Origin of the sequence: Pseudoalteromonas luteoviolacea (assembly GCF_018100925.1) — a bacterium.
GTDB classification, from domain to species: domain Bacteria; phylum Pseudomonadota; class Gammaproteobacteria; order Enterobacterales; family Alteromonadaceae; genus Pseudoalteromonas; species Pseudoalteromonas obscura.
This window is the reverse complement of the sequence record NZ_JAGJEH010000003.1, coordinates 403701-519043: the sequence shown is the minus strand read 5'-3', so window position 1 is coordinate 519043 and position 115343 is coordinate 403701. Positions and strand designations below refer to the sequence as shown.

Genomic DNA, 115343 nt, shown 5'->3' with positions numbered 1-115343 from the left:
CAGTAGCATATTTAACATTTCCAGTGCGAGGTGCGGCTTATTACCTGAGCGTTGCAACGCAAGGTTCCAATCCAGTAAGTGGCTTTCAAAAGGTGCAACGCTGCTTACCAGTTGTTCCTCTTTTTGTTCTCGTTCGACAGGAGATGCTGCACTGTGGTCACATATGATTTGTTTCAGCATATCCTCATCAATGGGTTTAGTCATGTAACCACTAAATCCATCCTTTACCAGTTGCTCTTTTTCGCCTGCAAGGGCATGCGCAGTGACGGCGATGATGGGCGTATCATCATTCATAGAAGATTCTTTAATGCTTATACACGCCGTGATCCCATCCATGATTGGCATCTGAATATCCATAAATATTAAATCGTATTTATGGGTTTTACACAGCCCGACTGCTTGCGCACCATTGTGAGCAGTTTCAATGGTTTCAACTTGCTCTTCAAGCAGCGTATAGAGCAGTTTTAAATTAGCATCGTTGTCATCCGCAATAAGCACTTTGAGTGGTAAATGTGTCGCGTTGTTGGTTTCAATCGATAAATCAGGGTGATCTAACCGGTACGGTGCAGCCAACATTTCGCAGAGTTTTCTGTGGTGAAGCGGTTTGCTGATACATGCATCAGCACCACTACCAATAAGCGACTCTCGCATGTTGTGAGAGATTGTATTGACCATAAGATACAAGTAGTCGGCTTTTTCTCTGGCATGATTTATGTAGCTTTTTACCGTTTGCATATCGTCGACGGTTGCCATATTGCCAACCAGACAAATGTCGTAACTGAACTCTTGTGAAAGTGCATTGAAAAAGGCTTCGTCACTGTCACACACAGTGACTTGCATATGCCAACTTTCAATTTGGGCGATCACAGCATTGCGCGTGTGTTCTTGTGGTTCAAAGTATAAAACTCGCTTATTCTCAAGAGGCTTGCAGGGGAGGTCGTCATTGAATAAGCGGCTCGGCAAGTTAAAGATAGCGTTAAAAGTAAAACAGGAACCACTGCCAAGTGCCGAGTTTAATGTGATCCTACCTTGCATAACCTCCACGATATGCTTGGTAATAATTAATCCAAGTCCGGTACCACCAAATTTTCGGGTTATGCTTGTGTCAGCTTGAGCAAATGGCGTAAATAGCGTGTCTTGTTTTTCTTGTGCAATACCGAGGCCGGTATCACTGACTGAAACCAATAGAGATGTCTGTGAGTCACCTTTTAGGCGATGGCTAATGTCTACTTTGACCGATCCCTTCTCCGTGAATTTAATTGCATTGCTGATCAAGTTGATAAGTACCTGTTTAAAGCGCGTCGGATCGCCGACCAAATTGTCAGGTACTTGTCGATTAACGGCAATTGACAGCTCTAATTGTTTTTCATATGCACTGGGTGCGAGCAGTGTCATTACTTCGTTGACTGCGTCTCTAAGTTGGAACTGAATATTTTCAAGTTCCATAGCGCCCGCTTCGAGTTTTGAGAAGTCTAATATATCGCTAATGATGGTAAGTAGGCTGTTTGCTGATAGCTCAATGGTGTCTAAATAATCTTTTTGGTGTTTATTTAAAGGTGTTTTATACAATTGACGAGTAAAGCCTATTACCCCGTTGAGCGGGGTGCGCAACTCGTGACTCATTTTGGCTAAGAAGTCTGACTTTACTCGGTTCGCGACCTGCGCTTCTTTTTTCGCAATATTCAATTGGATATTTTGTGTTTCATATTGCTCAAGGGTTTCTCTATAGTCACTGGTGGCCTGATCTATGTGCTTTTGCATTTCATCTCTTTGGCCGACCATCTTTTCACTGATGGTGATAAGGCCTTGACGCATCATGTCAAACTCCCCTTGCATTTGCTGATTGACGCCAATATCCGTTTTTCCTTCAATGAGTTTGTCTGTTGCTAACTGCAACTGGGAGAGTGGAGTAGAGAACATACGACTTAAGCGAGTGGACAAAAAGACACTCAATAAAAGTGCGGCAAGAATAATGGTGCCGCTTAAAAGCAATGCTTTTTGCTGGCCAATAATGGCTTGGTCTTGGCTTATTTCAACCATTAAAACGGCGATGGTTTGGGCATGGGCATCTTGCCATGTAGCGCCAGTGCCATAATCCTTTACAGGCGAAAAGATAACAAAATTATTGCGCAGTTTTTGTGCTTCGGTTGCATGCAGGGCAGCGACATTACCGCGATAGTGCAAATCGTTAAATTCACTATGGTAATTGCTGGTCATAATGAGCTGGTTGTGTAAATCAAAGACCGCAATACTGTTGACCAAAGATGCATGTTGATTGTGCGCTTTAGTAATGATGCTGTGCAATTTGGCTTTATCTTTTGTGTTGAGCGGGTGCTCTACTGTCATTGCCAGCGAGTTAGCGATGCTGGTGCCCTGCTGTTTCAAGATTTGTTCAAGCTCTACGTAGCGATTTATAGTAAAATATCCACCAAGTATTAAGCCGATTAACACCGTCGGGATCAGGGTAAGCAATAAAACGCTATCGCGTAAGCTTAATTTAGACATATTGAGCGATATAAAACTTTGATAATTATGAACTCTAGATTAGCGAGTTCATTGGTGTTTAGCAATGTATAAGGGGCGGTACATGGCACAAATTTTTCGTGCTAAAAAAGCATCAGTGAAAGGTCAGGTCGTTGAAGTGTCAATTGAATCACTTGATCATCAAGGGCGAGGCGTAGCAAAGCATAATGGCAAAGTGGGATTTATTGAAGGGGCTTTACCCAGTGAGCAAGTTAAAGTGCGTATTAACCAGCAAAAAGCCAAACTATTTGAGGGCAGTGTTGCAAAAGTTGTTAAACCAAGTGATCAGCGTGTAATTCCATTCTGTCCACACTATCAAGCATGTGGCGGCTGTTCACTGCAACATTTGGAGAAGTCTGCGCAGTTAGTACACAAGCAGCTTGCGGTTGGCAAACTGTTTGCCAAATTTTCAGGTACGAGTGAGTTACCATGGTGCTTACCTATATCCAGTGATGGCTCGCACTATCGACGTGCAGCGCGAATAGCGACGTACTTTGACAAAAAAGAGAAAGTGCTCAAGCTTGGATTTCGAGCATCAAAATCAAAAAAACTCGTCGATATCGCCGAGTGTGGTGTTCTGACGACGGTGTATCAATCTATTTTTATCGGCTTAAGAGACATACTTAATCGTCACCCTCAGCTTCGTAGCATTAGCCATATTCAATTATGCGAGGCTGATAACGCGCCTTTTGTGTTGTTCCGTCACACAAAAGCAATTGATTGTACTGTCAAGCACATCGTCACCGACGAGTTTGATAAAAAAGGTTGGCAAGTCTTATGGGATGACGGAAATGCTGAAGTGTCTTATGCATTATTACCTCAATATACAGTTGGTGGCACTCAATTTGAATTTAAGTTGGATAACTTTATCCAAGTAAATTCAGCAGTTAACGAAGCGATGTTACATCAGGCAGTGACTTGGCTTGCGTTATCGGGAAATGAGCAGGTGCTTGATCTGTTTTGTGGCATAGGTAATTTTTCCTTATTGTTTGCAAAACAAGCAAAGAAAGTTATTGGTGTCGAAGGGGTTGCTTCTTCTGTTGCAATGGCTACGCAAAATGCGCACACTAACGATATCGACAATGCGCAGTTTTTCCAGTTTGATTTGACCCAAGATATGGCAACAGCAGAGTGGTTTAGCAAGGAGTTAGATACTTTAGTGTTAGACCCGTCACGAACGGGGGCTTATGATGTCCTCAAACAAATGCCACTGAAGCAATTCAACAAGGTTTTATACGTGTCATGTGATCCGGTTACCTTAGCAAGAGACAGTGCGCTGATTTTGGCCGCTGGGTTTACTGTTAGCAAAGTCGCACTGATGGATATGTTCCCTCATACTGGGCATATTGAAACAATGGCGTTGTTCCAAAGGAGGTAGTCAATAATGGTAGCGACTCGCCAATCTCACCACGCAACACTTCCGGCTGATTTTGACGCGCGTTTGGCGCTGTTAAATTTGTCCGAAGAAAAAACTGATCGACTCAATGAAGCATATGCTTTATGCCCCGCGGAAGCCGATGGGGAACTGCTGGAAAAAGCCATTGAAATGGTTGAGATTTTGGCTGAGCTGAATTTTGACTCAGAATCCCTTGCTGGCGCGTTTCTAACTCCCTATTTTCTTGCGCAACAATTAGATATTGAAGCGATCGAAAAGTCATTGGGCGAGAATATCGCGCTGCTATTAAAAGGTGTGGAGCAAATGGCTTCAATAAGCACCTTAGCGCATCAAAGCAAAGGCAATGTCCAAATAGACAAAATTCGCCGCATGTTGCTTGCAATGGTAGAAGATGTGCGTGCTGTTGTGATCAAGTTGGCAGAGCAGATCTGCTATTTACGTAGCGTAAAAGATGCTTCAGAAGAAGAGCGCGTCGTGGCGGCTAAGACCACAGCGAATATTTTCGCGCCGCTTGCAAATCGTTTAGGCATTGGTCAACTTAAATGGGAGCTTGAGGATCTTTCTTTTCGTTATCTACACCCAGAAAGTTATAAAAAAATTGCCAAAAAATTGGCCGACAAACGCCTTGCTCGTGAAGCATATATGAGTGACATGGTTGCTGCGGTGCAACAAAAGTTAGCAGATGCGAATGTCACGGCAGAAGTTTATGGTCGTCCTAAGCACATCTACAGTATTTACAAAAAGATGTCGCAAAAAAATTACGAGTTTGAACAGCTATTCGATATACGTGCTATGCGTATAGTGGTAGAGCAATTGCAGGATTGTTATGCTGCATTAGGCATCGTACATACTAACTGGCGTCACCTCAATAAAGAGTTTGACGACTATGTTGCGACCCCGAAACCAAACGGTTATCAGTCAATTCACACCGTTGTTTTTGGCCCTGAGGGTAAAACAGTCGAAATTCAGATCCGTACCCACGATATGCACAAGGATGCTGAAATGGGGGTGGCTGCACACTGGATGTATAAAGAAGGTGCGTTGCCAGGTCGTGGCTCCGGCTATGAGCAAAAGATAAGTTGGCTAAGAAAATTACTGCAGTGGCAAGAGGAAGTTGTTGATGGCAGTGAATTTGCTGAAGAGTTAAAGAACCAAGTTGTTGAAGACCGGGTTTATGTTTTCACGCCGCGTGGCGATATTTTTGATCTACCGCTGGGGTCCACTCCGCTAGATTTCGCCTATTACATACACTCTAATGTAGGGCATCGCTGCATCGGGGCGAAAGTATTTGGTAAAATAGTGCCTTTTACTTACAAGCTTTCCACTGGGGATCAAATTGAGATATTAACCCAGAAAAACCCCTCACCGAGTCGTGATTGGCTTAACCCTTCTTTGGGGTATATATATTCTTCTCGTGCACGCAGTAAAATTCATCACTGGTTTAAACAGCAAGACAGAGATAAAAACCTACAAGCAGGTAAGGAAATTCTTGATAGTCACCTACAAAAGCTGGATATCAGTTACAAAGAATTAGAGCCTGCCATTGAACGTTTTAACTTTAAAGAGTTGGACGACTTGATGGTGGCGATTGGTGCGGGTGACGTACGTATCAATCAGTTTTTAAACTTTATTCAAGATAAGCCAGAATCTGAGCCTAAATTAAAGCTAAGTACCCGTAAAAAGCACAAAGGCGATAAAAACGGCATTGTAGTCGAAGGTGTGGGCAGCTTGCTCAGTCACGTTGCAAAGTGTTGTCAGCCTGTACCGGGTGACGCCATTGTTGGTTATATCACGCAGGGTCGAGGTATTGCGGTACATCGCGCCGATTGTGACTCTTTTGCGCACATAACGGAGCTGCATCCGGAGCGCGAAATTGCAGTCAGTTGGTCTGAAGATGTGCAATCATTCTATGAAATCACCATTCGAATAGAGGCCAATGATAGGCAGGGGCTTATCCGAGATATTAGTGCGGTTTTAGCGAACGAAAAAGTCAATGTGCTCAATATGAATGTGCAAACTCAACATGAAAAAGGGGTTGCAATTTTTACAATGAAAATTGAAGTCGGCGACTTATCCGCAACCAACCGTTTACTGACTAAACTACTTCAAACCGAAGGCGTGTTTGAAGCTAAGCGCCAGCACTAAGGACAATGAATGAGTGAGAATGTACAGCGTCTTGTAGAGATCATGGCAACTTTACGCGACCCCGAAAGAGGTTGCGATTGGGATAAACAACAAGATTTTAACTCGATTGTTCCTCACACCCTAGAAGAAGCGTATGAAGTGGCTGATGCCATAGAGCAGAGAGATTATACTGCACTCAAAGATGAACTTGGAGATCTGTTGTTTCAAGTCATTTTTTATGCACAGCTAGGCAAAGAGGCTGGCCTGTTTGACTTCGAGTCCATTGTTGCAGGACTTAATGAAAAGCTTGTGCGCCGTCACCCCCATGTGTTCGACAAAAAAACATCTTTGACAGAGCAAGAGTTGGATGCTCAGTGGGAGGCAATTAAACAATCCGAACGCAAAGAAAAAGCAGCATTCGGTGATGATGTGATCCAAGGGCTTCCAGCATTAACCAGAGCTAAAAAAATTCAAAAACGCGCAGCTTCTTTGAGGTTTGACTGGCCAGATTATCATGGTGCACTGGATAAAGTTGAAGAAGAAGTGGATGAAGTAAAGGAGGCCATGGCAAAGGATCCGTACTCAGAGCATAGCGCGGAAGAACTTGGCGATTTGCTCTTTGCAACAGTGAATGTCATTCGTCATGCGAAACGAGACCCGGAGCAGCTATTGCGTCAGGCCACAAGAAAATTTAGTAATCGATTCATCCAAATAGAAGGGGTTTTAGCTAAACAAAACCTCACCTTGGAAGAAGCTAGCTTAGAGCAAATGGACGATGCTTGGGAGCGCATAAAAAAGCGCGCAAAGTAATCTCGGTGTTTGAGTAGACAATTTTTGCTGGATTGCTAATCACGCTTTTGCTATACTATTGCCCCGTCTTGATTCTTATTTAAATTCCATTTTCCTTGATATTCTAGGGTTCGCATGAGTACAAAATTTATCTTCGTAACGGGCGGAGTTGTTTCCTCCTTGGGTAAAGGTATTGCAGCTGCTTCATTAGCTGCGATTTTAGAGGCACGTGGCCTTAACGTGACTATTCTTAAGCTGGATCCTTATATCAATGTTGACCCGGGCACAATGAGCCCTATTCAGCATGGTGAAGTTTTCGTAACCGAAGACGGGGCGGAAACTGACCTAGACCTTGGTCACTATGAGCGCTTTATTCGCACCAAAATGACTAGCCGTAACAACTTTACGCAAGGTCGTGTATTTGAAGACGTTTTACGTCGTGAGCGTAAAGGCGAGTACTTGGGCGCAACGATCCAAGTTATCCCACATATTACCAATGACATTAAGCGCCGAGTAATTGAAGGTGCAGAAGGGCATGATATCGCGATCGTAGAGATCGGTGGTACGGTTGGTGATATTGAGTCACAGCCATTCCTTGAAGCGATCCGTCAACTTGGTACTGAGCTTGGTCGTGAGCACGCATTATTTATGCACCTAACATTAGTGCCTTTCCTTGGTGCTGCTGGTGAAGTAAAAACTAAACCAACTCAGCACTCAGTTAAAGAGTTACGCTCAATTGGTATTCAGCCAGATATTCTTGTCTGTCGTTCTAACTGTAAGTTGCCTGCAAACGAAAGAGCGAAAATTGCACTCTTCACTAACGTAGAAGAAAAAGCAGTAATCTCGCTTCAAGATGTTGATAGCATCTACAAGATCCCTGCGTTGTTAAAGTCTCAGGAACTAGATAACCTAGTTTGTCGTCGTTTCTACCTTGAGTGCCCTGAAGCTGATTTATCTGAGTGGGAACAAGTGCTTTATCAAGAGTCTAATCCGACTGGTGAAGTAACAATCGGTATGGTTGGTAAGTATATTGAGCTTCCTGATGCATACAAATCAGTTAACGAAGCCCTTAAGCACGCAGGTTTGAAAAACCGTGTAACAGTGAATATCGAATATGTTGATTCTCAAGATATCGAAAGCAAAGGTACTGAGAGACTAGATCACCTTGATGCAATACTAGTTCCTGGCGGATTTGGTAATCGTGGCGTTGAAGGCAAGATCCTTGCTGCTAAATATGCCCGTGAAAATAAGGTCCCTTATTTAGGCATTTGTCTTGGTATGCAAGTAGCGTTGATTGAATATGCGCGTAATGTTGCTGGCCTTGAAAATGCAAACTCTACTGAGTTTGATGTGAACACGCCAAGCCCAGTCGTTGGTTTGATCACTGAATGGCTAGATGCAGATGGCAATGTTGAAACTCGCACTGAAGATTCAGATCTTGGCGGGACAATGCGTTTGGGTGCTCAGCTATGTCATTTAGCTGAAGGGTCCAAAGTACGTGAAGTATATGGTAGTGCAGAAATCACAGAGCGCCACCGCCATCGCTACGAAGTGAACAACAACTTTGTTGAGAAACTAGAGCAAGCAGGGTTGGCATTCACTGGTTTATCTGAAGATAAAAAGCTGGTGGAGATCATTGAAAATAAAGATCACCCTTGGTTTATTGCTGCTCAGTTCCACCCTGAGTTTACCTCGACTCCTCGCGATGGACACCCATTGTTTGAAGGGTTTGTTGGTGCAGCATTCAGCTACCAAAAAGAAAACTCTTAAGAGAAAAAGCCGTGCACGAGTGCACGGCTTTTTTGTTTAAATACCTTAGGTATTGCTATGCGACTGAAACACACAAATACGGTTGCATAGCAATGCGAATTAAGCAGAAATAAAAACACTCACCACTTTGGGAAAAGAGGAATCAAGATGTCAAAAATCGTAAAAGTGATTGGCCGTGAAGTTATGGACTCACGTGGTAACCCAACCGTTGAAGCCGATGTTCATTTAGACTCGGGTGCTTGGGGCCGCGCGTGTGCACCATCAGGTGCATCAACAGGAACTCGCGAAGCACTTGAATTACGTGATGGTGATAAGTCTCGTTACTTGGGTAAAGGTGTACTTACAGCAGTAAACTTTGTAAATAAAGAAATTGCACAAGCGCTAGAAGGCCAAAATGCGCTAGAGCAACGTGCTGTTGACCAAATCATGCTTGACCTAGATGGTACTGAAAACAAAGAAAAGCTAGGTGCAAACGCAATCTTAGCTGTATCTCTAGCAACAGCTAAAGCTGCTGCACAAGAGAAAGGTGTTGCATTGTATGAGCACATTGCAGACATTAATGGCACAGCAGGTCAGTTCTCAATGCCAGTACCTATGATGAACATCATCAACGGTGGTGAGCATGCTGACAACAATGTTGATATTCAAGAGTTTATGGTTCAGCCTGTTGGTGCTTCAAGCTTCCGTGAAGCATTACGTATGGGGGCTGAAATCTTCCATAGCCTGAAAAAAGTATTGAGTGCTCGTGGTTTGAATACAGCTGTTGGTGATGAAGGCGGCTTTGCTCCTGATCTTAAGTCAAACGAAGAAGCGTTAGAAGTAATCGTTGAAGCAGTCGCAGCAGCTGGTTATGAAATGAACAAAGACGTGACGCTGGCTCTTGATTGTGCATCTTCTGAGTTCTACAAAGATGGCAAGTATGACCTAAGTGGTGAAGGTAAGGCGTTCGACTCAGAAGGTTTTGCTGATTTCTTAGCTGATCTTGCAGCACGTTACCCAATTGTGTCTATTGAAGACGGCCTAGACGAGAGCGACTGGGATGGTTGGAAAATCCTAACAGACAAAATTGGTGAAAAAGTACAGCTTGTTGGTGACGACTTATTCGTAACTAACACGAAAATCTTAAAGCGTGGTATCGATGAGAAGATCGGTAACTCAATCTTGATTAAATTTAACCAAATTGGTTCTCTTTCTGAGACTCTTGATGCAATTAAGATGGCGCAAGATGCAGGTTTCACTGCGGTTATCTCTCACCGCTCAGGCGAGACCGAAGACGCTACAATTGCTGATTTAGCAGTTGGTACAGCGGCAGGCCAAATCAAAACTGGTTCTCTATGTCGTTCAGACCGTGTTGCTAAATACAACCAGCTTCTACGTATTGAAGAGGCTTTAGGCGACAAAGCTGTTTACAATGGTCGTTCAGAGATCAAAGGTCAGTAGACTTACTAATTACTTTTAAAAAGATAAGCCACGACTGAGCTGTGTTCGTGGCTTTTTTATATCCATCGAAAGCGCTATAACGATCAATATTTCCGTCATATCTAAACTTAAACGCTCTCCACGTAAGCTTCCAATTAAAAAACATCAGTCAATTAGATTTATATTTTATTTAAAGTTTCATAAATAATTGTATTTAAAGGGTTAAAATTAATTGCCCTTATAGGTACAATTCGCATGAAGACTATAAATTATAATTAATACAAGGAATTTAAACCCATGAATAAAAAAGCTCTCTCAGTTTTAGTCGGTGTGTTGGGCGTTGCAGCCAGCTTTGGTGCCTCAGCAAGCAAATCTTGGTGTAGCGGTAAAGTGACAGACTTGCAATTAGATAAGAATACTCGCTTATATGCGAGCTTTGCAGGAACAGGCAGCACTCCTTTGAAAGTGTCAAATGGCTCTCTGTGTTCTTTAAAAACTTCTCAGGGCGAGAATACTTTTTGTCAGGCATTGCATAGTCAAATGTTAGTTGCGTTGACCACTCAACAGACAGTTACTTTTTGGTTTAACAATAACAATGGCGAATGTCCAAGTGGTAGTTGGACCAACTTAGAAAGTAAAGGCTTGTACCACTTTAGAATAATCAAAGGATAAAAACCTTTACACAGCAGTGGCCGTGATCAGCTAACGCGAATTGATGATGGCCACGATTAGCACGAGAAGTGATTCTTCAGTATGTTTTGGGTAAATTGCGTCTTCAAATAAAATCCTCGGGGCAAGGTTTTTATCAACCCGCCTTCAGGCCCTATAGCATCGGTTAATACTTTGCTGTTAGCTGCCTTAGGTCTGATCTGCATGACTTCCCCAAGGTGCCCAGAAATTTCATTTACTCGACCTACGGCAATTAATTCAATCTGTTCTTCCCAGTCTCGTCTCAATTGTGCTTCTTGGAGCGAGTCCGGCTGCCATAAAAATCCAGTTCCAATAGTTCTATTAATCGGCGGAATATCACGTTCAGCTAAGATTGGAAGCCAAAGTACATGGTTGAGCTTTTTCTTAACGCTAGAGCTTTGCCATGTCAATCCCGTCAGGTTGGTCAGTGGTACAACAGACACATAGGTCGTTTCAAGGGGTTTGCCGGTATAACTTAGCGGTAAGGTTTTGAGCTCTATGCCGATATGCTCAAAGTCAGGTACAGGCTTGGAGCCTGCACTGGCGCCCAATACATATTCTAATAGCTGCCCAGGCCAGCCTTTTTCTCGTAGCAAATCATCCGGACTTTTAAAGTGATACTGAGCGGCTAGCTCACCCAGAGTTAACCCGGCGATCGTCTCAACACGCTGCAATAATTCAGAAATACTAGTTGGTGGAGCGGGTTTTAGCATTGCTTTACTTACCTTATATAGATGTGGGGAAATTTTATCAAAATATAAGGGGGTTGTGGATTAAGTTGGGTTGGTTGTTTTTTGAACTGAATTTGCTTGGTGTTATTTTGAACAGTTTTAAATGGGGTGTGAATAGTTTAAGTTTATGATATTTATGCTCTTTATTGGTTTTCTATAAGGTTTGGATGACTGCGAATCTATGATAATTTGGATAAATACAGATATATGAACAACATTATCCACAGTTTCTGTGGAGAAGTTAGCTTTTTGGCTATGGAACTGTGGATTTGTTTGTAAAATGCGCTTGTTAGTTCTGAGTTATGCACAAGCTGTGAGTAACTTGAGTAAAAGCGGGAATAATATTTGCTGATGCCAGCTATATATGGAACAATCAAATAAAATAGACATAAGAATGAGGCGCTAAGGTGATTGATGCCGAAGGATTTCGTGCCAATGTGGGAATTGTAATATGTAATAACCAAGGGCAAGTATTTTGGGCAAGGCGCTATGGTCAGCACTCTTGGCAGTTTCCCCAAGGGGGGGTTGATGAAGGTGAAACCCCTGAGCAAACTATGTATCGTGAGCTTCACGAGGAAGTGGGGTTAAGACCTGAAGATGTCGAAATTGTAGCCAGCTCTAAACACTGGCTCAGATACAAGCTACCAAAAAGGTTAATTCGTAAGGATTCAAGCCCCGTATGCATAGGGCAAAAGCAAAAATGGTTTTTACTCAAACTTAGGTGTAAAGACGAAGAAGTTGACCTACTGAGAACTCACCATCCCGAATTCGATGATTGGCGGTGGGTAAGTTACTGGTACCCGGTAAGGCAAGTCGTTTCATTCAAAAGGGATGTTTATCGTAGGGTTATGAAAGAATTTGCTCCATTTGCGATGCCGTTCAATCGCAAAGAACATAGCCATAAAGATCATTGGCGAAGACGATAGGTAGGATGTCAAAGTGCTAGCAACGTTAAGGTCAATTGCGCAGTCAGTTTCTCAACAAGATAACTTAGGTGACGCTCTAAACCTTTTCGTTGTGATGGTAAAGCAGGCCATGCAGACGGATTGCTGCTCAATTTACTTTGCTGATTATAGCCAGGACAATTTTGTTCTTATGGCCAGTGATGGCTTAAACCCTGAAGCTGTTGGTCAATTCAGGATTGGATTTACTGAAGGTTTAGTTGGCCTAGTCGCACAGCGCGAAGAAACAATTAACATCGCCCAGGCGCAGGTGCATCCTCGATTCAAACACTCTCCAGAAGTTCAAGAAGAAGGCTTTAACGCCTTCTTATCTGTGCCAGTGGTCCACCAGCGAAAAGTACTCGGCGTGATTGTCGTACAGCAAAGAAACACACGTGAATTCAGTAATGACGAGGAATCATTTTTAATCACATTGTCTGCCCAGTTGGCGTCTCAACTGGCCCATGTTGAACTGCAAACACTATTAAAACAAGATGCGACCAATCACAAAACATCAGTGCTAAAAGGTGTAGCCAGCACCCCAGGAATTGCACTTGGTAAAGCGTATGTAGTGTTACCTAAACTGGATTTTTCCAGTATCGAGTCAACAAAAAATACCAATCTGAGTGAACAAAAAAAGTTATTTAAACAAGCTGTGGATGCGACTAGACACGAATTTCACGTGCTTGCTAATCGCCTATCGTTATCTCTACCCAAAGAGGCACTAGCTGTCTTTGAGGTATATCAACAGCTTTTAGATGCACGTAGTCTAGGTCAGCAAGTTAGCAAAGAGCTTGAGTTAGGCTGGGATGCGAAATCTGCGCTTAAACATGTAATTGAAGATCTGGTAACTCAATTTGAGGCCATGCAAGATCCTTATATCAAAGAACGAGCTGTGGATGTAAAGGATTTGGGTTTAAGGGTATTACATCATTTGGTTAGTACTGAGTCGGTAACAAAATCATATCATGAGCAGACCATTTTAGTCGCGGAGACACTCACACCAGCCATGTTAGCGCATGTGCCTAAAGACAAGTTGGTAGGGGTGATCAGTGTTCATGGCTCAGCGAATTCTCATGCTTCAATATTGACTCGTGCAATGGGGATCCCCGCAATTTGGGGGATTGAAAATATCCCACTCCTCCAGTTTGAAGATAAACCCATCATTCTTGATGCTTATGCAGGGAGAATATATGTTTCTCCATCTAAAGTACTGACTCAAGAATATGAGGCACTTCGGCAAAAAGAAAGCCAACTGCATGATAAGTTTGATGCGGAACATGATTTGCCGCCCATTACCCTAGATGGAGAGCGCATCAGTTTATTATTAAATGCGGGGCTAGACCTTTCTTCAGAGCATATGAGCGCAAAATACAGTGACGGTGTCGGTTTATATCGTACCGAGTCTTGGTTTATGCAACGGGGACAATTCCCATCTCAAGCAGAGCAGGAGCAGTGTTACCGAGAAGTGTTGTCTCTGTATCACCCTGAGCCCGTTGTTATGCGTACTTTGGATATCGGCGGAGACAAAGTCTTAGATTATTTTGACATTGAAGAAGAAAACCCATTTTTGGGCTGGCGCGGCATAAGAGTCACACTGGATCACCCAGAACTTTTTCTCGACCAGCTAAAAGCGATGATCAAGGCGAATGCAGGGCTCGGTAACTTGCGAATTATGCTGCCCATGATAGGTCATACGGAAGAAGTGGATGAGGCACTGGCTCTGCTTGAACAAGCTTATTTTGAACTGCAAGAGGAGTGGGCAGATCAGTTTTATCAGATAGATAAACCTGAAATTGGGGTTATGATAGAAGTGCCTTCAAGTATCTTTTTGCTACCAGAGTGGGCGGAAAAAGTCGATTTTTGCTCTGTGGGTAGCAATGACCTAACGCAGTATTTGTTGGCTGTAGATAGAGCCAATTCACGTGTTGCCAAGCTGTTTGAGCCTTATCACCCTAGCGTATTAAGGGCGCTAAATCGCATTGCCACAGATTGCCAAGCTCTGGAGCTACCTTTTAGTTTATGCGGAGAGTTGGGCTCGGAGCCTGAAGGCGCGATTTTACTCGTGGCCATGGGCTATCGCAGGTTGAGTATGAATATTTCGGCGTTGAATAAAGTAAAATGGGTGCTTAGAAGACTCAAGGTGACGGACATGGAATCCTTACTTGAGCAATGCTTGAGCGCATCAAGTGCGATTCAAGTGCACCGTTATTTACGAGAGTTTATTATCGCTCAGGGCTTAAGCGAAATCATCTATACGCAATCAGGAACAAAAAACGCTTAGACTCTAAAATCGGCTTTTTCATGGAATGGGTCGTGAGCTGAGTGAATCGCGTTTAGTGTTTAGTTAAAGAGCGCTATTTTTGAATCAAGCGAATAGGTGTGCAGGCTCACCGCAGATGCGTTAACATAGGGCACAACAATAACAAAGAGCATCATAATGAACATCATTATGTCTATTAACGCACCGTTGGTTTTAAGCTGTGCGTTACTCGGTTGTGTGGTCGGTTTTTTAGCTGGGTTGCTTGGTATTGGTGGTGGTCTCATTATTGTCCCGGTCCTATCGGCAATATTGATCAGTTTTTCAATATTACCCACTGAGCAAGTCATCGTAGTGGCAATTGCGACCTCATTAGCGTCAATATTATTTACTTCAACGTCTTCCGCAATTGCACATCACCGAAATGGCAATGTGCCTTGGGCTATAGCACCTTGGGTAGTGAGTGGTGTCGCGATAGGTGCGCTTTTAAGTGGCTTTTTTACCACCTTAATCCCTGCTTTGATCATCAAATGGGTATTTTTACTGTGTGTGATTTTAATCGCTGCAAAAATGGTGATTTCAAGCCGTAATGTTGAACAAAACGTCACTCGAAATTTACCCAGCGGTGCGACGATTACCGGCATAACCAGTATAATGGGTGCGCTCTCAGCCATGATTGGCATTGGGGGTGGGGTGCTTGTAGTACCATTGCTTAACTATTTTTCTATAGATATGAGAAAAGCCATAGGGTGTGCTGCGGTGAGTGGTATTGTGATCGCTTTGTTTGGCAGTATTGGTTATATCGTTGCGGGTAGCGAAAAGTTAACTTTGCAACAAGGCTTTTTGGGATATATTTACTTACCGGCTTTATTTGGTATTGTACTGACTTCTTGGTTTACTGCACCATTGGGTGCTAAAGCCACACATTATTTACCAGTAGCAACAATTAAAAAGGTGTTTGCATTCATACTCATCGTGATTGCAGGCAAAATGTTATTTTATTGAGGGAAAGCGATGGCTTTGCAGTTTCCGGAAATTGATCCGATTATATTTTCAGTCGGTCCACTAAGTGTCCGTTGGTACGGCCTTATGTACTTAATTGGTTTTGCATTTGCGATGTGGTGGGCAAATAAAGAAGCTGATAAACCCAACTCGGGCTGGACGAGAGAACAGGTCAGTGACTTGCTATTTTATGGCATGTTAGGGGTCATTTTAGGTGGCCGTATTGGCTACGTGCTATTTTACAACTTCTCTTCCTTTTTATCAGATCCGCTGATGCTATTTAAAGTATGGGAAGGAGGAATGTCATTCCACGGCGGTGCACTTGGTGTCATCACCGCGATTTTTATTTTTGCATGGCGAACTAATAAGTCCCCTTTGGCTGTGGGAGATTTTGTGGTGCCTATGGTTCCTGTGGGGTTACTAGCTGGCAGGATCGGTAATTTTATTAACGGTGAATTGTGGGGACGGCAAACGGATGTACCTTGGGCGGTAATTTTCCCTTCGGGCGGTAATGTTCCAAGGCACCCCTCCCAATTGTACGAAGCGTTTTTTGAAGGGTTGGTCTTATTCTTGATTCTTGTTTGGTATCGCAAACAGCCGCGTCCAGCAGGTAGTATTGCAGGACTATTCTTATTGGGCTACGGCGTATTTAGGTTTGCAATTGAATACTTCCGTCAACCAGATGCCCATATTGGGTTACACGCTGGTATTATCTCACAAGGGCAAATATTGTCGTTGCCAATGATAATTGGCGGCCTAGGCCTGATGATTTGGGCGCATCGCCGAGAAGCAGTTAAAGCTGCTTAATTACATGCTTATGGTCTAGCTAAGTGAGTAAATTACTCACTTAGCTAGACAGTGTTTTATTCTTTGTCGATTTAGCGTTATAGTAGTACTACAAAAATCAAAGGTATCAGACTTGTGAGTGATCGCAAATTATCAAAAACAGTATATAACCCTGTGCAACTGGTATTAGTTGTGGCAGTGTTTTTGATGTTTGTGTTTCAGCCATTGGTGCAGGCAAAGATGATATGTGATCACGATATGCCGATGGCTTCTATAACAGTGGCCATGCATGATGTTCACCAGAGTATATCGCAGTCACATGACCACAGTAGCGGTATGCACCATGATACTTCTATGGCAACACACAGTGATATGGATTGTTGCAAGACCGATTGTACTTGCCCTACCAGTTTGTGCGCGCCGTTTTCTCTTTTTATCAGTGAAGCGAATATCTTTTCTACAATCAATTTAGCAACAGACAAACCTGTTTCTGGCTATGTCGGTTCACCTAACCAATTTATCAACTCCGTATATAAACCACCCATTTTGGTGTGATCCTAGGGTTATTGCGCCCTAAATATTCTGTATAAAAATTGGCCGTCTTCATGTCTGCTTATTAGCCTGTGCTGTGACAGCATTGGGTTTAAGTTTTGGCAATATGTGTCGGCGGCTATAGATCACAACTAAAAATGAGTTCCAGCATGTATAAATTTAAATTTGTAGCACTTGTGCTATGCCTTTCAGTTATTTTTGGCTTTCAAAGTCCAGTAAGCGCAACACAAAGCGTCGAGCATCCGATGTTAAAAGTATACAAAACCCCGACATGTGGCTGTTGTACGAAGTGGTTAGCACATTTAACTCAATTTAACATCTCTCACCAAATATATGATTTACCTAATTTAAGCGAGGTTAAGCGCAAGTTGGGGGTCCAAGCCCGTTATCAATCTTGCCATACAGGGGTGAGCGATAATGGCTATGTTTTCGAAGGGCATATCCCTGCAAAGTTTATTAAACAATTCTTATCTAATCCGATAGAAAATGCCATTGGGTTGTCTGTTCCGGCTATGCCGCTTGGTTCTCCGGGCGTGGAAGTAGGGAAGCGTTTTAACCCATATCAAGTGTTGATACTAATGAAAGATGGCAGCAGTAAGGTATTTGCCACCGTGACTGAATATGAGGAGCAGTTCTAATGGCCGTTATCTATGAGCAATACATACCAATTCTCAATCAGCAACCGAGTTTAAATAACAAAGGTTTAGGGGGAGTACGATGATGTCTTCTGCAATAAAAACCCTTTGTACGGCTTTAATTGGGATTGCAATAGGCGGCCTATCGGCCTTGTTATTTATGGAGGGACAACCGCTCAGTGATAAAGAAGCAACACCGGAAGGCGAGAAAAAGCCGCTTTATTGGGTGGCACCGATGGACGCAAATTATCGTCGTGACCAACCTGGAAAGTCACCCATGGGCATGGACCTTGTGCCGGTTTATGACGAACCTCAAGGACAAGATGAGTTTGGTCCTGGCGTAGTAAAAATAGCTTCCCATATGGTTAATAACTTAGGGGTGAGAACGGCGACTGTGAAACGAGGCTCACTGCAAACCTCAATAAGTACAGTGGGCTATGTTCAGTATGATGAACACAAGTTGGTGCACATCCATCCGCGCGTAGATGGTTGGGTAGATAACTTATACGTTAAAGCGATAGGTGATGAAGTCGAGCAAGGACAGGCGTTGTACGATTTATATTCTCCTGAATTAGTGAATGCACAAAAAGAGATGCTCGTCGCGTTGAAGCAATCAGATCAGCAGCTGATAGATGCAGCGCGTAAGCGACTTAGAGCACTTAAAATGTCCGTGGACTTCATCGAGCAGCTGATAAAGACCAAACAAGTTCGTCAAACAGTTACATTTTATACGCCGCAATCAGGCGTAGTTGAAAATCTTAAGATCCGTGAAGGTTACTATGTGCAGCCTGGCACGACCATGATGAGCATAGGTAAGTTGGATCAGGTGTGGGTTGAAGCGGAAGTATTTGAGCGCCAAGCTGCGGTTATTAAACCCGGGCTACCAGTTACAATGGAGTTAGATTACTTACCAGGCAAATCTTGGCTTGGCAAAGTAGATTATGTGTATCCCAGCTTAGACGCTCAAAACCGTACACTGAGGGTTAGGCTCAAATTTGATAATCCAGGTTTAATACTCAAGCCAAATATGTTTGCGCGTGTTGACATTGAAGCTGATCCAATACTCGAGGTTTTAACGGTTCCGGCAAGTGCAGTGATCCGAACAGGAGCCCAAAATCGAGTTGTATTGGCGCTAGGCGGCGGTCAGTTTAAATCCATTGAAGTAGAGATTGGCAGAATTAATGACACTGCCATTGAGGTAGTCTCAGGGCTGACAGAAGGCGAAGAGGTGGTTACCTCTGCACAATTTTTAATTGACTCAGAATCTAGTAAAACGTCTGATTTCAAAAGAATGCAATTTGTGGAACGCCCCAAATCTGTTTGGATGCAGGGCGAAGTAAATAGCGTGATGGTGCAGCATCGTGAAGTTAATATTACCCATGAACCAGTTGAAGCATGGGACTGGCCCACCATGACGATGAATTTTAATGTTGCAAAAGCTGTGGAGATAGAAACTTTGAAGTCTGGTCAGCGATTGCATTTCGAAGTTACAGAACAAGATGCTGGCGGATACGAGGTAACAGGTATTCATATAGTGGCACAAGCTAAGATTCCGACAGCAACAGTTAAAGGGGTGATTAATCATATAGATCAGAAAGGACGCATTTTGAATATCAGTCGAGAAGCCATTGATAAATGGAAAAGGCCTGCGGCGACAATGGATTTTGTGGTGGCTGGTGAATTGGAGTTCAAAGAGTTCAAAGTAGGTGATGAGATCTCATTCACCTTTGAAGTTCGAGATGACTTAATCATTGTTGCTATGCAGGCAGCTGACGATGAGCAAGCGCACGATAGCCATGCACATCATTGATAGGAGCCGAGCGTGATTGAATCAATTATTAAATGGTCTGTAAACAATCGCTTGTTGGTGGTGCTGATGACACTGGTGTTGACATTTGGTGGGATCTATTCGCTAAAACATACACCTGTTGATGCGATCCCTGATCTGTCTGATGTACAAGTGATTATCAAAACCAGTTATCCAGGTCAGGCACCGAAGGTGGTGCAAGATCAGGTAACTTTTCCGCTCAGTACTGCGATGCTGTCGGTTCCTGGCGCTAAAACTGTGCGTGGATTTTCCTTTTTTGGCGATTCTTATGTCTATATTATTTTTGACGATGACACCGACCTCTATTGGGCGCGAAGCCGAGTTCTTGAGTACTTAAACCAAGCAGCTGCAAGTTTACCTGAGCCAGCAAAACCACAGCTTGGTCCCGATGCCACTGGGGTTGGGTGGATATATATGTATGCACTCACCGATAGTTCTGGAAAGCACGATCTTAGTCAGCTACGTAGTATTCAAGATTGGTTTTTAAAATATGAATTGCAGACGGTTTCCGGGGTATCTGAAGTCGCCACAGTAGGTGGGATGGTGAGGCAGTATCAAGTAGAAATTGACCCAAACAAACTAAGAGCATATGACATCCCACTGAGTTTAATTGAAATAGCACTCAAACAGGGTAACCAAGAAACGGGAGCTTCAGTAATTGAAATGGCGGAAGCCGAGTATATGGTGACTGCTACTGGGTATATAGGTTCTCTCAGAGATATTGAACAAATCCCATTGGGTGTCAGTATTAAAGGGACTCCGCTGACAATTGGACAAGTCGCACAAGTGCGTTTGGGGCCGCAGATGCGTCGAGGTGTTGCCGAGCTCAACGGTGAAGGCGAAGTCGTTGGCGGGATTGTGGTGATGCGCTCAGGAGAAAATGCACAAGCGACCATAGAGGGGGTTAAGGAAAAACTACAGTCGTTGAAGCTGTCTTTACCAGAGGGGGTAAAAGTAGTGCCTGTTTACGATCGCTCTCAGCTAATTGAGGCGGCAGTGGATAACTTATGGCAAAAATTGACAGAAGAGTTAATCGTCGTGGCTGTGATCTGCGTGGTTTTTTTATTCCATCTAAGGTCGTCTATTGTGGCGGTGATCTCATTGCCGCTTGGCATACTGGTGTCTTTTATCATCATGCATTTTCAAGGGATAAACGCCAACATCATGTCATTGGGCGGCATTGCAATTGCGATCGGTGCTATGACAGATGGCGCGATTGTAATGATTGAAAATATGCATAAACATATGGAAAGAACGCCATTGACCGATGAAAACCGCTGGGAAATAGTTACCAAATCGGCGTCAGAAGTAGGCCCAGCACTGTTTTTTAGTTTGTTGATCATTACCGTTTCATTTTTGCCTGTATTTATATTAGAAGCTCAGGAAGGGCGAATGTTTGAACCACTTGCCTATACTAAAACGTATGCTATGGCAGCATCGGCAGGGTTGGCTATTACCTTGGTGCCTGTGCTCATGGGGTACTTCATTCGCGGTAAGGTACTTTCAGAAAAGAAGAACCCTTTAAATCGCATGTTAATTGCCCTGTATATGCCCGTACTAAAGCAGGTGATGCGATTTCCTAAAAGCACCATTCTATTGGCGGTTGTGGTGTCTGTTGTGGGCTTTTATCCTGTGAGTAAAATCGGCAGCGAGTTTATGCCACCACTTGATGAAGGCGACTTAATGTACATGCCCACGACCTACCCGGGAATATCGATTGGTAAAGCGCGCGAGTTATTGCAGCAAACTGACAAATTGATCCGCACAGTACCTGAGGTAGAGAATGTCTTTGGCAAAGTAGGGCGTGCAGAAACCGCAACAGATCCGGCACCGCTCACTATGATTGAAACCTTTATTCAATTGAAGCCTAAATCGCAATGGCGTGAAGGCGTGACTACTGAGAGCTTGCAAGCTGAACTGGATAGCCTCGTTAAATTTCCGGGGCTGACGAATGCATGGGTAATGCCGATAAAAACGCGGATAGATATGTTGGCAACAGGAATTAAAACCCCTGTTGGTATCAAAGTCGCGGGTCCAGATCTTGAGGTCATTCAAGATATTGGTCAGCAAATTGAACGCATTTTACCCGCGGTTGTCGGAACCGCGTCTGTGTACTCTGAGCGGGTTGCTGGTGGCCGATATATTAAAGTAGATATTTCCCGAGTGCAGGCTAGCCGTTTTGGGTTAAATATTGCTGATGTTCAGCAAGTGGTATCGACTGCGATTGGCGGCGCTGTTGTGACACAAACTATCGAGGGGCAGGAGCGTTATCCTATTAATATTCGCTATCCGCAACATTTCCGTGATTCACCGGAAAAGCTCGCCAAGTTACCGGTGATCACGCCATCAGGTAAACACATTACATTAGGTGACGTTGCTGAGGTTTATATTGATACCGGACCCGCGAGTATAAAAAGTGAAAATGCGCGTTTGAATGGGTGGACATATATTGATATTGAAGGAATTGATGTCGGTACGTATGTACGAAATGCAAAGGCCCATTTATCGACGGAGCTTGAGCTACCAGCTGGTTATTCGATTATTTGGGCTGGTCAATATGAGTATATGGAAAGAGCAAAAGCCAAGCTCTCATACGTATTGCCTCTCACCCTCGCTATCATTGTGATTTTACTTTATTTGAATTTTAAAGCGCTAAGTGAGGTGATATTGATTCTGATAACCCTGCCTATGGCCATGATTGGTGGAGTATGGTTAATGTATTGGGAAGGGTTCAATTTCTCGGTGGCTGTTGGGGTTGGATTCATTGCGCTGGCAGGCGTTGCAGTGGAAATAGGCGTGATCATGTTGGTCTATCTCAACCAAGCACTCAAAGAGCTCAAAGAAAAAGCACAAAATACAGCCATCGTTATTTCAGATACAGACTATATGAATGCGCTTATTTATGGTGCGGGATTGAGAGTTAGGCCTGTTATGATGACGGTTACAACCATTATCGTTGGGTTACTGCCAATATTGTATGGAACTGGAACGGGTTCTGAAGTGATGAGTCGTATTGCAGCGCCTTTAGTCGGCGGTATGACAAGCGCTGTTGTACTTACGCTTATTGTACTACCCGCCTTTTATAGCCTTTTGAAGCGCCGAGATATTGCAAAATTTAATCAAAGTATTGCTGTTAATAACGGCTAATTGGGGGCTGAACTTGAAGAAGCAATGTTCCAGTGAACCTTGCTTCTTTTATTGACGTCGTTACGACGCCACAGGGCAGTCTTGCTCTCTTGCCGTGAAGCAACCACTGTTGTGTATCGCATTGATACATGTTCCCTGACCTACTGTAGGGCACAAGTCTGGCTCGCCACCAGCAACAAAGTTTGTTGCGTTTGGTTGTAGAGCTTTATCACTAGACAGTTTTTTAAGTGGGGTTTTCTTGATTGTAAGCTTCATAATTTTCCTTATATATTTTGATTAAAGCAAACCTAAGCTAGCAAGAAAAAATACACAATTGCACTGCCATTATTCTCAGTGTATGTGTGAAGGTCTTCAGGTACTCGTTATATTTATCAAGCCAGCAATGATGGTTTAGCGTCAACTGGCAGTGTATGATATGGCACAGTTGATTTTAGTAGAGTGATAGGGTTACGTTAATGAAGCAATATTTAGATTTATGTCAGCGCATTGTCGATGAGGGCAAGTGGGTTGAAAATAAAAGAACAGGTAAAAGATGCCTGACGGTGATTAATGCTGATTTGACCTATCACGTCGATAAAAATGAGTTTCCACTAGATACGACGAGGAAAAGTTTTTGGAAGGCCGCAATTGCAGAGTTACTGGGTTACCTGCGAGGTTATGACAGTGCAGCACAATTTCGAGAAATTGGCTGCAACACATGGAATGCCAACGCAAACGAAAACCAAGACTGGCTCAATAATCCGAACCGCAAAGGGGAAGATGACATGGGGTTTGTTTATGGTGCTGTTGCCAGAAACTTCCCAAAGCCAGATGGAGGGAGTGTCGATTTAATCAAACAAGTGATAGACGATTTGTCTAAAGGAATAGATAACAGAGGAGAAATTATCACTTTTTATCATCCTGGCTCATTCCATTTAGGCTGTTTACGCCCTTGTATGTTTCAGCATCAATTTTCCATATTAGATGGTGTATTGTATTTAAATAGTTATCAGCGCAGTCAAGATGTACCGTTAGGTGGCAATTTTAATGCGATTCAAGTGTTTACCTTACTTAAACTGGTTGCTCAGATAACAGGTCTTGAAGCTGGTAAGGCATTTCATAAGATTGTGAATGCGCATATTTATGAAGATCAACTTGAGTTAATGCGTGATGTACAATTAAAACGAACGCCATTTGCTTCACCACAATTACATATTAACCCTGATATCAAGAGCTTTGAAGATTTAGAGACTTGGGTAACTTTGGATGACTTCGAAGTGACTAACTATCAGCATCATGATGCCATTCAATATCCATTTTCAGTTTAAGCTCAGAGCAAATTAGGGTTAGATAAATTTTATCTGGCCCTATCTGTCCCTTTTTTGTATATCCCTCTTTTGTGTTGTTCCTATTTCAAGTGAATTCAGGGTTTTTGTTCTTTTTTTGCTCAAAAACTAAGGTTTTTATCCGATTTATTGGACAAATCAGTCTTTTTTAGTCAGTCTAACGCCTTAGCTATGTAGTAAATCGCGTCTGTAAATTTGTTAAGGTGGAATGTGCTGTATGCCTACCAAGTTTTGGTTACCAACTTCATTAGCAGTGTGCATCTCACTGTGCTTAGCCAGCTGTGCAAATACAACTCAGACACTTGAAGAAAAAGTGGCGCAGCAAGAAGCGATACACGCCCATAAAGCCTTGGTTTCCTCATATGAAGAAAACAAGGCCAGTATTGAGCGTTTGGCAAAAATGGAAGGGGATTTGACCCAGTTGCTTAAATTGCTCTCTACACAGGCTGAAGTTCCTGATTTGCATGATTACTTGCAACCCACTCAACCGGTGATTAAACATGCCGTTAAACCTGACTCGAAAAGGGGCTCGTTTGTTGAAACGCATGATGTATCTTCGGTGAGCAATACAGATGAAGCAGAGAAAACATTTCAGACCCCAGATTTAGTGGTGGGTATTCATTTAAAGCGAGACGCAGCTTTGTCACAAGTACAGCAGATCCAAGCACAAATTAATACAATCAGGCAAAGCTATCCACTCGTATTTAATGGGGTCAACGCTCATATTGTTGAGCCTGACCGAGACAGGAAATTATTTTTTGTTACTGCATATGGCTTTAGCTCTCGACAAGAAGCAACCGTATTTTGCAAAGCGATATCTAGGGTCACTAGACATTGCTCTGAACTTAAAAATTACATATAAGTGTATAAATATAGGGACTGATTTTATGCCTATCGGGCGGTAAGTGTAATCTTATTTTAGAGCTATCACTCAGAATAAGCCGTCGCGAGACAACTAATTTTAATCACGCTTTATTTATGTTGTGATTTGTATAGGATAAAAGTATGAAAAAGAACTTAAAACAGTTAGGTTTAATGACAGCGATAGCTGTACTACCCTTTTCTTCTTTCAGTGCTCAAAAAGCGACATTTGATGCCAAAGTGAAAGTTAAAAACGCGTTTCAATTGGTCAAAAACAATGACTTAGATTTTGGTACAATTCGAGCTGTGGCTGATAATACTGGTACAGATACGGCCTCATTGACGATCCCTGCTGATACGACACAAACGCCGACTGTTGCTTCTACCAATGTGAATAATGCTGAGATTGCTATTATTTCTGCTGGCAGCCCGGCGCAATTCCAAATTTCCGGTGTTGTGCCATTTGCGACTTTATCTATTACCGATCCTGTTGAGACTGATGTCTCATTGGCCGCTGGTAGTGGCAGTGGTGCTGCAGGATTTAAACTTGGCTCATTTACATATTACATCGAAACGGGTGCTTCGAACTCAACTCCTGTTGTTGGTAAGCAAATCCAAGTAAATGAAAATGGCGAAGCTGTTTTTAATATTGGCGCAACGCTATCAACAACAACGGGTAATTCTGCCAATTATCTAGATGGTGATTATATTGGTACTTTCACATTGGAAGTGAGTTACTAAAGGCTAAGAGCTGTGTCCTTGATCTCAGTCTGTAAAAGACCGCATGCGAAAGGTGTCCAACACGCTGTATGGGCCGGGTTATTATTGCTAATAAGTTACTCTGCCAGCAGCCGAACTGAGGTGATCACACCATTGGATTTTGGCACAATTGTAATTTCAGATCACACTCAAGTTGGTCGTGTTCAAATCGGTGCGAGTGGGCACAATGTAACAAGCGGTCCTGTGCATTTGGTGTCTGGAGGGCAAGCCGCAGAATTGCTTTTTTCTTCGTTGCCAGCTTTACATAGTGTCACCGTTTCAACAAGTATTATCACGCCTATGCTTTCCCATAGTAACCTATACGTACAGGGAATAAATTTGGTGCAGCTAGAACACGTGGATAGGCTATTTAGTGACGCACAGGGCAACGCTTTATTAAAGGTGGGGGGAACCATTGAGATCGGAGCTCAATCTACCCAGTATCCAGACGGTACGTATCGTGTTTGGGCAAATATAGAAGTAAGTTATTAGTTTTATGAAAATGCAATTAGTAAGTATCGGCTTTGTGGCCCTTTCTTTTTTTACTCAGGCTGTGTATGCCTCTTTGATGATTTCGCCAACGCGTGTGGTGTTTGATGAGCGTCAACGCACGGCCAAAGTATTCTTAATCAACAATGGCAGTGAAGCGAAAACTTATCGCTTGGGGTGGAAAGAAAAACAAGCCTTGCCTTTTGGCGGATATCAAGATCTTCAACCTGAACAGGTCGGACCGTGGAAATTGAGCCACTTGATGAGAATGACACCAAGGCAAGTACATTTGGCACCCGGTGAAAGACAGGCCATTAAGTTAGCGCTGCGTCGAAAGCAGGGGATGAGCGCTGGTGAGTATCGCTCTCACTTGTTATTTCAAGCCTTGCCGACAGAGCAACTCGATAACTCTGAAGCAATCGGCATTAGCCTAAATATGATATTGAGTTACAGCATTCCTGTCATTTATAGAAAAGATGTTGCTGCGCCCGAAGTGCGCATTGCTGCTACAAAGCTAGCTACCGATTTAAATGGCAAGACCGTGATTGCAATAGACTTGCAAAGAAGCGGTAACGCCAGTGCGCTTGGAAAATTGCAAGCCCATTGGCAGCCTAAAGGTGCGAAGGAGTGGCAAGTTGTGGCAACAGCAAACAATTACGCAATTTACCCTGAAGTAACTAACGCAAGCGTCGAATTAAACACTTTAGCTGGCAAGGTATTAAAGGGCGCAGGACAATTACGTGTTACCTATACGGGTCAAGAAGAGTATCGAAACCTGGTATTTTCACAACGCACTTTTGATATAGCGCATTAAACCCAACTGTGATCTCCAAGTGTTTCATTGCTGCGCTACTTTGTGTCAGTGCAGCGATCCCTTATTTTAGTCATGCCAATACAGAAAATACTATAGGGCAAACATACTCCGTACTTAGCTATGGCGAAGACCGCATTCAAACCGGTGAAGTACTGTTTTTTTCACTCTATATGGAGGGTTATTATCTCTCTGAGGTGTTCGCTAGGAAGAGTAAAACAGGGGTTCAGCTAGAGTTGCAAAGCCTGTTTTCTGCTTTAGATTTTGCGATTTCATATGACGAAAATGTATCTCGATACAATGGGTGGTTTATTGATCAAGCGCAGCGTTTTTCACTTGATTTAAAGCTCAGAGAAGCTGTTGTGGGGGACCAAATAGTGCGTTTTGACACAAGCGATTTTGCTCAGATTGACGGTGAAGTCTATTTTGATGCTCGCAGAGTATCGAGCTGGTTTGGGTTGCAGTTCAAGTTTAATTATCAAGACTTAAAGTTGCAAATGAGCAGTGAACAACAGCTACCAATTGAGCGGCGTATAGAGAGGCAAAATCGTCAATTCAGCCCAGGAACAGCTCAACAGTCACCAGTTCTGCCTTGGAAAGCGACCCCGTATCAAGTGTGGAGCCCGCCTTTACTTGATATTCAAGGTTCATTTAACACAATGAATTTGAAAGACAATGTCGCCTCTCTATCTTTGCTTGGCAGTCAAGATATCGCATTTTGGAACACAGCTTATTTTTTAAGTGGGCGCTCAGGCGATCTTTTAAGTGAAAGCCGTATCAGTGCAAGTAGGGAAAATGAAAGTGGGGTTGATTTTGGTCCCATCACAGCGACGCAAGTTGAAATTGGAGATGTGCTGGGTACGCGCATTGGAGGTAACTATCGCACCTCATATGCTCGTGGGGTCCGAGTCAGTGACAGGCCTCTCTACAGGCAAATTGATACACAAACTGTGAGGATCAGTGGTGTGATCCAAGTTGGTTGGGATGTGGAGCTGTATCAAAATGGATTGATGATAGATCAAAGACTAAACGTACAATCTGGGTTATATGATTTTGAATCAATAGAGCTCTATTTTGGTAGTAATGAATTTGAACTGGTGATGTACGGGCCACAAGGTCAAGTGCTTCAAGAGAGCCGCTCTTACTTTGTTGCAGGGAATAATATTGCCGAGGGTGAAGGGTATTTTGATACATCGATTGTTGATACTGGAAAAACGCTATTAGGTGACAATGTAGGTATGCCTGATATTTCGGGCTGGAATCTACTCAGCAGGTATGACTATGGCTTCAGTGATGACCTTTCTGTATATGGTGGCATGCGCTATGGCTTAGAGGGACAAGAAAATGTTTCTCAGCTCAATATAGGGGCAAGTTATGACGTTTGGAATAAGGGGATTTTAAACGTGGATTTAAGCCGTGATGATCAGGGCGCACGTTATTATCAGTTTCAAGGTCGTACGCAGGTAAATCAGCATGCACTTAGTTTTGTACTTACCGATCACAAAGTGCGTACTGAGCTAGGACAAGCATTGCTGCAACACACACAAGAGTTTGCTGTTCGGGCTGCAGGTACATTATACAGACATAACCATGTGCGGCTTAATTACCAAAACACACTTAACTGGCGTCGTGAACAAGCTGGAAGCGATTTCTTAGGATCCAGTTTACTTTCTGTGGCGACGCAGTTTGGCACTTTTAGTAACCAGTTGGATTACCACCAAACTAATTCGGCGTCAGACCACACACTGAAGGGGATCACGCGTTGGCAAGGGCGAGTCCGAGGTACATATGGCCGGATTGGGCTGAGTTATCAGCTACACCCACAAAAACAGCTATCTGATTACCAAATACAGCTGAGCCGTATCCTAGACAGCCAGTTTGATGTCGAGCTGGACTACACTAAATCGTTGATTAATGAAGATTATGAAATCGGTGCAGGGGTAAATTGGCAACACGACAGATTTAGACTAACTGGGCGATTTAGCTATCTTCAAAACGATGACTGGCAAGTGGGGCTGACTGGACAATTTAGCTTGGGATATCAAAGCTACAGCAATGAGTTTTTTATCACCGACAGGCGTCTTGCCAGTACTGGCTCGGTATTAGTAAAAGTCTTTTTAGATCAAAATAACAATGCGATATTTGATGGCAATGATAGGCTTTTGGAGGGCGTGAAAATACGATCAGTACAAGGTTTTTCCCAAGCGTTTACCGATACGAAAGGTGTCGCTTTGCTGGGAAACATGCCACTCAATAGGCAAACTGATATTGTGATGGATGAAGAATCACTGCCAGATCCATTTTATATTGCAGCACATGACGGTCGTTCGATCACGCCTCGTAAAGGGTTTCTCGCTTATTTGGAATATCCCGTGGTGCATGCCGGTGAGCTCGAAGGCGTGGCGTATGAAAAAGATCTCAATGGACAAGAGCAGCCTTTGGCGTATGCTGATATTGAGTTAGTTGGCCGCAATCAAAAGGTGGTTGCGACGGTTAAATCAGCCTACGATGGTTACTACGTCTTTAGTAATATTCGACCCGGTCAATATGAAGCGAGGGTCAAAAAGCGTTCAACGGATAACTTTAGGCAGCACAATACGGTAGAAGTGGCGCTTTCAAATCTCGGTGATGTGCTGCTTGAAGTTGATTTGTTAGTAGAACAATTGCCCCATTACAAAGGCTATATTGCTAGAGGAGGGGAGTTCGACTCTTTGACAATATTACAGGCCTACGTGGCGATTGTGTTTAAACGGTCGAGGCATTTATTTTCGACAAAGCCTTTTTACGTACATGACAAAAAGCGAAAAAAATACTTACTTGGTTACAAGTTTGCTAAACAGTCACAGCAGGCGGCAAGAGCTTGCCTTAAACTTAAGCAAAATCACATCGCGTGTGAGGTTGAGCGTATTTCCGTTGCGCAATAATCGTTAAGCAAATCCATGCAAGATACGACGTGATAAATCTTTGTGCGACTTTTATATTGTATGTAATCTAATTTGGTTCGATTTTTGCATTAAATACGTCAATAAACCAGAGGTATGTCATTATGCGATTTCTAATCTTGGTGCTTGTAAGCTTGCTTGCAGGATGTAGCACAAGCGCTTGGCTTGGCTCAAGTGCAAAACAAAGTCCAAAGCAAGCGCCTCCCATGCGTAGCGTTCACAGCTATGTTGGAGAGTTAGCGACACAGTTAAGTCAGTATAGCAAGCCACTAAAACCTGGCGTTTCAGTCGCCGTCACCAGCTTTTTTAAAGATAATGGGCTCGGTGCCGATACGTTAAATAATCAAGGTGCTGGTTTGAGTAATCAAGTGCAAGAGAGTTTCATTACGTATTTAACGCAAATGGGCTTACAGGTTGTTGAATTTCGGATGCAAAAAGCAATCAATCTATCAGACAGTGCCGATAGTGTTTTGAGCCGAGATATAGAAAAGCTCAAAGATCGTCACAAATTTGACCTTATTTTGACGGGCAGTGTGAGTGAGAGTATTAATTCTTACACCATACACGCGAGGTTAATAGATATGGTCAATAGCAAGACAATGTCAGCCGCTTCAATTAGCTTGCCAAAAGAGACCTTGTGGGGAACAGAGCAAGTACAAATGCGAGATGGGTTACTTCATCGCGGCCAATATTAACGGAGAAAGATATGAAAAAGTATGCATTATCACTTTTATTGCCTGTGTTATTCGGCTGCTCGAGTACTGACAGTGATCGTCATAACAGCAAGGCAATGGTGGTGGATAAAAATGCTTTTGCTAGCTCTGAAAGCCAGTTTCAGGTACACCCTGGAGGAATGCATGGCATGACCGTGTCTCAGCAAATGGCTAGTCGAAATGTGACCCACTATGTACAAAATTTGATGCAAGACATGATTGGTAACTTGCGCTATGTGAACGACCGAACGCCAATCGCAGTAGCGACCTTTGTCTTTTTAGATGAAGATTACAACTATGGCTCGTTGCTAGGTAACCAGCTGTCAGAGAGCTTCGTTCATGAGCTGCATAACTTTGGTGTACCTGTTGTTGACTTTAAAACGACCGACTTTATGCGAGTTACCAAGCAAGGGGACTTTATATTTAGCCGTGACTTTTTAGAGTTATCAGATGAGCATACCTTTAACTACGTGCTGGCAGGAACTTTGGCAAACCATCAAGGTGGTGTGCTAGTCAACGCGCGAATTGTCGGCGTAAAAAGCAAAGCTGTCGTGGGGACTGCACAGGGGTTTTTGCCTCAGTCTGTTGTTAACGCGTTACGAGATGGTATTGGCCACGATGGTATTCGATTGGAAAGAGCAAGCAGGTAATGGCAATGAAACACAGCATAGCATTAGTTAGCTGCCTGGTAGCGCTGTTTGGCTGTGAGAGCAGTCAGCATTCGCAAATAGTGCCTAAAGGGCAGCAGTCGAAACAAGCACAGCAATCGTTGCAGCTTGCTCAGTTGGCCAATGACTTAAACACACCCTCAGAGGTCGAATACACTGATCCGGGCTTTGTCAGCTACTCCCATAATAAGCAGCTGGCCAATTATGCTGGACAAATTGCATTGGAGTTAACTGATTCCATGTCGGGGGTTTCTCCCAATGCAGTTGCAATTACGAGTTTTGTGAGTTTTGATAAAAGTTTGCGAAACAGCAACCAGCTGGGAAATCAGCTGGCTGAGTCGATGATACACCAATTTCAAAAATTGGGTTACCCCGCGCTTGACTTTAAATCTCACCGCGGTATTGCAGTAACTAGAAATGGTGACTTTATTTTGTCTCGGGATGCAAAAAAACTCCCACAAAACCCGGTACCAAGCCATGTTTTAACCGGAACTATGATCTATCGTGACAGGGGAGTAGAGGTCAATTCTCGACTATTGGATTTTGATAGCCGTTTGGTTGTGGCAAGCAGCAATGTGATTATTCCTTATTTTATCCTTCATCCCAGTGCGACAGTCACTTATTGACCTGCTAGGCTTGGCAGCTGTAAGTAGTCAAGCCATGGCTCCAAAACTAGCTCATTTCTAACTCTATACCTTAATTGCGCATTTAGGTTTCTGTTTTTGCGTACTATTTTCAAAATATACTTGTCATTTAGGGTTTAGCGCTGTTATAAATATAACCGCACAAACAAGAGTTTATCCTCTGATGTGATAGCGTGTCCCCGTAGTTTAATGGATAAAACGGGGCCCTCCTAAGGCTTTGATGTAGGTTCGATTCCTACCGGGGACGCCAGCTGAATAATTTGAGTTTAAAAGGCTCCAGAGAAGCCAGGTTATAGTGCAAAGTCTTCACTGGGGGCGATGATAAGTTCGACAATATCGTTTATTTGGATATTGTTCATTGGTCTGCTGTTTATATTTTTTGCGATGGCATTTTGGGCATTAACTTGTGTTACTTTGACACGATTAATTGTTTGAATGCTGCGCGTAAAAAACTGGTTTCTCTCACCTGCAACGTCACTGCGGTGTGCGATACTCAAAATCTGCCCTTCTTTTAGCCCATGAGCACTGCCTAAGTTAATTACAACCTGATCTTGATCTTTGTGAAGGATCCTACCTTTTGTTGGCAGACATGAAAAAGCTTGGTTTAGATCTTGGGCAAGGCTATTAAAAACACCTTGTATGCGTTTGCCATAGTCAGTATGCCAAAAGGTGTCGCTATATACGTCGATGATCTTGGTTTTTTCATAGGGCCACACACCTGTTACGCTATAGTGTTGTTGCCATACTTTATCTTTGCTGATTGCGTCGAAAGCGGCAAAATCTATTTTGAAACTTCTCACGTATTCGTCATCTTGCCAAAAAGCATAATCACTGTTTAATTGTTGTGTACTGGCGAGGTCTGTTATTTGGCTGAGCAATACATATTGGCTATTGCTTGAAGCTGTGAGGCTCTCAATAAGCTGAGCGTCGTAATCAAAATTTTGTGAAAAGAACGCACGTACATTAATGCTCTTATCTATAAATGGGATAGGCTTGACCGACATATTGCGTTGCATCAATGTGTGATACATGCGTTCACTGGTCGATTTATGTATGTCAAAAATTTGACCAAGTCTGGCTTGATGAGGTTGCATCAGCTGGCTTTGGGTTATCGTGATCTGTTTATTAAACGACTCTTCGGGGCACTGCTGTTGTTTAGGGAAGATATCTAAGTGAAGAGTTACACTCATAACACCATCTTTAGTGTTTTCTGATACTAGATTGATCTCTTGGATTTCACCGTGGCTTTTAATTTTTATATGATCTTGTGCAAGCACGCCATCTGCGAGCGTTTGAATGCTTGATACAGTGGCACCAGAAAAAATCAGCGCTTGTGTTATGGCATCTTGCACAGCTTCTTGCCTTGCCGCTGCTCTGTCAGTTGTGTATGCATTTGCATACCCTGTTACTTCAAACCATTCTGCTTGAGCACTAAAGCTTAGTAAACAGGCTACAAGAGCTGTACTACTTACTTTTTTCATCGTTCAATACCATATCAAAATTTTGACTTCTATTTCATAGTTCAGCAAATCCTATGCCAATAGCATTGGCGCAATTTGTGCATGCCATATTAACACAAAGGCAATTTGGCATGATTAGGAGTCGGTAACATATGCGAAAGTTATTTAAAATTAGCAAAATTTTAGCCATAGGTGTAGTGGTAGGTCTTGCTGGCTGCAGTTCAATTATCGACAAACATGTAGAATATAGTTACGTTCAACCAGATAGCTACCCGGTTTTAAAAGCGATAGGGTACGCGCCTTTGGACGCACAGCCAGGGGCGAGCGATAGTGAAAAAATGCTTATGGCAATTAAAGTATCTAAACTGGAAGCGTATCGAGAGCTAGCCGAGCAGGTTTACGGCCACCAGCTTAATGCCACGACTACCGTGCGGGGCGTCGTTGCACAAAATGATGGGTTGCGCAGCCAAGTTCAGGGGGTGATCCGAGGTGCCCGAGTACTTAAGTCATATGCAGTGGGTGATATTTATACCACTGAGTTGGAGCTCGATATGAAAACCGTATATGACCTTTATATTGGTCAAGTAAAACCGAAAAAGATTCAAAGAGTCACGTACTACTAGCCATTTCTAACAAAAAAAAGCACTGTCGACACAGTGCTTTTTTTTGTCGCTAAGATTAACTTAAGCTTTGAGGTTTTTGACGATTTCGCCTACGTTTTCAACCACATTTCCTTCTTCAGTGTAAGTGGTCGACATTGGCCTGCCAATCAATATCTCTTTTAATTCACGCACTGTCATATGTGCTAAATGAGCTGCCTTGGCATTCACCTCATTTTGGTTTTTGCATTTGATTAGCAATAAATTGATTTGCTCCGTTAAGGGCGCCACATCCGGATCTTGAAACAACTCTTTCGGGTAAGTTGATAAACTTTTATCAGTCTTCTGTATTGTATTTAAGAAGGTAATTTTTTGCCGCGCGATATCTTTTAAGCCATCGCCGTTTCTAGAACTGAGCGCGGTTAGTTCATCGTCTAGAAGCTGGGTCAAAGCTTCTAGTGATGTAATTTGTGCCGTAAGTTGCTGTATACACAGCTCAATATCTTTATCCATATAAATCGAATTCAAATGCCGCTATATTTTTGGCAAGTTTCTCAGCGTCAACCTGATACTTGCCTTCTGAAATGGCTTTTTTAAGCTCTTCTACTTTCTTACTATCAAATGCTGGAGTTTGTTGTGCTTTGTCTTGCAAGCCTTTTAATTGCTGTGCCTGTGGCGTCAAGCTAACCGAATCTGAGGCCGCTTTTTGTTGAGCAGCAGGCTTTGTTGCCGTATTACTTGCATCATTTCTTTGCAATTCAGCACGTTGTTGCTTAATATTATTAGCAACATTGTTTGGCTGATTTTGACCGTTAATGTTATTAACCATGACATTGACCCATATAAATAGTTGTTTCAGTCTTTTTATCGACCATTCCACTACTAACTTTAGCAAAAATTTTAAATATTGACCGCAACTGAATCAACATCTTTTACGCGTGCTCGGATGGTTTTCCCTGATTTTACATTTTTTACACGAATTTGCTCGCCGAGATTGCCATCTTGCAGGGCGATCCCCTGAGTTTTGATAGCAAAGTGCCCATTGCCTGCCACTATTATGACAGAGTCTCCTTTACAAACCATACAAACATGACGCAAATTGATGGCTTTGTCAGCTTGGATGCGACGTTTCGTTTTACTACCAACCAACATATCAATGCTATCAATGTTTGAAGCGCGAACAAAGTGTTTTGGACGCATTGCCATTTTCAGATCGCCAACTTGCAATACAGTCCCCTTGTCCAGCTGCTGAGTGCTGACAATGACCGGATATAAAGTTTCTATTTTTATATGCACAAATTGTACCCAGTTCTTCTTGTCGTTACAGCGGACCTGCACTGTAACTTGACGGTTAAAAGGAGGAGAAGCTTTGCTAGAAACTTTTAGTGGCAACTTACATTGTCGATTGGGGAGCCGAGAATCCAGTGGTAACGCAGAGACATTAACTTCCCCTTTTGGGTCCGCAGTGGTATGTTTTTCCACATACTTTATTGCGACTTCCTGAATTTGTTCTGGCTCATAGGTGTGAGCGTAAACAGGCTGCTTGGCTAAAAAATATGCCAAAATGAGAAAGAATTGAACTGCAATTGTATTTTTTAACAAACTCATGATGTTTCGACTATGCTTATGGGGTGAAACAAGGTATAAAGATTTTGCGTGAATTGCTTCACCGCTTCAAGGGCAACTTTGAATGCTATATGACAAGCAAACATTGTTCCGATAAGCTGTATTTTGAGTAGGAGAATGAAATGGCAGGTATTTTAGACTCAGTTAACCAACGAACACAGTTGGTGGGTCAAAACCGACTTGAACTATTACTCTTTCGTTTGAAGGGGCGCCAACGCTTCGGTATCAATGTTTTTAAAGTAAGAGAAGTATTGCAGTGCCCACCTCTTACAGCCATGCCAAAATCTAATTCGTATGTGCGTGGTGTTGCACATATTCGTGGCCAAACTATTTCCGTAATTGATATGTCGCTTGCGGTAGGTGGTCCCCCAATTGAAGATATTAAAAACTGTTTTGTGATCATTGCCGAATACAACCGCTCTGTGCAGGGCTTTTTAGTTGGTGCTGTTGAGCGTATCGTGAACATGAATTGGGAACGAATCATGCCTCCGCCATCGGGAGCTGGTCGCTATTCATACGTGACAGCGGTGACAGAAATCGAAGAAGAACTGGTAGAGATCCTTGACGTTGAAAAAATCTTGAACGAAATCTGCCCAATAAATACTGAAGTTAGTCAAGATATTGTCGCAGATGGCGAGATGCAAAAAGACCTTGGTGAACGTATTGTATTCATTGCAGACGACTCTGCCGTTGCACGAAACCAAGTAAAAAGAGCACTTGAACCTTTGGGTGTGCAAACTGAACTAGCGAAAAATGGTAAAGAAGCGCTAATCAGGCTCAAAGAAATTGCAGAAGTAGATTGCCAAAACGACATCACAGAGCGTGTTGGGTTATTAATTTCTGATGTAGAGATGCCAGAAATGGATGGCTATACCTTAACGGCTGAAATTAAGGCAGATCCTAAACTAGCGCCTTTACATGTCATCCTACATACTTCACTAAGTGGGGTATTCAATCAGGCAATGATTGAAAAAGTGGGTGCAGATGACTTTATTGCCAAATTTAACCCGGATGAGCTGGCTTCGGCTGTGAAAAAATGGGTTCATTGTGATTAATAAGTGGTGGTAAACCTTGGAAAATAAACATTTAGAGCAAAGCGAGTACGATCAGTTTCGCACCTTTTTAGAGCAGCAGTGTGGCATAGTACTTGGCGATAATAAGCTTTATTTGGTCAAAAGCCGCCTTGCGCCTTTAATGTCCCGATTTAATGTCGATTCATTATCGTCTTTGGTAACAAAAACGCTCAGCCCACACGAAAGACAGCTCAGAGCTGCTGTGGTCGATGCGATGACGACGAATGAGACTTTGTGGTTTCGAGATCAATACCCGTTTGAACTGCTTAAAAAGAAAATTTATCCTGAATTTAAGGATTTACGCAGGCCCGTAAAGATTTGGTCAGCGGCGAGTTCTTCAGGCCAAGAGCCTTACTCGATTGCGATGTCAACCAGTGAGTATCAATCGCAAAACCCTGGTGCGTTAAAGATGGGCGCACAAGTGGTGGGTACAGATATTTCTAACACCATGCTGGATATGTGTAAAAATGCCGAATATGATGCATTAGCGCTGGCGCGAGGGTTATCTCCTGAAAGACGTAAAAAGTTTTTTATGGACAGTGGAAATGGGATGGCACGAGTTGTTGACCCAATTCGAAAAATGGTCAATTTCCGTCATTTAAACCTACTGGATTCCTACGCGCTTTTGGGTAAGTTTGACGTTATCTTCTGCCGTAACGTATTGATTTATTTTTCTCCTGAAGTCAAAGCGAAAATCATTTCTCAGTTTGCTCAGGCATTGAATCCAAATGGTTATTTGTTTTTGGGAGCATCAGAGTCGATGGCGGGACTAAGCAACGACTTTGAAATGTTACGTTGTAACCCAGGGATAATTTACCAGAAGAAATCCTAATCTAAAAAGCAGTCGAGAGACTGCTTTTTTGTCACCATGAGTGTGCTATCAACCCAATATTATGTGAGGTACGAAACGACTCATATCTTGTGTGATTAAACTCGTATCAGCTCTCAGCCCAATCCCTGCAGGTTGGTCGCCTATCATCCAACTGCCGACCACAATATGTTCACCTGCAAATTTTGGTAGTGCTTTAAACTCTTGATATATAAAACCTTCATCACCATAAGTGCCAGTAGAATGCGCTATCACTTGCCCTTCTCTTAAAATTTCAATATTTGCTCCCTCACGCGAGAAAATAGGTTTCTTAACACTGCCTTTTCGCGTGTCTAGTTTGTATTTTTGATCACTAAAATAAGCTGGTAGTAAATTGGGGTGGTTTGGAAAGTATTGCCATAGCAAAGGTAAAATGGCTTTGTTGGATAGTATTGATTTCCAAGCTGGCTCTAACCATTGAGTGGACAGAGTTTGCAACGGATCCGCATACTCATCATTAAACATAAACTCCCATGGATATAACTTAAAACACCAGTCGATGGCATTGTCTGCCAGATCTGTAAAACGATTTTCAGTGCTGAGCCCAATATCTTCAATGTAGGTGAATCGACAGGGGATGCCCGCTTCAAGAGCGCAACTTCTGAGGTAGTCCACCGTACCTTTGTCTTCTTCTGTATCTTTGCAGCAACTAAAATGCAGGACATGAGTTCGATTGAACTTGTGTATATGACGAAATCGAGAGATCAGCTGCTCCTGAATACTATTGTATTGATCACTGCTTCTCGGCAGGCTTCCGGCTGATACTTGCTGCTCTAACCACATCCATTGCCAATAAGCTGTTTCAAACAATGATGTCGGCGTATCATAATTGGCTTCTAAGAGCTTAGCATGGGAGGTGCCGTCATAGCAGAAATCAAAGCGACCGTAGAGATGAGGATCTTTGCGCAGCCATGAGCGCCTGACTGTCGACCAGAACTTTTCTGGGATAGCAAAGCGGTGCAATAACTCATCGTCATCACATATTTTATCAACTAAAAAGAGCAGCATCTCATGAAGCTCTTGCGTTGGAGCTTCAATATCTTGTTCTATTTGCGTCAGGGTAAATTGGTAGTAGGCACTTTCATCCCAATAGGGTTGACCATGCATAGTATGAAATTTAAAGCCCAATGCATTGGCTTGCTGTTGCCAGTCAGCTCTAGGCTGGATCGGTATTCTTAGCATAATGTGTAGGAGTTGGTTTACTGTGAGGAGGGAGAGGTTATCCCCCCCAGCTCCTCGAACTGGCACTGCGGCCAAATCCACCACGACTTTTTGTTCGTGTTACGGTTTTACTCGGTTTAGGTTGATAGTTGATCGACGTGCTTTTTACTGTTGTTGTGCCGGCGGAGTTGACGCTGGAAACAACGTTATTTTGTGCATTACGATATTGAAAAAAATCATCTTTGCTGCGATAAAGAGGTTTGGCACCAGAGTAATATTTTCCGCTTAAAAAGGCTGCTTTTCTTTTTTTGCGTTTTTTCATCGCATCTAGACCTTCGTCTACGGCTTCTGCAAGTAACGCAACCATAAAGCCTGCCATAACGGGACGCCATAAACCGCCATTATTCTCACATCGCTCATACCCAAAGTCGCTTTCACACAGCTGCTCAGTAGCATATCGCGGAGCTTCCGATAGATGTTGATCTTTGGCTTGTTCGTAATGATATAAGCACGACTCTGTCTCAACACCAAATGAAGTGCACTCATTCACATCTTCAAAGAGTAATGCAGATTCTTCAGAGTCTGAACAGCCAGCTAAACCTGCTGTGGTGCCCATCACTAGAGTAAGTTTGATTTGCTTGCTGCGTTTCATACTTACTCCTTAATAGGTCATACAGGCAGCATTAAGAATACCCGTTGCCAGTGAAGCTCCACCTAGAAACAATCCAGCGCTTATATGATTGTTTTCAATTTTCTCGGACAATTTAGGCATGTATAGACGTACTAGAAAGAAAGTTACTAGCTGCATTACACCCGCAATGATGCCCCAAATTGCAAAATCTACCAAGGAAACTGCGTTGACTGCTGCGCTGGCAATTGGCAGAGTGAAACCAATCAATGTGCCGCCAAATGCTGTTGCCGCTGCTGGATTATCTTCTTTTACCAATTTCCACTCACAGTGTGGTGTTACTTTGGTATAAACATATAAAAAAGTCAGGATCAGCAGGTAGCCGATCAAAAAATACAAAATAAATGGAATGAATCCCTGTAAAGACTCCAAAATCATGGGGTTATATACCTTTTATGTTCTTATTCGTGAAGTAGTAAGTGCTCCAATTCACGGTGAAGAATATCATCATCACCGATGTTTAATTCTATCAAACGTTTCAAGTGGGTAACACTATCTATGTCTATCTGTGCACAGTGTAATCCTAAATGAGCTTCCTCGATATGGCGAATTTCGACTTCCATGTTTATTTCAATTTCACTGCCTGGCAGCATAAATTTTAAACTAGCCGGTTGTCCTTTCAGTGGAGTGAGTCCAATAGGGAGCGTGATAAGAGCCCCATTTAATGACAAGTCAATAATTTCGCACTGATAATCACCAGTGGTTGTCATCAGCGTGGCTGCGTTAGAAAATAGAATCCGGGAAAATTTTCTGCGTTCTGTCATAAGTTGATCTCGTCATACTGTTAATTCAAGTTTAGTCATATTTTGGCGGACTAACCAGATATAAAAAAGCCCTGAAAAAGGTCAGGGCTTGTAATTCAAAAGCGGTTCGAATTAACCGATCTTTTTGTATTTGATACGCTTAGGCTCAGCCGCTTCAGCACCAAAAGTTTTCTTTAACCACTCTTCGTATTCAGTATAGTTACCATCAAAGAAGTTAATTTGACCCTCGTCACGGTAATCGAGAATGTGCGTTGCGATACGGTCAAGGAACCAACGGTCGTGCGAAATACACATAACACAGCCTGGGAATTCCAAAATTGCGTTTTCCAATGCGCGTAGCGTTTCAACGTCAAGGTCGTTGGTTGGTTCATCCAGTAGGATCACGTTGCCACCCGCTTTTAGCAGTTTAGCAAGGTGTAGACGATTACGTTCACCACCAGAGAGTTCTTTTACGAACTTTTGCTGGTCGTTTCCTTTAAAGTTAAAACGACCAACATAGGCACGGCTTGGGATTTCAAAGTTGCCAATTTTAAGAATATCTTGGCCATTAGAAATCTCTTGGAAAACCGTGTTGCCGTCGTCCATGTTATCACGGAACTGCTCAACAGTAGCAAGTTCGACAGTGTCACCTAATTTGATCTCACCACTGTCCGGTTGTTCTTCACCGCTTAGCATTCTAAATAGTGTTGATTTACCCGCACCGTTGGCACCGATAATACCGACGATAGCCCCTTTTGGCATAGAGAAGCTTAGGTCGTCAATTAGAACGCGGTCGCCAAAGCCTTTTTTCAGGTTATTCACTTCAATAACTTGATCACCTAAGCGTGGACCAGGTGGAATAAAGAGTTCATTGGTCTCGTTACGCTTTTGATAATCTGACTGCTGAAGTTCAGTAAACTGAGCCATACGTGCTTTTGACTTCGCTTGACGGCCTTTTGGATTTGAACGAACCCACTCGAGTTCTTTTTCAATTGATTTTTGGCGTGCTTTCTCAGATTTTTCTTCTTGTTTAAGACGTGCATCTTTTTGCTCAAGCCAAGAAGTGTAGTTACCTTCCCAAGGGATACCATGGCCGCGGTCTAATTCTAAGATCCAACCTGCAACGTTGTCTAAGAAGTAACGGTCGTGGGTAATTGCGACAACAGTACCTTCATAGTCGTGCAGGAAGCGTTCAAGCCATGCGACCGATTCGGCATCAAGGTGGTTGGTCGGTTCGTCCAGAAGCAGCATGTCCGGCTTTTCAAGTAGGAGGCGACAAATTGCAACACGGCGTCTTTCACCACCAGACAAGTTTTCAATTTTTGCATCCCATTCTGGTAATCGCAATGCATCAGCCGCACGCTCTAGTGCATTGTCTAAGTTATGACCGTCATGAGCTTGAATGATCGCTTCCAGTTCGCCTTGCTCTTTTGCTAGCGCGTCGAAGTCAGCTCCGTCCATCGCATACTCTGCATAAACTTCATCTAGACGCGTAAGTGCATTTTTAACTTCACTTACGGCTTCTTCGATGGTTTCGCGGACGGTTTTGCTTTCGTCTAATACTGGTTCCTGTGGTAGGTAACCAATTTTCGTACCGGGTTGTGGACGAGCTTCCCCTTCAAACTCAGTGTCTACACCTGCCATGATGCGCAGTAGGGTAGACTTACCTGCGCCATTTAGACCAAGTACACCAATTTTCGCGCCAGGGAAAAAACACAAAGAAATATCTTTTAGGATAGTGCGCTTAGGTGGCACAACTTTGCTCACCCGCGACATTGTATAAATATATTGAGCCATGAATCTGTTCCGACTTATTTTTTATTTCCGCTATTGTAGTTACAACTTACGGTGCATTCAATGCAAGTCAGAAGATTAGGTGGCAAGTTAGCTTGACTTGAGTACTTTTTGATACGAAACAAGGTCAGTAGCACCTCTGGGATCACTAACTACCGACTGCAAATCATCAATCTTTATTGCTCAAAAGAGCTTAATTTAATTTGTTTACATTTGAAAATAAATTGAAACAAAGTGTGGTGTTTAATATGTGGGAAATAAGAGCATTTTTTTTAAGTCTTTATTGTTAGGGCATTTTTGACCTGTTTCAACTCCTAAAAAAAGGTATTATTTACCTATGCTCAGCAAAGCTATGAAGAAAAGCCGTTAACTTCTATGTTGCTCAGAGCACCTCAATAATTGTTCATAATTATATATGAGAACAAATGCTTCCTTATTAGGAAGCCGAAGAATACGGACTGATTAGCATACATTGCAAAGCGAGCAGTCTAGATAAACCTCACAGCTTTTGGCTCTGATAATTCACCAATTGCTGAACACATTTCACATCACCAAGAAGCTTAACTGACCAATCGGTAAGGATCGCAATGACACAGTCAAGTTACTCATCAAACAGAATTTTTAAAAATAAGCGAACTCCGCTTGGCGCGGAGATCCTCCGTTTTGCTAGACGCATGCGCGGCTTCACTCAAGCCGAGTCTGCGGCCAATTATGGGATTGAAGAGCGCACTCTCAGGCGCTGGGAAAATAAAGAGTACAGTCCGAAATGGAATGATGTGATTGGTCTAGTAGAAGATGTTTATTCACTCGATATTTTAGAAGTAATAGGAAAGCTCAATGATTGCGACACAAATAACCATTAAACAAATTCGCACAGCCTTAAGACGTTGGGGCAAATATTGGCGGCAGCGAGAACTGGGCAAGGGCTTCAGCCGTCAAGCCGTCACCGAGCAAACTGGAGGCGGGCATACCAATTACTTCTCCAGTGACATGATGAACGTACCCGAAGAAATTGAATTACTGGGGCAGTTGATCAGTAAACTGCGACCAGAATGTATCCGTGCAATACGAGCAAAGTATTTGCTGGATGTTGAACTGAGTCAGGCTGCAAAAATGCTTGGCTTTGATACAAAACGCTCGGCAGAGTTTTGGCTAACTAAGGCTGAAAGAACGCTTATGCTGGAGTTGAGCTACTAAATAGTAGGAAATCATATGTCGATCATGAATACGGTTGAGCAAATCAAGAAACATGAGGGCTATCGACGCTTTCCGTATTACTGTACGGGAGGAAAACTGACGATAGGTTATGGCAGAAACTTAGACAATAAAGGAGTGGATAAAGATGAGGCGGAGTATTTACTCGCGCAAGATATTCAAAATGCACTGGCAGGTGTAAAGCGTCGTATCGACATTTCGCACTGCAATGAAGCGAGGGTCGCGGTGCTGACAAATATGGCCTTAAATATTGGCTTGCAGGGGTTGATGGGATTCAAAAAAATGCTTGCTCATGTACAACAAGGAGAGTTTGAAGATGCTGCAGTAGAAATGCTTGATAGCCGGTGGGCGAGTCAAGTACCTAGTCGTGCACAGGAATTAGCACAGCAGATGTTGAGCGGGGAGTGGCAATCATGAACTGGTTAACCAATTTGTTTTCAGGCAGTGTAAAGGAACCATTGCAAGTGGTTGGTGAGATAATAGACGACTTGTATACCAGTGAAGAGGAACTGTTGGAGCAGCATGTCATTAAAGCTAGGTTGCTCAATAAGCAAAGTGAAATACAGGCGCAAATAAACTCAGTTCAGGCAAGTCATCGCAGTCGTTTTGTCGCAGGTGCAAGGCCTTTTTTAATGTGGGTATGTGGGCTTGGGTTTCTATTTGCTTTTGTGATCAACCCAATTTTGCAATGGCTATTTCCAGAGCATGGTGTGCCTGTGTTACCACTTGAGGTGATGCTTGAGCTTACTTTGGGCATGTTAGGTCTGGCTGGGCTCAGAACCATTGAAAAGTTGAAAGGAGTAACAAAGTGAGACAACCTGAAAACTGGCAAATGAAAAAGGAATTGAGTTTGGCCCACATTCTTACGACGATTGCCTTGGTTGTATCAAGTATCTTATACCTAAGTGACTTAGATAAAAGAATTACTTCTAATTCCCAAGAGCTCGCGCACTTGAAACAGATCCGAAAGGAAGATCAAAAACGGATCGAAAAGCGCCTCGACTCTATCGACAAAAAGCTCGATGCCTTGTTGAGTGCAAACCGCAATAACCCCTAGTGCCTATTCAGGCCACTGTTTAAAAATCCATTCTTTGTAATTAATCACTTAAATCATGTGCACAAGCTATGAGATTGCATGTGCGTTCGTGTGCAAACGTATTATCAGGAGACGAATTGTGAGTACAGCCATCGAATTAGCTAAACTGCCACCACCTCAGGTTATTGAAGCGCTTAGTTATGATGAGATTTATAAGCAAATGGAGCAAGCGTTGCTCGAAAAGTTGCCGGATCACGCTTTGTTGGCCTCTGATCCAGCAATCAAATTAATTGAAGTTGCCTCTTATCGAGAGCTTTTGCTTCGCCAAAGGATCAATGATGCTGCAAAGTCCGTGATGTTGGCATTTTCTCAAGGTGATGATTTGGATCATTTAGGTGCTTTGTTTGGAGTAGGGAGAGATACGGACGAAGCCGACGAGCGATACCGACAGCGCATTCCTTTGTCATTAGAAAGCTACAGTATGGCTGGAACCAGAGGTGCATACGAATATCATACCTTATCAGCCAATGATCAGGTGAAAGATGTGTATGTCGACTCAGAGCAACCGGGGTATGTGAATATCTATGCTTTGATAAATACGATGACAGAAACACAAGCCAATGCCATAAAAGCAGATATTGATACGCGTTTAAATGATGAAGATATTCGACCCCTTACAGATAAAGTGGTGACGCAGTGGGTAATGCCGACAAAAGCGACGCTCAGTGCTCAAATTTACCTAAATATCGGTGCTAACAAACAGCAAGTTGAACTGACAATACTACAATCACTCGATGCATTTATGGCGATGAATTGTAAACTGGGCACGGAAATTCCACACTCAGGGATCATTGATGCGCTTCATCAGCCCGGAGTGAGAAAAGTTAAGTTGCTCACGCCAACAGAGGACTTACAGCCGTCGGTAAATCAAGCGTACAACCTTGACATTAACTTGCAATTTCCTGACGAGGCCTAATTATGAGCGATAAATCACTACTGCCTCGCAATAGCACAGATTTAGAATATCAATTAGAACAACATTTATCACATACCAGAGAGCAGTTCGACACACGTACTGTGATCCCAGACTATATAGGCTCTCAATGGGATCCCATGACCTGCCCTGAGGCGCTTTTACCTTGGTTGGCTTGGGCACTTTCAGTCGATGAATGGAAAGAAGACTGGCCCGTTGAAACAAAGCGAGCGATGATTGTTAATTCAGTCAGTGTGCACAAACACAAAGGCACAGTGGGTGCGGTAAAGCGCGCACTAGAGTCGCTTGGACTAGAGATTGAATTCTTTGAGTGGTTCGAAGATGTTGATGATGTATATCTCGCTCCTCATCACAGCGGAGAGCCACACACCTTTATATTTATCGCATGGGCAAATGACGTGCCCTATACCAGTCGCACGGTGGTTTTAGACCAAAAGTTATATGATGCGATTAACCGTGTGACGAATCAAACTAAGCCCCAAAGGGCGCATTTTGACTTTTTAGTTGGTATGAAAATGTCGTCGCAAGTAGCTGCTGCGAGCAGTAGCCACGGCTTTGCGTCGAGTCGACTTTATGCCAAAGTTATGCCGCACACAAAAACGCGTGCTGGTAGCAGTACACTTTCACTCGCTGGTGCTATTTCTGGGCATCGCACAGCCTCTTCTCGCTATTATGCTGCATCTTCTTCTGAGCGTAAGATCACCTCAACTGCTCAAGCCGGATGTGCCCTTGTTATTAGAAAGCAGGTACCGCTAGTCAGTCGCCAGCGCGTGAATACCTCTAGTGAGCGAAAACTCAGAGTGAGCTCAAAACTTGGCTTTGGCGCATCGCTTTCGACAGGCTCAGGTCAAGTTGTTAGAACTTATATTCGCAGTGACCAAACCATGCCTTCGCGCTTTATTGAATTTAGCTGCCGTGCTGCGGGAGCCATGACAAAAAGTGCAAAGCAAACGACAGTTTGTCGTTTGTATTTCAATGCAGTGTCTGCATCTTAAATATTGACAAACAAGGAGTGCAATAGTGAGCACGATTTTACAACCGGTGATCACGTCAGCGGGGCTGGCTGCTGTGTTCAGAGCACAGCAAAAAGGCTTTAAGGCAAAAATCACTAAAATAGGTATAGGCTCAGGTGTGCATCAAGTGGATGAAAACACGACAAGCCTAAAAGCGGAGCAATATCGATTAGATATTGACTGCGCAGAATACGATGAAGCGCAAAAGCAGCTGCATCTGACGGTACGAGATGACTCTAAAGTGGCTGGGGAAGGCTTCTTTGTAAATGAAGTGGGCTTTTACACGGAAGAAGAAGTTAATGGCCAAATTCGCCATGTTTTATTTGCTGTTTACTCAGCAGCGGACCCGATAGCGTACAAGTCTAACGATATTGATTTACTACTGGCGTTTGATTTGACTTTAACTGGTGTGCCAGGCGACGCCATTACCATCATTGATAAGGGCGTAGATTTCAATATCTTAATCGCTCCCGAACTTGCCAAAATGGCTCGTTCACAGATCATGAATATGTATCGTCATTTAAAACAAAAGTTTGCATTAATTGACAAAGGTATTTTGTAAGGAAATTTCATGAAAAAAGTAGATAACCAGCGTGCACAAACTTTAGCTGAGGAAGCGCTAAAGCTGATGCAAGAGGCAAAAGTTTTACAACAGCAAGCACAATGTCAGGCGGCTCGTATTTTAGGCTATCAACAGCAAAGTGACGGGCTGGCATTTAAATATTTAGCCGCGCAAGCGGAGCACGGCGAGCACAGTCAACAAGCATTTGACGCAAAGCAAGCTTGGCTTCATGCCAGAAAGTCTGTTCAGGCTCGTTATCCAAAACTTCATGGAAAATAATTCGAAACAGATTTTTTAAAAGCCCGCTCAATGCGGGCTTTTTGCATTTATGGAGAGATTCAATGTCTTTAGAACAAGATATCACTCGTGTTGTTGAAGCCACTGAAGGTTTAACGGCAACGGTTGATAATCAAATCACGGAAATAAAGCAAACACTGAGCTCAACGGTTGCCAGCACCAAAACGCAAGTGGATGCGCATTTAGCAAGAGCAGACGCTTTGCTAAATTCGTATGAAGAGCGCCAGTCGCATTTCAGAATGAGCAAAAACCAAGCTTTAGTTGCTAATTCAGCGGGCACTTTCCCCGAAGCATGGGCAAGTGGTTTTGTCACTAAAGCAACTTTACTTGAGAAAGTAGAAACGGGTGTTGAAACTAATCAACGTACGCCACTCGCTAGAGAGTTCTTGCAGGCGATCACATCAGATACTAAGTGGTTTGCACAAAACTTTAATATTTGGGAGCTGGAATATGCGCCTAACCGTGGCGGTGAAAACAGTCACGTAGATGCGTATATGATGTATCAATACTGTCGTAGACCAACTCAAATGACAGTAGCGGCAATTGTAAAGCATATCAGAGGGGTTGTTCCCACAGGTTTTTGGTGTACTGGATTACAGGCTAACGAGCCTGCGAAGGTATGTGGTGCCCATTATGGAGCTGGTGGCCGAAATCATTATATGCACTGTCACCCCTATGTTCCAGGCAAAAACTTACCAGCGGATCAAACTGGCGTTATTCAAGTTGCACTTCCAGCTGTTGTATCGGGTCACGTACCACTAGACAAAGCTTGGAGTCAGTTTGCCTACATTGGTGACGCAGCCTTTGATGTGGTTGCGTAAAGTAAAGGAGATATAACATAAATGGCTAAACTAATTGTAAATGGACAAGCAGTAGAGCAGTTTTTTGATGCGAACATGCCACAGCATGCGATTGCACAGCTAGTTGCGGAAAACTTCGGTGAACAGAGTACATTTTCTGTTGAGCTGACAGTGGATGAAGCTTTGCAACAAAGTCGTGAAATTGTTCGCTCAGCGCTTGAGCAACAAGTTGCTGATTCCGAATCTCTGCTTGGTACAACATCAGACACAGTACATTTGCTACTCAACGAGCTGAGTGGCTTTGTAAATAAATTAAGTGCAGCGCAAACACTTGCAGATATGCGCGCTTCTACTGAGTCACTAAAAACAGCGATTGGTGATGTAGAAACAAAAGTAACCAGTGGCGAACTAAGTTTTCCTTATCAAACCAAAGGTCAAAACGACGTAATGGCTGACATTATCGCCCGTGCAAACGGCGTCGATGCTGTCATCAAGGCGCAATAAGCGCAGTATCAATTGGGTATTGAGCACACCTTATTGATTATAATTTTTCATTTTTGAAACTAAACGTAAAGCCCACCATTTGGTGGGCTTTTTTATTTTTTACTTGGAGGTAAATTATGTCTTTAGAGCAAGACATTGCAAATGTCGTCAGTGCTGCAGAGCAGCTAACTGGCATCGTAGATACAAAAATTGAAGATATTAACAGTACAGTAAATAACAAAGTTGCTGAGATGAACTCGCAAGTTGCTGTGAAAACAAATGAAATTGATACGACAATTTCTCAGCAAGTGCAGCGTGTTGATAATGCCTTAGAGAATAAACAAATACTGGGTGATGGTGGTCGAGGAACCCGAAGTATTGATATCGCAAGGTTTTTTACAGCTACAGTTGGCGCTACATATATTCATATAAAGCTGCCCTATAAATTAGATCGAGACAATCGAATGTACCACATCAAGGTGAGTGGTTATGAGTTTCATAAAGCTAAGCTCGTCGACACAACGTTTGTTGGATACTGTTACAAAAACGGCAACATACTTGGCTTTAAGCAAGAGCTAGGGACACATGAGCCATTTTCATATGTTGGCAGCGATAACCATGTCTATTTGCGTCTGACTATCGAAGATAAATATTATTTAAATCTCAGTGTTGATTCTATGTATATAGGAAATGGCATGGTACTAAAACCAGGCGATATCGCAATGATTGAGAGTACAGAATTACAACTATAAGGAAAATAATGATGGACAATATGATAGCAGACCAAATATCGATAGATAACGAGAAACAGATTATTACGAGAAATGAAAGGATTGCGAGAAGGCAAAAAATTACAAGTCGAGTAGCAGACGAAGGTAGTTTGTTAGGCTCTACGTCAGATATTTCCCATATTTTACTTCATGAACTGAGCGTTTTTGTAAACAAGTTATCAACTGCTAACTCTCTGGCAGAAATGCGTGCCTCTACAGATTCATTGAAAAATGCCATTGGTGCAATTGAAGGAAAGGTGGCTAGTGGCGAGGTAGAGTTGCCTTATCAAGTTAAGGGTCAAGCGGTCGCGTTAGATGAGGCGCTATCCCGTGCCCATGGCGTAAGCAGTCTTCTGAAGTAATGCCCTAGATTCTGCTGGATGAAATCCAGCATTAAAAATTTCAAACAAACCCAGCCCACCAACTCGGTGGGCTTTTTATTTCTAAACGGAGGTTGAACTATGTCTTTAGAGCAAGACATTACCCGTGTTGTTGAAGCTGCAGAGAAGCTCAGCGATGTGGTTGATACTAAAATTGAAGATATTGACAATCGAGTTGCGCAAAAAGCGCAGGAGATTGATCAAAAAAATGCGGCTGTGGAAAGCCGTTTAACGGCTAAGGAACAAGCGGTTGATGCGAAAATCCGCGATTTTCAAAAATCCTTACCACTGGCGCCAAATACATTGGTTGACTCTAAATATTTCAATTCTATTTGTGAAGCTAACAACACACCAACGGATGTTTTGGTTGCACATAAAGCGCCTTGGACGGCATTTTTGCATGATGGCACGGTAGGCACGGGTACGGTCACTCGCGTAAGTTTAGACAAACTAGACGAATATGGTTTGACACCCAACGAAGATTTTCAGAACCGAGGTATTGGTTATAAAAACCATGGTGGAGAAGCTTTTTATGGTTCTAATTACCGTGTTTTACTGTTTGATATTGAAATTACCAAAGGGCGCAATAGTGACGTAAATAATGGCAGCTTTTTTGTCTTATCTCAGGGCTGTGATACCCATTTTGGGTGGGGGAGAGGTGAGTTTATAACTCAAGCAAGCTGTTGGGTTAATGTGCTCGAATGTGCGGATACAATTCGCTTTTATCCTTCTTCAAACCGCTCGGCAACCATTGAGTGCAATCACTCAGATTCAGGAAAAGGGTGGCAATATAAACATGCTATCAGGTCTGGGTGGGGCGGTTGCCACCAGCCTTTATTTAGTGGCTTGGGTAAAATGAAAGTTGCAATGTGCCTACCTTATGTTGGTACCGGTAATCACGGCGATAATATGGTTTGGGCAGACAGCGTTGGTTTCCCATACACTCACACTGACACCGCTGCAACCACAGGAGCATAAACATGGCAATTTTAAAGCAAATTTCAACAGGACGCATTGTAGCAGGTGGCCTGACCACACAAGAGAGTGCGCAAAAAATAGCTAAGAGTGCAGGTGTGGCTGAAGGAGATTATCAGCTTATTTTTTCTGAAAAAGAGGTTTTAGCTTTTCGCCGAGATGGGTATGCGCAGTCATGTGACCATTTATTTATCGATTATATGGCTAACCTCACGGAGCTTGGCGACGCGGCACAGGCAACCATTGATGCTAAGCAAGCATGGTTGGATGCAAGGGCTGTAATTAAGGCCAACTATCCAAAATCTTAAATTCTTTTCCTGTTCCTTGTACCTGCTGTGATCAGCGCAGGTGCTTCTCTTAAATCTATTGAAGAGCTTAGTTATGTCATTGACAAACTTTAGCGCCATTGATCTCAGCCGTTTGCCGGCGCCAAACCTCATTGAACCTCTAAGCTTTGACAAGATTAGGGATGAGATTTTAGCTGATTTCCAAACTCGTTTTCCAGAAGCTGAACAGAGTCTTGTAAGCGATCCCGCAGTAAAACTCATTGAGTCATTTGCATATCGCGAGCTGTTGCTTCGCCAGCGCATCAATGACAGCGCAAGTGCGGTGCTACTGGCACATGCCACTAGCAGTGAACTTGACTATTTAGGCAATCGTTTTGGTGTGGAGCGAGCGTTATTGGTACCAGCTGACAATGACCAAGTACCTCCTCGTGAAGCGGTTTACGAGCACGATGAGCGTTATCGCGAGCGCATAGCATTGGCTCTGGAAGGTTTCAGTACAGCAGGGCCTGCCGGTGCTTACGCTTTTCATGCACTTAAAGGGTCGCAGCATGTTAAAGATGTACATGTTGATGCGCCGCAATTTGCTTACGTGGATTTACCTGCGCAAGTACAAAACCTGTTGCCATCGAGCGCTCGTCTTCTGGTTTGTACAGATGATGCAGGGTTGACACCAGATGTACTATCTGGTGCCCAACCACCAGAACCTGTACCTGGTGACGTTGTTGTAACCTTGCTTACAGATCAAGGCAATGGCCATGCTACACCAGAGGTTATTGAGCAAGTGCAATCCCAACTCAATAAAGATAATGTGCGTCCGTTGACAGACAGAGTACATATTAAGCCGGCAGACATTGTTGAGTTTGAACTTGATGCAGTGATACATATTTATCCAGGTATGGATGGGACTGCGTTAGTAGATGAAGCAAGGGACAGCTTAAACGCATGGCTCAATGAACACCATAAACTTGGTCATGACATATCGCTTTCTGGTTTGTTTGCTGTACTCCATCGTGAAGGGGTTCAGCGTGTAGAACTTAATGCACCTCAGTGGGATATTGTTGTACAGGCACATCAAGCCGCATTTTGTACTCGGGCATCGATTCAACTAGGGGATGAGTATGTCTAACTTTACCCTGCAAGGGAATACAACAGAGTTAGAATTGGCCTTGGAGCATTGCTGTGACCGAGTGCTGCAGATCCCCGTCAAAATCGATCATTTATGGGATCCGTGGAAATGCCCCGCAACGTTTTTACCATGGCTTGCTGATGCATTGAGTGTCGATGTGTGGGACAGCGGTTGGCCCGAGCACGTGCAGCGCAAAGTCATTGCCGACAGCGTGCCGAGACATAGGTATAAAGGCACATCAAGTGCAGTTAACAATGCGCTGAAAGTGCTCAGTGCAAAGGTGGAACTGCAAGAGTGGTGGCAATATGGTGGCGTGCCACATAGCGCAAAGCTATTGGCGATAGCAAGCGAAAACCTTGATAGCAATGGCAATACTTTCCTGAGCCCGAAATTACAGGGACAAATGTGGCAGTCTGTGGTTGCGACTAAGCCGATGCGAACGCAAATTGACTTTACAATTGGCGTTAACTTGAAAAACGACATGCACGTATTTGGTGGTGCTCAAAGCCCATCACTGCAAGTTGCTTTACACCGCGATGACCCGATATTTAATTTTTCCACTGTGGCTTTAAACACGATGGCTTCAGCACATTCAAGCAATATGCAGACGATCACACTGGGTGACGATCCCAGCTTGGATTTTGAATTGGCTAGTATTCAAATGTTCTCAGCCAGTGTATCGAGTCAACTGGGGGCGGGGCGTTTTCAAGATAATCCAAAGGCCAGTTTTGCCACATTCTCGACGGTATCGTCTGCTGCGAACACTGCTAATCTGGCCTGCTCTCAAATGAGAGATGCGCCTAAGTTTCGCTACGCATCAAGCAATTCTGTATCAAGCGGTGCCCATACCGTTTCAATTCAAAATATCACGCTTAACTTTTAATCTAAGGTACAAATATGAATGTATATACACCTGTTGTGACCCAACAGGGGATAAATGCTGCGGTCAGTGCCCTTGAGCAAGGGGTCAAAATTCAAATTGGTCATATTGCTGTGGGGGACTCAGGCTATACACCTGATAGAAATCAGACTGCATTGAAGAGTCAAAAAAATACGGCGCCAGTATCCGGTGCCGAAGTTGTTGGCAATGGCCAGTTTCATGTTACGGCAACATTTACTGATGACAAACAGTATGCGGTAAAAGAGGTCGGTTTTTATCTCAATGATCATGCAGATGAAAGTCAACGTACGTTATTTGCAGTGTGGTCACACCCTGAAAATGTGCTTTTTTATCAGACGCCCATTGCAAAGATTGTGCAGGGCTTTGATCTGCTTTTGACTGCCGTACCGCCTGAAAGTTTGGACTTCAACGTGACGGGTGATTTGAGTTTGTATTATGCCGACGAATTTGCAGCGCTCACTATCGCACAGACAAAAGCAATCAGTGCGCAAATTCAATCAAATTTAAGACAAATTCATTTCAATGACCGTCTGCTTAAGTTAGAGGGGTAGTTTGATGTCAAGTTTATCAAAAAGCGTTGCGGAACTGGCCAATAGCAATGCCAATTTAGGCTTAAAGTGCAGTGAGCTAACCGATGATGTGAACCAGCTTTTACTTACTGTGGATAGCAAAGTCGACACTGCGTTTTCTAAAGTAAATACTGAAATAAAAAACACCCTTGAGCAGACTTTTTATGTCAATGCCGATCCATCCATAGGCAGTGATAGCAATGAGGGGGCTAGCCCGCAAACACCTTTGAAGACGGTCAAAGCTGCGGTGGCAAAACTAGTACCGGGCAGCTTTGCTCGAATAAAACTTGCTGCGAACAATGTTGAGCACCTATCGGCGACTGTGGAGGTACCTGATTGTTCGGTAATCTTTTCTACTTATACACAAGATGATTGGCAGTCCATCGGTTTAAAAATGCATTTTACCGGCTCGATTGCATTTAATACGCGTGGTGATAATGCCTCTGTTTCACTAGAGCTATTTGGTGAGTTTCAAAAAACTATCTTGATGAGTGGCAATCGCTTGTTCGAAAATTTGGGTAAGGCAACTTATTCATTATCTAGTGACAGTGCGAGCTTTCCTGTGGTGGTATTATATCGCAATACAACAGGGCAGTTTTTCCCTTATTTTGTAGCGGCAAACTATGCCAAGTATAGCAAGATAGGCATGCTGTCGATGAGCAATGTTACTTTCGCATCTCGGGTTGTAAATATAGCTGGCGAAGTTGTTTATGAACCCATGCCTCATATCCGTTTGGATACACCTCCAGTGGGCGGTGCCGTACTTGCAGTATTTAATAACGTTGATATGCACTGTGAGCAATTGTCTAATCCAGGTGTTGAACTCGCTGCTGGCAGTTATCTAATCTCGAAGGCGGCGGGGCTAAACCATATTGCACCGCCTGTAACTGCAAGCGCTGAAGCCTAATACTTTACTTTTCTAATTCCGTCTTTTTTCAAAAAACTATATTGAGGACAATATTTATGTCTACACAAGCTAAAACGCTTGAGCAGTTGATAACAGAGCTGCATACGACAAATGGTGAACTAGTTTCAGCAAACAGGGAACTAACAGATACGGTTTTAAACAAAACCGCTGAACTTGATAATGCTGTTATTCAGGCACGACAAGATATTCAAACAGCAGTGGCTGAAGCAAAAAGTGACGTAAACAAAGCAAAACTTGATTTCGCAAAAAGCCACGCTGAGACCAAAGTTAACTATTATGACCGCAAAGTGCATACAAAAACGTCATTAATAGCTGACAATGGTTTAGTTGTTGATCCGAATGATGAAACAAGGACCGTTTGGGTGAAAGTACCTACGGGTGGAAGCTGGTCAGGCTTTCATACTTACCCTGAAACAAATACATTGACTATGCTTCATACCGTGTCTGGCTATGCATATGCGCCTGGTTACAGTGAATCAACCAAGTATCAGCAAGACTGGAGTATCACGAATATGGAGTTTATCTTGACTAATGATGAGGCGACCAGTGAGCAAATCAACGACAATATTGCTTCATTAGGAATTGATGTCGCTATATCTAGAACTGGTGGTTGGTGGGACGGCTCACGCGTTTTGCAAATCCCAGCAATGAGGTTAAATGGCTTGCATCCATATTGCAGTTTGTATGTCAGACTGGTAAATAGTGTTTTTTCACAGGTGCCAGATAGAGGCTCAAAACAACCTCAACACGTGGTTGACTTTGGTGGTGTATGCAATTTTGCGATAGATCGTGTTGTTAACTACCCTCATATTCCAGCATAGGTGATACATGTCTGATATAAATTTACTCGATTACAAAGATAGTAGTGTAAACCACACCAAAGCTGAGCAGCGCACACGTATTCACTACGCGGTTGCAGATGCTGACTCCTTAATTGGCACAACTTCAGACACTGCGCATGTGTTGCTCATTGAGTTTGCTAAATTGACAAAGGCGATAGCGGCAGCGGCAACGCTTGATGAAGTGAAATCAGCAGCTCAGCAGTCTGCGACTATGTTTGCCCCACTGTTAGATAAACAAGCGACTAACCAACTGACTTTTCCCTATCAACACAAAGGTGTAGATAACGTATTAGGTGAAATCGAAGCGCGCGCGCAAGGCGTGGCTGATATTATCAAAGCGTAACAGCACCATCCCACCTAGAGAAAATCTATGAACTCCCAGTACTTTGATTTTTCTGCGCTACCTGCGCCAGATATCATTGAGCCACTGGACTATGAAAGCATTTACCAAGCCCGCAAAGAAAGATTTAAATCCATTGCGCCACAGTATGCAGATGCATTAGAGCTAGAAAGCGATCCCTTGACGGTATGTTTACAAGTGGAAAGTTACCGAGAGCTATTGCTGCGCCAGCGTATTAATGAGGCGGCGTATGCTAACTTGTTGGCAACCGCACAAGGCGGCGATTTAGATCAGCTTGGTGTGTTTTATGGTCTAGGGCGTGCCGAGAGTGAAGAAGACGGAAATTACCGTCTTCGCATTCGGCAAAAAACTCTGGCCTCCAGCACCGCTGGTAGCAAAGATCATTACCGCAATGCAGCGCTCACCGCTGCTCCCAATGCTATTCGTGATGTCGAAGTGGATAGCCCAACCTCCGGACGTGTCCGCGTATCGATCTTATTTCAAGACAGTGAACAAGCTGATGCACTATTACAGCAGGTACGAGACTATGTGCTTAGTGACCAAGTCAAAGTCTTAACTGACCAAGTTGAAGTCAATTTTGCACAAGAAGTGCCAATCGATGTCAAAGCCGATATTTACCTTCAGCACAATGTGCCGAATTGGGTATTCACCCAATTGGAAGATAAATTGCGCAATGCGTGGCAAGAAACGATGGCCCTTGGTGTTGCTATGACACCGAGCTGGCTGAGTGCACAGCTGCATGTAGATGGTGTAAAGCATGTTGAAATACATACACCGGATACCTTGATTGATATCGCATCAAATCAATACGCTCAATTAGGGCAAATTCAATTATGTCTCATCACCTAGATACAGATAGTGACGTTTTGCTCCCCTACAATCACAGCACCTTACAAGAAGCAATTGTCAAACATGGGCAACTTGAATCTGTGCTGGGAGAGGGAATACAGCTATTACGTGGCTTTAAATCCCACCCCAAACAATCCTTACTACCTTGGTTAATATGGGAATACGGCTTGGGAGCCTTGGTTCCTTATCTCGATGACCTTGACCAAGTTTTACAGCAGGGACTTGCCTGGCAACGGATCCGCGGTACACGAAAAAGTCTCGAAATGGCCTATGGTTGGCTTGGCTTTTCAATTGCTGACGTTGAAGAATCTCGCTCTTATCGTCATTTTTACCGTTATCAATGCCATCTTGAACAATTACCCAATCTAAATGATGCCGAGCGTATGGCTCAACTGGCAGAGCTTAGTGCGCCAGCGAGAAGTGAGCTCACTCGGATCACCTATAAACTCGATATAAGAGATTTGACACTCTCAGCCAAGCCATTTGGAACCTTACTTAGCGATCATTCCGGTTTTAGACATCGACTAAAAAATGGCAAGTTGCTTCGCATTAGTACACGGCGAACTCATCCCCATCAATTTAGTTTTGATGGTGAAGCCGCGAGTGGCTTAAATCGCAAGCATAATAGTTTTTGGCAGAGCTGTACTTCTCAGGTGCTTGGCATTTTGCGCCTTAGTGAGCCTGTAGCATGTCAATTCAGTGCGGCGTCGACACACAGTCGAAAAACTAGCCGTACGTATTCACTCGGCCAAGCGCAATGGTTTGGTTATTGGCAAGCGAGTACTTGGTCTGCGACTAGCTCCCCTCAGGTGGTTATTGCGCACCAAGGACATCGCTAATTTTATTCAACACTTCAAACTAACCCTAAACTCGGTTCTCAGCAACTGATTCTGAGCCACTTAATGTGTGTAAGGACAGTATTGCACGGTTGATATATGGATATATAAGGCGAATGAGTTAGCAGCGATGAATAACTGAATTAGGGCTAATAAGGAAATATTTTGGCTATTCTTACTCGTGCAGGGCGAACTCTGTTTGCCCAAACTATTGCACAAACTCCGATATATTTAGCTTGGGGGCGCGGTGCATCGCAATGGCAAACACCGCCGGCAGAGCCCATCAACGCTACCGAATTAGCAGATCCAATAGGCTATCGAAAAGCCAAAAAGGTTGGATATTGTTATCCCGACGATCATGGTGACATCCTTATCCAAGGTGGTCGCTTTTCTCTCTCAACACAACCCACTCAACACGTTTACTGCGAATTTTCGTTTGATTTTACCGATGGTGCAGGTGAAACCGTGCGGGAGTTGGGCCTGATGTCAGGCACGCAAGCGAACGCCGACTTACCTGATGGCTTGGTGTATTTAACACCAGAGCAAGTAGCCTCATCAGGTACTTTATTGCTGCTTGAACATCGTGCTCCGTTGATACGTGAGCAAGGTGTGAGAGAGAGCTTTGAATTTGTTGTCAGTTTTTAGAGGTGTTTATGCTTGAAGATTACTATGAAAAATTTCATGCAGACTCCGGCTATGAACGATTGCTGTTTAGAGCTGGTAAAGGTTTGCAAAGCCGCGAGCTTAATGACTTGCAGTCACAAGTTAGTCATCAGCTAAAAGGCGTCGCTGATGTCCTGCTTAAAGATGGGGACTTAGTTAAAGGCGGTGAAGTGGTGATTGACGCAAAGCTTGCAACTGCTTTGATCACTGAAGGGGAAGTGTATATAGCGGGACAGGTTCGCCCCGTTATGAGCAGTGTCGTGCCAATTGATATGGCTGCCAGCGTCGATGTAGGCGTTTGGCTTACCCACAATGTGGTCACCGAGGAGCAAGATCCGAGTTTACGAGATCCCGCTGTTGATGCAATTAATTACGACGAGCCAGGCGCAGCGAGACTGCAACAGATCTGTCAATGGGGGCTACTCAGCGATGCTATCGGTCCTGATGATGCGTTTTATCCGGTACATAAAATCGAGCAAGGTACGCTGATAATTAAACAGCCTCCACCACAGCTCGATGCGGTGACACAAGCGCTAGCTAGGTATGACCGAGAAGCCAATGGAGGGAGCTATGTTGTTGAGGGGATGTCACTGAGCTATCGAGGTGCTGAACTTGAACAGCAAGGGTTTAGTCTTGAAGAAGGCAAGGCGCATATCGAGGGTTATGAGGTGGCATTTGCCACGGCAAGAACAGCTCAATTTGACTATGATCCAGATATAGGCTCAGTCAAGGAAGAACCAAAAACATTCCAAGCCAACGAGCAAGGTGTAATGCGCATTGACACGGACTTTTTCCCAGTCAGGCAAATAGAAGAAGTTAATGTAACAGTAGAGAAAGCAACGCAGCTTACACGCGGCCAGCTTTCTGGTGGTGAAGATTTACTCCCTGACGAGTCAGTACTTGAAATTTTGAGTATTACGCAAGGTGATACAACGTATATTCAAGGCGCGGATTTTATCTTTCTAAGAAATCATATTAGTTGGCAGCTCAGTGGTCAGGAACCTGCTGGAGGTAGCCAATATGAAGTGACTTACCGATATCGAAAGCAGTTAACGGTCGATTATGACGAGTATGGCTTTAACCTTTATAAGCAGCTGGCTGACGGCGGCAACGTAGTAGATAACACCTTGGTGACGATAGATTATCAGTGGTATCGGCCACGAATCGACCTTATTGTGCTTGACAGGCTCGGCCAAATTAAGCGTATAAAAGGACAGGCTTCCCATCAGTTTCCAACCGCACCTAAAGCACCTGCTCATCACTTGGCTTTGGCACAAGTTACCCAGTCTTGGCTCAGCAACCAAGCCCCAGACATTGAAAACCTGGCTGTACGGGCTGTGTCTATGTCACAGCTTGAGCAGATGCAAAACCAAATAGGTGATTTGTACCAGTTGCTTGCCATTGAGAGACTCCGCAATGATGCAAACAGCCAAGATCCGGCGAGCAAATATGGTGTGTTTGTTGACCCTTTTATTGATGACGACATGCGTGATGCAGGCATTGCGCAAACCGCAGCTATTGTGGACGGAGAGTTGGTTCTGCCACTGAGTGCTGATATCGCTGAGTTACCAGTACCAAATGAAGGTTTGCTCACTTTGCCTTTTGAACTAGAGGATGTGTTAGAGCAACCGAAACAAACTGGCAGCATGAAGATCAACCCTTATCAAGCGGTTGAGCCCATTCCGGCAACAATTACTTTAACACCAAGCTTGGACCACTGGACTCAGACACAGCGCAACTGGACAAGCCCGATAACAAGGCGATTTACGCGAGGTGGTGGCTGGGCCAGGCGCACAACACAAAGCACGCAAACTCAAGTGGTAAGCCGTACAACTAGAAGTGCTGAATTTTTACGTAGACGTTGGGTGAACTTCTCATTATCAGGGTTTGGTGGTGGAGAAGCGCTGCAACGTGTAGTTTTCGATGGCATAGCGGTCACACCTGAGGAGATATAATGATTAACGCAGATCCTAGCGGCCGCTTAAGCGGCCGTTTTTACATTCCAGAGAATATACCAGTTGGTAGTAAAACAGTGCGCTTCGTTGGTGAGAAAGGTTCATTCGGTGAAGCAACTTATACAGGTAGTGGGACGATAGTCAGTGAAACTGCAAGGCGGATCACAACCATTACAACTGTGCGCTTTGACCCTTTAGCACAGACATTTACGTTGCCACAAAGCCGTTTTATCGCCGGTGTGGAGTTATGGTTTAAAAAAGTAGGCGCTGATAAACCCGTTCGAGTTCAGATCCGCGAAACTGAAGTGGGTATCCCCAATCAGACAGTGCTAGCCGAAGCATCTTTAGAGCGCAGCATGTTCCAGCTCAATGGTGCTCCAACGCTATTTGAGTTTGACCCAGTATCACTAAATGCAGGGCAAGAGTACGCCATTGTTGTATTAACCGATGATCCTGACCATGAGGTCGCGATTGCAGAGCTTGGCAAGTTCGATAGCGATAGCGGCTGGGTAACCTCACAGCCCTACCAAGTTGGTGTGTTGTTGTCATCCAGTAATGCATCGACATGGACACCACATCAAAACCGTGACTTAACTTTTCGACTAAAAGCGGCTCGATTTACGCAAACGGAACAAAGTGTACCTTTGGGTCAGATTACGCTTGATGAGCATAGTGACATATTGGCCATGGCGGTTATTGAGCGGCCGAGCAGTGAAACGCAGTTACATTTTGAATTTGATGGTGCACAAATCGGCCAATTTAATCTACAAGAATGGCAAGCGCTGAGACTGGCAAATAAGGTCAAAGAGCCTTTACAGGTAAGTGCAAGATTGACGGGCACCAGTACGCAAACTCCGGTTTTGTTTGATAGCGTTCAAACTGCGCTCGGTAAAGTAAGCAATGAAGCTGACTATGTGACTCGCGCTATTCCTTGCCAAGTGGGGGGGAGCTTGAAAGTAAGCTTTGAAGCTCAGTTGCCAGGTACGGCCAAGGTTGAAGTTTTGATTCAACAGCAAGGGCAGTGGCTGAGCATTCCTCTCAAAACCACTCAGCCGCAAGGTGATGGTTGGCTGCTCTGTAATTATGAGTTTTCTAACCTCAGCGAGGCTCAAGCAAGAGTTAAGCTCATACTTTCAGGTACGCATATTGATAGACCACGTGTGCGCTCACTTAGAACCTTCTCAATATAGGAGGGAATATGATAGATGACAAAACCTTGTCTTACTCCTTACCTCTCCCTCATCCAGACAACCTGTTACAGCAAGATGTAGAGCGCATACGTCAGGCCATCACTGATGTTGACCAACTGCTCTATATGCAAACCAATCTTGACCAGCAGCAAGATGCGCTGCTGAACGAGAAACTAAGACGAGTCAAGCTGAATCAGCTGCTCGGCGAAACACTATTAACTATATAAGAGGACATTATGGCGAGTATTCAAAATGCCGTGCAAGTCATGGTAGATAAGCTTGTTGCCGATATGAACGGCAATCAGCCGCTTACAGCCGAAGAACAAGCATTAGTGAGTAATGCTATTACTAAACTGACCGACAATGCAAAACTTGAGCAAGCGGTTGTGGCTGTCGCAGAATCACATATTAATGATGCGACGTCGACATTACAGCAAGTTTCTCAGTCTACAGGTGCAGCCTTGCAGACGGCGACTGAGTCTCTGACGCAAACAAGTACGACGCTTGATACTAAATCTAGTAAACTAGATTTGTTAGATTCCATGGCACCAAATTTAAATCGCGTCGAATCATTGCAAGCGACTAACAATGCACTGCTGGTGCGTCCGCTGTTTTCGATGACACCGATCGATACACCAAACTCTAATGCCACGCACAGACGTGCTACCTCTGTTTTTGCTGTTTATGATAATAGTGGTGAAACTTATGTGGTGCGACCTGGCTTTACTCATAATGCGAATACCGAGCAATGTCGGCTAGAGTATTTAAGGCTTAGTGCCAACGGTGCGGAAAAAACCACAACTCACACTAGCTTTGTTTATTCTAATGCGTTTGAGCAAAACCCGGCGAGTAAGATTTACTATTATGGTACCAGTGCTTATTTACCACTTGCGAGTAAAAATAACGCAGCAGATATTCAATACGAAATCGTCTACAGCACGCAAGATTCTCAAACGACTGCAGTGGCAAACTATGGAGGTGTATTCTGTAAATCTTCGGGTTTTACCTCTATCACTAAGCCGAAGCAAAACCTAGACGCAACGGATCAATATGGCGTTAGCACTTCAACAAATCACAGTTATAACCAAGTGGGTGTTTTGTATGACAATGCTAAACACTGCTTAGTGATGGTCGATGAGGGGACTTCGGTACTAGTAGAAAAATACCGTGATGGCAACGTTGTGACAAATACAGCTATTGCAAATGCTGAAGAACTTCAAGCTTATGTAGATGCAGGGGACTTTACCGTTGTTAAGTTCATTTATCACAACTTGCAGCACGCTCATGGGATCCATTATTACAACCATTCTGAAACGGCAATGAGTAGTTATGGTGTGAGTTATTATGGTTACTTTGGGCGTTATAACGGTGTGACTAAAATGGGAGAGAACAAGTATAGCGCGCACTATCGCTTTACTCATGAAAGGCGCCTAGAGCCTATCAACTACTTCTTTAGTTGTAGCACTGGTCATTATAACTCGCATAACTCACCTGATGCTGAAGTCAAAATTGTGCTTGAAAGTATGGCTGGTGAAATACTCGGTATGTATTCATATCATTCAAGGCCATACAACGCAGGTTATGACAATGGTCTCATGGGGGCCGCAGTTAGCTGTATAAACCCTTACTCTGGTGCAGGCATTATCAATGAACACTACACCTATAACCAATATGGTCTTGGCAGAACATGCCGCGCATTTTAAGGAGAGAACATGAGCTGTGAATATTTTGCCGACAAAGGCATGAAAATTGATGGAAACTACTGGTTAGTTCATCCACAAACTGGAGTTGCTTGGAATGACACGTCTATTGCTGACTACAAGCAAGCTTATGAAGCACAACAAATTTTATTGGCTGAAACGCGCTTAAACGATGAAAAATCGGAAAAGCTTAAATCAATAAAAGAAGCGGTATTTGATAAGTTAAGCAATGAACAGTGGCGAGTACAAAAAGCCCAGGAGCATGTGCTAAGTGCTGAGTTGGCTGGTGATCAAGCTGAGATAGGCTTGTGCAAAGCACATTTGGCTGAATTGCTAGCACAGCGCGAGCAGCTTCGCCAAGCGAGTGATGAAGCAGAGCAAACTCTTGCGCAGATCTCAACATACGAAGAGTTGGAAGAGTTTACATTTGATGTAAATATTTCATTATAATTTCGACAAAATGACCCGTTTTATTCCCAATAAACGGGTTAGTATCATGAATGCTTGCGAAAGCAACAGACTTGTTATTCCACAACCGAAACCCGCTTAGCTGTGTCGAGCGGGTTTTCTTTTATTGAGTTTTAAGGTTTTTAATATTATTGCAATTAGGGCAGGAATGACCTGTTTTAAAACCTTAAAATCAGTAAAATACACCTATGCTTGAGAAAAGCTTCAAACAAAGAGTGAAGCTTTTAAGCTGATATCATAAGCCCAACAACATCAACGCCATATTGCTTTTACCTCGATAAAAAGTATTTGGCGTTTTTTGTTTTAAGGGACACGTAAAGCTGTTTTAAGGCGGTCATAAATGACCTGTTTTATTTCCTTAAAATCAGTAAAATACACCTATGCTTGAGAAAAGCTTCAAACAAAGAATGAAGTTTTTAAGCAGACAGAATAAGCCTAACAACATCAACGCCATATTACTTTTATCTCGATAAAAAGTGACTGGCGTTTTTTGCTTTAAGGGACAGGTAAAACTGTTTTAGGGCGGTCATAAATAACCTTTTTTAGTTCCTTAAAATCAGTAAAATACACCTATGCTTGAGAAAGGCTTCTAACACAGGATGAAGCGGCTACGCAGGCAGAACATACCCAACAAGATAAACGTCATATTACTTTTATTTCGGTGAAAAGTGATTGGCGTTTTTTAGTTTTAGAAATTTGTATAGTTTTTTTAAGGCGGTCATAAATGACCTGTATTACTTCCTTAAAATCAATAAAATACACCTATGCTTGAGAAATACTTCAAACACAGTATGAAGTGTTTAAGCAAACAGAATAAGCCCAACAACATCAACGCCATATTACTTTTATCTCGATAAAAAGTGATTGGCGTTTTTTAGTTTTAGAAATTTGTATAGCTGGTTTAGTGCGGTCATAAATGACCTGTATTACTTCCTTAAAATCAGTAAAATACACCTATGCTTGAGAAATACTTCAAACACAGTATGAAGTGTTTAAGCAAACATAATAAGCCCAACATCATCAACGCCATATCACTTTTATTTCGATAAATAGTGAATGGCGATTTTTGCTTTATAGGCATATGGAATAGATGAAGATTGGCGATTAGAAGCGGTCACAATTGACCTGTTTCTAATCGCTAAAATCATTAAAATAACCTTAAGCTTGAAAGAGCTTTACACAGTTATCCCATGAATCAAAACCCGCACTTATTTAAGTGCGGGTTTTTTATTTTTACAGGAATCTTATGAGTGGTTTTACTAAACTGGACCTGTCAAAAGTCCCTGTGCCAGATATCATTAAAACACTTGATTTTGAACAAGAGTATGAGCAACTTAAAGCACAATTCTTGTTGCAAAACCCACAGTATCAAGCTGCTTTATCATTGGAAAGCGATCCTGTGTCAGTGTTACTACAAACACTTGCATATCAGCACCTACTGCAAAAGCAGTCCCTCAATGATGCAATAAAAGGAAATATGCTGGCATCTGCGCAAGGGCATGATTTGGATGCGATTGCCGCGAGATACAACCTCGCTCGAAAAGCTTCATCTGAAGAATCAGATGCTGCATTTAGACAGCGTATTCAGCTGGCATTCGATGGCTTAAATACGGCAGGAAGTCGCGAATCATATATTTACCATACCATGTCTTGTGATGCGTTGATTAAGGATGTTGCAGTACAAAGTCCAAAACCGTGTGACATAGAGCTGACAATTTTAAGCCAAACAGGCAGTGGTATGCCTGAGAGCGACTTAATCGCCAAAGTTGAACATTATTTTGCGGCGCAAGGAAGCGCGCAATCATCGGTCAATGATATTGCATCAAAAGTGCGTCCACTTGGAGATAGGGTGACGGTACATAAGGCACAAATAGTGCCGTTTGTAGTCAAAGCTGAGTTGTCTATTTTACATGGCCCGTCAGGGCAGGCGCTAGTTTTAGCGGCTGAGAAAGCGGTTGCAGATTACTGCCAATCACGCCATTACCTCGGTAAGAAAGTGACCCGTGCGGGTATTTATGCGGCTTTACATCAATCAGGGGTAGAAGATGTCACTCTACTCAGCCCTGTTGAAGATATTGTGACCGTCGCAACTCAAGCCCCTTTTTGTGAGTCGATTTCTGTGACGATGGAAAATGTCTATGAGTAAGCTTATTCCATCCAATGCAAGTACGCTTGTGCAAGTCATTGGATCCCAGTTTTCATCCAACCAAGTTGTCCGTAATTTACTTTTATCCTTGTTGCAGCTACCAACAAGAAGTGACGCACAATTAGTTTGGCTTGCTAAATTGTGTGAGCAAGTACCCAGCGAAGTGTTGGCAGATCGTAATTGCTTATTGCAGTGTGCGACGACACAGCTTTTGGTTCTAATAGACTATCCGGAATTCTGTGATAGTGAAAAGCTGAATGAATTTGCTGAACAGCTTGGCATTCTGCCCTGGCAACATACTATTTCTGAGGGTGAAAAACGTACTCAAGTTAAATCAGCCTGTGTTTTGAATGACACGCGTTTATTGCTCGCAAGTTTGTGGGACCCATTTTTATGTCCAGAGGCCTTACTGCCCTGGTTAGCTTGGTCTGTTTCGGTAGATGAATGGGATGAAGCTTGGAGTGAAAACTTAAAACGCCAAGTTATTAGTGATGCATTTGCTGTTCATCAAGTTAAAGGGACACCCTATGCACTGCAAAAAGCATTGGATAGTTTAAATATAAAAACAGAGATCAGGGAGTGGTGGCAAGGTACTCATTCGGATGAGTTACCGCGTGGTACTGTTCAAGTATGGGCGCTTATTAATAGTAATTTGGATGAGCAACAGCAAGGAATGCTGACCCCTCAAATGTTAAAACGGGTTCGTCGTATTATCGAATCTGTAAAACGGGGTTCAATACATGTCGACGTACAGTTGGGCTTGGCATTTGAAGAGAGTATAGGCTCTATTGGTGTTACTGCTCCAGCCATTGTCCAGCGCTTTGATGCGCCCATAGGGCAGGGCGTTAAACCACCTAAATTTAAAAATAACCTAGGGTGTGTAGGAGCGGCGAATGTACGCCAATCATCACATTTAACGATGGCAGGTGTAGGCATTAAACCTCCTATGGGCAATGCTATATCAAAGCTTTCAGGTGCAATGATGAGTAATAAAGCACAGCATTTGTCACTGGGAGGTAAAGGGGTAAAACCAACAGAACTTACCGTGAATTACGGCGCTTTAGGAAACTCCACAAGCTACCTATCAACACATTGCTCCCCTAAAGCTAAGGGGGTTCTGCCAAGTCGTGGTACTGGGAATGAGTATTTAGTGAGCGTAACTCGGCAGATTATATATCAACATTTTAACTTACAAGGAGCCGCTTAATGTCTGCATTAACGTTACAGTTTACCCAAGTTGGGTTGGACGCTTTATTGACAGCTAAAACCAATGGCAAAAAAGCGCAAATTAGCCATATGGCATTTGGTGATGCTAGCTACACTCCTTCGCAAACTCAGACGAGTCTGCGAAGCCTTAAAGAGCTTCAGCCTATTCGAGATGACAATTACGAAACGGACGAAAATCATCAAGTCACAGTAGTTGCTTTGTTTGACAAAGCAATGTCCGCACCGGAATACACTATTCGTGAAGTAGGTGTATATATACAAATCGACGAGCCAGCTGGTAGCGATGAAAATTTGATTCTGCTAGGCGTGTATTCGGAACCGAACCGAACATTGGGCTACCGTACTCCTGATGTAAAAATTCTACAAAGTGTGACGTTAAGTCTTGCTCAGTTGCCATCAGACAGTGTGGAAATCAAGCCTGGTGTAGATAACTTAAATATGCTGTTGGATAACGAGTTGGCCGATTTGACTTTGGTACAACTAGATACAATGCACCGACAATTAAATCAAGAGCTTAGATTGCTCGCTTTAGAAAACGCACAGTCTTAAAAAAGGAGAATTTATGTCAAACGAACATACGACCATAACCGAGCAACTAGCAGCGGTTGTGACACGTTCTAATGCTTTATGTAACACAGTGCAGGGCCAAATTAACAATATCAATTCGACACTGGATGCTAAAAAGACAGAAGTAGATAACAAAGTTGCACAAACTAAAAGTGAGCTTAATACGCAATTTACAAATTTGAAGAACGGAATTGTAGAAACCGTTAATGGTGTTGACGTATATCAAGAAGGATTAACAAAACGGTTTGCCTTCAAGTCGACGCTTAATGCTGGTGGATATACAGCTGCATCTGATGGCCCGGATCCAAGCTACCGTCATTGTGCTGCACCTCAAGACCCATACTATATCAATCTTATTGAGTTTGATGCGGAAAGCAACGGCAGTCATTTTGGGCATGATGGTGACACATTTAACTGTGATTTTGTAATGTCACACAGGGGGATGGCATCGTATGTCGATCACTTGGTATTCAGTGGCACATCTTCACATGATTGTGTTTCTGCGCACATTGAAGTGAAGAGGGTTATGCATGATGGCGCAATCACATTGTATATATCTGAACCTGATGCCGAGCCTAGAGAAATCGCAATAACGCAAGCAGATGTAGGAAAAACTCTGACTGTGTTCTTTAGAAGTATAAATAAAGGCTATGGAAAAGGGCGTGCACGAGTAACACTAAAAGTCGATACCAGACCACATTGTGGCTCCACGCGTGCGTTTATGGCCAAGTGCGAATATAGCTCGGACAGCGGTCGACCTTGTCTAAATAGAATTACGCAATCTGCACCAACGTGGGGGCAATAAACATGGAAAATATAGTAACAGAAGAACATGGCCAGGATGTCTCTTGGGTAACGGTGCGTTCACAGCGTGACAACTTGTTGGCAGAGTCAGATGTAATGGTGCTAAGGGCATTGGAAGAGTCTCAATCTGTACCTACTGATCTTGTTGCTTATCGACAGGCGCTGCGCGACCTACCTAGCAGTGCTGCTAGCCCTGAGAAAGTGACTTGGCCGACGCTGGCGAAGTAAAGACTAACCAAGCAGTGACTTTAAGGTGTTTTTCGAAGCCACTGCAAACAGTAGGAATGATGATGTCTGACGACAATATGAGCATAACTGAAAGGCTCACCCATGTTGCCGCACGGGCGAATGCAATGAGTGAGACCGTTAACGCGCAGATGGGCGTTATCAATGCGGCGATGCAATCTGCTGAAACTAAATTTGATAATTATATTGGAGGAGCTCGCGCAGAGCTTTCTCATATTCTATTGAGTAATAATCAGCAAATGGAGCCCAATGACAATGGGACTGCTATTAAAGGCTTTAACACGATCAGCTTGCAGCAGTTTGAAGTCACAAAAGAAGCCACAATATATGCCGCGCCAGCAAATGATACAGATCATACCAACAGAGGTGTTGCGCAGGATTTCCGAAACAATGTTTTTAATGGCTATGTAAATGGCGCATTTAATATTGTTCGTATTAAATGGAAACGCAATAGCTCTGACCACCCAGCAAGGTTGGATAATAATTGGAATACACGTTATCAGCAAGGCGCATTATCTAGTGCTTGTTATATAAAGCTGATATCAGGCTCGGTCGGTGGCTCAATGCAGCCGATAAAGGAGTATGGAAATGGTTGGAAGTTAATGGGTTACCGCCAAAAGGCTGATAATACAGCGAAACCATTTTACGCTCCACACTCTAAGTTGGCTTTATCTGATTCAGCTTTGGAAGAAGGGGAAGCCTTGATCTGTTTATTTGGCACCGTGAGTGGCTATGTCGACTTTGAAAAGGTTGGTTGGGGTGTATACCCTGAGTTCGCCAAACCTTCAGATATTTCTATTGCGACTTCACAGCTGAGTGCTCAAGGGTAGCAAGGAGAAAATTTTATGCAAATCAAACATAATGACATGCTGGTTGCGTCAATAGGCGAGGTGTTGACTTCGACACAAGTCGCACAGTTTCTCGCATTGAATGAAATTGATATCCCACTTGATGAATTGACTTTGGTGTACTCCCATGGTGAAGCACTGGAGGCGCGACGTGTTGCATATGTTGTTGAATCTGATCCACTTTATATGGAGTGGCAGTACGATCAAACTGAACAGAGCAAACAAGTGTGGTTAGATAGCGTGGCAAATATTAAAGCGCGTTTTCCATTCCCTGCTTAACATCTTTGGGCATTTCGTCCATCTCGACTCGCCTTTTCCTTCGAGTCACAACCATCACCAGTAATAACTTCAAAGAGTAATAATCCTCATGCAAAGATGTACCTTAATCAATAAGGTGCTTGAATGCTTATCATCTGGACTTCAAGGGGTGGCACAGGTGGCACTATTAAAAGCCGCACAACCCTACCCAGATCTGACGCAGCAAGCCCAACTGACAGTCAAGCTGCTCGGCGAACGTCAAGCCAGTGAACTGCAGGCAAAAGGCGCCGATAAAGGTGTCACATATGGACCGTCGTACAACAAAAACCTCAGTCCAAATTCACTCGATAGAAGAGTGCTGCAGTTGCAGCTAGACATAGAGTTGGAAGACGCCAACAACGCGATGCTGTTACAACGACTTGACCAGCTGATAACCCAGTGTGAGACACTTGTGATGGCGGACGAAATGCCCATCCATTGGCAACATTTTATCGCACAAAGAAGTGATATGAGCTTTAGTCACCAAGTTAGTTCAACCTTGGCAAAAGCGCAGCTTTTTTGGGACTTTTATTTTCAAGTTGAGTACCCAGATGAGCCCGCTGGGCCCGAGATCACAGAAGTGTATTTGGGCCCTAAAGGCGGTGAGTACAAATTGATAAATAAAGTGCCTACGACCACTTAGGAGCATTTATGTTAGCAAATCAACAGCAGTCTGAACTGGCTGCATCTGACATGCAGCATCGCTTTGCCAAGCTAATTTCAATTGGTACGGTTGAAGAGGTTGATTATGCATTGGCTCGGGTCAAGGTGCGCATTGGAGAATGGCTCACGGCCAAACTGCCCTGGCTCACTCATCAAGCCGCGCAAGATATGACTTGGCAAGCCCCAGAAGTGGGCGAGCAAGTATTGGTCATAGCACCTAGCGGCGATATGGCGCAAGGCATAATACTAGGCAGTTTATATGCAAATGCCCATGAGCAGCCACATTTCAAAATGAATCATGTGGTGGATGCGACTAGCGCGGGTGGCACGCTTGTTCAGGCGTTGTCGGCTATTGCGCCGCAAGCGCGTGAACATGTTCAGCGCACGCACTATCAAGATGGCGCCATTGTACAGTATGACCGAGAAAATCATGCATACGATATTTTTATTCCACAGGCAGATCCTCTCGCCAAGATAAACATTTATTGTGGTGGGGATATTAATGTGGAATGTCATAACGATACCAATATCACCGTCGGCAATGATGCAAATGTAGTCGTCGCAAACAATGCATCGGTTGAAATTGGTGGTGCTGCTCAGGTTGATGTGACGGGGACAGCAGGCGTCACTGTTGGAGACAATGTTACTGTTAGTGGTGGCGCAAATATCGATATCACTGCATCAGGTGCTTTAAGTCTGACTGGTGATTCGGTATCTGTCACTTCAACGGGTAGCAATGTAGAAGTACTCGCTTCAGCAACTCTTAAACTTAACGGCGCAAATATTAGTGCACAGGAGTAACCGATGCCAGCAATCTCAGTAGATGGTGCGATTACTGATGTTCACGTAGGGTTTGCGCCAGGCACCATCTCTGCGTCGCAAAATTCGTTTACAGTCGGTGGAATCGCTGCTTTAAGAGTCGGTGACAGCATCAGTGACCACGTACTTATCACTGACCCTAAAGTTAAACACTCAGGGATGGTTGTTGCTGCGGGAGCATCCACTTTTACAATTTCAGGAAAACCTGTAGCTAGGCTTGGTGATCCAACTAACTGTGGTGGCAAAATCGCTGTTGGTGTTGGCAGTTTTACCATAGGGGGATAAATCATGATTGGAATGAATGCAAAAACGGGTAAGCCGTTAGGTGGTATTGAACACTTAAAACAGAGTATTCGCGATATTGTCACAACACCACTTGGCAGCCGCGTGATGCGTCGTGACTATGGCTGCGGGTTATTTGAACTCGTTGATAGGCCATTTTCTCATAATCTTGTTGGCGACATTACTATGTCGATTGCCAACGCGTTAGATAGATGGGAGCCGCGCTTTCGCCTTGAAGGTGTGGCCGTCCACCCTGCGGGGGAAGGTAAAGTCGATATTACTATTGAAGGTCTTTACCTCATTAACAACGAGCCGGTCACTATTGAAGGGATCATGCTTTAATTTATCTTGGTTGATATATCAGTCAACTTCTCATTATTAACTTTCTTCTGTACTTATTTGTACAGAAAACTAATCAACTTAAGCCATGTCAATCTGCTTGAACTTTCAAGTCAGTTTACATGGCTTTTTTATTAGCTAATTGACATACCTTTAAAGGAGATATCTATGTCGCAATTTCTACACGGTGTAGAAGTCATCGAGGCGCAGTCTGGTACGCGCCCAATTAAAACAGTAAAAAGCTCAGTAATCGGTCTGATTGGTACTGCTCCACAAGCAGATGCTGAAAAGTTTCCTCTTAACACACCGGTTTTAATTGCTGGTAAACGTGCGGAAGCTGCGTTGTTAGGTGAGCAAGGTACTCTACCTGCAGCGATTGATGGTGTATTTGACCAAGCGGGTGCGGTTGTGGTTGTTGTGCGTGTCGACGGTGCTGATGAGAGTGCTGTGATGACCAACATTCAAGGTGGTGTTGCTGCTGACGGTAGCTATGAAGGTGCCTACGCATTCTTAGGCGCTGAGTCAGTATTAGGCGTAACACCTCGTATCCTTGTAGCTCCAGGATTTACACACCAACGTCCGTCTGGCGCAGCTAACCCTGTTGTTGCTGAGCTTGTCGGTATTGCAGAGCGTCTTCGCGCTGTGATCATCGCTGACGGTCCAAACACAAATGATGCCGATGCGATTGCATATCGTGGTGATTGTTCATCTCGTCGTGTATATGTGGTTGACCCTCAGGTGAAAGTATTCAAAGAAGGTGCAGTTGTAAATGAGCCTGCTAGTGCACGTGTCGCGGGTATGATTGCTAAGTCAGACAATGATCGTGGTTTCTGGTGGAGCCCTAGTAACACTGCTATGAATGGCATTGTTGGTACCGCTCGTCCAGTTGACTTCCAGCTAGGCGATAAGAATGCGCGTGCAAACTTACTGAATGAAAAAGAAGTGTCTACAATCATCCGTCAAAATGGCTTCAAGCTATGGGGTAACCGTACTTGTGCGACAGACCCTAAGTGGGCATTCCTTTCGGTCGTTCGTACTGCGGATATGATCAACGATTCTCTACTTCGCGCGCACATGTGGGCTGTTGACCGCAACATCACATCAACTTACATCAAAGACGTGACTGAAAGCGTACAAGCTTACCTTGATAGCTTAAAAGCACAGGGCGCTATCTTAGGTGGCCAAATCTGGGCTGATGAAGACCTTAACACACCTGAAAATATTCAAGCAGGTAAAGTGTACTTCAGCTTTGACTTCACACCACCGACGCCTGCTGAGCACATCACGTTCAAGAGCATTCTAACTAACAACTACTTAGAGGAAATCGTATAATGGCAATGTCTCCTAAAATCCTAAAAAAATCAAAGCTGTTTGTAGATGGTAAGGGTTACCTTGGCATTGCAGATGAGATCTCACTACCGAAAGTAACAGTGAAAACTCGCGAAGTAACTTCTGGTTTCCAAGCGCCAATTGAGCTTGATGTTGGTCAACTTGAAAAGCTTGAAGGTTCAATCACCTTACTTGAGTACAACGCAGATGTACTTAAGCTGCTTGGTGATTGGGGCGGTACTGGCAGAACAATCAACTTGACTGCTCGCGGCGCAATCCAAAAGCAAGGCGCTGCACCTGAGCCTGTTGTTGTCACATTACATGGCTTCTTCAAAGAAGTAGACATGGGCAGCTGGAAAGATGGCGAAGAAGCGAAAATGACGCTGCAATACGCTGTTCAAAAGTACAAGTTAGAAGTGAACAACGAAGTTATCTATAACATCGACCTGTACAACGATATCCGCGAAATCGCGGGTGTTGACCACATGGCGAACCTACGCAAGACAATCGGAGCTTAATCTATGACTGAAATCATTAAACTGACTTTCCCTATTACGGTCGATGGGCATGAGTATGCAGAACTAAAAATGAGACGACCTAAAGTGCGCGATCGGTTAATGGTTGATAAAGCGGATATTAGCGAATCAGAGAGCGAAATCCGTTACTTCTCACATTTGTGTGAAGTGTCTCCCGATATTATCGAAGAGTTAGACTGGAGCGACTTTGTTAAGTTGCGTGAGGCACTCCAGGCTTTTCTCGTATCCCGCCCAAGCGTCTAAAAGCAATGGTGATTGCCCTGGCTAAGTACACAGGGTGGGGCTTGCAAGAACTCAACGCGCTGACCGAAGACGAACTTATTGAGTGGTTTGAAGCAGCGGTTGATTACAAAGAAGCAACAGAGGCGGGGTAACCCGCCTTTTTTTCACCAGCGCAAGTTTGATAGCTCAAGGACTTAAGCGCAGTTTTAGGGTCTTGAGCTATCAACCTTGGCACATTGCCGTTCGTTGCAATGTGCAATCAATACATTCCCGCTTATCTCTCTTCCTAGGTATTATTATGAAACATCAAGAATTGTCTGCCAAAGGCCGTTCAAAGAACAAAGTAAAGTACCGCCTACCTAAGCAGGATCAGGTTGATCCGAATGTTCAATTAGGCAGTATGCTTGCTAACTTGGTGAAAGCTAAAAAGCCGCTCGATACCAGCTCATTACAGGCTGTGATAGGGCAGTTAGCAAATGTGAATGTCAATGAATTGCTGGGCAATTCCAGCAAAATTATTTCAAGCCATTTAACTCAGTTTTCTGCTGTACAGGCCAAATCTAATCTAGCGGTAGCACACAGTGCTCAAATGCTCCAAGCAGCTCAAAGTGAGCAACAAGCTGAAACTTTAAAAGCACAAGTTGATGCAAAAATTGGTGATGGGACTGGCTTAAGCGGTGCAATTAAATCACTTGCACAGCAAGTATCGGCGTTGGATTTTCAGCAATTACAAACGGCTGCTAGTAATGAACTGGCACAGCTGCAAGTTGCATTGCCACAGCTTTACGATGGCTTACCAATCAATGCATTGAGTGAGTCATTGGCAACGGCAAGCGCGCAAGTTAAAAGTGTCGATGCTCAAAACACATTAGAGCTACAACTTGATACATTGCGCCAAGCGGCGCCTGTTATGGTTGATGCGCTTGGTATTGCGCAAATGAGCGGCGATATCATCAGTGCTACGCAGGGAATTGCACAAGGTACTAGCAGTGATACTTTCAATGAAGACCTTCAGGCGTTGATCCAAAGTGCGCCACAGGTACTTGAGACGTTTGGTTTTGATAAAGCCAGCGAGGTGGTTAAGCAAACACTGCCTGCAATATCATCAGTTAACTTTAAAGATGTGTTTGAAGGAGATATTACAAGCCTAGCCAGTGCAGCGCCTGAATTGTTAAATGCTTTTGATTTGTCTGAGGCTGCAAAAACACTGGAAGGCGCATTGCCCGTAGTTGAAGCGCTTAATGTTAAAGAGCTTCTCAATGGCGACCTATCGAGCATAGTCGATGCGACTCCTGAAGTATTCAAAGCACTAGATATGTCCAGTGCTGCACAAGCAATTGAACAAGCATTACCAGCACTAGAGCAAGTGGACATTGCGGCAGTAATGCAAGGTGATTTAAGTAGCTTGCAAAGTGCAGCGCCTGAATTACTCAAAGCAATCGACTTGTCAGCTGTTCAACAGTCATTGGCTCAGCATATTCCTGCGTTGTCACAGCTAGATCTTGCAAGTGTGGTTGACGGTGATTTAAGTCAGGTTGTTAGTATCGCGCCTGAACTGCTTAAATCAGCTGGGTTTGAACAGGTTTCCAATACTTTAAGTGCAGCCATGCCTGCATTACAGCAGTTAGATCTAAAAGGCATTGCAGGTGGAGACATATCGAGTCTAATGTCTGCGGCGCCTGATTTATTGGCGTCAGTCGGGTTAAATGAGGCCTCTGAAACTCTAGGGGCTGCATTACCTGCGCTACAGCAGCTTGATTTAAAAGGCATTGCAAGCGGTGATGTATCAAGTTTGATGTCGGCGGCACCAGATTTATTGGCGTCAGTCGGACTAAATGAAGCTTCGGAAACTCTTGGGGCTGCATTACCAGCGCTACAACAGCTTGACTTAAAAGGTATCGCTGGTGGTGATGTATCAAGTTTAATGTCGGCGGCCCCTGATTTATTGGCGTCAGTTGGCTTAAGTGAGGCATCCGAAACACTTGGGGCGGCATTACCAGCGCTACAGCAGCTCGACTTAAAAGGCATTGCCAGTGGTGATGTTTCAAGTTTAATGTCGGCAGCCCCTGGGCTGTTAAAAGCAGCTGGATTGGGTGAAGCCTCGGAAACGCTCACAGCTGCGTTACCAGCATTGCAACAGCTTGACTTGAAAGGGATTGCCAGTGGCGATGTATCGAGCTTGATGTCGGCAGCCCCAGGGCTATTAAAAGCGGCGGGCTTAGATGAGGTGAGCGCCACATTGGATGCGGCCTTACCTGCACTGCAAAAGCTTGATACCAAAGCTATTTTAGAGGGCGACTTGAGCTCTTTGATGCAGCAAGCGCCTGAATTATTAAACGCATTTGGTTTACAGGACGCGGCGAGCCTTTTCACCAAGCACTCGGCTCTGATTGAGAAGCTCGACTTTAAAGGCATTTTAAATGGTGATTTGTCGTCATTAACGGGGGCTGTACCAGACCTATTGGCGGAATTTGGCTTGGGTGACCTTGGCTTAGATTCATTATTTGACGGAGAAGATGAGCAAGAGGAAAAGTCCAAAAAAGCAAAGAAGAAGCCGAAGAAGCGACGTAAAAAACCAGCTAAGCGCAACAAGTCTAAAGCGAAAAGTGCAGCGAATGATGAAGCTGCACAGCGTAAAGCTGCGAAGTTGAATGAGACTTCAAAAGAGACAAAATATAAACCTAAAAAACCAGCGAAGCCTGCTTTAAAGGTACTTGATGGCGGTAAGGCAAAACCAGCAAAGCGCCCCAAAGTGAAAGCTCCTAAATCATTTAAAGCGCCAGCAGCAAACGATCCGATGTTTTCTAAGTTGGGTCAGTTTTTTGGTAAGAAAGGTGGTGCAATATCTACCTTAACAAAAGGACCAGGTAAATATTTAGGTAAATTGGCCACGCCTTTAACAGTGGCGATGGGGGCGTTGGATGCTTACTCTGCTTTAAGCGACGACTCATTGAGCAAGCAGGAAAAAACCAGTCGAGTCGGTGGCGCTGTTGGTGGTATGGGCGGTGCTATGGCTGGTGCCGCGGCAGGTGCTGCAATAGGCTCCGTTATCCCTGTAGTCGGGACTGCTATCGGTGGTATTGTTGGCGGCGCAATTGGTGCATTTGGTGGCGAATCTGTTGGCTCGTTCTTAGGTGATACCCTTGGCGGTTGGTTCTTTGATGATGAGCCGAAAGAAAACACAGAAAATCCTGAAAAGACGGCAAATGTATCCAATACCTTAGCGCAAGGTCAGGCAGAAGTTCAATTTAGTGAAGCAAGTAATTCGACTTCACAACAAACCCAGACACCTCTTCAGTTTGTCAAAGATAATGTCATCAATGAAGCCAATATGGTGATGGGTACGATGGCAGCGGTTGATGGTAAGCCGAATGGAAAGTGGCAAAAAGCGTCGCAGCATGGCCAATTACTTGGTCACGCGTTAAATGGCCATACCATCTATCAAGCGGCAGCCAATGATGAATTATCAACACAGGAAAAAGCACAGACGATTGGTGGCACACTGACAGGGGCATTGAGCTCTGAAGGGGTTTCGCACCTAGTTGGGAAAATTCCTAAATATGGCAAGCTCTTAGCCCCTGTGGCGGGTTACTTGACTAATGCTGTTATGTCTCAAGTAGGAGGAGACTTCTTCGCCAGTCTATTTGGTAGTGATAAGTCTGAGCAATCTGAGGCATCAAAAGCAAAAGGACAGTTATCGACGCCAAAACCAAGTGCACTTGCCGAACCGAGTACATCTCAATCGCAAATAAGCAGTGATATGCATACTCAGGAAGTGGCAGGCAATATTACTGTTAATGCGAATATCACTGTGAATGCGCAAGGTGAGCAGCAAGCTCAAGAGATTGCGCTACAAGTGAAGCAAGTTCTAGAGCAGCAACAGCAACAGGCGATGCGCGATTACCGCGCTCGGTATTATAACGAGGTAGCTTAAGGGGTCATCCCCTTAAGCTTTTTTAAGAGGACTTTCGATGGCAAAGATCAATCATGCCAACTACATGATGCAGCTGGGTGAGTACAAGTTTTCTGTCAGTACAGCGGCATTTCAAAAACTGCAGTTTAATACTGAATATCGCTGGAAAGATCTTGAATCACAAACCGACAAAAATAGTCCAGTTAAGCAGTTTATTGGTGTTGGTGAACAAACCTTAGAGTTGGAGGGAACAATTTTCCCACAATTGGTTGAAAATGGTTTAAAGCAACTTGATTTTATGCGTGATGAAGCGACTCAAGGTGTGCCTTTAACTTTGACTTACGTTGAAGAAAGCGGCAAGTCTAGCCCAAGTGTAGGCCGAGTTCTTGGCAAATGGGTTATTAAATCCATTAATGAAACCCGTACCTTGTTTTTGAATGATGGTATTCCAAGAGAAATTCAATTTAGTATGCGATTGTCTCGTTACGATGGCAATGAAGGAGCATCATGATGAGTGCTGTGAGCTACATAACCCGAGATGGAGATTGTCTCGATCTCATCTGTTTTCGACATTATGGACGCAGTGCGGGCTTGGTAGAGCGTGTGCTTGAAGCAAACTATGGCCTAGCTGACTTGGGACCGATTTATCCGGAAAACATCAAAATAGTGTTACCTGATGTACCTAAGCCAAAAGTGCAGCGAGAGATTAATATCTGGGAGTAGAAGGCCATGGAATTACAGCCGCAATATTCAGTGAAAGCCAATGGAAATGAAGTCGCTGAACAGCTACGAGACAGAATCGCTGAAGTTAGCGTGACCTTACGCACTGGTTTGTTAAGCGACATGTGCGTTGTTAAATTTGACAACTTAGAAAAAGCGCCGATCACATTGCCGCAACCAACGGATAAGTTGGAGATAGCAATGGGTTATAAGCAGGGAACGGAAGATAGCAAAGCGCCCAGTGTCGTGATGGGTGAGTTTCAAGTTGGTGAATATCAGATCACAGGGCCGGTGAGGGCGCTTGAATTGGTTGGGAATAAGGTCCTATGGGATCAAAACTTAAAAGCCGCCAAACTCAGATCTTGGCCCAGTGATCCTGAAAGTCCACTCACACTTGGCAGTGTGATTTCCGATATTGCCCAGGAATATGGGTTGACCCCTCGGATTGCCCCTGCGTTAGATAGCATTACATTACCGCAAATCGAGCAAAGTGAAAGTGATATGCAGCTGATGAGCAAGCTTGCTCAGCAGCATGATGCAGTAATGAAAATTATCAATGACAACCTTATTTTCATGAAAAAAGGCACTGGTCGTTCTTTATCTGGCCAGCCTTTACCACAGGTCACACTTGAACCAAAGTGGATCATTGATTGGAAGTTCAATACCTTGCACTATCGATTGACTAAAGAGGTCGTGGCTAAGTTTCACGACCTAGGTATTGCACAGTTGCAAACAGTCTCCGCAGGTGGTGGTGCGCCGAGTTTAACGTTACCGTATACGTATGCCGATGAGGCAAGTGCGCAGCATGCTGCAGACAGCAAATTGGCGCAACTTACACGGGCACATGTCAGTGCTGATATGGTGGTTTATGGTAATCCAGACATCATGGCGGGCGCTGTTGTTGAAGTGCAAGGGACTCAAAGCGCATTAGATAAGCGTTGGTTTGTTAAAGAAGTGCGACACGTAATTAATGGCCATGGTTTCTTGTCTTACTTAAGCTGCGAAACGCTGTCCGAATAATTATTTTTCACCTCATAAATATTAAATATTTCATACCGCACTGCTGATCATGCGGTGCTTTTCCTTCCAAACCTCCTACCTCCAAGGTCGTCTCACCTGTTTGCTCACGTGCATTGCTCTATGCATAAACAGGCTGAGATGGCCTCTTTCCAACTATATAGTCACCCTTTTAATAGTAAAACTATCCCCACCAAAGCTGTTATCCCACCCAATATCATAGCGCGTGTCACATGCTCTCTTCTTATCAAACTCATCGTCATAACCATTAACGGCGCGGCAGAAAAAATGGTTTGTGCTACCGCAGGGTCGGTATTATTGACAGAGACAAGTTGTAGCCATAAACCGATAAAGGTGCCAAAGAAAACCGCTGCAAACAACCAAGCTTTGCCCTCAATTCCTTTGAGTGTAATGGCGCGTGTTAAGCTGCTGTGTTTTATTACTGCAACTATCATTGCCACCACGAGCGTGCCCGCAGCAAGGCGTATCATGGCTGCCCACAAGCTGCTGATGTCACCATTATTTAGTGCACCTTTTGAAAGGACCATGCCGGCGGCTTGGCATGTTGCGGCTCCCAGCGCAAATAATACGCCCTTACGGTAAATGTCTTTATCTAGTTTTGGCAGCTTTTGACTGGGCTTGACCGCAATAACGACGCCTAAAGTAGTAACCAAAATACCGAGCCAAGCAGTGGCAGATAGATATACGCCTAACAGCGCGATATTCAGCAATCCAGCAATGGCTGGCGCGAGTGATTCGATCACCAATGTTCGGGCTGGACCAATATTGCGCAGGGCTGCGAAGTAGGCACTGTCTCCAATTGCAATGCCGACAATGCCGCTGGCAATTAACCACCCCCAGCTTATATGACTAGTAGGCAATTGGCTGTCCCAAGTTAAAAGTAATATGACGCCCATCAATGCAGAGGCTATTACCCCTTTAGCGACATTGAGCTCTAGGGGATTTAAATGATGGCTAAAACGTTTATATAATAGGGTTGAAAATGCCCATACTGCGGCTGCACAAAATGCAGCGATTTCTCCTATACCCACAATCATCTTTGTTATTTAGTCGTCTAATCTGGCTGTACTGTAATTATTTTGTGAATTTATGCAATGTAATTGAGCTTAATAGTTACGGTGATAGTGCTTCTCTCTGGCGCTCTCCAGCTTCAAAATAAGTTCTAAACTTTCAGTTTTTATTGAAAGTTTAGAGCTTATTTTGTTACACTCTGTTGTGTTGAAATAGTCGTGTGCTTAAATCGGCCTGTGGCCACTTGTTGGAGAACATAATGATCCTCGATGCGATTCAAATTAATTTAATTCTTTTGAGCTTTTGTATGTTTATATCTTGTTTGATCATGGCTATGACTGAGTCAAAGCTGTTTGTCGGAGAGCAACGTCTAAAAGTGAGTATTGAATATGGGATTTTTGCTTCAGCAGGGCTGATAGTAAGTGTCGTATTAGGGTACGGTTATTTCGGTTAATCATCTACTTGCATGACAGGGTGCTATTTGTTCTGGCACCCTTTATCCTTTCACCCTTTATCCTTTCACCCTTTATCCTTTCACCCTTTATCCTTTCACCCTTTATCCTTTCACCCTTTATCCTTTCACCCTTTATCCTTTCACCCTTTATCCTTTCAACCTGTATCCTCACACTCCCGCCAAATTAAAATTTCACATTTTTGAGAATTAAATTTACTCAACTCACTGAGTTTCAGGCCTTATTTTGTATTCAATTTTCCCTTTCTCATTTTTGACGGTATTGAGACGGTTTCGAGAAATAGAGACTTACCTGCTCGTTTTTGCCAATGGCATATTCAGGAATTCTTTAATTTAGACGTCTGAACATCTAGAAGTTGAAATTTTATGGCGTTCGTTCATAATGTCAGCCAATATATTACAGTTAGTTTTGTCTATTCTGGGGAGGATCTCATGCCGATCACTGTTAAAGACGAATTACCCGCCATTGCGAGGTTGCGTCACGAAAATGTATTTGTGATGCCGAAAAGTCGCGCGATGTCTCAAGAGATCCGTCCTATGCGGTTGGCAATCTTGAACTTAATGCCCAATAAGGTAGAGACAGAGGTTCAGTTTATTCGTTTATTGGCAAATACGCCGTTGCAAGTAAATGTGGATTTGCTCAGGTTGGACACACATCGCAGTTCAGAAAACTCAGAACAACATTTGAATATGTTTTATCGTTACTTCTCAGAAGTTAAAGACGAAAACTACGATGCTTTGATTGTCACAGGTGCACCTTTGGCGCATTTAGAGTATTCAGATGTGATCTATTGGCAAGAGCTACAAGCATTCTTTGACTGGGCCGAACATCATGTCACTTCAACTCTATTTTCCTGTTGGGCCGCTCATGCAGGCTTATATCACCATCATGGATTGAAACGAGAATTAAAAGAGCAAAAACTTTGTGGCGTATTTAAACACCGAGTTTATTTTGATCACGGCGCACTAACACGTGGGTTTGACGATGAGTTTTTAGTGCCCCATTCCCGATATGGTCATATTGATGTTGAGAAAATCAATCGCAAAGAAGATTTAGTGGTATTGGCCGGTTCAGAACAAGTCGGGGCCTATCTACTTAAGAATAATACAGGGAGCCAAGTGTATATTACGGGACATCCAGAGTATGATGCGGATACATTGCAAAAAGAGTACTTGCGAGATCTGCAAAATGGACCAGATGCCCCTATGCCAGACAACTACTTCCCAAACAATGACTCGGGAGTTAAGCCATCAAAAACCTGGCAAAGTCACGCCTTTTTATTATTTTCAAATTGGTTAAACTATTATGTTTACCAAACAACTCCGTACGATATTAATCTCGTTAGCCAAGACGTAAGGACTAACAATTATGCCGAATAACAGTGTGCCATTTGAGCCTGTCGATGGCCAAGCCGTATCTGAAGCGCTGAAAAAGACGATGCAAGAGCGCATCGTTATTTTAGACGGTGCTATGGGAACCATGATCCAAAAACATAAGTTTGAGGAAGAAGATTACCGTGGAGAGCGCTTTAAAGACTGGCATGTATTGATCAAAGGCAACAATGACTTGTTAAGTTTGACTCAGCCTGATGTGATTAAGCAAATTCACCGAGAGTACCTTGAAGCGGGTGCTGACATTATCGAAACCAATACCTTTAACTCGACTACCATTTCAATGGAAGATTATGACATGGCGAGTTTAAGCCGAGAGATTAATTTTGAGTCGGCCAAATTGGCACGTGAAGTCTGTGATGAATTTACCGCCAAAGATCCGAGCAAGCCTCGCTATGTTGGCGGTGTTTTGGGACCAACATCAAAAACCTGCTCTATTTCCCCCGATGTGAATGATCCAGGCTATCGCAACGTGACTTTTGATGCGCTGGTGGAAGCATACATTGAGTCTACCCTTGCCTTAATCGAGGGGGGAGCGCACCTTATTTTGATTGAAACAATATTTGATACCCTTAATGCTAAAGCGGCGGCTTACGGAGTTGAAGAGGCTTTTGAGCAAGCTGGGGTTAGGTTGCCAGTAATGATTTCGGGTACGATTACAGATGCCTCAGGTCGAACTCTATCAGGGCAAACGACAGAAGCATTCTACAATTCAATTCGACATATTAAGCCTATCTCTATTGGGCTTAACTGTGCGTTAGGCCCAGATCTATTGCGCCCATATGTGGAAGAGTTATCTCGGGTATGTGAAACATTCACTTCCGTGCACCCTAATGCTGGATTACCGAACGAATTTGGTGAGTACGACTTAGAAGCTGACGAGATGAGTAAAGAGATTGTTGATTGGGGCAATGAAGGCTTTATTAACATTGTTGGTGGGTGCTGCGGGACGACACCGGAGCATATTAAGGCCTTTGCTGAAGGGTTGAGCCCTGTGTCACCGCGTAAGCTTCCTGAGCTTGAAGTTCGCATGCGTTTGTCAGGTCTTGAAGCCTGTAATCTGAATTAGGAAGTATCATTATGACGCAATCTACCGCTGTATTTACCAATGTGGGTGAAAGAACCAATGTCACAGGTTCAGCACGCTTTAAACGTCTCATTTTAGAAGAAGATTACGAAACGGCCCTAGAAGTTGCGAGAGAGCAAGTGGAGGGGGGCGCGCAGGTGATTGATATCAACATGGATGAAGCCATGTTGGATTCAAAAATGGCGATGGTGAAGTTTTTGAACCTTATTGCTTCTGAACCTGAAATTTCAAAAGTGCCTATCATGGTTGACTCCTCTAAATGGGATGTCATCGTTGCGGGTCTGAAATGTATCCAGGGCAAGGCCATTGTTAACTCTATCTCGCTAAAAGAGGGCAGAGAGCCGTTTGTGCGCCAAGCCAAGATATTAAAACGTTTTGGTGCAGCTGTTGTTGTTATGGCGTTTGACGAAGTCGGTCAAGCTGAAACGGCAGATCGTAAGTTTGAGATTTGTCAGCGCTCGTACAAAATTCTTGTGGATGAGCTGGGGTTTCCACCAGAAGACATCATATTTGATCCGAATATCTTTGCCGTCGCCACCGGTATTGAAGAACATGATAACTATGCCGTTGAATTTATTGAAGGCACGCGCCGCATAAAGCAAAATCTACCCCACTGTAAGGTATCAGGCGGTGTGTCTAACGTGTCGTTCTCGTTTCGAGGCAACAACCCAGTTCGTGAAGCGATCCACTCAGTATTTTTATATCATGCCATAAAAGCGGGTATGGATATGGGGATCGTAAACGCAAGCCAGTTGGCGGTGTATGACGATATTCCACTTGAATTGAGAAATGCTGTTGAGGATGTGATCCTCAACACTGATCCCGGTGCGGGCGAACGCTTAGTTGATATTGCACCTAAGTACTCAGGTATGGCGCAAGCTGAGAAAAAAGAGGACTTAGAGTGGCGTACATGGCCGGTTGCAAAAAGGTTAGAGCATGCCCTTGTTAAGGGGATCACTGAGTATATCGATGAAGATACCGAAGAGTGCCGTCTCAGCTTCGACAAACCTATTCAGGTAATCGAAGGACCACTCATGGATGGCATGAATGTGGTCGGTGATTTGTTCGGTGCTGGTAAAATGTTCTTGCCTCAGGTAGTCAAGTCAGCCCGTGTAATGAAGCGCGCGGTGGCTTACCTCGACCCATTTATCGAAGCTGAGAAGGAAGAAGGCGCGAGCAACGGAAAAATAGTCATGGCCACTGTGAAAGGCGATGTACACGATATTGGTAAGAACATCGTGGGTGTTGTGTTGCAGTGTAACAACTATGAAGTAGTTGATTTAGGTGTGATGGTGCCTGCTGAAAAAATCCTGCAAACGGCCATCGATGAAAAAGCAGACGCTATTGGCCTGTCTGGTCTTATTACCCCTTCACTGGATGAAATGGTACACGTGGCAAAAGAAATGACACGTCGAGGCTTTGATATTCCGTTATTAATTGGTGGGGCGACCACATCTAAAGCCCACACTGCGGTAAAAATTGAACCTCAGTACGACAAAGGCGTTATTTATGTAAACAATGCCAGTCGTGCAGTTGGCGTTGTTTCTAGTTTGCTAAGTGACACGCAAAAGCCAGTATTTTTAGAAAAAACAGCCAATGAATACGTGAAAGTTCGCGAACAACAAGCGCGAAAAAAACCGCGTTCCAAGCCTGTGACTTTAGCCCGTGCTCGGGACAATGCCACTAAGTTAGACTGGGATAATTACACACCGCCTAAACCTAAAAAGTTGGGGGTGACTGAGTTTAAAAACGTTAGCATCGCCACTTTACGTCAATATATAGATTGGACTCCCTATTTCATGACATGGTCTTTGGCAGGCAAATACCCGCGTATTTTAGAGGATGAAATAGTTGGTGAAGAAGCTAAAAAGCTATTTGCTGATGCCAATGCGATGCTCGATGAATTAGAGCAAACGGGTAAGTTGCAACCGCTAGGCGTAATTGGTTTATTCCCAGCCAATCGAGTAGACGATGATATCGAAATTTACGCCGATGAATCTCGAACAGAGGTGATTGGTAAGTCGTGTCAATTACGTCAACAAACGGAAAAAACAGATTTTCCAAATTACTGTTTAGCTGATTACGTTGCACCAAAGGGCATTGACGATTATTTTGGCGCATTTGCAGTCACAGGTGGTCTTGAAGAGGATGATCTGGCGGATGCATTTGATGCGCAGCAAGATGATTACAATAAGATCATGGTCAAGGCGGTGGCAGATAGGCTAGCTGAAGCCTTTGCTGAGTACTTACACGAACAGGTTCGCAAGGAGTACTGGGGTTTTGCTGCTGATGAGTCATTAACTAATGAAGAGCTTATTCGCGAAAACTACCAAGGTATTAGACCCGCACCGGGCTACCCAGCATGTCCTGAGCACACGGAGAAGAAAAAAATCTGGTCGTTGTTAGATGTTGAAAACCGCATCGGTATGAAGCTAACGAGCTCTTATGCAATGTGGCCAGGTGCAGCTGTTTCTGGCTGGTACTTCTCACATCCTGACTCTAAGTATTTTGCAGTTGCTACCATCCAAAAAGATCAAGTTGAAGACTACGCCCGCCGTAGTGATATGACCATAGAAGAGGCTGAGCGTTGGTTGTCTCCTAATCTTGGTTACGATACTTAAACCTATCCAGTGGGCTTGTTAGGGGGCAACTGCTCTAACAAGTCATTTTTGCTGTATTCTTAGTATTTTTTTAATGAATTTAGCGGGTTGCATACAGCTTTTGCCGTGTTATATTTTTAGCTATGCAGTTGCGTATTCATTGCCTTTCAGGCTGTACTTTTTGCAGCCTCTCTCATTATATTGCTGATGGGTGTTGGTTTTTCATCGTAATGAATAGTATAAATTTAGTGGTAAAGTAGTGAGTGTATATGCTTAATTTTTCCAGTGTTACTAAAAATTACGAAGAAAACACCGTGGTTACTCAAGCATTACAACCTTTTAATTTGCAAGTTTCATCGGGGGATTTTATTGCGTTGGTCGGCCCGTCTGGTTCGGGAAAAACGACCTTTTTAAATATTGCTGGTTTATTAGAGTCTCCCAGCTCTGGCGAATATACTTTTTTAGATAAAGACGTAAAGACACTCAGCGATAAACAAAAATCTCGATTACGAAGCTCTGATATTGGGTTTGTTTTTCAGGGCTTCCATCTGCTTCCCGAACTAAATGTCTATGATAATGTGGAGATCCCTTTGCGCTACAGCAGGGTGCCTGCCAAGCAGCGCCGTGCCAGCGTGATGTCATTACTAGAGCAAGTTGGACTGTGTGACAGAATTAACTGTAAACCAAACCAGTTGTCTGGTGGCCAACAGCAAAGGGTAGCCATTGCGCGTGCATTAGTTGGTAAACCCTCACTCATATTAGCTGATGAGCCGACTGGCAATTTAGACTCGAAAAATGCCGCAGATATTATGGCTATTTTATCGTCCCTTAACCAGTGTGGTACCACGATTTTAATGGTCACTCACAGTTTAAAGTTGGCGCAACAAGCCAAACGAGCTATTGAGATCCGCGACGGTGTTTTAAAAGAGCGTTGTATCGAACACTATGCTGCAAGATGGGGTTAATTAAATACTTGGCTAAATAGCCACATTCTAAATATTGATTGCTAGGGCAATCTTGAATTGAAAATCGCCCCTATATACGCCCCGTAGAGCAACATTTTCCTATATAATTTTTCTTCTTTTATAACGAAGCTGTTAACTTTGTTGTTTCTGGGTTTTTATTGTGTATCTATTTGGTTTTTGTTAGCCTAACCAGCGAAGAAAAAAATTACCCCTAAATAAACCTCAAATGTTTACGGTTCAGTTCGACGAGTGCTTAACTGCATTACATATGGGCGATGGAAAGCTTAGGTACACACGAAGGAATTTTAGGCGTAATTGTGTTTAGAATATCATTTACCAATAATAATCAAATACTTGGGATACTCTATATAACTCACTTATGTCTGAAAGGCTTTAGGCAGCGAGCCAGTTATCATTGTGGATAAATATACTAAGCAACTTGTCGCTAGTAAGTTGGAATCTATAGTGCCTTTCCCCCCTTGGTTAGCTATTTGCTCGATGTGAGTATTTTTAAAAGGGTTTGAGCTTAAGTATGCGTGTCTGAGCAATAGAATTATAAAAATTATGTTAGTGCTACACCCACCGCTGAACAGGAGATAACATGCTGTACTACTATATACGCATGGCGGTATTTAGTCTCAAAAGAACACCTCTGTTAAGTTTCTTAATGATAGCGACTATTTCAATAGGCATTGCTGCGACCATGGTCACATACACTGTTAGCTACATGATGACAAAAGATCCAATCCCCAGTAAAAGTGAGCGGTTATTTACTGTTCATTTAAGCTCATGGGATCCGTCGCGCATGTACAGAATGGAGGATGGAAAAGAAGAAATTCCCATTTTTGTTACTTATCAAGATGCAATGAACTTATACAACGAAAAAAAAGGCAAGCGCCAAACAATTATTGGTAGCCATAAAACAATGAGTCGTTCCCCAAGTCAGCCACCGGGCGAAGCGCTATCAACCTTGTTGCGGGCAACCACATATGAATTTTTTGATATGTTTGAAGTACCGTTTTTATATGGCTCTGGATGGACAGAGTCCGATGACGAACAAGGTGAACGGGTAGTTGTATTGTCAAAAAAGCGCAATATGAAACTCTTTAACGGTCTAAATTCAGTTGGAGAAGAAGTCTTAATTGGTGGGCTTTTATATCGTGTAGTTGGCGTATTGGATGATTGGGTGGTACTGCCTCGATTTTACCTTGAGAGCCATGATGCATTTATGGATGTCAGAGATATGTTCATTCCATTTCGCTCCAATATTGATAATGAATGGATTGCAGCAAGTGATGTTAGTATGTACTGCTGGGGCGACTTTGAGATGAACAAATTTAGCTCTATGCTCACTTCAGAATGTGTATGGCTGTACTTCTGGGTAGAGCTTGAATCTTTAACTCAGCGCGAAGCGTATTTTGATTTTGTGAATAATTACGCGATGGAGCAGCGAGCTTTAGGACGTTTTCAACGTGAGCAAATGAACCGAGTGCTCAATGTACCAGAATTTATAAAACACAATAAAGTTGTGACCGGAGATAGTCGTTTGGCAGTTTGGCTGGCATTGGCTTTTTTAGTCGCCTGTTTACTCAACTGTATGAGTTTAATGATGACAAAATTTCATGGCAAAGGGGCTGAGATTGGATTAAGAAGAGCGGTTGGTGCAAGTAGGGAAGATATTGCTTGGCAATTTGGTTGTGAAACGATTCTGATAGGTCTTTTAGGCGGAGTTATGGGTTTGTTATTGGCAAATTTGGGTCTGATCATCACAGCTGAAATATACAGTCACTTAAACCCGGCACTCATGACAATGAACGTTGAGTTGATGGTAACCACGTTATTGTCGTCTGTGATTGCGAGTTCGCTTTTTGGCCTGTACCCAATATATAGAGCTTGTAAAATTCAGCCATCAAGCCAATTGAAGAGCTTATAGGTCAATTAAATGAAGGATCTTAAACCAATTCTTAAATCATTGTTATATGCCAAAACAGCACCTCTTTTGTTGATATTGCAAATTGCAGTTGCATTCACAATACTCGTTAATTCGGTTTTTATGCTTGTACAGAAGCATTCAGAGTTTACTAATCCGAGCGGCTTAGATGAAGATGTTTTATTTTCGTTTCAAATGTCTCTGCATGGCTCACCAGAAGAGCGAGTAGCCAGCATATACCGAGATCTAGATGCTATCAGAGCGTTAGATAGCGTCGAGGAGGTTGTCACGGTTAACTCCATACCGCTGTCCCACCGTGGAGCGGGTATGGAAGTGAGATTAAAACAAGGCACACATGAATATGATTCAAAAGCAGGCCTGTATGCCGGTGGCCATCAAATGATTGAAACCATGGGGTTAAAGCTGATCGCCGGTGAGGGGTTTACCTTGTCTGATGAGCGAGCGTTGAAAGATTTTGGTTTGAGTCAGCCTGTTGGTGTGGTGATCACCAAAGCTTTAGCTCAGGACCTTTATCCAAATGACTGGCGCCAAGCACTAGGTAAAACACTGTATTTGAATGACAAAGAACAATCTGTTAGAGGCATTGTTGAACAGTTAGTTGGCCCTTGGAGTTTCTGGGGGTATAAAAATAACAACTTCTTGGTTCCCACACTATTTATGATGACGGATGCGAGCTTTATTGTGCGTGCGCATAAGGGGTTGCTTGATCAAAGTATTAGAGATGTGAAGGATTTGCTTTTAGTTGATCCCAGTAGAGATATTGACAACTTTATGAAGATCACTGAAACAAGAGCTTGGGCATATCAACCGCAGATAGCGGCTTATAATACGCTTAAAATAGTGATTGTTGGTTTGTCCATTATCATAATGTTGGGTGTATTCGGTCAAACTCGCTATACAATCCTAAAGCGACAAAAACAAATTGGTATTAGGCGAGCGTTAGGAGCTAGCCGGAATGAAATAATCAGATATTTTATGCTGGAGAACCTCTGTATTAATGTGTGTGGTATTTTGTTTGGCTTAGGGTTAACCATTGTCGCGAATAACTTACTGGTAATGCATTTTGGCCTAGTTCCCGTACCTGCGCATTATTTGCTCATTGGTGTGGTTGTTGTACTTTTGGCTGGCGTATTGGCAGTTCTTCAGCCTGTGCTTAAAACAGCGAGTATTTCACCAACTGAAGCGACACGTTCAGCGTGATCTTTTTGCAAGCGCATGTGCAGCAATTGGTTCAATAGCAAACTTTATTTATTTGCTTTTGTTGGCCACTCTTTTATGCATTTATATTTACGATGACAACTTGCCCTGCACTTTATTTTTCGGTAAATATAATATTAATTTTGTGTTTATTTTGTCTTTTTTAGTCTACAATAATTTGAGTGCTCTTTTTGGGTACTTAATTACTCAGTTTGAGAATGAAATATAATAAATGCTTAAGGAACAGCAAGCTATATTCTTTTTCACGACCCGTTGTAGTCAGTAAGTATAGTGAAATGCTGTAGAATAATAAGTACACAAAGTTAAAGGAAATATCATGCTTAAAATGCGAGGAGTAGCAAAGTCCTTCACCACGGATACGGTTAAGACGCAGGCGCTGCAGCCGTTTGATCTTGACATTCAACAAGGTGAGTTTGTTGCAGTTGTAGGTCCTTCAGGTTCTGGAAAAACAACATTTTTAAATATTGCTGGGTTATTAGAGGAACACTCGCAAGGGCAATACTTATTGGATAACCAAGACACGACCGGATTATCCGACAAGCATAAATCTTCATTGCGAAACCAAAAAATTGGTTTCATTTTTCAGAGCTTTAATCTAATTCCCGAGCTCAACTTATTCGACAATGTTGAAATGCCGTTAAGATATCGAGATTTTAGCGCTAAAGAGCGAACGGAACGTGTGCTCAACGCACTTGAGCAGGTCGGTCTTGCTGGACGAAAGTCGCATTACCCTCAACAGTTGTCTGGTGGTCAACAGCAGCGAGTTGCTATTGCCCGTGCACTCGCGGGTAGTCCCTCCTTCTTACTCGCCGATGAGCCGACTGGTAACCTAGATTCTAAAATGGCCGACGGTATTATGGCGCTACTCAAAGATATTAATAAGCAGGGGACTAGCATTTTAATGGTCACCCACGATATGGAGCAAGCTCAGCAGGCTGGCCGTATCGTAGAGATACGAGATGGAAATCTGAGTGAGCAAAAACACGCTATATCAGCTTAGAGGTGCAGATAATGGGCAAGTATTATTTCAAGCTAGCTTGGCTTAGCTTAAAAAAAACGCCATTGCTGAGTTTGCTGATGATAGGCACGATCGCTATCGGCATAGCTGCTTCTATGACAACAATCACCGTCGGGTACATGATGGGTCAAAATCCATTACCCCATAAGAGTGAGCGTGTAGCAATGGTACATCTAAATTCTTGGGACCCTTCACAGCCAATAGGTTACAGAAAAAACGGTGAGGTAGATATTCCCTCTCTTTTAACGTATCAAGATGCGATGGCTTTATTGGCTGCGAATAAAGCTGATAAGCATGTGCCATTTGTCTCATTTAATTCGGCAGTTAGAGCGGAAAACGAGGATGTTATTGATGCGCAACTACATCAAATACGTTCAACAAGCCGACATTTTTTTAGTGTGTTTGGTGCTCCCTTTATCTATGGCGGTACTTGGAGTGAGGAAGCTGATCAGCAAGGTCAATCAGTCATTGTTTTGTCGAAAAGAGAAAATGATCGTCTGTTTCAAGGGGCAAACTCAGTTGGAGAGCATATTATTGTCGGTACTCATTTGTATCGAGTTGTTGGCGTGATTGATGACTGGCAACCTACGCCTAAGTTTTATGTCAACTATTATGACATGTACAGCCCGACGTTGCCTTTTTTTGTCCCGCTTGAGTCACAAATTCAAAACAACTTTTTTTCTCCAACAACAATGGGATGGTATTGCTGGGGTGACGGCCCAAGCTCAACTTTGCAGGAAGTCATGTTGTCAGAATGCGCATGGATAAGGTTTTGGGTTGAGTTTGAATCTGAAGATAAAAAGCATGAATATTTCAAGTTTATGGAAGACTATACTGAGGAGCAAAGAAAAGTAGGCAGATTTGCGCGACCTGAGCCTAATCGTTTGATGTCTGTTACTGAGTACCTTGAAGAGGAAGGCGCTGTTAGTGAAGAAAATAAGATAGGCATCGGTTTTGCGTTGGCATTTTTATTTGCCTGTCTATGCAATGTAATGAGTTTGATGATGACAAAATTCCATGGAAAAGGTGGCGAAGTTGGCCTGCGCCGGGCCGTGGGGGCGTCTAAGCAAAATATTACAGTGCAATTTGGCTTTGAAGCGGCACTGATTGGCTTTTTTGGTGGTGTGATTGGTTTATTGTTAACTCAGTTAGGGCTCTCAGCTTTGACAGATATGTACCCTGAGTATCATGTCAATGTAATGACGATGGATATAACTTTAATGGTATCTACTGTTGCATTGGCTGTCAGTACTTCGCTGCTATTTGGATTATGGCCAATATATCGGACGAGCCGTGTTCAACTATCCAGTCAGCTTAAAAGTTTATAGGAGCAGTAGATGAAGGATTTCGCACCCATACTTAAAACGCTGTGGAAAAATAAAACGGGCCCGACATTACTGATCGTACAAATAGCGGTGGCATTTACGATTTTGATCAATATCTCCTATATGGCCATGTCTAAGTTGCATGAGATAAACTTGCCAAGTGGACTTGGTGAAGATGTACTTTTTTCATTTCGCACTAATTTACCGGTTGAGTCTGAGGCATATGAAGCACTTTTAAAACAAGATTTGGCGGGTATTAAAGCGCTAAACAGTGTTGAAAGTGTGGTGACAACAAACTCAATACCATTGGCGGGATGGGGGTTAGGGTTGCAATTTAATGAGTCTGAAGACCCTGATAGTTTTATCGCCTACGCGGGTATTTACAGTATGTCCGATGAGTTTATGAAGACTCTGAGTTTGGATGTAATAATGGGCCGAGGGTTTGAAGATAGTGAGATGAAGATTTCTAATCAAGACTACAGTGAACTCTCCAACTCAATTCTCGTCACAAAAGCAATGGCTGAGCACGTGTCGCCTGAAGACTGGTCAGCTGCGGTAGGTGTAATAGTTTATATGAATGGCCGTCCGTACCAAATCGTTGGCGTTATCGACAAGTTAATTGCTACTTGGCCTGATTGGAAAGGAAATGAACGCAGTGTTGTATTCCCTGTATATAGCTTTTCCGGTGAAAATAGATTTTTGGTGAAAGCCAGAGCGGGGCAGCTTGAACAGGCTATGGAAGATGTGCGCAATCTGTTGTTGCAACAGCCGGGTAAGTTCGTAGCAGATCTTCACACGTTCAAATATACTCGCGAAACAGGATACAAAGCCATGAAGTCTTCGTTGAGCATACTGATTGGTGTCACAATTGGACTAGTCATGTTAACTATGTTGGGGGTATTTGGACAGGCACGTTTCACGCTGATGAAACGACGTCGTCAAATTGGTACAAGAAGGGCGCTAGGAGCGAGTAAGATACATATTATGAGGTTTTATATTATTGAAAACCTTGTTGTTGTTGGGATCGGAGTAGTATTTGGCAGCCTTTTTGCCGTGCTCTTAAATGTCAAACTCATGGAACTTTTCCGCTTAGACTCTGTACCGTTGGAATACTTTTTATATGGTGGTATCAGTGTTTGTATTGCAAGTTTGATAGCTGTTGTCCCCACCGCATACAGCGCTGCAAACATTTCACCCGCAACTGCCACCCGCTCTGTGTAACTCCCTGAAACACTCCTTTTAGGCAAAACCTTTGCTTAATTGGAGTGTACTTTTCTTAAATTAATCTCATTATTCAGAAAGTCCTATGAATACTTTGACTTAGCCGTTTTTACGGGTTTGTTATGGAATATTATTCTTTTTATTAGTGAAAAAAGCTTATTTTTATGTTGGTTTTTAGTTAACATGTCGAGAGTGGTTTTAGTATACTTTGGATTATATTGATTCGAATGCGGGGTAAGCATGAAGCGGTTGATATGGCTGTGGCTCATTTTTTATACTGGTAGCCTGTATGCTCACAATCAACTGGTGGTTGATATTATGAGTAGTGAAAACTTTAGTCAGCGCTATGCCGAATTTCTCAACGGCCGCTCACCGTTGGATGTGCAGTCTTTTTATCCGACGACAAAAGGGTCACATATTGAGATTATTGAAATGGTCCTTTTACAGCAGGCGCTATTTTTAGGGGGAGAGACACGAGAGGTGATCTTCAACCCTAAACCCTCTGTAAATATCGTGGAGTTTTCAGATATGCTTTCGGGTGAAAGCCTGATTTTGGCGCGCAGTGTTTGGCATGAAGATATTATTAACTATAGGGGCTCACTCTATGTGAGTGATGCTGTGGTTGAATTTGGTCAATATGAAGCAGGTCTATACGTTACTAAGCGAAATGTAGCATTGCAAAACTTACCGCAAGAGCAGTTGGAACAGCTAACTGTTGTTGCAAATCCAAGGTGGCGAGTGGACTGGCGGGCACTAAATAATACCGATATAAATATTGTGAGCTTTATCGGACCTTGGGAAACCATGCTCAATATGGTAGAAACCGAAGTGGTTGACGCGATGTTGATCAATTTTAGTGTTAGCCAAAATCTATTGCTAAATTTTGAAGAGCGGGAATACGTTCCTATTCAGAATATTAAAATGATGTTGCCGGACTCACGGCATTTTATTGTCAGTAAAAAACACCCTCAGGGGGAAATGATTTTTGCGGCGCTTAACAGGGGATTAAAAATATTACGGGCTCAGGGTGTGCTCGATAAAGCCTTACACCAATCGGGGTTTATCAATCACCTCGTTAAAGACTGGGAATACGTCAATCAACAAATGCTCTCTTCAAGTCAGGTCGAGCCATGAAAAAAGAGCTGCTTTTAATCGTGAGTTATTGGTTGCTGAGTGTTAGCGCTTGGGCGAATATCAACACCGAAGCAACCCCCTCTCAACGAGAAGATTTGTCTAAGATGCTACTGCATTTAACCGATAGCCTAGAAGAAGATTACGATCTCAACTTGTTACCACAAGTACGCGTGTTGAGAGAACAATCTAGGCAGCTTGGGGAAAAACATTTACAGGCGCGCTCACTATTGCTGGAAGGGTTGATCCGACAACACTTTGGTGATTACAAACACAGTCTAGTACTCCACAACGATGCGTTGGCCATCGCGAAAAATCTGGATTCCCCCATACTTGAAGTACAAATCTATCTTGCTCTGGCACAATTGGAAATGGATTTGGAACGTTTCCGGTATGCGCAGCAGTTACTTTCGCGTGCTTATACGTTGATCACAACCCGCATTGATGCAGAGCAATCAAAAAAATTAATGGGGGAATATGTGTTATGGCAAGGTTCGCTGTATTTGCTTAAAGGAAGTTACCGTCAAGCACTCGCGACTTTAAGCAAACATTCACTGTCAGAATTTAGAGGGCTATCGAGTAAACTCGCACTAGCCAGGGCTTGGGCTTACTTGAGTATCGGGGCGTATCCAAAGGCGCGTCTGCTGATGAATTCAAACTATATAAACAAATCAGAATTGAGCCAAAATTTACACCTGAGAGTACGTTATCAGCTTATGAATGCGACTGCTTATTTGCAGGCTGGTGAATTTACCTCTGCGATACATACTGCCAAGCTGGCGTTAAATGAAACCTTCGGCACGCGTTTTTTAACGGAGCAGTCCAAGCTGCAAAAAGTGTTGGCTGGTGCCTATGCGCAATTGGGGGATTTTGAGCAGGCGCATTTGTATCTCAAGCGTTTTGCGCTTTCTCAGCAAGCGCTTAACTTGCAAAAGCGCAACAACAAACTCCTGCAACTAGAAGCGCAATATTCTCTCGCGGCACAAAAACAACAATTAAGTGTGTTGGAAAAAGACAATGCGTTACAAGCGCAACAATTGATCCAGCACCAGCAACAGATCGACAATGCACATCTGGCGCAACAGCGTGGTGTGTTGGGGCTTTTACTCATTGCTTTGGTTTTAGGGTTTGGTTATTGGAGATGGCAAAACAAACGCTATTTAATAACGTTAAAGCAGCAGGTTGCAGAGCGTACAGCGGAACTTGCAGAGCGCAATAAAAGACTGCAAGCACTGAGCTTTACAGACAGCTTAACTGGATTAAATAATCGTCACTACTTTTTCAGTGTCATTGACGCACAGATAAAACCTCAATCTTCGCCACAAAGCGAAAAGCAAGAGATGATATTTTGTTTATTGGACATAGATCACTTCAAAAAGGTGAATGACACTTATGGACATGCCGCTGGCGACCTTGTGCTACAAACTGTGGCTGATATTTTAAAACAGTGTACGCGTGAAGGTGATTTGGTGATCCGTTGGGGTGGGGAAGAGTTTTTAATTGTAATGCCAAATATGACCCACAATGAAGCAATTGAGGCTGTAGAGCGAGTGCGAAGACAAGTAGAGTGTTTCCCGTTTGTCGTGAATGAACAGGCTATTCAGGTGACTTGCTCGATAGGTTTTGCTCCTTACCCTTTGACCAATGGTGCAAATAAATCATTAAGTTGGGAACAAGTGATAGAATTGGCAGACAATGGACTATACATGGCTAAAAAAGAGCATCGAAATGCTTGGGTAGGCCTTCATCGCCTTAATCATCCGCTAAACTGCTCTATAAAGCATTTAAACAAAGATTATAGAAGTCTTATTAATAGTGGTCAGGTGACTGCATCTGTCAGTTATCAAACTTAAAGTACTGGCAGAAAATGGCATTCAACATGATAGAATGGCAAGCATCTGTATTTATATTTGCTTGAATTCACTGTGCTCCCAATTGAAGAAGTTTTTCCAAAGTTAGTTAAACAACTCGAACATCACGAAACGGTTCTCTTACAAGCGCCTCCGGGGGCTGGTAAGTCTACTTGGCTACCATTAAATTTAATGAAGTCAGGCCAGTATCAGCGTATTGTGATGTTAGAGCCTCGCCGATTAGCGGCGCGTAATATTGCCCACTATCTTGCAAGCCAAATTTGTGAGCCGCTAGGCCAGAGTATTGGTTTACGGATCCGTCAAGAAGTCAAAGTGTCGGCGCAAACTCGATTGGAAATTGTGACTGAGGGCATGTTGACTCGTATGATTCAGCAGGATCCGGAGTTGACGGGGATTGACTTACTCATTTTTGATGAATTTCATGAACGTTCTTTGTCTGCTGACACCGCATTGGCATTTGCACTGGAAACTCAGGCTGCACTGAGAGACGATTTAAAGATACTGGTGATGTCCGCAACCCTTGATAGCGAGCGCTATCAGGCATTTTTGCAATGTCCCATCATATGCTCTGAAGGGCGCAGTTTTCCTATCACGCATAAGTATGTACCACTAAAAGATGAAAGCCAGTGGTTGATGCAAATAGCCCCGGTGGTTCGCCAAGCAATTCAGGAAGAAAGTGGCAGTATTTTGGTCTTTTTACCTGGCCAAAAAGAAATCAGACAGGTAGCCAATACACTACATAGTGCCTTTGAAGGTGAGCCGAGCATTCATATTGTGACTCTCTTTGGAGAGCAGGATAAATCTGCTCAGCAAGCGGCAATTGCCCCCGCACCAGTTGGGGGGCGAAAAATCGTACTCACAACAAATGTGGCAGAGACATCTCTGACCATTGAAGGGATCCGTATTGTCATAGATTCTGGAAAACGTCGAGCAGCGGTATTTAACCTGAAAACAGGGGTAACGGAGCTTAAAACTGTGTCGATTTCGCGTGCATCAGCGGTACAGCGCGCAGGCCGGGCTGGGCGCATTGAGTCCGGAGTGGTATATCGGCTAGGTAGCCAAGCCCTATTTGAACGACGTGACGCCCATGATAAGCCTGATATTTTGAGCTCAGATATCAGTGGGCTGGTTATAGAGTCTAAAGTGTGGGGAACCCAAGTATCAGAGTTGCCTTTGTTGGATATGCCGAGCGATGCGCAGCTTAAGCAAGCACAGCAACTTTTAATGAGCTTAGAGGCACTTGATAACCAAGGAAAACTGCAGCCGCTAGGGCAGCAAATGCAGCGTCTTGGTAGTGAGCCGCGATTTGCACACATGTTGCTTAAAGTGAAGTCACTTGAAACTAAGTTACCAGGCATAACTCTATTGGCTTGTTACTTTATGGCGCTGCAAGATAGTCGGGTTAAGAGTGCACCAGAGCTGAGCTTAGCGCTTGGTCAGATGCATCATAATGCCCCAGCGGCATTCACTAAACAGTTAAAGTATTGGTGTAAACGGGCTGATATTTCTCATCAATCCGATGATTTAGCCGTTGAACACTTAGCAGTAGTAGTGGCATTGGCATACCCAGATAGGTTGGCAAAAAAACGCGGCAATGGGTTTGTACTGGCAAATGGTGCTGGCGTCAATGCACATAGTGAGTTTTGGCAAAGTGCTCCTTACCTTGCCATTGCTGAGCTGGGAGGGCATCAAGGGCAAAGTATTTTTAGCGCAACAGCCTTTGAACCTGACGAACTTGCTGACATTTTGCCCTATTTATTCTCACAAAAAACGGTGTGCGAATTTGACCAAAAGCAAGCCCAGTTTTTACATCAAGATAGAGTCTATTTGGGCCAGTGGATATTCAGTGCAAAACCAAGTAAATCGCCCCTTGATGAGGTTGCGAGAACTCAGGCATGGTGTTCAATCATAACTGAAAATGGCCTGTCCATGTTTACCGGCTACTCCGACTGTGCTCAACTTCTGATCCGTATGCAGTTGGCTGCAAAGTATTACCCAGAAGAGTTTCCAGCAAGTAGGGAAGAGGATTTAACAGCAGAATTATCTCAGTGGTTGGAACCATTTTTAACTGAGGTAAAGCAGTTTAGTCAATTGAAAAAGTTGGATTTAAAAAACGCGTTGTTGACACGCCTAGACTGGCAAAAGCAGCAGCGCTTAAATGCTCTTTTGCCTGAACGTATTGCGGTTCCAAGCGGTTCACAGATCCGAGTGCAATATCAATTGGCAGGACCAGCTCGCCTCGCGGTCAAAATGCAAGAAGTCTTTGGCATGCTGAAAAGCCCGGTGCTGTGTGAGGGCAACGTGCCTGTCTTGATGGAACTGCTATCTCCTGCGCAAAGACCCTTGCAGCTGACGCAAGATTTAGCACATTTTTGGCAATCGAGTTATAAAGAGGTGCAAAAAGAAATGAAAGGGCGATACCCAAAACATTATTGGCCGGATGATCCTGCGACTGCGCAAGCGACCAATAAAGTAAAAAGCCGAATGTAGATGCTTGAAGCTTTAGCTGAGTGGCTCGAGGTAGGTGGAGTTGGTTTTGATATAAATAACAAAAACATCTTGACCTAAACCTAGCTTGAGGTTTTAGGCTGACCTGAAAAAGATACATAATAAAAACAGGATATTTAGATGGAACTCACTCAATTCTCTTCTCAGATCAGCCGGTTTACCCCGCTTGTATGGACTATGTTGCTAGGCAACTTTTTTGTCAGGGCTAGCTACTACATGGTATGGCCCTTTTTAGCGGTGATCCTGTATAACAAGTTTGCTTTGACAGCCACAGAGGTCGGAGTCCTGCTGACTGGTTCTGCCGTATTTGCCGTTTTACTTGGATTTTATACAGGCAACTTAGCAGATAGATTTGGCCGTTTTACCTTATTATACAGTGCTGTAGTCGTTGGCATTTTAGCATTTACAGCTCTGGCTTTGGCTGAGCAACTGTGGACTTTTTGCATTGCGGTCTTTTTTGCCTGCATGCCACGAACGTTATGGGATGCGCCGAGTAAAGCGTTGCTCAGTGATGAATTGAGTGACAGTCAAGACCGGGAGTTGGCACTGCACTTACTCTATTTTCTGGTGAATGTTGGTGCAGCAATTGGCCCTTTATTTGGTTTATGGGCAGGCCTTAACGGCGAGCAGTTTAGTTTTATCTACACTGCTTTTGCTTATCTCGTGCTGCTTTTAGCATTAATAGTGAAACAAGCTAGTGCCATGAAAGTTGAGCGAGACAGCGCACAAAACTCAGTACCTAGCTTTGGGGCATGGCTGCGTATTTTACGCCAGGATACGCGGTTTTTATGGGTATTGTTAGCAACATTTTTAATTTACTTAGTATTTGGTCAAGGTGATTCGAGCCTAGTGCAATATTTAACACGTGCACAGGTGCCTGAGTTAGCAGTACTTATTTCTAGCCTGATCATTACTAACTCGCTGATCATTGTTATTTTTCAGTTCCCTTTGTTGCATGTGATGCGTGATTGGTCGATTCAATCTCGGCTTTACTGCGGAGGCTGGATTTTAATTCTGTCTCAGTTAATGATGGCGTTTAACCCTGTGAGCAGCTTTTGGGGATGGATTGGTGCTGTTGCGGTATTGAGTTTTAGTGAAGCGATTATGTTTTCAAACATCAATATCTATATTGACCGAATGGCTCCTTCGCATTTAAAAGCCAGCTATTTTGGGGCCGCTGGTCTGTGCTCATTGGGATTTGCATTTGCACCTTTGTTGGGTGGTGTGCTGCTAGATTGGGGCAGTGGAACCACGCTGTTTATTGCTATGGCGATAGCGAGTTTAAAAGCCATCTATTTATACCGTTTGGCTGCTCGCAGCAATTAAAAGGCAGGCGACATTGAAAAGTAAAAGCGCGCTGTTGGCGCTTTTACTTTATGCATTTTAGAAGTTGATTATGGTGGACACCGCTTCTTCTTCTGTGGTTTGAATTGACAGTTTGATTTGCTTATTCTGCCAGTCAATATCGACCATTCCGTAATTACTACCTGATTTATTGATCAGGTGTCTATCGCTGGTGGTTAAATTGCTTACATTGCTGCTGACAATACCTACTTGCCCACTAGGTATGCTTGCACCGCTTGGTGCACAATTCCCCCACTCACCTGCAATCCCTTTGCCATTGTCATCCACTTTAGTGTAACACCAAGGTTGATCATGATCTTTGCTGGTGCAGCCTCTATAAGTGGTAATGCCGTAAGTGAATGGGAATTGACATTGCTGATTGTATTGTCCATTCCCCTTCGTGTCCGCGTAAACAGGTAAGCGTAATGGATTTTCAATATGGTATGGCCAATTTTGACCAAAGCCAGATGCGGTTACTTCATAGACCGTGACTGCTGAGCCATATTCGGTGCTAGCTGGAATAGTTTTTTGTAGTAGCTCACCCCAGTGTTGATCGCCGGAGAGGAATATCACAGCTTTAGTTTTACCTGAGTTAACCGACTTTTGTACAAGGCGAAGCAGTCGATTCCGCTCCATAGGGACTTCAGCCCACGATTCATAGCTGGTACCAGACATACCTGTCTCATTAAGCTCGGCAATAGCCTGCTCAAACTTTTTACCATCGCCATAGGCACAGTATTTGTCTCTACTTCTACCTTGATAGAGTGGTGGTAAAAATTGAATACCGCTGGCGATCAGCTTGATCTCAGAGGGTGTATCAAGCTGTTGCTCAAGCCACTGCCATTGCTGCTCTCCTAAAATGGTTGTTTTATTTCCTTCACAGGCCCCGTAGTTGTCAAATGTAGGCGAGCGAAAATAGCGAGCGTCTAATGTGATCACGTGGGTCCTTTCATTGCTGGGACCGAGCATCTTGGCTTCATAAATACCGGCTTGGGCATTGTGCCTTGGATCCTGTGAAGGAACATCAAAGTGTCGAAGATATTCTTTTTGACTATTCACCCGTTGCGGGTAGTGTTTACCATCATTATTCGCGCCATAATCATGGTCATCCCAAGTGGCCATCACTGGGATTTTGGCCGCTAAAAACTTTTGGTAGTCAATATTACGCTTCTTGTCATCGTACTTCTGACGCATGGTGCTCATGTCCGTGGTATCAGCGTAAATATTATCGCCCAACCAAAGAAATAAATCGGGTTGGTGAGAAATAAGCTTTGCCAGTGCCTGTGGCATATCCCCTTTAGTTTTAAAGCAGGAGCCCAGTGCTACTCTGTCGAGTCTTTTACTTTGCTGAGGGTGGGTGTGTGTCAGTAGAGGTTCATTTTCGATGGTTGCACAGTTTTCCCAATTACCTTGGTCATCTATATAGCACCAAGGCGTATCTTGGTTGATAGTTGCGCAGCCAAAAAACTTTTCCCCTTGATACTGTGAAGGTGTTTGACACAGCTTTCCTGAAATTGTTTTGAATTTTGGAATAGTCTCGGTGCGTACATGCCCCCAAGTTTGTCCATCAACGGCTTGTTTTAAATAACACCATTGGCTGTTGCTGTTGTTTTTATCGGTTGTGCCTTGATAGTGGGTAGTTTGATAACTAAACGAAGACTGACATTGTTCGTAAGGGACTTCTGGCGCAGCGTATGTGTGATATGCGGTACCACTTAACAGAGCTGCTGTTAGTATATAGCTTGTTTGTTTCATTGGTATTCCTATTATTTCTTACTGTTCCTCCCTGTGAATTGTGCCTTTTGCGTAACTGGGCGAATGTGCTTCCTGCTGAACGAAAGCAGTGTATTTCCTAAAAATGAAACGCAGTTGTCAAAAGCATGGCAAAATTATGTCTAATGTCACTGTCGCGCCGTAATTGGCTAGGTTTTTAAGAAGAGTTTGGTTTATAAGTTAATGAAATAAGAGGTTTTTATTATTATATTTATATTCTTTCTCAATTTCCTAATTTATCCACAGTTTACTTGCACTTGTACCTGATATTGGCTATTTTGAACTGGTAATTGTATTTTCCGCATACAACTACAAGGCTACGGACAAAAAGGATTTTGCAATGAAGTTAAAACTAAAAACCATAAAGCTCACGTAATAGAGCAACAGGAGAGTTGACTTGCCAGCTAACGGTAAACGTTCGCTTGGCAGAGGCGTTAGTTGCACAATTTATGTCGGTAGTTGTGGCATGGAGCATTCAAAATAAGTTGATCTCCGGCGACAATATTTGAAATTTGCTAAGTAAAAAGCGGAGCCTATGGCTCCGCTTTTTGTTTTTTCACATCGTGATCGTAAGTGATGTGATATTTGCCAATTATTTAATGCTATTCCAATATTTTAATGAGAAGTTATCAACATTGACCGTTGCGGAGGCATTACTAAATGACCTTACTCGGACTAAAAAGCGATAGAGTTGCTTGCTGTCATCAAGTGGGTATATTTCATCCACTTGGAAGCTGCCTTTACCTAAAGTCCGAGTTTCACAAAATGACTCAAGTTCGCCACCTCGGTAGTAGACATCGGTACATACTTGGAGTGGTTCACCATATTCAGCCTCAGTGACATTGAGATCTAACATAGTATGAATTTGTGTCGCGTAGGCATCATAGCTCCAAGGGAAAAAGTAAGAATAGCTTGCTTGGCGCCAAGGAGAAATGGCCATCTTTAGGCTTTGCTCACCGTACAGAGGAGTATCTTGATTGAGAGAAATCGAGACTTGATCAGGGTAACGCGTGGTAAATTCGACATTGCCTGACTCATAATCATTACGTACTTGATAAGCTGCACCTTCGACTTCTGTAGCCGCACTATACATGTCTATATTTTCAATCAATATGACACCGCTTGCCTCAATATCAAAAGCGATAGAAGTGATCAGTGCTGTGTAGTAGTCATCGCTGAAATCTAACATCAGCGGGACAAGCTTACGCTCGTTCGGAGCTAATACTAGAGTGTTGTAGTTGGCAATTGTATTAGCTGCGCCCGAAAGCTCTTTGGTGAAGTCAGTACGGCCTGAGAATGTAATTGTACGAGGCTCATTACTAGGGTTATGCAATGTGACATAGGTTGCAAGGTAGTTATGTGTGGAGTGAGCCATGAAAAGGCCGCTCGTTTTGTTGAATTTCAGTTTGTGGCGCCCAGACTCATCGGTATTGACCTGTATTGCATATTGTCCATTGTCAGTGTGATGATTTACCACGGAAGGGTTGCCAGAAAAGTACCGTTCAAGCTCCGTTTCGATTGCTGAATCAGAGCTACCATCGATTGTTAAGTGCGTAATTGCTGTGCTCGTTTCGCCTTTATTTTCACCGAGTGATGCTTCTATATTGTCAAAGATAACAGGCATTTCCTCAAGCAAGTGGGTACTCCATTGAGCCGTCACACTGGTGATTTTTTTGCCCTTTGGCAGTGTTGTTTTGAAATCAAAAGAATGTATGCTGTCTGCTTGTGGTGGAACTACGTGGGCGTCCGAGTTGTACACGACCATTTGGCTGCCGTCTTCGAACTCAATCATGAATGATGTGTAGAAAGAGAGGTTTTGTGCAAATTGCGCATGAGCAAGCTCAGGTAGCTTGATATCATAACTGACTTTGAAAGGGGTTGATTGAGAAAATATTTGATTTATTGCGAATGTGCGTTGGATCTCGAAGTGGCTCTGCGCATTCACTTGTAGACTGTAATTTCCCGATATTGGATATTGATTGCTTTGCCCTATGGAAGTGATATCACCGTAATTGATCTCAATTCCTTCAGATGAGCGTTCAAAATCTAGCTGTGCGATTGACTGAGCATAGGCTTGACTTGCAAATAGGCCTGCCAAAGCAAGTACTAAAGACTTAACTTTCATATTCCTTTCCTTATTTAGTTGTAATTTCGCTGTTTTTGTCGGTAGGTTGAATAAAATATTTAGCTCTATTTTTAATAAAACAATAAAATACTAATTTAGTATTAAGTTTTTTACTGTGCTTGCCTATTTCATGAGCTGTTTGTAACTGCTACTGATCTTGCGGAATAATCACTTCTGGTCCTATGGGGTTATAACGGCTCGGTTTATCAATTTGTTGTGCAATTAATGTTTGGGGCAAATATGGCGTCAGTAAGGGCGTGAAGTGTGCCACGTTATGGTAGGTATCATCCAACCATTGATCTAGTAACCTCGGCTGTTGAGGTAAAATAAATGGGCTGGCTTTATCGTGGTATGGCGCAAGCTTTGGGTGCGGCGAAAGCGTAATGATTGAGCAGGAAAATATCTGCTCTTTGGTAACTGGATGATGCCACTTTTTATACAGACCTGCGAAACACAGTGCCGCATTGTGTGCATGAAAATCATAATAATGTAATGGCTTTCCATTTTTATATTGTGTCTCTCCAAACCCTTTTGCAACCACAATACAGCGCTGGTGTCGAAATGGGTGATATGCGGCACTGGTTGTGACATTGAGTTTGTCGTAGCGGCTATTGAACGAGGTATATTTAGAGGGCTTAAAGCCCGTTTCAGTTTGTGCTAGTAACAACCACCAAGTTGCGCCAGTTACTTTACGCTGATTATTTTCTTGATAGATGATACTCACTTTATCTGTTGCTCGTTTAAAGCGTGAGAACTGCATTTTCTCTATTGGGTTTTCGATGCCCAAGTCTAATAAAATTTGGATCACAAAGGGGTCATCTGTGATGTTAAGTCTGCCACACATATGCTTGTCATCTACATTAATGTATCCGCTATGACAAATATAGTTCAGCCAATACGGACGATAAACTTGCACTTTTGAAATCGATCAATGATACTGTATATATATACAGTGAATTGTGTGATATGGCTAATTTAATCGATTTCTTACAGCATCAGAACCTTGTTTGGCAAGGGACTGATAATGCACCGTTGACTCAGCGCTTAGTTGAAAAAGTAAGTACTGGGTATGATGTGCTTGATGCACACCTTGATGGTGGTTTCCCTATGCCTGGTGTGGTGGATATAAAAAGCCACACGGGAGTGGGGGAAGTGCGTTTACTGCTACCTTATATTCGCTCGCAATCGCGCCTATGCGTCATGATAAACCCGCCAGCCTGTATCAATGCCCATGCGCTTGTACATCAGGATGTTATGACTGAACTTGTATGGGTGATCTCGACTAGCACTTGCCAAGAAGCACTATGGGCGGCAGAGCAGTGTTTAAAGAGTGGAGCTTGCGGCAGCGTATTGTTATGGCATCGAGATCTGCAAGTACATCAGGTGAAACGTTTATTACTGAGCGCTCAAACGGGAAAAAGTTTGTGTTGTTTGTTACGTAACGATGTTTCTCAATTTGGTTCTCTGCCTGTGAGTTTATGCTTGCAGCTCGAACCTGGTATTGACGGGCTTAAAATTAAGGTGAATAAATTACGCGGTGGTTGGGCGAAACCCCAATTAACCCTACCTTGGAGATTATTATGGCCCCTTGTGATAGCGCAGACTGAGCAAAAGGCTCCTGAAGCCCAAGTGTTACCTTTTTTACAGCCACAGCGCCGCGCGAGCAGGTAGGGTTATGGCTCTTTGGCTCTATTTACACTTTCCTCAGCTGCAATTGGACAACCTGCATGCTCAAGGTATGCAAGTGCCCCCGACCATTATCGTTTCAGGTAAAAATCACAGCGTCATACAGTTGAATCGGTCAGCTCAGCAGCTTGGGGTGCGCAAAGGTATGGGATTAGGTGCTGCTGCGGCGATGAGTTCGTCGTTATGTGTGCATGAATACAGTGAGGTATATACGCAAAAGCGTTTAATTGAGTTGGCTCAATGGCTCTATTTAGACACTGCTGAAATACATTTATCAGAACCTGAAGGGCTATTGCTAAAAGTGTCGAGTATGCTGTCTTTACATCAAGACTTAGACCATTACTGGCAAGTTATTCAAACTCGACTTGAAACACAGCATGTGCATTATCATTTTAGCTTAGGCTATTCGCCTATTGCGGCACAGCTGCTGGCACAGAATCAGTTTGACAGCTTGTGTCAGAACCGTGAACAACTCATGAAGCAGTTAGGCAAGCTGCCAATCAATACTTTGGCGTTGACGAATCAGCAACAACAAAAGCTAACGCGTGTAGGTGTGAAAACAGTACAGGCCTTATTAGATATTCCATTGGTGGAGCTCGGTAAACGATTCGATACGGCATTAGTACATTATGTTGGGCGTTTACAGGGTAAGCTGCATCACCCGATCACCTTTTATCAGCCGCCTGAAGTATTTGAACGTCATGTAACCTTATTGTATGAAATAGAGAACCTCGACTTTTTAGCCCGCCCATTACTCAAACTGCTTGTGCAACTAGAACAGTTTTTGCGGCTGCGCAATAAGCTGACTCAGGCCATAGAGTTAACATTTTATCAGCGTGATTGTGACGCATTGCAATTGAGTGTAGGGAGCGCACAAGGGGAGTATCGAGCAGATAAATGGCAAGCTTTGTGTCAGCTTGTACTAGAGCGCACTCAGCTCTCAGCTCCTTTACAAGCTGTGGCATTAAAAGTGCCGATACTCTGTGAACCGCAAACATTGGCAGATGATTTATTCTCTGAACGTATTGGCACAATGACAGCTGCGGGTTTATTGAGTACTTTACAGGCAAAATTAGGCGAAGAGGCCGTGCAAGGGATCCAACCAATGGCCGATGCTCGTCCCGAGCTCGCAACAGGTCGAGTTGAGCCATTAGTGCACGCTAAACGCACAACAGTACCAGAGCAAAAACCACCGTTATGTAGGCCTAATCTGTTGTTACCTCGCGTGCAGCCTTTACAGTGCAAAGTGATACTACTACAAGGCCCTGAGAGAATCGCAACAGGGTGGTGGGATGGTCATGAAGTTGAGCGCGATTATTTTGTGGCACAAGATGAAAACTATCGGCGCCTATGGGTTTTTAGAGATCGGCAGCAGCGTTGGTTTATGCATGGGATATTTAGTTAATGCAGTACGCAGAGCTTTTTTGCCAGAGCAATTTTTCATTTTTGACAGGCGCGTCACACCCAGAAGAGTTGGTTAAACAAGCCCACTTTTTTGGCTACTCAGCACTGGCTATTACCGATGAGTGCTCTCTTGCTGGTATTGTGCGTGCGCATACCTTGATAAAAGATGAAGAGCTGGACTTAAAATTGATTGTCGGCAGCGTTTTTCGTTTGGAGTCTCTACAAGTGGTTTTACTTTGCCCAAATAAAAAGGCTTATAGCGAATTGTGTCGCGTGATCAGCAATGCCCGACGGCGGGCTGACAAAGGTGAGTATGCTCTTGAAAAGTGGGATTTGTTATCTGTAAAACACTGTTTGATAATTTGGTTACCGCAGGGGGAAGTTGAGGATGAAAACTGGGGGACTTGGCTCTCTCGACATCATGGCTCACGTGTTTGGATAGGGATACAGCGAAATTTAAGTAATCAAGAAAAACAATATCTGCACCACTGTGAAACATTGGCTCAGCAGCTGCATTTTCCAATTTGTGCCGTGGGCGCAGTGTTAATGCACAGTGCTCAGCGTATCCGTCTCCAGCATGTACTGACTGCCATCAGTCAGAATCAAAGTGTTGAGCAAGTTAAAGCCCAGTTGCTGAACAATTGTGAGCGAGCAATGCGCTCAAAAGATAAAGTCAGCAAAATATTTAAGCCACCTTGGGTCACAGAGTCATTAAAGATTGCAAAGCTGTGCACCTTTAATTTAGATGAGTTGCGTTACCAATACCCCAGTGAGTTAGTGCCACAAGGCCAAACAGCAATGCAATATTTAAGATCTTTGGTAGCAAAAGGCATACAGCGCCGTTTTACTGAAGGAGTCCCTGATGATATTGCCAAGACTATCGAAAAGGAGTTGAGCTTAATTGAAGAGCTGGACTATCCCTACTTTTTTTTGACAATTTACGACATCGTGATGTTTGCCAAAAAGCAGGGGATTCTCTATCAAGGAAGAGGCTCCGCGGCCAATTCTGTGGTGTGTTACTGCTTAGAGATCACGGCGGTAGATCCCCGTCAAGTTGCGGTTCTGTTTGAACGCTTTATTAGCCGAGAGCGCAACGAACCGCCTGATATCGACGTTGACTTCGAACACCAAAGGCGCGAAGAGGTGATCCAATATATTTATCAAAAGTATGGCCGCAAACGCGCTGCATTGGCTGCGACTGTAATTACCTATCGTTTTAAAAGTGCGGTGCGCGATGTGGGAAAGGCGCTTGGGATCAGTGAGTCGCAATTGGTCTACTTTATTAAAAACGTAAATCGACGTGATCGAGGTTTGAACTGGCAAGCGCAAATTGTTGAGTTGGGCTTAGAGCCCGGCTCCTTAAAAGGTGCGCAGTTTATCGAGTTGGTCAATGAAGTCATGGGGTTCCCGCGTCATTTGTCGCAGCATGTCGGTGGTTTTGTGATTTCAGCAGGGCCCCTACATGACTTAGTGCCAGTTGAAAATGCCGCAATGCCAGAGCGTACAGTGATCCAGTGGGATAAAGACGATTTAGAAAGCCTTGCTCTGCTAAAAGTGGATGTGCTGGCTTTGGGTATGCTCAGTGCTATTCGTAAAACATTTGAACTGGTTGAGCAACATACGGGGCGAAGCTTGAGCATTGCGCAGCTAACCCGATTACAAGATGACCCAAAAGTGTACGACATGATTCAAAAAGCAGATACTGTGGGGGTATTTCAAATTGAGTCTCGTGCACAAATGAGCATGCTACCTCGTTTAAAACCTCAGTGTTATTATGATTTAGTGATTCAAATAGCCATTGTGAGACCGGGACCAATTCAAGGTGATATGGTGCATCCATTTTTGAAGCGGCGCAGTGGTGAGGAGCCTGTTACCTACCCTTCCGAGGCTGTGAAGTCAGTACTGGAGCGCACCTTAGGGGTGCCAATATTTCAAGAGCAGGTCATTAAGCTGGCGATGGTTGCTGCTGGGTTTTCGGGAGGGGAAGCCGATAAACTCAGACGTGCGATGGCGTCTTGGAAAAAGACCGGTGAGTTGATGCAATTTAAAGAAAAGCTACTCAACGGCATGACTCAAAGAGGGTACGATAGTCAATTTGCAGAGCGTATTTTTGAGCAGATCTGTGGGTTTGGAGAGTATGGCTTTCCCGAGAGTCACTCCGCTTCATTTGCCGTATTAGCGTATGCATCGTCTTGGCTTAAGTACTATTATCCGGCGATGTTTTACACCGCATTACTCAATAGTTTACCTATGGGGTTTTACAGTGCTTCACAGCTACTCCAAGATGCTAGGCGCCACAATGTGCCTGTCTTACCTGTATGTGTGAACCACTCTCGCTATGAGCATTTCATATGCCAAGTTGAAGGGCTGTGGGCTATTCAGTTAGGCTTTAGGATTATTAAGGGACTTAATCAAAATACCGCAATACTCATAGCTGATAAACGTCCTGAGCAGGGGTTTGCAAGTGTACGGTGTTTGTCTGAATTAGGTGTGGAGAAAGCGGCACTCGAACGCTTGGCATCTGCAAATGCGCTGTCTTGTTTTAGCGATGATAGATATGCAGCTCGCTGGCAGCTGATGGAACAAGAGTCTACTTTGCCCCTTTTTAATGCGCTGCCATATGATCAGATGCCCTCTATTCAATCGCCAGATGCGTTTGAAGATTTATTAGAGGACTACGCCGCGACAGGGGTTACACTTAACCAACACCCGATCTCCTTGCTTGATGAGGCCGAAATGCTTGGTGCATTTACACGGATGACAGATTTAAGTAAAAAAACACACAAAAGTTTGGTGACGGTGATAGGTGTTGTGACGGGGAAGCAATCCCCTGGAACAGCTGCAGGCGTGACGTTTTTCACGCTAGAGGATGACACAGGCAATATTAACGTGGTGGTATGGGCAGGCACTGCTAGAGCACAAAAGCAGGCTTACCTAGGCGCGACATTATTAGAAGTAAAAGGGATTATTGAAAAAGAAGGGGATGTAATCCATGTTATTGCTGGACGCTTAATTGACCGCAGTGAGTTGCTACGAGGGTTTGATGCTAAATCACGAAACTTTCATTAAATGGCAGTGTTAGGCTAGAGCATTCTAAACGCCTTGAGTGCTGTCACTTACTGTAACTGTGCCAATCTCGGTTGTGTTTACCTCACTTCGCAGGTACGCTCTGGTTTCTTTCCAAGTTTTCATCCCTTACCTATACTGAAAGCCTAGATGCACTTTATTTGTTTGAACTTTTTAATCGGATATCGTAGTGAACATGTCTTTGCTCATTCGGTTTATCGCTTATTTAATTGCTGCACTGTGTTTGTATGTGCCGCTTCAAGGGATAGCGAATCATCACGCAGAATCTAAACACCGCTTTTTTGAGTTAGGAGAACTCATCTTTCAGCATGTCGGCGACAGTGAAAAAATACCCAAAGGGGTTGTCACAGCTATGGTGCAGGATCAGCAAGGGTTTATTTGGATAGGCACACAATTTGGTTTAGTACGTTATGATGGCTATCGTTTTAAACGCTTTGAGCACACCCCAGATAATCCTTATTCACTACCGGGCAATTTTATTCGCGCATTATGGGTAGGTGCAAAAGGGCGGATTTGGATTGGCACATTTTCCGATGGCATGACGGTATTTGACCCAACGACCAACCAGTTTCAGCACTTCAAACACCATGTGGACAAGACAAATAGTCTGTCTAACAACAATATTCGAGCAGTTACAGGAGATAAAGATGGCAACATCTTTGTGGCAAGCAATGATGGGTTAAATCATATAAATAGTCATACTGGCGAGGTAACAAGGTTAAACAATATTTCTGGGTGTGATTTGCCTTTTAAAACCGCGCGAATACGCTCATTACTTATTGAGCAAAAACAGGTTCTTTGGGTTGGTACTCAATTGGGGCTATGTCGTATAACGCTACCTGATGCACAATTGAATCGGAACACCCAGTTGATTGGGCAAACATATGCACAGTTCAATAACAAAAACGTGTACCGCCTCTATCTAGCTCAAGATAAGGCTGTTTGGGTTGGTACAACAGATCATGGTGCAGCACGTATTGATCAAGAAACTTTTCAGATTAATTGGCTAGAACATCAACCAAACAATGAGAAATCACTGAGTCATCATTGGGTCAATGGGATAGTGCAGCCAAGTGCTGATGAAATTTGGCTCGCTACATCCGGCGGAGGTATTACCGTTGTTGATGCGACATCAACCGATGTAATACGTCATATTCGCCATGAACCTTTAAATGAATATAGCATTGCACTAGATACAATGGGAGCGATGTTAGTAGATGATTCGGGCGTGGTGTGGGTGGGCACTTGGGGCGCAGGCGTGAGCCGATACAACCCGAAAAATGGTGCATTCAGAACATTTGTGCGTCATCTTGAACGACCTAATTCATTGAGCCATAGCGATATAAAAGGTTTTGCTGAGCTGGACAATGGTCAAATTTGGGTGGGCAATGCTCAATCAGGCATCGATATTATAGATCCTAGTGTTGGCGTCATTGGCGGGTTTCGTCCCGAGCCAGACAACCCGCAGGCACTGGCTGATGGCTATGTCAGAGTGATGCTGCAAACCCGAGATGGCAGTGTATGGGCAGGGACTACCAACAAAGGATTACACCGATTTGATTTTACAAAGGGGCGCTTCTACCGCTACATGATACCGGAAGGGTTGCCTAGTATTCAGATCGTAACCCTGTTCGAAACGCCACAAAATAGGCTGTGGGTTGGCACCGGAGAAGGGGTTGCCCTAGTAAACACATTAACTCAAAAAGTAGAGACCCTGTCGGCGTTTAGTGGGCACGAATTGCTCATGGGTAAATCGATATTAAACTTTGCTTATGACCATGCGAATCGCCTTTGGGTTGGTACACGTAATGGCCTATTAGTCATTTTTCTTGACGATAAAAAAGTGATTGAAGTGAGTGCTGAGGCTGGTACAACAGACAGTTTATCTGATAACTATATCAATAGCTTATTGATAGATAACAAGCAAAGGTTAGTGGTTGCCACACCTCATGGACTAGATCGTTTAGTGCATTTTGACGGACTTTACGCCGAGTTTGAGCCTCTTAATGAGTTGGCTGGTAGACCTGCCGGTACGGCGGGAAATTTACTGGAAGATGCGCAGGGGAGGTTGTGGAATGGCTATGGTTGGCTGGATCCCGAGAAGCGCACATGGCAGAACCTCACAAATGCTGATGATTGGGATATAGGCACTATGTGGACAGGTTCATATGCTAAATTGCGCGACGGTACCATGTTGTATGGGGGAACCAAAGGGATCCTAATACTGCGCCCTGATCGTTGGCAAAGTTGGCAGTATCAGCCAAAACTGGTGATCAGTGAGCTGGAAGTTGACAACCTAACAGTGCCAGTTCCTAATCAGTTGCAGTTACCAGCATCGACCAAAAGCTTTTCCATAGAGTTTTCAGCATTGGATTTTACCTTTCCAGAACGAAACCAGTATGCGTACAAACTTCAAGGTTATGACGAAGATTGGATTTATACAGATGCGTCAAAGCGACGTATCACTTATACACGGCTTCCTCCGGGTCGTTATCATTTGCATATAAAGGGAACTAATCGCAAAGGGGTTTGGAGCCAGCATCAAATAGATTTAAGCATTGTGCAACAGCCTAAGTGGTTTGAAACAACCTGGTTTAAACTGTCGTTACTGCTACTTATTATCGGTGCTTTTTATGGCTTTTATCGCTGGCGAGTACGAGGCTTGAAGACGCAGCAAGTGGCATTGGACAGGCTTGTGCAATCACGTACCGAAAATATTTCTATGTTGGGCACTATAGGCCAAGAGATCACCTCGACATTGCAGTTAGACTCGGTGCTAGAGCGGGTGTATAAACACGTCAATGAGCTAATGAATGCGGATGTTTTTGTGATCGGTATTTTGGATCCACCTCGTCAGCGCATACTTTGCCAATTGGCCATAGAGCAAGGAAAAAAATTACCTTCATTTGAATATGTGCTGACAGATAAGCGTCGCCCTGCGGTGTGGTGTATCAACAACCAAAAGGAACTGGTAATCAATCAAATCGAAGAGCTAAATCGCTATGTTGAGGATTTGGCTCCACCTGTAAGTGGTGCCAGTACAGAGTCCCTGATCTACTTACCCTTGATTATTGATAAGCAAGTGTTGGGCTGCCTTACCGTACAGAGCTTTAAGCCATCAGCTTTTAATGACAACGATGTACAAATGCTTCGCACCATTGCCAACTACACAGCCATTGCGCTTGCCAATGCGGAGTCTGTAGAAAAGTTGGCGTCTACATTCGAGCAGCTTAAAGATGCTCATGACAACCTTAAACAGACACAAGAACAATTAATACAACAAGAGAAAATGGCGGGTCTTGGGCGTCTCGTATCAGGTGTTGCACATGAAATAAATACCCCACTAGGGATCGGAATTACAGCGAGTTCTCATGCCGTGAAAGAATTAAAGGAGTGTCACGATTTGTTTGATAGTAACAAGCTTACAAAAACCAAGCTGCAGTCATTTATTGAAGTAATGACAGAGAGTTTACTGCTGTTAGAATCGAATCTGACACGGGCCGCACAGTTGGTTAAAAACTTTAAACAAGTCGCTGTAGATCAGTCAATTGAGGAGCTAGGTGAGGTTAATCTTGGACAATATTTAGAGGATATTCTGATGAGCTTAAAACCAAAGTGGAAGCACACAGATATCACTCTCAATACGCAATTTCCCGATGACATTGTATTTTCAACTTATCCAGGAGCCATTGCACAGATCCTCACAAACTTGGTTGAAAACGCAGTAAAACATGGTTTTGATGAAGGAAAGCAGGCGGGAGTGATTGAAATCAGTTTGGTGCGTACAGACACTCATATCGAATGGACCTTCACCGATAGTGGTAAAGGCATGAATAACGAAACACTCAAAAAGGTGTTTGACCCGTTTTACACCACTCGGCGCAGTGCTGGTGGTACAGGGTTAGGTATGCATATAGTCTACAATATTGTTACTCAGAAGCTGCAAGGCGAGATTAGTTGTTTCAGCGAGCCAGAACAGGGTTGTCGATTTACTATTCGACTGCCCATTCATGGCTCGGTAGAAAAGAAGGATTGATAGTCAATAAAAGAGTTAACGATGCTGCTCTTGATCAGCGAAAGTCTTCAGTTTCGAAGTAAAGCTGTTTCAATGTCCCACAATTAACAAACTTATATACTAACTCAGACAATTTAGGGACGCGCTTTGAGGTTCTGAATTTCTGCATGCACGCATTGGTTAAGTCGACAAAAATCAAATGGTTAAAGCTAGGTGTTTTAGTTATCTTGTGAACAAAAATGCGTTCGGTTTTATTGAGTTCAATGCTGGCGTATTCTTGCCATTGTGAGGCTGCGGACAGATCTTTTAGCTTTCTCGCGTAAAGCTTTTTGCTAAAGACGATTGTTCTGTCACTATACACTTTAAAGCCATCGCGTTTGTAGTGACCTTCGTACACGTCGGCGACAATACTGACTTCTTCACCTCTTTCTAAACGCTGTAAATTAAATGGCTTGGGCTTAATCGTTATGAAGTCTGAATCTCGAACTAGGTTTAAAAATGCAACGTCAGGATTGTCGATCTTATAAACAATTTGAATGTCGCTGGGCAACTTATAAGATGCAAAATTTGTCGCATATATTTTTGAACCGCGGTTCATTAAAACCATGCCATGCTCACCTTGATAAGCAGGGTTGAGTGGAGGTAGCTCTTTTTTTTCTTTTTCGGCAGTGGCCAAAAAGCTGATAGTACAAAAGAGGGTAAACAAAATAATTCTTTTCATAGTGGTTCCTTTGCGCAGCAAGCTTGGTCTGAGTATAGCAACTGGTCGGTTAAGTGCTACGCAATAGCGCTTGGTATTAGATTTTACTTATTTTTCTCTAAATGTATGGCTCAATAAAGCGTTTATGCAGCAACATCTTCAATGCGATTTTGGTTCAAATTGTATAAACACACTCTATCTCGCCCGCGTTGCTTAGCTGCATATAGCGCTTTGTCAGCACAGCTCATCCACTTTGTTTGTGTCAAACCATTCCCTGTCGCACAGAGTCCGAGACTGACTGTTATAGTGCGGTTATCCAGTAGTGCTGACGTTTTGATGTTTGCCCTGAGCTTTTGTGCTACTTTTTCAGCCGTTTTAAGTTGTGTATTGGGGAGCAGTACTACAAACTCTTCCCCGCCAACACGA

Annotated in this window: 109 protein-coding genes and 1 tRNA gene (2 of these 110 cut by a window edge); 92 read left to right on the top strand and 18 right to left on the bottom strand. The window is 43.5% G+C overall.

Translation table 11 applies throughout. From position 1 onward, the window contains the following. A protein-coding gene (gene barA / locus J8M00_RS08350; RefSeq protein ID WP_211009814.1) for a two-component sensor histidine kinase BarA crosses the window boundary here: on the bottom strand, nucleotides 1–2505 show its 5' portion. It extends 264 nt beyond the left edge of the window; the window shows 2505 of its 2769 coding nt (coding positions 1–2505); the start codon lies at nucleotides 2503–2505; its stop codon lies beyond the left edge, outside the window. A gap of 82 nt (nucleotides 2506–2587) precedes the next feature. On the opposite strand from barA, the gene rlmD reads away from it, so the two are divergent. The 6 genes from rlmD to J8M00_RS08320 all read left to right on the top strand — a co-directional run bounded on the left by rlmD (nucleotide 2588) and on the right by J8M00_RS08320 (nucleotide 10693). Further along, on the top strand, nucleotides 2588–3901 hold the full coding sequence (gene rlmD / locus J8M00_RS08345) for a 23S rRNA (uracil(1939)-C(5))-methyltransferase RlmD (RefSeq protein ID WP_211009813.1): 1314 nt from the start codon (nucleotides 2588–2590) through the stop codon (nucleotides 3899–3901). A 6-nt stretch (nucleotides 3902–3907) separates the two neighbouring features. Next, a complete protein-coding gene (gene relA / locus J8M00_RS08340; protein WP_211009812.1) occupies nucleotides 3908–6064 on the top strand; it encodes a GTP diphosphokinase in 2157 nt (718 codons plus the stop codon). Between the two features lie 9 nt (nucleotides 6065–6073). Beyond that, entirely contained in the window at nucleotides 6074–6853 is a 780-nt protein-coding gene (mazG, locus tag J8M00_RS08335) for a nucleoside triphosphate pyrophosphohydrolase (protein WP_211009811.1), read from the top strand. 114 nt (nucleotides 6854–6967) lie between these two features. After that, a complete protein-coding gene (locus J8M00_RS08330) occupies nucleotides 6968–8602 on the top strand; it encodes a CTP synthase (protein ID WP_211009810.1) in 1635 nt (544 codons plus the stop codon). Between the two features lie 147 nt (nucleotides 8603–8749). Beyond that, complete coding sequence (gene eno / locus J8M00_RS08325; RefSeq protein ID WP_023397140.1) at nucleotides 8750–10042, top strand: phosphopyruvate hydratase; 1293 nt, start codon at nucleotides 8750–8752, stop codon at nucleotides 10040–10042. A 276-nt stretch (nucleotides 10043–10318) separates the two neighbouring features. Further along, nucleotides 10319–10693: a hypothetical protein gene (locus J8M00_RS08320; protein WP_211009809.1), complete on the top strand. Its 375-nt coding sequence runs from the start codon at nucleotides 10319–10321 to the stop codon at nucleotides 10691–10693. Between the two features lie 56 nt (nucleotides 10694–10749). On the opposite strand, the gene mutH is transcribed toward J8M00_RS08320, so the two are convergent. Next, nucleotides 10750–11424, bottom strand: coding sequence for a DNA mismatch repair endonuclease MutH (gene mutH, locus J8M00_RS08315; RefSeq protein WP_211009808.1), 675 nt, complete (start codon nucleotides 11422–11424; stop codon nucleotides 10750–10752). A 425-nt stretch (nucleotides 11425–11849) separates the two neighbouring features. Here mutH and rppH point away from each other — a divergent pair, with 425 nt between their 5' ends. From rppH to J8M00_RS08275, 8 genes are all read left to right on the top strand, one after another. Then, nucleotides 11850–12368 (top strand): RNA pyrophosphohydrolase, encoded by a 519-nt coding sequence (rppH, locus tag J8M00_RS08310; RefSeq protein ID WP_023397137.1) that lies wholly within the window; start codon nucleotides 11850–11852, stop codon nucleotides 12366–12368. Between the two features lie 13 nt (nucleotides 12369–12381). Beyond that, nucleotides 12382–14667 carry a phosphoenolpyruvate--protein phosphotransferase gene (gene ptsP, locus J8M00_RS08305; protein WP_211009807.1) on the top strand — a complete coding sequence of 762 codons (2286 nt, stop codon included), beginning with the start codon at nucleotides 12382–12384 and terminating at the stop codon, nucleotides 14665–14667. A gap of 156 nt (nucleotides 14668–14823) precedes the next feature. Further along, nucleotides 14824–15648 carry a sulfite exporter TauE/SafE family protein gene (locus J8M00_RS08300; protein ID WP_247687285.1) on the top strand — a complete coding sequence of 275 codons (825 nt, stop codon included), beginning with the start codon at nucleotides 14824–14826 and terminating at the stop codon, nucleotides 15646–15648. A gap of 9 nt (nucleotides 15649–15657) precedes the next feature. After that, nucleotides 15658–16452, top strand: coding sequence for a prolipoprotein diacylglyceryl transferase (gene lgt / locus J8M00_RS08295; RefSeq protein ID WP_023397134.1), 795 nt, complete (start codon nucleotides 15658–15660; stop codon nucleotides 16450–16452). A 114-nt stretch (nucleotides 16453–16566) separates the two neighbouring features. Continuing rightward, complete coding sequence (locus J8M00_RS08290; protein WP_211009806.1) at nucleotides 16567–16986, top strand: hypothetical protein; 420 nt, start codon at nucleotides 16567–16569, stop codon at nucleotides 16984–16986. A 146-nt stretch (nucleotides 16987–17132) separates the two neighbouring features. After that, nucleotides 17133–17621 (top strand): DUF411 domain-containing protein, encoded by a 489-nt coding sequence (locus tag J8M00_RS08285; protein ID WP_211009805.1) that lies wholly within the window; start codon nucleotides 17133–17135, stop codon nucleotides 17619–17621. Between the two features lie 82 nt (nucleotides 17622–17703). Further along, nucleotides 17704–19428, top strand: a complete 1725-nt coding sequence (locus J8M00_RS08280; protein WP_211009928.1) for an efflux RND transporter periplasmic adaptor subunit — start codon at nucleotides 17704–17706, stop codon at nucleotides 19426–19428. 12 nt (nucleotides 19429–19440) lie between these two features. Further along, a complete protein-coding gene (locus J8M00_RS08275) occupies nucleotides 19441–22593 on the top strand; it encodes an efflux RND transporter permease subunit (RefSeq protein ID WP_211009804.1) in 3153 nt (1050 codons plus the stop codon). A 60-nt stretch (nucleotides 22594–22653) separates the two neighbouring features. Here J8M00_RS08275 and J8M00_RS08270 read toward each other — a convergent pair whose 3' ends face one another. Beyond that, nucleotides 22654–22848 (bottom strand): hypothetical protein, encoded by a 195-nt coding sequence (locus J8M00_RS08270; RefSeq protein WP_211009803.1) that lies wholly within the window; start codon nucleotides 22846–22848, stop codon nucleotides 22654–22656. Between the two features lie 200 nt (nucleotides 22849–23048). Here J8M00_RS08270 and J8M00_RS08265 point away from each other — a divergent pair, with 200 nt between their 5' ends. The 10 genes from J8M00_RS08265 (at nucleotide 23049) to J8M00_RS08220 (ending at nucleotide 32055) form a co-directional block, all read left to right on the top strand. Further along, complete coding sequence (locus J8M00_RS08265) at nucleotides 23049–23900, top strand: thymidylate synthase (protein WP_023397128.1); 852 nt, start codon at nucleotides 23049–23051, stop codon at nucleotides 23898–23900. Nucleotides 23901–24135: 235 nt separating this feature from the next. Continuing rightward, nucleotides 24136–24780, top strand: coding sequence for a hypothetical protein (locus J8M00_RS08260; protein WP_211009802.1), 645 nt, complete (start codon nucleotides 24136–24138; stop codon nucleotides 24778–24780). 143 nt (nucleotides 24781–24923) lie between these two features. After that, on the top strand, nucleotides 24924–25520 hold the full coding sequence (locus J8M00_RS08255; RefSeq protein WP_211009801.1) for a DUF4402 domain-containing protein: 597 nt from the start codon (nucleotides 24924–24926) through the stop codon (nucleotides 25518–25520). A 12-nt stretch (nucleotides 25521–25532) separates the two neighbouring features. Then, nucleotides 25533–26030 (top strand): DUF4402 domain-containing protein, encoded by a 498-nt coding sequence (locus tag J8M00_RS08250; protein ID WP_211009800.1) that lies wholly within the window; start codon nucleotides 25533–25535, stop codon nucleotides 26028–26030. Between the two features lie 4 nt (nucleotides 26031–26034). After that, nucleotides 26035–26841: a molecular chaperone gene (locus tag J8M00_RS08245; protein WP_211009799.1), complete on the top strand. Its 807-nt coding sequence runs from the start codon at nucleotides 26035–26037 to the stop codon at nucleotides 26839–26841. Nucleotides 26842–26849: 8 nt separating this feature from the next. After that, complete coding sequence (locus J8M00_RS08240) at nucleotides 26850–29762, top strand: hypothetical protein (protein WP_211009798.1); 2913 nt, start codon at nucleotides 26850–26852, stop codon at nucleotides 29760–29762. Between the two features lie 122 nt (nucleotides 29763–29884). Beyond that, nucleotides 29885–30475 carry a FlgO family outer membrane protein gene (locus J8M00_RS08235; protein WP_211009797.1) on the top strand — a complete coding sequence of 197 codons (591 nt, stop codon included), beginning with the start codon at nucleotides 29885–29887 and terminating at the stop codon, nucleotides 30473–30475. An 11-nt stretch (nucleotides 30476–30486) separates the two neighbouring features. Beyond that, a complete protein-coding gene (locus J8M00_RS08230; protein ID WP_211009796.1) occupies nucleotides 30487–31143 on the top strand; it encodes a FlgO family outer membrane protein in 657 nt (218 codons plus the stop codon). A 5-nt stretch (nucleotides 31144–31148) separates the two neighbouring features. Next, on the top strand, nucleotides 31149–31787 hold the full coding sequence (locus J8M00_RS08225) for a FlgO family outer membrane protein (protein WP_211009795.1): 639 nt from the start codon (nucleotides 31149–31151) through the stop codon (nucleotides 31785–31787). A 193-nt stretch (nucleotides 31788–31980) separates the two neighbouring features. Further along, a tRNA-Arg gene (locus J8M00_RS08220) sits at nucleotides 31981–32055 on the top strand. Nucleotides 32056–32095: 40 nt separating this feature from the next. Here the strand turns inward: J8M00_RS08220 and J8M00_RS08215 are convergent. Then, entirely contained in the window at nucleotides 32096–33286 is a 1191-nt protein-coding gene (locus tag J8M00_RS08215; protein ID WP_211009794.1) for a flagellar assembly protein T N-terminal domain-containing protein, read from the bottom strand. Between the two features lie 131 nt (nucleotides 33287–33417). Here J8M00_RS08215 and J8M00_RS08210 point away from each other — a divergent pair, with 131 nt between their 5' ends. Beyond that, complete coding sequence (locus tag J8M00_RS08210; RefSeq protein WP_211009793.1) at nucleotides 33418–33888, top strand: LPP20 family lipoprotein; 471 nt, start codon at nucleotides 33418–33420, stop codon at nucleotides 33886–33888. A gap of 60 nt (nucleotides 33889–33948) precedes the next feature. On the opposite strand, the gene flgN is transcribed toward J8M00_RS08210, so the two are convergent. The 3 genes from flgN to flgA all read right to left on the bottom strand — a co-directional run bounded on the left by flgN (nucleotide 33949) and on the right by flgA (nucleotide 35472). Then, nucleotides 33949–34377 (bottom strand): flagellar export chaperone FlgN, encoded by a 429-nt coding sequence (flgN, locus tag J8M00_RS08205; protein ID WP_211009792.1) that lies wholly within the window; start codon nucleotides 34375–34377, stop codon nucleotides 33949–33951. Next, nucleotides 34370–34693 carry a flagellar biosynthesis anti-sigma factor FlgM gene (flgM, locus tag J8M00_RS08200; RefSeq protein ID WP_211009791.1) on the bottom strand — a complete coding sequence of 108 codons (324 nt, stop codon included), beginning with the start codon at nucleotides 34691–34693 and terminating at the stop codon, nucleotides 34370–34372. The genes flgN and flgM overlap by 8 nt, the downstream gene beginning before the upstream one ends. Before the next feature lie 71 nt (nucleotides 34694–34764). After that, nucleotides 34765–35472, bottom strand: coding sequence for a flagellar basal body P-ring formation chaperone FlgA (flgA, locus tag J8M00_RS08195; protein ID WP_211009790.1), 708 nt, complete (start codon nucleotides 35470–35472; stop codon nucleotides 34765–34767). Nucleotides 35473–35612: 140 nt separating this feature from the next. Between flgA and J8M00_RS08190 the strand changes: the two genes are divergently transcribed. Both J8M00_RS08190 and J8M00_RS08185 read left to right on the top strand, forming a co-directional pair. Next, entirely contained in the window at nucleotides 35613–36545 is a 933-nt protein-coding gene (locus J8M00_RS08190) for a chemotaxis protein CheV (protein ID WP_023397114.1), read from the top strand. A gap of 16 nt (nucleotides 36546–36561) precedes the next feature. Then, complete coding sequence (locus J8M00_RS08185; protein WP_023397113.1) at nucleotides 36562–37395, top strand: CheR family methyltransferase; 834 nt, start codon at nucleotides 36562–36564, stop codon at nucleotides 37393–37395. A gap of 48 nt (nucleotides 37396–37443) precedes the next feature. On the opposite strand, the gene J8M00_RS08180 is transcribed toward J8M00_RS08185, so the two are convergent. The 5 genes from J8M00_RS08180 to ettA all read right to left on the bottom strand — a co-directional run bounded on the left by J8M00_RS08180 (nucleotide 37444) and on the right by ettA (nucleotide 41820). Beyond that, complete coding sequence (locus J8M00_RS08180) at nucleotides 37444–38613, bottom strand: glutathionylspermidine synthase family protein (RefSeq protein WP_211009927.1); 1170 nt, start codon at nucleotides 38611–38613, stop codon at nucleotides 37444–37446. A 37-nt stretch (nucleotides 38614–38650) separates the two neighbouring features. Further along, nucleotides 38651–39244, bottom strand: coding sequence for a DUF1190 domain-containing protein (locus tag J8M00_RS08175; RefSeq protein ID WP_211009789.1), 594 nt, complete (start codon nucleotides 39242–39244; stop codon nucleotides 38651–38653). A 9-nt stretch (nucleotides 39245–39253) separates the two neighbouring features. Continuing rightward, nucleotides 39254–39658 carry a DUF350 domain-containing protein gene (locus tag J8M00_RS08170; RefSeq protein ID WP_211009788.1) on the bottom strand — a complete coding sequence of 135 codons (405 nt, stop codon included), beginning with the start codon at nucleotides 39656–39658 and terminating at the stop codon, nucleotides 39254–39256. Nucleotides 39659–39681: 23 nt separating this feature from the next. Then, nucleotides 39682–40044, bottom strand: coding sequence for a PilZ domain-containing protein (locus tag J8M00_RS08165; RefSeq protein WP_023397109.1), 363 nt, complete (start codon nucleotides 40042–40044; stop codon nucleotides 39682–39684). A gap of 111 nt (nucleotides 40045–40155) precedes the next feature. Beyond that, on the bottom strand, nucleotides 40156–41820 hold the full coding sequence (gene ettA / locus J8M00_RS08160) for an energy-dependent translational throttle protein EttA (protein WP_023397108.1): 1665 nt from the start codon (nucleotides 41818–41820) through the stop codon (nucleotides 40156–40158). Nucleotides 41821–42404: 584 nt separating this feature from the next. Between ettA and J8M00_RS08155 the strand changes: the two genes are divergently transcribed. The 47 genes from J8M00_RS08155 to J8M00_RS07925 all read left to right on the top strand — a co-directional run bounded on the left by J8M00_RS08155 (nucleotide 42405) and on the right by J8M00_RS07925 (nucleotide 78995). Continuing rightward, nucleotides 42405–42680, top strand: coding sequence for a helix-turn-helix domain-containing protein (locus J8M00_RS08155; protein ID WP_023397107.1), 276 nt, complete (start codon nucleotides 42405–42407; stop codon nucleotides 42678–42680). Beyond that, nucleotides 42655–43014, top strand: a complete 360-nt coding sequence (locus J8M00_RS08150) for a hypothetical protein (protein WP_211009787.1) — start codon at nucleotides 42655–42657, stop codon at nucleotides 43012–43014. The genes J8M00_RS08155 and J8M00_RS08150 overlap by 26 nt, the downstream gene beginning before the upstream one ends. 15 nt (nucleotides 43015–43029) lie before the next feature. Continuing rightward, entirely contained in the window at nucleotides 43030–43449 is a 420-nt protein-coding gene (locus tag J8M00_RS08145) for a glycoside hydrolase family protein (protein ID WP_211009786.1), read from the top strand. Then, nucleotides 43446–43844, top strand: a complete 399-nt coding sequence (locus tag J8M00_RS08140) for a 3TM-type holin (RefSeq protein WP_023397104.1) — start codon at nucleotides 43446–43448, stop codon at nucleotides 43842–43844. The genes J8M00_RS08145 and J8M00_RS08140 overlap by 4 nt, the downstream gene beginning before the upstream one ends. After that, a complete protein-coding gene (locus J8M00_RS08135; protein WP_023397103.1) occupies nucleotides 43841–44089 on the top strand; it encodes a hypothetical protein in 249 nt (82 codons plus the stop codon). The genes J8M00_RS08140 and J8M00_RS08135 overlap by 4 nt, the downstream gene beginning before the upstream one ends. A 118-nt stretch (nucleotides 44090–44207) precedes the next feature. Further along, the gene (locus J8M00_RS08130) at nucleotides 44208–45044 is read left to right on the top strand and encodes a baseplate assembly protein (RefSeq protein ID WP_211009785.1); all 837 of its coding nucleotides are present in this window, start codon (nucleotides 44208–44210) and stop codon (nucleotides 45042–45044) included. A 2-nt stretch (nucleotides 45045–45046) separates the two neighbouring features. Then, complete coding sequence (locus tag J8M00_RS08125; RefSeq protein WP_211009784.1) at nucleotides 45047–46057, top strand: phage tail protein I; 1011 nt, start codon at nucleotides 45047–45049, stop codon at nucleotides 46055–46057. Nucleotides 46058–46082: 25 nt separating this feature from the next. Further along, nucleotides 46083–46637, top strand: coding sequence for a phage tail protein (locus J8M00_RS08120; RefSeq protein ID WP_211009783.1), 555 nt, complete (start codon nucleotides 46083–46085; stop codon nucleotides 46635–46637). A 9-nt stretch (nucleotides 46638–46646) separates the two neighbouring features. Next, the gene (locus J8M00_RS08115; RefSeq protein WP_023397099.1) at nucleotides 46647–46916 is read left to right on the top strand and encodes a hypothetical protein; all 270 of its coding nucleotides are present in this window, start codon (nucleotides 46647–46649) and stop codon (nucleotides 46914–46916) included. 62 nt (nucleotides 46917–46978) lie between these two features. After that, a complete protein-coding gene (locus J8M00_RS08110) occupies nucleotides 46979–47755 on the top strand; it encodes a hypothetical protein (RefSeq protein WP_211009782.1) in 777 nt (258 codons plus the stop codon). Nucleotides 47756–47776: 21 nt separating this feature from the next. Further along, nucleotides 47777–48238: a hypothetical protein gene (locus J8M00_RS08105; RefSeq protein ID WP_211009781.1), complete on the top strand. Its 462-nt coding sequence runs from the start codon at nucleotides 47777–47779 to the stop codon at nucleotides 48236–48238. Nucleotides 48239–48354: 116 nt separating this feature from the next. Further along, entirely contained in the window at nucleotides 48355–48969 is a 615-nt protein-coding gene (locus tag J8M00_RS08100; protein WP_211009780.1) for a hypothetical protein, read from the top strand. 8 nt (nucleotides 48970–48977) lie between these two features. Further along, a complete protein-coding gene (locus J8M00_RS08095; protein ID WP_211009779.1) occupies nucleotides 48978–49349 on the top strand; it encodes a hypothetical protein in 372 nt (123 codons plus the stop codon). A gap of 99 nt (nucleotides 49350–49448) precedes the next feature. Further along, a complete protein-coding gene (locus tag J8M00_RS08090; protein WP_211009778.1) occupies nucleotides 49449–50345 on the top strand; it encodes a hypothetical protein in 897 nt (298 codons plus the stop codon). A gap of 2 nt (nucleotides 50346–50347) precedes the next feature. Then, entirely contained in the window at nucleotides 50348–50650 is a 303-nt protein-coding gene (locus J8M00_RS08085) for a hypothetical protein (protein WP_211009777.1), read from the top strand. A gap of 73 nt (nucleotides 50651–50723) precedes the next feature. After that, nucleotides 50724–51755, top strand: coding sequence for a baseplate assembly protein (locus J8M00_RS08080; protein ID WP_211009776.1), 1032 nt, complete (start codon nucleotides 50724–50726; stop codon nucleotides 51753–51755). Next, on the top strand, nucleotides 51748–52638 hold the full coding sequence (locus tag J8M00_RS08075) for a phage tail protein I (protein WP_211009775.1): 891 nt from the start codon (nucleotides 51748–51750) through the stop codon (nucleotides 52636–52638). Before J8M00_RS08080 ends, J8M00_RS08075 begins: the two co-directional genes overlap by 8 nt. 14 nt (nucleotides 52639–52652) lie before the next feature. Continuing rightward, complete coding sequence (locus tag J8M00_RS08070; protein ID WP_023397090.1) at nucleotides 52653–53207, top strand: phage tail protein; 555 nt, start codon at nucleotides 52653–52655, stop codon at nucleotides 53205–53207. Between the two features lie 4 nt (nucleotides 53208–53211). After that, nucleotides 53212–54132 (top strand): hypothetical protein, encoded by a 921-nt coding sequence (locus J8M00_RS08065; protein ID WP_211009774.1) that lies wholly within the window; start codon nucleotides 53212–53214, stop codon nucleotides 54130–54132. A 56-nt stretch (nucleotides 54133–54188) separates the two neighbouring features. Then, on the top strand, nucleotides 54189–54974 hold the full coding sequence (locus tag J8M00_RS08060; protein ID WP_211009773.1) for a hypothetical protein: 786 nt from the start codon (nucleotides 54189–54191) through the stop codon (nucleotides 54972–54974). Nucleotides 54975–54981: 7 nt separating this feature from the next. Further along, the gene (locus J8M00_RS08055; protein ID WP_211009772.1) at nucleotides 54982–55338 is read left to right on the top strand and encodes a hypothetical protein; all 357 of its coding nucleotides are present in this window, start codon (nucleotides 54982–54984) and stop codon (nucleotides 55336–55338) included. Nucleotides 55339–55365: 27 nt separating this feature from the next. Then, a complete protein-coding gene (locus tag J8M00_RS08050; protein ID WP_211009771.1) occupies nucleotides 55366–56205 on the top strand; it encodes a baseplate assembly protein in 840 nt (279 codons plus the stop codon). After that, nucleotides 56190–57044, top strand: a complete 855-nt coding sequence (locus J8M00_RS08045; protein ID WP_211009770.1) for a phage tail protein — start codon at nucleotides 56190–56192, stop codon at nucleotides 57042–57044. The genes J8M00_RS08050 and J8M00_RS08045 overlap by 16 nt, the downstream gene beginning before the upstream one ends. A gap of 162 nt (nucleotides 57045–57206) precedes the next feature. Further along, a complete protein-coding gene (locus J8M00_RS08040) occupies nucleotides 57207–57686 on the top strand; it encodes a hypothetical protein (RefSeq protein ID WP_211009769.1) in 480 nt (159 codons plus the stop codon). An 8-nt stretch (nucleotides 57687–57694) separates the two neighbouring features. Beyond that, nucleotides 57695–59659, top strand: coding sequence for a DUF4815 domain-containing protein (locus J8M00_RS08035; RefSeq protein WP_211009768.1), 1965 nt, complete (start codon nucleotides 57695–57697; stop codon nucleotides 59657–59659). Then, complete coding sequence (locus J8M00_RS08030) at nucleotides 59659–60849, top strand: hypothetical protein (protein ID WP_211009767.1); 1191 nt, start codon at nucleotides 59659–59661, stop codon at nucleotides 60847–60849. Before J8M00_RS08035 ends, J8M00_RS08030 begins: the two co-directional genes overlap by 1 nt. An 8-nt stretch (nucleotides 60850–60857) precedes the next feature. Then, the gene (locus tag J8M00_RS08025; protein ID WP_023397081.1) at nucleotides 60858–61076 is read left to right on the top strand and encodes a hypothetical protein; all 219 of its coding nucleotides are present in this window, start codon (nucleotides 60858–60860) and stop codon (nucleotides 61074–61076) included. 9 nt (nucleotides 61077–61085) lie between these two features. After that, a complete protein-coding gene (locus J8M00_RS08020) occupies nucleotides 61086–62552 on the top strand; it encodes a hypothetical protein (RefSeq protein WP_211009766.1) in 1467 nt (488 codons plus the stop codon). 9 nt (nucleotides 62553–62561) lie between these two features. Then, entirely contained in the window at nucleotides 62562–62999 is a 438-nt protein-coding gene (locus J8M00_RS08015) for a hypothetical protein (protein WP_211009765.1), read from the top strand. A gap of 1264 nt (nucleotides 63000–64263) precedes the next feature. Then, entirely contained in the window at nucleotides 64264–65163 is a 900-nt protein-coding gene (locus tag J8M00_RS08010; RefSeq protein WP_211009764.1) for a baseplate assembly protein, read from the top strand. Further along, nucleotides 65156–66370 (top strand): phage tail protein I, encoded by a 1215-nt coding sequence (locus J8M00_RS08005; protein WP_211009763.1) that lies wholly within the window; start codon nucleotides 65156–65158, stop codon nucleotides 66368–66370. The genes J8M00_RS08010 and J8M00_RS08005 overlap by 8 nt, the downstream gene beginning before the upstream one ends. Then, entirely contained in the window at nucleotides 66370–66939 is a 570-nt protein-coding gene (locus J8M00_RS08000) for a phage tail protein (protein WP_211009762.1), read from the top strand. The genes J8M00_RS08005 and J8M00_RS08000 overlap by 1 nt, the downstream gene beginning before the upstream one ends. 13 nt (nucleotides 66940–66952) lie before the next feature. Further along, entirely contained in the window at nucleotides 66953–67762 is an 810-nt protein-coding gene (locus J8M00_RS07995; protein ID WP_211009761.1) for a hypothetical protein, read from the top strand. A 2-nt stretch (nucleotides 67763–67764) separates the two neighbouring features. Beyond that, nucleotides 67765–67989 carry a phage tail assembly chaperone gene (locus J8M00_RS07990; protein ID WP_211009760.1) on the top strand — a complete coding sequence of 75 codons (225 nt, stop codon included), beginning with the start codon at nucleotides 67765–67767 and terminating at the stop codon, nucleotides 67987–67989. A gap of 62 nt (nucleotides 67990–68051) precedes the next feature. Beyond that, complete coding sequence (locus J8M00_RS07985) at nucleotides 68052–68837, top strand: hypothetical protein (protein WP_247687283.1); 786 nt, start codon at nucleotides 68052–68054, stop codon at nucleotides 68835–68837. Between the two features lie 15 nt (nucleotides 68838–68852). Further along, on the top strand, nucleotides 68853–69134 hold the full coding sequence (locus J8M00_RS07980; RefSeq protein ID WP_211009759.1) for a hypothetical protein: 282 nt from the start codon (nucleotides 68853–68855) through the stop codon (nucleotides 69132–69134). An 88-nt stretch (nucleotides 69135–69222) separates the two neighbouring features. Next, nucleotides 69223–69795 carry a hypothetical protein gene (locus J8M00_RS07975; RefSeq protein WP_211009758.1) on the top strand — a complete coding sequence of 191 codons (573 nt, stop codon included), beginning with the start codon at nucleotides 69223–69225 and terminating at the stop codon, nucleotides 69793–69795. Between the two features lie 8 nt (nucleotides 69796–69803). Continuing rightward, nucleotides 69804–70616: a phage baseplate assembly protein V gene (locus tag J8M00_RS07970; RefSeq protein ID WP_211009757.1), complete on the top strand. Its 813-nt coding sequence runs from the start codon at nucleotides 69804–69806 to the stop codon at nucleotides 70614–70616. A 3-nt stretch (nucleotides 70617–70619) separates the two neighbouring features. Next, on the top strand, nucleotides 70620–70919 hold the full coding sequence (locus J8M00_RS07965) for a PAAR domain-containing protein (RefSeq protein ID WP_211009756.1): 300 nt from the start codon (nucleotides 70620–70622) through the stop codon (nucleotides 70917–70919). A 3-nt stretch (nucleotides 70920–70922) separates the two neighbouring features. Further along, on the top strand, nucleotides 70923–71258 hold the full coding sequence (locus tag J8M00_RS07960) for a GPW/gp25 family protein (protein WP_211009755.1): 336 nt from the start codon (nucleotides 70923–70925) through the stop codon (nucleotides 71256–71258). A 165-nt stretch (nucleotides 71259–71423) separates the two neighbouring features. Then, the gene (locus J8M00_RS07955; RefSeq protein WP_023397067.1) at nucleotides 71424–72587 is read left to right on the top strand and encodes a phage tail sheath subtilisin-like domain-containing protein; all 1164 of its coding nucleotides are present in this window, start codon (nucleotides 71424–71426) and stop codon (nucleotides 72585–72587) included. After that, nucleotides 72587–73102, top strand: coding sequence for a phage major tail tube protein (locus J8M00_RS07950; protein WP_023397066.1), 516 nt, complete (start codon nucleotides 72587–72589; stop codon nucleotides 73100–73102). The genes J8M00_RS07955 and J8M00_RS07950 overlap by 1 nt, the downstream gene beginning before the upstream one ends. A 3-nt stretch (nucleotides 73103–73105) precedes the next feature. Beyond that, on the top strand, nucleotides 73106–73363 hold the full coding sequence (locus J8M00_RS07945; RefSeq protein WP_023397065.1) for a phage tail assembly protein: 258 nt from the start codon (nucleotides 73106–73108) through the stop codon (nucleotides 73361–73363). A gap of 277 nt (nucleotides 73364–73640) precedes the next feature. Further along, complete coding sequence (locus tag J8M00_RS07940; protein WP_211009754.1) at nucleotides 73641–77276, top strand: phage tail protein; 3636 nt, start codon at nucleotides 73641–73643, stop codon at nucleotides 77274–77276. 37 nt (nucleotides 77277–77313) lie between these two features. Continuing rightward, complete coding sequence (locus J8M00_RS07935; protein WP_211009753.1) at nucleotides 77314–77766, top strand: phage tail protein; 453 nt, start codon at nucleotides 77314–77316, stop codon at nucleotides 77764–77766. Next, complete coding sequence (locus J8M00_RS07930) at nucleotides 77763–77978, top strand: tail protein X (RefSeq protein WP_211009752.1); 216 nt, start codon at nucleotides 77763–77765, stop codon at nucleotides 77976–77978. Before J8M00_RS07935 ends, J8M00_RS07930 begins: the two co-directional genes overlap by 4 nt. A 6-nt stretch (nucleotides 77979–77984) precedes the next feature. Beyond that, nucleotides 77985–78995 (top strand): phage late control D family protein, encoded by a 1011-nt coding sequence (locus J8M00_RS07925; RefSeq protein ID WP_211009751.1) that lies wholly within the window; start codon nucleotides 77985–77987, stop codon nucleotides 78993–78995. A gap of 161 nt (nucleotides 78996–79156) precedes the next feature. Here J8M00_RS07925 and J8M00_RS07920 read toward each other — a convergent pair whose 3' ends face one another. Next, on the bottom strand, nucleotides 79157–80050 hold the full coding sequence (locus J8M00_RS07920; RefSeq protein ID WP_247687282.1) for a DMT family transporter: 894 nt from the start codon (nucleotides 80048–80050) through the stop codon (nucleotides 79157–79159). 233 nt (nucleotides 80051–80283) lie between these two features. Here J8M00_RS07920 and J8M00_RS07915 point away from each other — a divergent pair, with 233 nt between their 5' ends. The 14 genes from J8M00_RS07915 (at nucleotide 80284) to J8M00_RS07850 (ending at nucleotide 100109) form a co-directional block, all read left to right on the top strand. Further along, nucleotides 80284–80478, top strand: coding sequence for a hypothetical protein (locus J8M00_RS07915; RefSeq protein ID WP_023397059.1), 195 nt, complete (start codon nucleotides 80284–80286; stop codon nucleotides 80476–80478). 450 nt (nucleotides 80479–80928) lie between these two features. Next, on the top strand, nucleotides 80929–81876 hold the full coding sequence (locus J8M00_RS07910; RefSeq protein ID WP_211009750.1) for a homoserine O-succinyltransferase: 948 nt from the start codon (nucleotides 80929–80931) through the stop codon (nucleotides 81874–81876). 58 nt (nucleotides 81877–81934) lie between these two features. After that, entirely contained in the window at nucleotides 81935–82957 is a 1023-nt protein-coding gene (locus J8M00_RS07905) for a homocysteine S-methyltransferase family protein (protein WP_417714792.1), read from the top strand. A gap of 11 nt (nucleotides 82958–82968) precedes the next feature. Then, nucleotides 82969–85596 (top strand): methionine synthase, encoded by a 2628-nt coding sequence (metH, locus tag J8M00_RS07900; protein ID WP_211009748.1) that lies wholly within the window; start codon nucleotides 82969–82971, stop codon nucleotides 85594–85596. 248 nt (nucleotides 85597–85844) lie between these two features. Then, nucleotides 85845–86540 carry an ABC transporter ATP-binding protein gene (locus J8M00_RS07895; protein ID WP_211009747.1) on the top strand — a complete coding sequence of 232 codons (696 nt, stop codon included), beginning with the start codon at nucleotides 85845–85847 and terminating at the stop codon, nucleotides 86538–86540. A gap of 601 nt (nucleotides 86541–87141) precedes the next feature. Next, complete coding sequence (locus tag J8M00_RS07890; RefSeq protein ID WP_211009746.1) at nucleotides 87142–88473, top strand: ABC transporter permease; 1332 nt, start codon at nucleotides 87142–87144, stop codon at nucleotides 88471–88473. A 9-nt stretch (nucleotides 88474–88482) separates the two neighbouring features. Then, on the top strand, nucleotides 88483–89691 hold the full coding sequence (locus J8M00_RS07885; protein WP_211009745.1) for an ABC transporter permease: 1209 nt from the start codon (nucleotides 88483–88485) through the stop codon (nucleotides 89689–89691). A gap of 334 nt (nucleotides 89692–90025) precedes the next feature. After that, nucleotides 90026–90709: an ABC transporter ATP-binding protein gene (locus tag J8M00_RS07880; RefSeq protein ID WP_023397052.1), complete on the top strand. Its 684-nt coding sequence runs from the start codon at nucleotides 90026–90028 to the stop codon at nucleotides 90707–90709. An 11-nt stretch (nucleotides 90710–90720) separates the two neighbouring features. Then, the gene (locus J8M00_RS07875; RefSeq protein WP_211009744.1) at nucleotides 90721–92055 is read left to right on the top strand and encodes an ABC transporter permease; all 1335 of its coding nucleotides are present in this window, start codon (nucleotides 90721–90723) and stop codon (nucleotides 92053–92055) included. A gap of 9 nt (nucleotides 92056–92064) precedes the next feature. Next, on the top strand, nucleotides 92065–93273 hold the full coding sequence (locus J8M00_RS07870; protein WP_211009743.1) for an ABC transporter permease: 1209 nt from the start codon (nucleotides 92065–92067) through the stop codon (nucleotides 93271–93273). Between the two features lie 240 nt (nucleotides 93274–93513). Further along, nucleotides 93514–94407 carry a hypothetical protein gene (locus J8M00_RS07865; protein WP_211009742.1) on the top strand — a complete coding sequence of 298 codons (894 nt, stop codon included), beginning with the start codon at nucleotides 93514–93516 and terminating at the stop codon, nucleotides 94405–94407. Then, complete coding sequence (locus J8M00_RS07860; RefSeq protein ID WP_211009741.1) at nucleotides 94404–96257, top strand: tetratricopeptide repeat-containing diguanylate cyclase; 1854 nt, start codon at nucleotides 94404–94406, stop codon at nucleotides 96255–96257. Before J8M00_RS07865 ends, J8M00_RS07860 begins: the two co-directional genes overlap by 4 nt. Before the next feature lie 72 nt (nucleotides 96258–96329). Next, nucleotides 96330–98765, top strand: coding sequence for an ATP-dependent helicase HrpB (gene hrpB / locus J8M00_RS07855; protein WP_211009740.1), 2436 nt, complete (start codon nucleotides 96330–96332; stop codon nucleotides 98763–98765). A 138-nt stretch (nucleotides 98766–98903) separates the two neighbouring features. Next, entirely contained in the window at nucleotides 98904–100109 is a 1206-nt protein-coding gene (locus J8M00_RS07850) for an MFS transporter (protein WP_211009739.1), read from the top strand. Between the two features lie 57 nt (nucleotides 100110–100166). On the opposite strand, the gene J8M00_RS07845 is transcribed toward J8M00_RS07850, so the two are convergent. The 3 genes from J8M00_RS07845 to J8M00_RS07835 all read right to left on the bottom strand — a co-directional run bounded on the left by J8M00_RS07845 (nucleotide 100167) and on the right by J8M00_RS07835 (nucleotide 104869). Continuing rightward, nucleotides 100167–101882, bottom strand: a complete 1716-nt coding sequence (locus J8M00_RS07845) for an alkaline phosphatase D family protein (protein WP_211009738.1) — start codon at nucleotides 101880–101882, stop codon at nucleotides 100167–100169. A gap of 610 nt (nucleotides 101883–102492) precedes the next feature. Further along, on the bottom strand, nucleotides 102493–104025 hold the full coding sequence (locus J8M00_RS07840) for a hypothetical protein (protein WP_211009737.1): 1533 nt from the start codon (nucleotides 104023–104025) through the stop codon (nucleotides 102493–102495). 148 nt (nucleotides 104026–104173) lie between these two features. Then, nucleotides 104174–104869 carry an SOS response-associated peptidase family protein gene (locus J8M00_RS07835; RefSeq protein ID WP_211009736.1) on the bottom strand — a complete coding sequence of 232 codons (696 nt, stop codon included), beginning with the start codon at nucleotides 104867–104869 and terminating at the stop codon, nucleotides 104174–104176. Nucleotides 104870–104991: 122 nt separating this feature from the next. Between J8M00_RS07835 and imuA the strand changes: the two genes are divergently transcribed. The 4 genes from imuA (at nucleotide 104992) to J8M00_RS07815 (ending at nucleotide 114238) form a co-directional block, all read left to right on the top strand. Then, nucleotides 104992–105696 carry a translesion DNA synthesis-associated protein ImuA gene (imuA, locus tag J8M00_RS07830; RefSeq protein ID WP_211009735.1) on the top strand — a complete coding sequence of 235 codons (705 nt, stop codon included), beginning with the start codon at nucleotides 104992–104994 and terminating at the stop codon, nucleotides 105694–105696. 4 nt (nucleotides 105697–105700) lie between these two features. Next, entirely contained in the window at nucleotides 105701–107116 is a 1416-nt protein-coding gene (locus tag J8M00_RS07825) for a Y-family DNA polymerase (RefSeq protein ID WP_211009734.1), read from the top strand. Beyond that, nucleotides 107116–110184, top strand: a complete 3069-nt coding sequence (locus J8M00_RS07820; RefSeq protein WP_211009733.1) for an error-prone DNA polymerase — start codon at nucleotides 107116–107118, stop codon at nucleotides 110182–110184. Before J8M00_RS07825 ends, J8M00_RS07820 begins: the two co-directional genes overlap by 1 nt. 193 nt (nucleotides 110185–110377) lie before the next feature. Continuing rightward, nucleotides 110378–114238 carry a two-component regulator propeller domain-containing protein gene (locus tag J8M00_RS07815; protein WP_211009732.1) on the top strand — a complete coding sequence of 1287 codons (3861 nt, stop codon included), beginning with the start codon at nucleotides 110378–110380 and terminating at the stop codon, nucleotides 114236–114238. 34 nt (nucleotides 114239–114272) lie between these two features. On the opposite strand, the gene J8M00_RS07810 is transcribed toward J8M00_RS07815, so the two are convergent. After that, nucleotides 114273–114938, bottom strand: a complete 666-nt coding sequence (locus J8M00_RS07810; RefSeq protein ID WP_211009731.1) for a hypothetical protein — start codon at nucleotides 114936–114938, stop codon at nucleotides 114273–114275. A 122-nt stretch (nucleotides 114939–115060) separates the two neighbouring features. Next, nucleotides 115061–115343 carry the end of a GGDEF domain-containing protein gene (locus J8M00_RS07805; protein ID WP_211009730.1) on the bottom strand. The gene runs 755 nt beyond the window's last position, so only the last 283 of its 1038 coding nucleotides appear in the window; its start codon lies beyond the right edge, outside the window — the gene reads right to left on this strand; it ends in the stop codon at nucleotides 115061–115063.

Coding starts and splice junctions, on each gene's coding strand:
- J8M00_RS08165 (WP_023397109.1), bottom strand. CDS start 40,044: ATGACAGAACGCAGAAAATTTTCCCGGATTCTATTTTCTAACGCAGCC.
- J8M00_RS07925 (WP_211009751.1), top strand. CDS start 77,985: ATGGAATTACAGCCGCAATATTCAGTGAAAGCCAATGGAAATGAAGTC.
- J8M00_RS08115 (WP_023397099.1), top strand. CDS start 46,647: ATGAAAAAAGTAGATAACCAGCGTGCACAAACTTTAGCTGAGGAAGCG.
- J8M00_RS08285 (WP_211009805.1), top strand. CDS start 17,133: ATGTATAAATTTAAATTTGTAGCACTTGTGCTATGCCTTTCAGTTATT.
- J8M00_RS08140 (WP_023397104.1), top strand. CDS start 43,446: ATGAACTGGTTAACCAATTTGTTTTCAGGCAGTGTAAAGGAACCATTG.
- J8M00_RS08070 (WP_023397090.1), top strand. CDS start 52,653: ATGAATGTATATACACCTGTTGTGACCCAACAGGGGATAAATGCTGCG.
- mazG (WP_211009811.1), top strand. CDS start 6,074: ATGAGTGAGAATGTACAGCGTCTTGTAGAGATCATGGCAACTTTACGC.
- J8M00_RS08105 (WP_211009781.1), top strand. CDS start 47,777: ATGGCTAAACTAATTGTAAATGGACAAGCAGTAGAGCAGTTTTTTGAT.
- J8M00_RS07860 (WP_211009741.1), top strand. CDS start 94,404: ATGAAAAAAGAGCTGCTTTTAATCGTGAGTTATTGGTTGCTGAGTGTT.
- J8M00_RS08075 (WP_211009775.1), top strand. CDS start 51,748: ATGTCTAACTTTACCCTGCAAGGGAATACAACAGAGTTAGAATTGGCC.
- J8M00_RS08145 (WP_211009786.1), top strand. CDS start 43,030: ATGTCGATCATGAATACGGTTGAGCAAATCAAGAAACATGAGGGCTAT.
- J8M00_RS08080 (WP_211009776.1), top strand. CDS start 50,724: ATGTCATTGACAAACTTTAGCGCCATTGATCTCAGCCGTTTGCCGGCG.
- J8M00_RS08215 (WP_211009794.1), bottom strand. CDS start 33,286: ATGAAAAAAGTAAGTAGTACAGCTCTTGTAGCCTGTTTACTAAGCTTT.
- J8M00_RS07970 (WP_211009757.1), top strand. CDS start 69,804: ATGTTAGCAAATCAACAGCAGTCTGAACTGGCTGCATCTGACATGCAG.
- J8M00_RS08090 (WP_211009778.1), top strand. CDS start 49,449: ATGTCTTTAGAGCAAGACATTACCCGTGTTGTTGAAGCTGCAGAGAAG.
- J8M00_RS08190 (WP_023397114.1), top strand. CDS start 35,613: ATGGCAGGTATTTTAGACTCAGTTAACCAACGAACACAGTTGGTGGGT.
- J8M00_RS07945 (WP_023397065.1), top strand. CDS start 73,106: ATGACTGAAATCATTAAACTGACTTTCCCTATTACGGTCGATGGGCAT.
- J8M00_RS08065 (WP_211009774.1), top strand. CDS start 53,212: ATGTCAAGTTTATCAAAAAGCGTTGCGGAACTGGCCAATAGCAATGCC.
- J8M00_RS07835 (WP_211009736.1), bottom strand. CDS start 104,869: ATGTGTGGCAGACTTAACATCACAGATGACCCCTTTGTGATCCAAATT.
- J8M00_RS07990 (WP_211009760.1), top strand. CDS start 67,765: ATGGAAAATATAGTAACAGAAGAACATGGCCAGGATGTCTCTTGGGTA.
- J8M00_RS08175 (WP_211009789.1), bottom strand. CDS start 39,244: ATGAAACGCAGCAAGCAAATCAAACTTACTCTAGTGATGGGCACCACA.
- J8M00_RS08150 (WP_211009787.1), top strand. CDS start 42,655: ATGATTGCGACACAAATAACCATTAAACAAATTCGCACAGCCTTAAGA.
- J8M00_RS08245 (WP_211009799.1), top strand. CDS start 26,035: ATGAAAATGCAATTAGTAAGTATCGGCTTTGTGGCCCTTTCTTTTTTT.
- J8M00_RS07820 (WP_211009733.1), top strand. CDS start 107,116: ATGCAGTACGCAGAGCTTTTTTGCCAGAGCAATTTTTCATTTTTGACA.
- J8M00_RS07815 (WP_211009732.1), top strand. CDS start 110,378: ATGTCTTTGCTCATTCGGTTTATCGCTTATTTAATTGCTGCACTGTGT.
- J8M00_RS08035 (WP_211009768.1), top strand. CDS start 57,695: ATGCTTGAAGATTACTATGAAAAATTTCATGCAGACTCCGGCTATGAA.
- J8M00_RS07920 (WP_247687282.1), bottom strand. CDS start 80,050: ATGATTGTGGGTATAGGAGAAATCGCTGCATTTTGTGCAGCCGCAGTA.
- J8M00_RS07955 (WP_023397067.1), top strand. CDS start 71,424: ATGTCGCAATTTCTACACGGTGTAGAAGTCATCGAGGCGCAGTCTGGT.
- J8M00_RS07845 (WP_211009738.1), bottom strand. CDS start 101,882: ATGAAACAAACAAGCTATATACTAACAGCAGCTCTGTTAAGTGGTACC.
- J8M00_RS08155 (WP_023397107.1), top strand. CDS start 42,405: ATGACACAGTCAAGTTACTCATCAAACAGAATTTTTAAAAATAAGCGA.
- J8M00_RS08330 (WP_211009810.1), top strand. CDS start 6,968: ATGAGTACAAAATTTATCTTCGTAACGGGCGGAGTTGTTTCCTCCTTG.
- metH (WP_211009748.1), top strand. CDS start 82,969: ATGACGCAATCTACCGCTGTATTTACCAATGTGGGTGAAAGAACCAAT.
- J8M00_RS07875 (WP_211009744.1), top strand. CDS start 90,721: ATGGGCAAGTATTATTTCAAGCTAGCTTGGCTTAGCTTAAAAAAAACG.
- J8M00_RS08045 (WP_211009770.1), top strand. CDS start 56,190: ATGTCTCATCACCTAGATACAGATAGTGACGTTTTGCTCCCCTACAAT.
- J8M00_RS07910 (WP_211009750.1), top strand. CDS start 80,929: ATGCCGATCACTGTTAAAGACGAATTACCCGCCATTGCGAGGTTGCGT.
- J8M00_RS08110 (WP_211009782.1), top strand. CDS start 46,979: ATGTCTTTAGAACAAGATATCACTCGTGTTGTTGAAGCCACTGAAGGT.
- imuA (WP_211009735.1), top strand. CDS start 104,992: ATGGCTAATTTAATCGATTTCTTACAGCATCAGAACCTTGTTTGGCAA.
- J8M00_RS07880 (WP_023397052.1), top strand. CDS start 90,026: ATGCTTAAAATGCGAGGAGTAGCAAAGTCCTTCACCACGGATACGGTT.
- J8M00_RS07840 (WP_211009737.1), bottom strand. CDS start 104,025: ATGAAAGTTAAGTCTTTAGTACTTGCTTTGGCAGGCCTATTTGCAAGT.
- J8M00_RS08060 (WP_211009773.1), top strand. CDS start 54,189: ATGTCTACACAAGCTAAAACGCTTGAGCAGTTGATAACAGAGCTGCAT.
- J8M00_RS08265 (WP_023397128.1), top strand. CDS start 23,049: ATGAAGCAATATTTAGATTTATGTCAGCGCATTGTCGATGAGGGCAAG.
- J8M00_RS08025 (WP_023397081.1), top strand. CDS start 60,858: ATGATAGATGACAAAACCTTGTCTTACTCCTTACCTCTCCCTCATCCA.
- J8M00_RS07870 (WP_211009743.1), top strand. CDS start 92,065: ATGAAGGATTTCGCACCCATACTTAAAACGCTGTGGAAAAATAAAACG.
- J8M00_RS08055 (WP_211009772.1), top strand. CDS start 54,982: ATGTCTGATATAAATTTACTCGATTACAAAGATAGTAGTGTAAACCAC.
- J8M00_RS08125 (WP_211009784.1), top strand. CDS start 45,047: ATGAGCGATAAATCACTACTGCCTCGCAATAGCACAGATTTAGAATAT.
- J8M00_RS07965 (WP_211009756.1), top strand. CDS start 70,620: ATGCCAGCAATCTCAGTAGATGGTGCGATTACTGATGTTCACGTAGGG.
- flgA (WP_211009790.1), bottom strand. CDS start 35,472: ATGAGTTTGTTAAAAAATACAATTGCAGTTCAATTCTTTCTCATTTTG.
- J8M00_RS08095 (WP_211009779.1), top strand. CDS start 48,978: ATGATGGACAATATGATAGCAGACCAAATATCGATAGATAACGAGAAA.
- flgN (WP_211009792.1), bottom strand. CDS start 34,377: ATGGATAAAGATATTGAGCTGTGTATACAGCAACTTACGGCACAAATT.
- mutH (WP_211009808.1), bottom strand. CDS start 11,424: ATGCTAAAACCCGCTCCACCAACTAGTATTTCTGAATTATTGCAGCGT.
- J8M00_RS08280 (WP_211009928.1), top strand. CDS start 17,704: ATGTCTTCTGCAATAAAAACCCTTTGTACGGCTTTAATTGGGATTGCA.
- lgt (WP_023397134.1), top strand. CDS start 15,658: ATGGCTTTGCAGTTTCCGGAAATTGATCCGATTATATTTTCAGTCGGT.
- relA (WP_211009812.1), top strand. CDS start 3,908: ATGGTAGCGACTCGCCAATCTCACCACGCAACACTTCCGGCTGATTTT.
- J8M00_RS08225 (WP_211009795.1), top strand. CDS start 31,149: ATGAAACACAGCATAGCATTAGTTAGCTGCCTGGTAGCGCTGTTTGGC.
- J8M00_RS08180 (WP_211009927.1), bottom strand. CDS start 38,613: ATGCTAAGAATACCGATCCAGCCTAGAGCTGACTGGCAACAGCAAGCC.
- J8M00_RS07890 (WP_211009746.1), top strand. CDS start 87,142: ATGCTGTACTACTATATACGCATGGCGGTATTTAGTCTCAAAAGAACA.
- J8M00_RS08260 (WP_211009802.1), top strand. CDS start 24,136: ATGCCTACCAAGTTTTGGTTACCAACTTCATTAGCAGTGTGCATCTCA.
- J8M00_RS07915 (WP_023397059.1), top strand. CDS start 80,284: ATGATCCTCGATGCGATTCAAATTAATTTAATTCTTTTGAGCTTTTGT.
- J8M00_RS07960 (WP_211009755.1), top strand. CDS start 70,923: ATGATTGGAATGAATGCAAAAACGGGTAAGCCGTTAGGTGGTATTGAA.
- J8M00_RS08300 (WP_247687285.1), top strand. CDS start 14,824: ATGAACATCATTATGTCTATTAACGCACCGTTGGTTTTAAGCTGTGCG.
- J8M00_RS07995 (WP_211009761.1), top strand. CDS start 66,953: ATGTCAAACGAACATACGACCATAACCGAGCAACTAGCAGCGGTTGTG.
- J8M00_RS08010 (WP_211009764.1), top strand. CDS start 64,264: ATGAGTGGTTTTACTAAACTGGACCTGTCAAAAGTCCCTGTGCCAGAT.
- J8M00_RS07940 (WP_211009754.1), top strand. CDS start 73,641: ATGAAACATCAAGAATTGTCTGCCAAAGGCCGTTCAAAGAACAAAGTA.
- J8M00_RS07850 (WP_211009739.1), top strand. CDS start 98,904: ATGGAACTCACTCAATTCTCTTCTCAGATCAGCCGGTTTACCCCGCTT.
- J8M00_RS07980 (WP_211009759.1), top strand. CDS start 68,853: ATGCAAATCAAACATAATGACATGCTGGTTGCGTCAATAGGCGAGGTG.
- J8M00_RS07810 (WP_211009731.1), bottom strand. CDS start 114,938: ATGAAAAGAATTATTTTGTTTACCCTCTTTTGTACTATCAGCTTTTTG.
- ettA (WP_023397108.1), bottom strand. CDS start 41,820: ATGGCTCAATATATTTATACAATGTCGCGGGTGAGCAAAGTTGTGCCA.
- J8M00_RS07865 (WP_211009742.1), top strand. CDS start 93,514: ATGAAGCGGTTGATATGGCTGTGGCTCATTTTTTATACTGGTAGCCTG.
- J8M00_RS07985 (WP_247687283.1), top strand. CDS start 68,052: ATGTCTGACGACAATATGAGCATAACTGAAAGGCTCACCCATGTTGCC.
- J8M00_RS08050 (WP_211009771.1), top strand. CDS start 55,366: ATGAACTCCCAGTACTTTGATTTTTCTGCGCTACCTGCGCCAGATATC.
- J8M00_RS08235 (WP_211009797.1), top strand. CDS start 29,885: ATGCGATTTCTAATCTTGGTGCTTGTAAGCTTGCTTGCAGGATGTAGC.
- J8M00_RS07885 (WP_211009745.1), top strand. CDS start 88,483: ATGAAGGATCTTAAACCAATTCTTAAATCATTGTTATATGCCAAAACA.
- J8M00_RS08100 (WP_211009780.1), top strand. CDS start 48,355: ATGTCTTTAGAGCAAGACATTGCAAATGTCGTCAGTGCTGCAGAGCAG.
- J8M00_RS08270 (WP_211009803.1), bottom strand. CDS start 22,848: ATGAAGCTTACAATCAAGAAAACCCCACTTAAAAAACTGTCTAGTGAT.
- J8M00_RS08000 (WP_211009762.1), top strand. CDS start 66,370: ATGTCTGCATTAACGTTACAGTTTACCCAAGTTGGGTTGGACGCTTTA.
- J8M00_RS07895 (WP_211009747.1), top strand. CDS start 85,845: ATGCTTAATTTTTCCAGTGTTACTAAAAATTACGAAGAAAACACCGTG.
- rlmD (WP_211009813.1), top strand. CDS start 2,588: ATGGCACAAATTTTTCGTGCTAAAAAAGCATCAGTGAAAGGTCAGGTC.
- J8M00_RS07935 (WP_211009753.1), top strand. CDS start 77,314: ATGGCAAAGATCAATCATGCCAACTACATGATGCAGCTGGGTGAGTAC.
- J8M00_RS08015 (WP_211009765.1), top strand. CDS start 62,562: ATGAGCTGTGAATATTTTGCCGACAAAGGCATGAAAATTGATGGAAAC.
- J8M00_RS07905 (WP_417714792.1), top strand. CDS start 81,935: ATGCAAGAGCGCATCGTTATTTTAGACGGTGCTATGGGAACCATGATC.
- eno (WP_023397140.1), top strand. CDS start 8,750: ATGTCAAAAATCGTAAAAGTGATTGGCCGTGAAGTTATGGACTCACGT.
- J8M00_RS08230 (WP_211009796.1), top strand. CDS start 30,487: ATGAAAAAGTATGCATTATCACTTTTATTGCCTGTGTTATTCGGCTGC.
- J8M00_RS08170 (WP_211009788.1), bottom strand. CDS start 39,658: ATGATTTTGGAGTCTTTACAGGGATTCATTCCATTTATTTTGTATTTT.
- J8M00_RS08210 (WP_211009793.1), top strand. CDS start 33,418: ATGCGAAAGTTATTTAAAATTAGCAAAATTTTAGCCATAGGTGTAGTG.
- J8M00_RS07825 (WP_211009734.1), top strand. CDS start 105,701: ATGGCTCTTTGGCTCTATTTACACTTTCCTCAGCTGCAATTGGACAAC.
- J8M00_RS08320 (WP_211009809.1), top strand. CDS start 10,319: ATGAATAAAAAAGCTCTCTCAGTTTTAGTCGGTGTGTTGGGCGTTGCA.
- J8M00_RS07975 (WP_211009758.1), top strand. CDS start 69,223: ATGCAAAGATGTACCTTAATCAATAAGGTGCTTGAATGCTTATCATCT.
- J8M00_RS08005 (WP_211009763.1), top strand. CDS start 65,156: ATGAGTAAGCTTATTCCATCCAATGCAAGTACGCTTGTGCAAGTCATT.
- J8M00_RS08030 (WP_211009767.1), top strand. CDS start 59,659: ATGATTAACGCAGATCCTAGCGGCCGCTTAAGCGGCCGTTTTTACATT.
- J8M00_RS08020 (WP_211009766.1), top strand. CDS start 61,086: ATGGCGAGTATTCAAAATGCCGTGCAAGTCATGGTAGATAAGCTTGTT.
- flgM (WP_211009791.1), bottom strand. CDS start 34,693: ATGGTTAATAACATTAACGGTCAAAATCAGCCAAACAATGTTGCTAAT.
- J8M00_RS08255 (WP_211009801.1), top strand. CDS start 24,924: ATGAAAAAGAACTTAAAACAGTTAGGTTTAATGACAGCGATAGCTGTA.
- J8M00_RS07950 (WP_023397066.1), top strand. CDS start 72,587: ATGGCAATGTCTCCTAAAATCCTAAAAAAATCAAAGCTGTTTGTAGAT.
- J8M00_RS08085 (WP_211009777.1), top strand. CDS start 50,348: ATGGCAATTTTAAAGCAAATTTCAACAGGACGCATTGTAGCAGGTGGC.
- J8M00_RS07930 (WP_211009752.1), top strand. CDS start 77,763: ATGATGAGTGCTGTGAGCTACATAACCCGAGATGGAGATTGTCTCGAT.